The following is a 108,588-nucleotide window of genomic DNA, read 5'->3' as shown; positions in this document are numbered from 1 at the left end:
GACCAGATGCCGGCCGCGTTGCGGCGCACGTACCCGGCGCGGACCAGCAGCTTGTGGCTGAGCGTCTCGGCGTCCGCCGGGTCGTCGCGCAGTGTCTTGATCATCAATCGGGACATGCGCTGGACCTGGGCCATGATGAACTCCTGCTCGCAAGGGTGGTGAGCCCGAGGTTAGCCGGGCGGTGCGGGCAGGCGGAAATCCATTCAGCGCTGGGGCCGCCGGAGCGGCAGGGGCGCGCCCATCACCGCGTACGGGAGCGGGGCGCTGGGGAAGGCCACCTGGCGGGCCAGGTCGCGGTAGCCGAGCGCGCGGTAGAGAGCGCGGGCCGGGCTGTCCCGGTCGATCGCGGAGAGGATCGACCGGGGGTGCGGGACGGCGTCGGTGAGGGTGGTGATCAGGGTGCGGCCGATGCCGTGCTGCTGGTGGTCGGGGTGGACGTGGAGCTCGGTGATGACGAAGGAGTCGTCGAGCCAGCCGTCGGAGCCGGTGGCCCTGAGGCAGGGCTCGACGACGGTGGACCACCAGTGGGCGCGGTCGTTGGGCAGCCCGTAGACGAAGCCGACGAGCCGCCCGTCGGGGGTGAGGGCGCCGAGCGCGCGGGCCTCGGGGTGGTCCAGGTGGCGCAGGACGATGTGGCGGCGTACGTCGATCTCGTCCTGGCTGAGTCCGAAGGCGGCCGCCTGGACGTGGAGGGCTTCGTCGACGCGTGCGGCCAGGTCGATGGGGCCGACCTCGATGCCGGGGTCCGCGGGGCCGTTCCCGGTGACTGCTGGTGCCATGCGTGAACCCTACTGGCCGGGGTGGGCGGGCCGGAACGCGCGGAGGCCGGGAAGAGCCCTTCGTACGGGCGGTTCAGAACAGGACGCTCATGAAGGTGCCCGTCTCGCGGAAGCCCACGCGCCGGTAGGCCTTGCGGGCGGGGGCGTTGTAGTCGTTCACGTACAGGCTGACGATGGGGGCGACATCGGCCAGGGCGTAGCGCAGGACGGCGGCCATGCCCGTCTCGGAGAGCCCCTTGCCGCGGTGCTCGGGGGCGACCCAGACGCCCTGGATCTGGCAGGCCTGGGTGGTGGCGGCGCCGATCTCCGCCTTGAACACGACCTTGCCGTCGTCGATCCGGGCGAAGGAGCGGCCCGCGCCGATGAGCTCGGCGACCCGGGCCTGGTAGAGGAGGCCGCCGTCGCCGGCGAGCGGGGAGATGCCGACCTCCTCGGTGAACATCGCCACGCAGGCCGGCATCAGGATCTCGGTCTCGTCCTTGCGGATGCGGCGGACGAGCGGGTCCGGGGTGACCTCGGCGGAGGGGCTCTCGGTGACCATGAGGGGCTGGTTGGCGCGGACCTCGCGGGCGGGGCCCCAGCCCGGCTCGAGCAACCGCCAGAGCAGGGCGGTGGGTTCGGCGGGGCCGACGATCGAGGAGCAGCGGCGGCCGGCCCGGCGGGCCCGGTCGGCGAAGGCGCGTACGGCTTCGGGGCCGGCGCAGATGGGGACGAGGTTGGCCCCGGCGTAACAGAGGGAGCGAAGCCTTCCGTCGGCGTACCAGCCCCACATCTCGCCGCCGAGGCGCCAGGGGTCGAGCCCGGCGACCTGCACGCGGGACGTGACGAAAGCGTTGGCCACGGGCTCGCTCTCCAGGATGGCGAGCGCTGCGCCGAGGTCGCTGGGTTCGAGGACCCGGGTGGTGGTCTGCGTCAACACGAGGGGGCCTCACCATGCGGTCTGCTGATTTCCGCACTGTACCCAACAAGGCTGGAGAACGCTGCCCGGGCCGGGAAGCGGGCTCCCGGACAGGCACTGGATACGCCGCCGCCCCGCCGGGCGCGGGGCTCGGCGGGGCGGTGACGACAGCGGAAGGCGCAGGTCAGCTGATGGAGACATGGGGCTCGCCGGAGGCGATGCCGTCCTTCTCCATCTGCTCGGCGATCTTCAGGGCTTCCTCGATGAGCGTCTCGACGATCTTCGACTCGGGCACGGTCTTGATGACCTCGCCCTTGACGAAGATCTGGCCCTTGCCGTTGCCGGAGGCGACACCGAGGTCGGCCTCGCGGGCCTCGCCGGGGCCGTTGACGACGCAGCCCATCACCGCGACCCGCAGCGGGACCTCCATGCCCTCCAGTCCGGCGCTGACCTGGTCGGCGAGCTTGTAGACGTCGACCTGGGCGCGGCCGCAGGAGGGGCAGGAGACGATTTCCAGGCGGCGCTGCTTCAGGTTCAGCGCCTCCAGGATCTGCAGGCCCACCTTGACCTCCTCGGCCGGCGGGGCCGAGAGGGAGACGCGGATGGTGTCGCCGATGCCCTCGGAGAGCAGGGCGCCGAACGCGACGGCGGACTTGATCGTGCCCTGGAACGCCGGACCGGCCTCGGTGACGCCGAGGTGGAGCGGGTAGTCGCTCTGGGCGGCGAGCTGGCGGTAGGCGTTGACCATCACGACCGGGTCGTTGTGCTTGACCGAGATCTTGATGTCGCCGAAGCCGTGCTCCTCGAAGAGGGACGCCTCCCACAGGGCGGACTCGACGAGGGCCTCGGGTGTGGCCTTGCCGTACTTCTTCAGGAGCCGCGCGTCCAGGGAGCCGGCGTTGACGCCGATCCGGATGGGGGTGCGGGTCTCGCCGGCGGCCTTGGCGATCTCCTTGACCTTGTCGTCGAACTGCTTGATGTTGCCGGGGTTCACGCGGACCGCGGCGCAGCCCGCGTCGATCGCGGCGAAGACGTACTTCGGCTGGAAGTGGATGTCGGCGATCACCGGGATCTGCGACTTGCGCGCGATCGTGGCGAGGGCGTCGGCGTCGTCCTGGGTCGGGCAGGCCACCCGGACGATCTGGCAGCCGGACGCCGTCAGCTCGGCGATCTGCTGGAGGGTGGCACCGATGTCCGACGTACGCGTCGTCGTCATCGACTGCACGGAAACGGGCGCGTCGCCGCCGACCGCGACCGAGCCGACCTGGATCTGTCGGCTGACCCTTCGGTCGGCGAGCTTGGTCGGAACGGCCGGCATTCCGAGAGAAATCGCAGTCATGCGCTGTGCATCCCCAAGGTGTGGATCAAGGTCCCGATGTCGGCGGGCTCCAGGCTTCGAGGTTACGGCACCGGAGCCGGGGCGCACGCACCGTATGGACAAGTCAACCAGATGGTGACCGACCGGACACAAGGCGTGTGCCGGACGGTCACCTGTGGGGCGGAAGGGACGACCACTCAGGCGACCTTCCCAGCAGCTACTTATCGGATCATCAGCTGATCTTGACCGGGTTCACGATGTCGGCCACCAGGACCAGCAGCGTGAAGCAGATGAAGAGTCCGGCGACCACGTAGGCGACCGGCATCAGCTTCGCCACGTCGAACGGGCCCGGGTCGGGGCGCCGGAAGACCTTGGCCAGGTTGCGCCGCAGCGACTCCCACAGCGCACCCGCGATGTGCCCGCCGTCCAAGGGGAGCAACGGCAGCATGTTGAACAGGAACAGGGACAGGTTGAAGCCCGCGAGCAGGAACAGCATCATCGCGACCTGGTTCTGGGCCGGGATGTCGAGGTTCATCACCTCGCCGCCGATCCGGGCCGCGCCCACCACACCGACCGGTGAGTCGTCCGCGCGCTGGCCGTCGCTGAACGCCGCGTTCCACAGGTCCGGGATCTTGGAGGGCAGCGCGATGATCGCGTCGACGCCGTTCTCGATCATGTCGCCCATGCGCACGAAGGAGTCACCGAAGGAGAGCGGCACGATCTCGGTCCGCGCGGCGAAGCCGAGGTAGCCCGCCTTGATGAACTGGTCGGGGACGACCTCGCCCTTGGCGTCCTTCTTCGCGACGGCGTTCTCGCGCAGGACGGCGTTGAGGGTGACCTCCTGGCCGCCGCGCTCGACAGTGATGGTGGCGGGACCGATGGTGTTGCGGATGCGGTCCGACAGCGTCGCCCAGTCGTCGACCTTCTGCCCGTCGAAGGCGACGATCTTGTCGCCCTCCCGCAGGCCCGCGGCCTTGGCCGGGGAGACGGGGTCGGTGCCCTTGCACGTGTCGCGCTTCTCGCTCTGCGAGATCACGCACTGCTGTACGCCGGCGACCTCGGTGGTCTGCGTCTGGAAGCCGAAGGTCATCGCGACGCCCATGAAGATCGCGACCGCGAGGATCAGGTTCATGAAGGGCCCGGCGAACATCACGATGACGCGCTTCCACGGCTTGCGCGTGTAGAAGAGCCGCTTCTCGTCGCCGGGTTCGAGTTCCTCGTACGCGGCGGAGCGGGCGTCCTCGATCATGCCGCGCCACGGCGAGGTGGAGCGGGCTTCGAGGCGGCCGTCGGCGCCGGGCGGGAACATCCCGATCATGCGGATGTAGCCGCCGGCCGGGATGGCCTTGATGCCGTACTCGGTGTCGCCCTTCTGCTTCGACCAGAGCGTCGGGCCGAATCCGACCATGTACTGCGGGACCCGGATGCCGAACATCTTGGCCGTGGAGAGGTGGCCCAGCTCGTGCCAGGCGATGGAGAACAGCAGGCCCACGACGAAGACGGCGATCCCCAGGACCGTCAGCAGGATCGAGGTCAGACTCATGCGCGCGCCTCCGCTGTCGCTTTCGCCGAGAGTTCCCGGGCCCGTGCGCGGGCCCAGGTTTCCGCTTCGAGGACGTCCGCGACGCTGAGCGGGGTTCCCGGGGCGGGGGTGCCGTGTTCGGACACCACAGCGGTGACCGTATCCATGATTCCGTTGAAGGGCAGCTGTCCGGCGAGGAAGGCGTCGACGCATTCCTCGTTGGCCGCGTTGAAGACGGCGGGTGCCGTGGAGCCGAGCGTACCGACATGGCGGGCGAGGCCGACCGACGGGAAGGCCTCGGTGTCCAGCGGGAAGAACTCCCACGTGGACGCTTGCGACCAGTCGAAGGCGGGGGCGGCGTCCGGGACCCGCTCGGGCCAGCCGAGGCCGATGGCGATAGGGCCGCCCATGTCGGGCGGGGTGGCCTGGGCGAGGGTGGATCCGTCGGTGAACTCGACCATGGAGTGCACGTAGGACTGCGGGTGGACCACGACCTCGATGCGGTCGAAGGGGATGTCGTAGAGGAGGTGCGCCTCGATGACCTCAAGACCCTTGTTGACCAGCGTCGCGGAGTTGATCGTGATGACCGGGCCCATGGCCCAGGTGGGGTGGGAGAGGGCCTGCTCGCGGGTGACGTCGGCCAGTTCCTCACGCGTACGGCCCCGGAAGGGCCCCCCGGAGGCGGTGACGACGAGCTTGCGGACATCGGCGCGGGTGCCGGCGGCCAGCGCCTGGAAGAGCGCGGCGTGCTCGGAGTCGACCGGAATGATCTGGCCGGGGGCGGCGAGCGCCTTCACCAGCGGGCCGCCGACGATCAGCGACTCCTTGTTGGCGAGGGCGAGCGTGCGGCCCGCCTTCAGTGCGGCCAGCGTCGGGGCGAGCCCGATGGAGCCGGTGATCCCGTTGAGCACGGTGTGGCAGTCGCTCGCGGCGAGCGTGGCCGCCGCGTCGGGTCCGGCGAGGATCTCCGGGAGCGGCTCCCCGGCCCCGTACCGCTCACGCAGCGCCTCGCGCAGGGCGGGCACCGCGCCCGGGTCGGCGACGGCGACCGTGCCGGCCCGCAGCCGGTGGGCCTGCTCGGCGAGGAGGGCGGTCCGGCCGCCGGCGGCCGAGAGCGCGGTGACCCGGAAGCGGTCGGGGTTGCGCAGGACCAGGTCGATGGCCTGGGTGCCGATGGACCCGGTGGAGCCGAGGATCACCAGATCCCGGCGGCCGTCCGCGGTGTCGAAGAGGAGATGCGGATCGGCGAGGGGGGCGGGGCTGTCGCTCATGGCCCCCATTGTTGCCGCTCCGGCTGTGCGTGGGGACAGCGCGTCCCGGTGGGGCGGGGATTCGGCCGGGAGGGGGCGCGCCCTGTGTATGGACGCGCCCCTGGCGGGACCTGGGCTGCGGGCTTCCGGGGTACGGCCCTGGGGGCGCGGAGGGCGGGCTCCGGTCAGCGCACCGGCCGGTGCCGGTTCTCCTCGGTGGAGGGGCCGGGGGTGGCGTCCGCGATCCAGGGGCCTTCGCCGCTGGGATCGATGACACCCTCCTCCAGCCAGGTGTACGTACCGGACAGGACGCCGTCCACCACGCGCCGGTCCAGATCGTCGGTGTTGGTCCAGAGCCGTGTGAACAGCTCCTCCACCCGGACGCGGGACTGCCTGCAGAAAGCGTCGGCGAGCTGGTAGGCCTCGCGGCCGTGCTCCCCGGCGCCCCGCAGGTGTTCGGCGCGGACGCAGGCGGCGCTCATCGCGAAGAGTTCGGCGCCGATGTCGACGATCCGGCCGAGGAAGCGCTGCTTGGTCTCCATCCGGCCCTGCCAGCGGGACATGGCGTAGAAGGTGGACCGGGCGAGCTTGCGCGAGGAGCGCTCGACGTACCGGAGGTGCCCGGAGAGGTCGCGGTGCCCGGCGGGGTTGAACTCACCGTAGGTACGAGGGAGTTGCCCGGCTCCGGTGACGAGCTGAGGCAGCCAACGGGCATAGAAACCGGCGGCGTTGGCGCCCGCCTTGGCCTTGTCCGGCAGCGGCTTCTCCGGGTCGATGATGTCGCCGGCGACCTTGAGGTGGGCGTCGACGGCCTCGCGGGCGATCAGCAGGTGCATGATCTCGGTGGAGCCCTCGAAGATCCGGTTGATCCGCATGTCGCGGAGCATCTGCTCGGCCGGGACGGCCCGCTCCCCGCGGGCGGCGAGCGACTCGGCGGTCTCGAACCCCCGCCCGCCGCGGATCTGGACCAGTTCGTCGGCGATCAGCCAGCCCATCTCGGAGCCGTACAGCTTGGCGAGGGCGGCCTCGATGCGGATGTCGTTGCGGTCCTCGTCGGCCATCTGCGAGGAGAGGTCGACGATCGCCTCCAGGGCGAAGGTGGTGGCCGCGATGAAGGAGATCTTCGCGCCGACCGCCTCGTGCTGGGCGACGGGCCGCCCCCACTGCTCCCGTACGGCGGACCACTCGCGGGCGATCTTCAGGCACCACTTCCCGGCCCCCACGCACATCGCGGGCAGCGAGAGGCGCCCGGTGTTGAGGGTGGTCAGGGCGATCTTCAGCCCGGCGCCCTCGGGCCCGATGCGGTGGGCGGCGGGAACGCGGACCTGGTGGAAGCGCGTGACGCCGTTCTCGATGCCGCGCAGCCCCATGAAGGCGTTGCGGTGCTCCACGGTGACGCCGGGGGCGTCCGCCTCGACGACGAAGGCGGTGATGCCGCCCCTGTGGCCGTCGGAGGCCGGGACCCGGGCCATCACCACCAGCAGATCGGCGACGACACCGTTGGTGGTCCAGAGCTTCACGCCGTCCAGGAGGTAGTCGCTCCCGTCGGGCACGGCGGTGGTGGCGAGGCGGGCCGGGTCGGAACCGACGTCGGGCTCGGTCAGCAGGAACGCGGAGATGTCGGTGGTGGCGAGGCGGGGCAGGAAGACGTCCTTCTGCTCCTGGGTGCCGAAAATCTTCAGCGGCTGCGGTACGCCGATCGACTGATGCGCCGAGAGCAGCGCACCGATCGCCGGGCTCGCGGAGCCGACCAGGGCGAGCGCCTTGTTGTAGTACACCTGGGTGAGGCCGAGACCGCCGTACTTGGTCTCGATCTTCATCCCGAGAGCGCCGAGCTCCTTGAGACCGCGGATCACCTCGTCGGGGATCTTCGCCTCGCGCTCGATCCGCGCACTGTCGATGTGCGTCTCGCAGAACGTACGCAGCCGCGCCAGGAACTCCTCGCCGCGCCGGATGTCGTCGGGCGGCGGCAGGGGGTGCGGATGGATCAGGTCGAGCCGGAAGCGCCCGAGGAACAGCTCCTTGGCGAAGCTGGGCTTGCGCCAGTCCTGCTCACGGGCGGCCTCGGCGACGCGTCGCGCCTCACGCTCGGTGACCTTGGGTGCTTTGGGGACCTGGGGGATGTTGTGTGGTGCGGACATGGGGGGCCTCACCTCGCCGCGCATCACCAGGACGGGCAGACACCTGGGCACACGGACTGCTAGTCGCTGCCTACTGATCCGTATGTAACCCCTGTACCCGCTGTTCGGCACCCGCACCAGCCCCCGCGTACGGGGTGGGGTGCGTACCGTGTACGTCACACCCACCCTGGAGGCCGCATGCCCCTGACGTCCCTGCTGTCGGGCGCGGCACTGTTCCTGGCCGGGCTCACGCTGGCAGCGGACTACCGGGGCGCCGCCGCATTGTTCGCGAACACCTTCCTCGACCCCAACCAGGGTGACCGCGCGATCCTGCGGCATTACGCCCGGCGGGGTGTCGACCATCCCGAACTGCACTACTTCAACGAGGCCCCACGGCAACCGAGGTTCGTGCGGCTCGGGGGCGGGTTCGCCATGGCCATCGGGCTCGTGTTCCTGGCGGGTGGTGTCCTGTCCCTGGTGCGTGGCTGACCTCGAACGGGGCCTCAGCCGAGCCGACCTGGAAGGCGGCGGTGAACCGGTCGGCGAAGGTCCCGGCGGAGAAGCACGGATCGCCCGCGTAGGGCGGGACGCCGTACACCTCGGCGTAGGCGGCGGAAGAGTGCCGGCACAGGAACGGCCGGAGCCCCCGCACAGTGGGCTCCGGCCGTTCCCTTGCGTGCCCCGCCCACGCTCGCTGTCCAGGCGGGGGCGCGGGTGGGGTCGTCCAGGGGGGTTACAGGGCGAGGCCCGTGAGGACCAGGACGCGCTCGTAGGTGTAGTCGTCCATCGCGTAGCGGACGCCCTCGCGGCCGACGCCGGACTGCTTGGCGCCGCCGTACGGCATCTGGTCGGCGCGGTACGAGGGGACGTCGCCGATGATCACGCCGCCGACCTCCAGGGCGCGGTGGGCACGGAAGGCGGTCTGGAGGTCGTGGGTGAAGACGCCTGCCTGGAGGCCGTACCGGGAGGAGTTGACGGCGGCGAACGCCTCAGCCTCGCCGTCGGCCTTCTGGAGGGACATGACCGGGCCGAAGACCTCTTCGCAGGAGAGCTTCACGCCGTCCGGGAGGCCGGCCAGGACCGTCGGGGCGTAGGTGGCGCCGTCGCGCTTGCCGCCGGTGAGGAGTTCGGCGCCGGCCTGGACGGCCTCGTCGACCCAGGACTCGACGCGCTTCGCCGCGTCCTCGCTGACCAGGGGGCCGACATCGGTGGTGGCGTCGGCCGGGTCGCCGGTGACCAGGGCCTCGACGGCGGCGACGATCTTCGGGACGAGCCGGTCGTAGACCGAGGCATCGGCGATGACGCGCTGCACCGAGATGCAGGACTGGCCGCCCTGGTAGTTGGAGAACGTGGCGATCCGGGTGGCCGCCCAGTCCAGGTCCTCGTCCGATGCGTAGTCGGACAGGACGACCGCCGCGCCGTTGCCGCCGAGCTCCAGGGTGCAGTGCTTGCGGGGCACCGACTCCATGATCGCGTAACCGACCGGGCCCGAGCCGGTGAAGGAGATGACCGGCAGCCGCTCGTCCTTGACCAGGGCGGGCATCTTGTCGTTCGGGACCGTCAGGACGGACCAGGAGCCGGCCGGGAGGTCGGTCTCGGCCAGCAGCTCGCCCAGGATCAGGGACGAGATCGGGGTGGCCGGGGCCGGCTTCAGGATGATCGGGGCGCCTACGGCGATGGCCGGGGCGACCTTGTGGGCGCTGAGGTTCAGCGGGAAGTTGAAGGGCGCGATGCCGAGGACCGCTCCACGTGGGAAGCGCCGGGTCAGCCCGAGGCGGCCGGTGCCGCCGAGGTCGGTGTCGAGCCGCTGGGCCTCACCGCCGTTGAAGCGGCGGGCCTCCTCCGCCGCGAACCGGAACACGGAGACGGCCCGGCCGACCTCGCCGCGCGCCCACTTGATCGGCTTGCCGTTCTCCGCCGAGATCAGCTGGGCGATCTCCTCGGTGCGCTCCCCCAGCCGCCGTACGACGTGGTCGAGGGCCGCGGCCCGTACGTGAGCCGGGGTCGCGGCGAACTCGTCGCGTACGGCGTGGGCGGCGGCGACGGCCTCCTCGACCTGGGCGTCGGTCGGCACGCTGACGGTGCCGACGAGGCGTCCGTCGTACGGGTTGGTGACGTCGAAGCTGTCGGCACCGGTGGCCTGGCGGCCGGCCACCCAGAAGGCGTGGGGCGAAGTCATGGAGGTTCCGGCCCTTCGGAGGTCGTGAGGAGGTCGTGAGGAGGTGGTGACCCAAGTCGTGACGGAGGTGCCGTGACGGGGGTCGCGGGCGCCCGGAAGGCTCCCCCTCCGTTGTCCCACGGTAGGGCGGGGAGGCCGCGATCGTGTTTGTCCGGGATGGAGTGGGGTGCGTGTCCGGTGCTCCGGTTTGTCAGAGACGGCGCCGCGGGTCGCTCACTTCTCGGCCGGTGCCGCCGCCTCCGTCGCCTTCAGTGCGAGCCACAGCTCCATCCGGACGTCCGGGTCGTCCAGTGAGCGGCCCAGGATCTCCTCCACCCGGCGCATCCGGTAGCGCAGGGTGTGCCGGTGTACGCCGAGGTCGGCGGCGGCCGCGTCCCACTGGCCGTGGCGGGAGAGCCAGGCGCGCAGGGAGGCCACGAGGTCGCCGCGGCCCTTGGCGTCGTGCTCGTACAGGGCGCGGAGCATGCCGTCGGCGAAGGCCCGCACGGCGTCGTCGGCGAGGAGCGGCAGCACCGAGCCGGCCGCCAGCTCCTCGTGCTCGACCAGGGCCCTGCCCCGGCGGCGGGCGACCGAGAGGGCCTGCTCCGCCTGCTTGTACGCGGCGGAGACCGCGATCGGGCCGCAGGGGGCGGAGAGGCCGACCACCACGTCGCTGTCCTCGGCGCCGCCCTCGCGCGGGGCGCGGTCGTCCTGGGCCTCGGCGTAGGCCGCGCAGGCGGCGACCGCGGTGCCGCCGTCGGCCGCCAGGACCACGACGCGCTCGCCCTCGGGGACCATGAGCAGCGCCTCGCCGGAGCGGGCGGCCGCGGCCTCCATGGTCTCGGTGAGCAGCTCGAAGCCGGCGGGCGCGGCCGCCTCCGCGATCAACAGCCGGAAGGGGGCGTCGAGGAGGCGGCCGTACAGGTCCCCGGCGACCGCCCGGGCGTGGTCGGGCTGACCGGCCAGCAGCATGCGCAGGACGGCGGCGCCCAGGCGCTGTTCGGCGCCCTGGAGGGAGCGGGAGCGGGCGGTGGTGAGGGTGAGCAGGGCGACGGCGGAGTGCACGGCGTACCGCTCGGCCGTCCCCAGCGCCGCTCCCGTACCGACGGCCAGCGCCCCGCGCGCCCGGCGGCCGGTGCCCAGCGACTGGAGTTCGACCCGGTCCTCGCTGTCGCCGACGACGACGCTGGCGGGCGCGGGTCTGTCCCGGAGGCGTTCGACGTCGGGGGTGAGGCGGGCGGCCCGGCGCGCGGCCCAGTCGGGGGCGGCGGCCAGCACAGCGCCGGAGGTGTCGTACAGGGCCGCCCAGCCGTCGATGTGGGCGGCGAGGCGGGCGAGGAGGTCGGCGGCGCCGTCCCCGGTGAGCGCGGCCTTCGTCAGCTCGCGCTGGGCCTCGAAGCCGGCGGTGACCGCGCTGTACTGGTCGGCGGCGATGGCGGCGGAGACGGCCTTGCTGATGGCGAGGAACGGGGTGCGGCGGGGGACTTCCAGGAGCGGCAGGCCTGCTTCCTCGGCGGCGTCGACGAGGGCGGCGGGGATGTCCTCGTAGTTCACGCCGACCGCGAAGCCGACCCCGGCGACCCCCGCTCCGGCCAGCCGCCGCACGTACCGCCGCATGGACTCGGCGTTCTCGGCGTCCAGGTTGGTGGCGGTCACCAGGAGCAGTTCGCCGCCGTCCATGTACGGGACGGGGTCGGCGAGCTCGCTGGCGTGGGCCCAGCGCACCGGGGTGTCGAGCCGGTCCGCGCCCGCCCGCACCGTGAGCTTGAGCGCCGAGTGCTGGACGAGCGAGGCGAGAGTGGGGGGCATGGGACCGGGAACCCTCGGTGTCGGGGACGCGTGGCCGGCGAGGGGTTTCGCCGGCCCGATCGGTGGTGCGTACGGGGCGTGCGCGTGGGGGCATTTCGCCGTCCCGTATGAACGGCTGTCACCGATTCTGCCAGGGCGGCAGAGTTCCTGTAACCGCTCTCAGTCGCGCCTGGTCCCCGAGGGGCGCTTCTCAGCCGCCCAGCTCCACCAGCAGCGGCGGCGCGTGCTCTCCCTCCACCGTGGCCAGCCGGATCACCGCGTGCCCGGCGGGGACCGCGTACGCCAGCTCCGAGGCCGACCAGCGCTCCTTCTCCACCTGCCGCACGGTCACCGCGTCCGTGGTCACCGCCTTGCCCGTGACCAGCTTGCGCAGCGCGTGCAGAGCGCGGGTGAACGGCTGGTCGGCGAAGACCGTGTGCTGGGCGACCTCGCGGGTCTCCACCCATTCCTTGCCCCAGGCCTCGGCGAAGCGCTTGCCGTCCCAGGTGGTGATCCCGGAGAAGGCGGCCGTGCAGCCGACCGCGCCGAGCAGCGGAGTGTGCAGGGCTTCGGGCACATCGTCGACGGTACGGAGGGCGAGGACGGCCCCCGCGTTGACCGAGCGCAGTCGGCGGATGCCCCGGACGGTCTCGGCGGTCACCGCGTGGGTCGCGTCGTCCAGGACCAGGCCCGCGAAGAGCGTGGTGTCGGTGCGGGCGGCGGTGATCGCGGTGAACTGGGCGAGCAGGAGCCGGGTGAGGAGGCGGGACGCCTCGGCGTGACCGCGCTCCGGCAGGTCGACGCGGACCCGCAGCGGGTACTGGCCGAGCGAGCGCAGCGCGAAGGGGCGGGCGTCCGGGCCGGTGGCGAAGAACCCGGCGAACGCGGGCCGGTCCAGCAGCGCGACCCGGTCCGCGAGAGCGGGGGCGGGGTCGCCGGGGCCGCCCGCCTGGCGGGCCCTGGCCTCCAGCTCGCGGAGCATCGCGTGGTGCCCGGCGGCTTCGAGGGTGGTGCGCAGCGCGGTGAGCGCGGCCGGGGTCCCGTCGAGGAGTTCGCGCAGCTCCGGTACGGAGGGGAAGTGGCCGTGGGCCGTTCGGTACGGGCCGAGCAGTTGGGCCAGGACGGTGGCGGCGCGGCGGCTGTCCAGGCTGCCGACATCGCCGACGAGCCCCTCCGCGAGGACGGCGGCGGCCTCGTCGGGGTCGGTGGTGCCGCCGTAGAGGTCGAGGTCGTGGGCGGAGGCGGGGTTGCCGAGGCGTACGACGACGTCGAACGCCTCGTCCGGGCCGACGGGCGCGCCCGCGCCGCCGACGGCGAGTACGGCCGCCTGTCCGGCCAGGGCGCGCAGCCCGAGGGCCTCCACCACGGGGCGCACCAGCCGGGCGGACTTCCCGGAGCCGGGCGGCCCGACGGCAAGCAGCGAGGTGCCCAGGAGGGTGGGGTCCAAGGCGACAGCGGTGGACCGCCGGGCGTAGGGGTTGTGCGGGTCCTCGGCGCAGCGGCCGATCCGGACCTGGCCGGTGAGCACGTCGTGGCGGGCGGTGCGCCGGGGCAGGTCGCGGTCGCCGGAGGGGTGCGGGGCGGCCGCTCCCCCGGTGCGCAGGACGGCCTCGGCGAGGGGGGCGAGCCGGTCGGGGATGCGGGTGGCCTGCGCCCAGGCGTGGCGGAGCCGGGCCACGTCCACGTCGTTCATCCGGCCGGTGCGGACCTCGGCGGTGAGGGTGTCCGCCGCGTCGGTCCAGCCGGCCGCGCGCAGTTCGGGCCACTGGTCGGGGGAGTTCGCGGTGGCGGGGGCCGGGCCGTCGGCCGGGGCCTCTGTGACGGTGCCCCGGCGGGCGGCGATCAGCTCGCGCCAGCGGCCGAGGCGGGCGAAGGGGTACAGGACGGCGGCGGCGATCAGTCCGTAGATCACGTTGACGACGGTCTGGCTCTGGTAGATCTCGCCGCCCGCGACTGCGGCGACCAGGACCAGGACCGGGCGGACGACCGGCAGGGTCTCCTTCCAGACCAGGAGCTGGGTGAGGCCCGCCGCGAGGGCCGCGGCGAGGGCGAGGAAGGGCTGCCCGCGGCCCACGGCATGGCGGCGGAAGAGCTCGGAGAAGTTGCCGATCCGGCCGCAGCCGTAGGCGAGCAGCCCGAAGAGGAGGGCCTCGTACACGGTGAGGGCGTCGGAGCCCTCGATGGTCCGGGGGCCGCCGGAGGTGCCCGGGTTCCACCACTCGCCCGGGGTGAAGAGCTTGAGGGGGACGAGGCGGTACGGGAGGTAGCCGTTGCGCCAGAGCGACCAGAGGAGGAGGGCGGAGAGCAGGGAGATGAGGGCGCCGACGAGGAGGGAGCGGTCGGAGACCTCCTCGCCCTGCTCGGGCGGACGCGGTGTGAACCCGTACCGCCAGACGCCCGGGGCCTGCGGTGGGCGGGGCGTACGGAGCCAGGCGTCGAGGGGGGGTGCCCCGGCCGAGGGCTGCTCGACGGGGGGCGGCGGGGCGGCGGGGCGGGCAGGGGGCGGAGGCGGCGGGGAGGTCCACGCGGAGGGCTGCCCGGGTTGCGGTGCCGGAGGGCGGCCGGGGGACGGCGCCGGGGACGAGCCGGTCGGCGGCCGGTCGGCCCACGACTCCCCGGACGCGGGCCGCTCTGCCCATGGCTCCCGCGGCGGCCCCGCCGGCGGTGGTGGCACGGCCGGGCCGGGCACCCTGTCCGCGCTCGCGCCCCGTACGCCGCGCGTGCCCTCGTCGTCCATGAACCACTGCCCCCTTGACCTGCCGGGTCCATCCGCTGCCCCGGTCAATCTAGTGCGCGCACACGGGGAGTTCAGCAACCCGCCCGAACAGTGACCGTCCGGGACCGCCCGGATCCGCATCGCGCCAGGTCGGTGCGGGCGCGTGCGACCAGCGGCCCGCCGCCTGTCCGCCGCCCTGTCCGTCATCTGTCCGCGGCGGACAACGACACGCGCCCATCACTCCCGATCGGAGCATGCCCGGGTGGGGCACCCGCCCCTAGCCTGCAGAAAGAAGCGCGTCCGAACACCCCCAGGAGCCCCTCATGACCGCAATCCCGCAGGAGCGCCGCGTCGTCACTGCCATCCCCGGCCCGAAGTCGGTGGAGCTGCAGGCTCGCCGTCTCGCCGCCGTCGCCGCAGGTGTGGGCTCCACCCTGCCGGTGTTCACCGCACGCGCGGGCGGCGGGATCATCGAGGACGTGGACGGCAACCGTCTGATCGACTTCGGCTCCGGCATCGCCGTGACGTCGGTGGGCGCCTCCGCCGAGGCCGTCGTACGCCGCGCCTCCGCGCAGCTCGCGAACTTCACCCACACCTGTTTCATGGTCACGCCGTACGAGGGGTACGTCGAGGTCTGTGAGCAGCTCGCCGAGCTGACGCCGGGGGACCACGCGAAGAAGTCCGCGCTGTTCAACTCGGGCGCCGAGGCCGTCGAGAACGCGGTGAAGATCGCCCGCGCCTACACCAAGCGCACCGCCGTCGTCGTCTTCGACCACGGCTACCACGGCCGCACCAACCTCACCATGGGCATGACGGCGAAGAACATGCCGTACAAGCAGGGCTTCGGCCCGTTCGCGCCCGAGGTCTACCGCGTACCGGTCGCCTACGGCTACCGCTGGCCGACCGGGGCCGAGAACGCCGGTGCGGAGGCGTCCGCGCAGGCCATCGACGAGATCACCAAGCAGATCGGCGCGGAGAACGTCGCCGCGATCATCATCGAGCCGGTGCTCGGCGAGGGCGGCTTCATCGAGCCGGCCAAGGGCTTCCTCCCGGCCATCGCCCGGTTCGCCAAGGACAACGGCATCGTCTTCGTCGCGGACGAGATCCAGTCCGGCTTCTGCCGCACCGGCCAGTGGTTCGCCTGCGAGGACGAGGGCATCGTCCCGGACCTGATCACCACCGCCAAGGGCATCGCCGGCGGTCTGCCGCTCTCCGCCGTGACCGGCCGCGCCGAGATCATGGACGCCGCACACGCGGGCGGTCTGGGCGGTACGTACGGCGGGAACCCGGTCGCCTGCGCCGGCGCTCTCGGCGCCATCGAGACGATGCGCGAGCTGGACCTGAACGGGAAGGCCAAGCGGATCGAGGAGGTCATGAAGGGCCGCCTCGCCCAGATGCAGGCGAAGCTCCCCAGCGGCGACATCATCGGCGACATCCGCGGCCGTGGCGCCATGATCGCGATCGAGCTGGTGAAGTCCGGCACGAAGGACCCGAACCCGGAGGCGGCCGGCGCGCTCGCCAAGGCCTGCCACGCCGAGGGCGTCATGGTCCTGACCTGCGGCACCTACGGCAACGTGCTGCGCTTCCTGCCGCCGCTGGTGATCGGTGAGGACCTGCTGAACGAGGGCCTCGACGTCATCGAGCAGGCTTTCGGCACGCTCTGATCCTTCGAACCCGGGCGCGGGCGGACCGTGGCCTTTCGCCGTCGCCGTCCGGCATCCGGGTGAGGCCTGTGAAGAAGGTGTGCGGGGGCGATGGGGGGCGGCGGCTACGGCTGTCGGCCGCCTCTTCGCTGCCGTACGGTTTCTGCAGATGAGAGAAACACATCGCCCGCGGGAAACCGCGGGTGATTCCGGGTCGGGGCTTCCCCAGCACCGTCCCGGGCGTGCCTTCGTGCACGCCTCCGGAGCCTCTGGCTCCGGTACTCCTCACCGATCGGACGGCCGCCCGCCCCACACCCCCCGGGGCGCGCGGCAACCCGGTCCCGCCGGCCATCCCGGAACAACCCCCCCTGTTCCCGGGTGGCCGGCCTCTCTCCTTCTCGGCTCCCTGCTGACGCTGTTCGCGCTGATCACCTGGCAGGTGATGGCCGCCGGCCCGCTGGTCCGGCTGGACGAACGCGTCGGCGAGAGCCTGTTCCGGCGCGGCCCGGCAGGCCTGTCCCAGCTCTTCTCGGATCTCGGCGCAGTGCCGGTGGCGCTCCCGGTGCTCGTCTGCGCGATCGCGTACGCGCTGTGGCGCGGCGCCCGGCGGCTGCCGGTGTACGCGGCCCTCACCATGGCGGCCGTACCCGCGCTGGTGATCCCGCTGAAGGTGGCCACCGCCCGGCAGGGCCCGCTGACCGAGGCCGTCAACTACTACCCGTCGGGCCATACGGCGACGGCCGCGGTGGCGTACGGGGCTTCGGCCCTGCTCCTCCTCGCCGTCCCGCGACCGGCGTGGCTGCGCGTGTGGGTGCCGCCCGCCGCCGCTGTGCTGCTGACGGCTGCGACGGGCGTGGGGCTGGTGCTGCACGGCTACCACTGGCCGCTGGACGTGCTGGCGAGCTGGTGCCTGGGGCCGGTGCTGCTCGCGCCGCTGTGGTGGGTCAGCCGCGGGCCTCGGGGGCGGGCACGGATCGGGTCGCCGGAAGCGCCGTCATGATCATCCCAGGACGGCAGGACGGCAGGACGGCATGGATGATGCCCGTCGCCGCGATCCTCTTCACCCCGGCGACGGGCATCGGTCTGGTGGGTACCTCAGGGGTACCTCAGCGGCCGAAGTAGGCGCTGAAATTCCGGGAGAACTCCCAGTTGTTGAACCGGTCCCAGTTGATCGACCAGGTCATCAGGCCGCGCAGGTCGGACCAGGTCCCGTGGGTCCGGTAGGAGCCGCAGTCGGTCTTCTTGATCAGGCAGTTGAGCGCCTTGCTGACCTCGGCCGGTGAGGTGTGGCCGTTGCCCGCGTGGGTGGAGGCCGGGAGGCCGATGGCGACCTGGTCGGGGCGCAGGCCCGGGAAGACGCGGCTCGTGTCGCCCGCGACCGGGAAGCCGGCGAGCAGCATGTCGGTCATGGCGATGTGGAAGTCCGCGCCGCCCATCGAGTGGTACTGGTTGTCCAGCCCCATGACCGGGCCCGAGTTGTAGTCCTGGACGTGCAGCAGGGTCAGGTCGTCGCGCAGGGCGTGGATGACCGGCAGGTAGGCGCCGGCGCGCGGGTCCTGGCCGCCCCAGGGGCCGGAGCCGTAGAACTGGTAACCGAGCTGGACGAAGAAGGTCTCGGGCGCCATCGTGAGGACGAAGTCGGAGCCGTACTTCGCCTTGAGGGTCCTCACCGCGGAGATCAGGTTGACGATCACCGGCGAGGTCGGGGAGCGGAAGTCGGTGTCCCCGGTGTTCAGCGAGAGGGAGTGGCCCTCGAAGTCGATGTCCAGGCCGTCCAGGCCGTAGGTGTCGATGATCTTCGAGACCGAGGTGACGAAGGCGTCCCGTGCGGCGGTGGAGGCGAGCTGCACCTGGCCGTTCTGGCCGCCGATGGAGATCAGGACCTTCTTGCCCGCGGCCTGCTTGGCCTTGATGGCGGCCTTGAACTCCGCCTCGGACTCGACGTTCGGGCACTCGGCGACCGGGCAGAGCGAGAAGCGGATGTCGCCGGAGGTCACGGAGGTGGGCTCACCGAAGGCGAGGTTGATGACGTCCCAGGAGGCGGGCACGTCCGCCATGCGGGTGTAGCCGGAGCCGTTGGCGAAGCTGGAGTGGAGGTAGCCGACCAGCGCCCGGGCCGGGAGCTTGGTGTCGCCGCCCCCGCCGCCCGCCGTGGTGGTCGCGGTGAGGGCAGCCGACTTCGCGGACTCGCCGGCCGCGTTGGTGGCGGTGACCTGGAAGCTGTACGCGGTGGAGGCGGCCAGTCCGGTCACGGTGGCGGACGGGCCGGCGGCGGTGGCCACCTTCGTACCGCCGCGGTAGACGTTGTAGCCGGTGGCGCCGGAGACGGCGTTCCAGGACAGAGCGACGGAGGAGGAGGTGACCGCGGTGGTCCGCAGGCCCGCAGGGACGGCGGGGAGGACGACCGGGTCGCCGCCGGGGCCGACGAGGGCGAGGTCGTCGACGTAGTGGGCGGGGGTGCCGTACCAGCCGTGGGTGTAGACGCTCACGGAGGTGGTGGAGGGGCCGGTGGTGAAGCTGGTGGTGAGCTGCTTCCAGGCACCGGTGGACTGGGTCCAGGTGGAGACGTCGGTGGTGCCGGTGCCGGTGGCGCCGAGGTAGACGGGGCTGCCCTGTACCCAGGCGCTCAGCGTGTAGCGGGAGTTGGGCTTGACCGTGACCGCCTGGGAGCACTTGGCGTTGTCGTTGCCCGCCGGAGTTCCCCTCAGCGCCGCCGTGCCGCCGCGCACCGGGGTGGAGACGACCGCGCCGCTGCCCGCGGTGCAGCTCCAGCCGTCGAGACCCGCCTCGAACCCGCCGTTGCGCGCCACATCCACGTCCGCCGCGCTCGCTGCCGGTGCCGTGGCGACCAGGGCACCGGCAGCGAGCACTGCGGCCGTACAGGTGGCCAGAAGTCCGGAGATTCTGACGGTTGGTCCGGTGCGTTCCACAACAGCCTCCGTGCAGGGGGGAATTGGGTGTGGCGTGCGCACAACATGGTCCAGACCAATCAGGTTGTCAAGACCTCTGGCAGTGGGGCCGCCTTTCACGGCCTTCGACAGGGGTCACCCGCCTTCGCGGTCGTCCTGGGCGGCGGCTCCGGCCGCCTCGTGCATCGCCAGCTCCAGCAGCGCCGCGTCCGTAAGGGTCCCCGAACCGTCCGGCGGGATCAGCCACCGCACCCGTCCGGCCGGCCGGCCCGGATGGGGAACGGCGATCCAGGTGCCGGGGCCCGCGCCCCGGATGCCGGTACCGACCCAGCGGGACGCGGTGCCCGGCGGGACGAAGAAGCCCGTACGGGACTCGCCGAAGTCGGCGAGCACCGGTCCGGGCCGGTCGATGAGACGGATGAGCACGTCCAGCGTCCAACGCCCCAGCTCCCCCGGCAGGATCAGCACGTCCCAGCGCTTGCCGGCGGGAAGGAGCACGATCCCCCGCGGATCGCGCTCCCACTCCCACCGGCAGGCGCCCGGATCCGGTGCCACCGATGTGAGCCATTCGACCGCGGCCCTGGTCTCCGAGCCAGTCATGACCAGCCTCCCGGTTGGTGCGGAGCACCGGCAGGGTCCTACCGGTGCGTACACGGGCGAGAGAGCGTCGGGCACGAACTATGACGCGCGTTGGGGCTACTTGTCGGCCGTGACGTGGGTCACAGCAGCGATGACCCGGTGGCCGGGCCACCGGGTCATCGGGTCGACGGGTCGACGGGTCGACGGGGAAGGAGTCCAGGGGCGGGTCAGCTGTCGAAGCCGAGGCCCAGCTTGTCCATCGTCTTCAGCCACAGATTGCGGTGCCCGCCGTTGGCGTCGGCGCGGGCGAGGGACCGCTTGGTGATCTCGATCCCGGCCCAGGCGAACGGCTCCGGCGGGAACGGCATCGGCCTCGTGCGGACCATCTCCAGGCGGGTCCGCTCGGTTTCCTCAGCGGCGAGCAGATCGAGCATCACATCGGCCCCGAAACGCGTGGAGCCGACGCCGAGGCCCGTATATCCGGCGGCGTACGCGACCCGTCCCTGATGGGCCGTTCCGAAGAATGCCGTGAAACGCGAGCAGGTGTCGATCGCGCCGCCCCAGGCATGCGAGAAATGCAGCCCGGAAAGCTGCGGAAAACAGTCGAAGAACTGTTCCGCGAGTTTCAGGAACGTCTCCGGACGCTGGTCCAGATCGACGCTGAGACGGCCCCCGTACGGATAGATCGCGTCATATCCGCCCCACAGGATCCGATGGTCCGAGGAGAGCCGGAAGTAGTGGAACTGGTTTGCGCTGTCGCCCAGTCCCTGGCGCCCCTTCCAGCCGATGGATTCCAGCTGCCCGGGGTTGAGCGGTTCGGTCATCAGCGCGTAGTCGTAGACCGGCACGGTGTACGGGCGGACCCGCTTGACGAGCGAGGGGAAGATGTTGGTGCCGAGCGCGACCCTGCGGGCGAAGACCCGCCCGTACGGCGTACGCACCGCCATCCCCGGGCCGGAGCGCACGAGGTCGAGGCCCCGGGTGTGCTCGTAGATCCGTACGCCCAGCTCCAGGCAGGCCCGCTTCAGGCCCCAGGCAAGCTTGGCCGGGTGCAGCATCGCCACGCCGTTCCGGTCCCAGAGGCCGCCGAGGAAGGTGGGCGAGTCGACCTCGGCGCGCAGGGCGTCGCGGTCCAGGAAGTCCACGCCCGTGATGCCGAGCTTCACCAGCTCGCCGTGCCATTCCCGCAGCTCTTCGAGCTGGTGGGGCTCAGTGGCGACATCGATCTCGCCGGTCCGCTCGAACTCGCAGTCGATGCCGTAGCGGGCGACGGCTGCCTCGATGGCGTCGAGGTTCCGCACCCCCAGCTCCTCCAGCTTCCCGATCTCGTCCGGCCACCGCTCCACGCCGTTGGCCAGGCCGTGGGTGAGGGAGGCGGCACAGAAGCCGCCGTTGCGGCCCGAGGCGGCCCAGCCCACCTCGTGCCCCTCGATGAGGACGACGTCCCGGCCGGGGTCGCGCTCCTTGGCGATGAGCGCGGTCCACAGGCCGCTGTAGCCGCCGCCGATGACCAGGAGGTCGGTGTGCTCGTCACCGGTGAGGGCGGGCAGCGCATCGGGTTTGGCCGGATCGTCCAGCCAGTAGGAGACCGGCTTGGCGCCGGAGAGTGATTGTGCGGCGATACTCATGGCAGCTGGGGCCATGGTTTCCAACTCCTTCAGGACTTTCAGGTTCGAGCGTTGCTCTTCCGTCGGCTCGCGATGAGCTGGCCGACGAGAACCATCGTTACCGCAATGATGAACATGGCGGTGCCGATGACGTTGATCTGGACGGGCGTGCCGCGCTGTGCCGAACCCCACACGAACATGGGGAAGGTGACGGTGGAGCCCGCATTGAAATTCGTGATGATGAAATCGTCGAACGAGAGCGCGAAGGCGAGCAGTGCTCCCGCCGCGATTCCGGGGGCGGCGATGGGGAGGGTCACCCGGACGAAGGTCTGCACGGGTCCCGCGTACAGATCGCGGGCGGCTTCCTCCAGTCTCGGGTCCATCGACATCACGCGCGCCTTGACCGCCGTCACCACGAAGCTGAGGCAGAACATGATGTGCGCGATCAGCACGGTCCAGAAGCCGAGCTGGGCGCCCATGTTCAGGAAGAGCGTGAGCAGGGACGCGGCCATGACGACCTCGGGCATCGCCATCGGCAGGAAGATCAGCGAGCTGATCGCGCCGCGCGCCCGGAAGCGGTAGCGGACCAGTGCGAAGGCGACCATCGTCCCGAGCGCGGTGGCCCCGAGCGTCGCCCAGAAGGCGATCTGGAGGGAGAGCGAGAGCGAGCCGCAGAGGTCGGCGACGCCGCAGGGGTCCTTCCAGGCGTCCAGGGAGAACCGCTGCCACTCGTAGTTGAAGCGCCCGTTGGGTTTGTTGAACGAGAACACCATCACGACGATGTTCGGCAGGATCATGTACGCGAGGGTCAGCAGACCCGCGATGACGATCAGGTTCCGGCGTATCCAGCGCAGTACGGGCATCAGACCAGGTCCTCCGTCCCGGAGCGGCGGATGTAGAAGGTGACCATCAGCAGGACGATCGCCATGAGGATGAACGAGAGCGCGGCGGCCGTCGGATAGTCCAGGACCCGCAGGAACTGGCTCTGGATGACGCTGCCGACCATCTTGGTGTCGGTGGATCCGAGAAGCTCGGCGTTGACGTAGTCGCCGCTGGCCGGGATGAAGGTCAGCAGGGTGCCGGAGACGACGCCCGGCATGGAGAGCGGGAACGTCACCTTGCGGAAGGTGGTGGCGGGGGTGGCGTAGAGGTCGCCCGCCGCCTCGTGCAGCCGGCCGTCGATCCGCTCCAGCGAGGTGTAGAGCGGCAGGATCATGAACGGCAGGAAGTTGTACGTCAGACCGCAGACGACGGCCATCGGGGTGGCGAGGACACGGTTGGACTCGGTCCAGCCGAGCCAGCTGGTGACGTCCAGGACGTGCAGGGTGTTGAGCACGTCCACGACCGCGCCGCCGTCGGCGAGGATCGTCTTCCACGCCAGCGTACGGATGAGGAAGCTGGTGAAGAACGGGGCGATGACCAGCACCAGCACCAGGTTGCGCCAGCGGCCCGCCTTGAAGGCGATGAGGTAGGCGAGCGGGTAGCCCAGCAGCAGGCAGAGGATCGTGGCGGTGCCCGCGTACAGCAGGGACCGGATGAACTGCGGGTAGTAGTCGCGCAGCGCGTCCGCGTACGTCCGGAAGTGCCAGGTGACCTCGAAGCCCTGCTCCAGGGAGCCGGTCTGTACGGAGGTGGAGGCCTGGTAGACGAGCGGCAGCGCGAAGAAGACGAGCAGCCACAGGATGCCGGGGAGCAGCAGCCAGTACGGGATGAGCCGCTTGCGGGCGGAGGGCCTGCGGAGCGTGAGCTTCCGGGGCTCCTCGGGCTGTGCGGGGCGCGCGGGCGGCGCTTCGGTGAGGCTCACTCCGCGTCCTCCACGCTCAAAGCGCCCGCGTCGATGTCCTGGGCGGCGTCGAGGCCGAAGGTGTGGGCCGGGTTCCAGTGCAGGACGACCTCGGCGCCGGGGACGAGGCGCGTGTCCCGCTCGATGTTCTGCTCGTACACCTGGAGGGCCCCTCCGGCCGGGCTCTCGACGACGTACTGGGTGGAGACGCCGATGAAGCTGGAGTCGGTGATGCGGCCGGTGACCCGGTTACGGCCTGCGGCGATGTCATCGGCGTCGTCCGCGTGGGCCAGGGATATCTTCTCGGGCCGGATGCCGAGGAGGAGCCGGCCGCCGCTGGTGGTGGGGGCCGAACATCGCTCGCGGGGCAGGGTGAGCTTCCCGCCGCCCGCGGCGACCATGAGGTCGGTTCCGCAGGAGACGATCTCGCCCTCGATGAGGTTGGAGGTGCCGAGGAAGTTGGCGACGAACGTGGTGCGCGGGTTCTCGTAGAGGTCGGCGGGGGCGCCGAGCTGCTCGACGCGGCCCCCGTTCATCACCGCGACGGTGTCGGCCATGGTCATGGCCTCCTCCTGGTCGTGGGTGACGTGCACGAAGGTGATGCCGACCTCGGTCTGGATCCGCTTGAGCTCCAGCTGCATCTGGCGGCGCAGCTTGAGGTCGAGGGCTCCGAGGGGTTCGTCGAGCAGCAGGACCTGCGGGTGGTTGATGAGCGCGCGGGCGACGGCGACGCGCTGCTGCTGGCCACCGGAGAGCTGGTGCGGTTTGCGGCGGGCGAAGTCGCCGAGCTGGACCAGCTCCAGCATGTCGTCGACCTGCTTCTTCACCGACTTGATGCCGCGCCGGCGCAGCCCGAAGGCGACGTTCTCGGTGATGTCCAGGTGCGGGAAGAGCGCATAGCTCTGGAAGACGGTGTTGACCGGCCGCTTGTACGGGGGCAGGTCGGTGATGTCCTTGCCGCCGAGGTAGACCGTGCCGGTGGTGGCCTCCTCCAGCCCGGCGATCATCCGCAGGGTGGTGGTCTTGCCGCAGCCGGAGGCGCCGAGCAGGGCGAAGAAGGAGCCCTCGGGGACGGTCAGGTCGAGCGGCTGTACGGCGGTGAAGGAGCCGTAGGTCTTGCTGATCCCGACGAGGCGGACATCGCCGCCCGCGGTCTGCTGCTGCTGTGTCATGGGTCGCGGTCCCAGTGTGTTCGGGGGGAGTTCGGGGAGGGGGTGACCTGGCCGTGTACCGGTGAGGTGCCTGGTCAGGCGCCGATGAGTTTGGCGAACTTCTCTTCGTACGCCGTCTCTTCCTCCGTGCTCAGGGAGCGGAAGGAGCGGGACTTCGCCGCCATCTCCCTATCGGGGAGGATCAGGGTGTTGGAGGCCATCGACTCGTCGATCTTGGCGAGTTCGTCGCGTACGCCGTCGACCGGGCAGACGTAGTTGATGTACGCGGCGAGCTGGGCGGCGACCGGCGGCTCGTAGTAGTAGTCGATGAGCTTCTCGGCGTTGGTCTTGTGCCGGGCCTGCGCGGGGACCAGGAGGTTGTCGCTGGAGGTGATGTAACCGGCGGCCGGGATCGCGAACTTGATGTCCGGGTTGTCGGCCTGGAGCTGGATGATGTCCCCGGCCCAGCCGACGCAGGCGGCGATGTCGCCCTTGCTGAGGTCGGCGGTGTAGTCGTTGCCGGTGAAGCGGCGGATCTGCTTCTTGTCGACGGCCTTCTGGAGCCGGCCGATCGCCCCGTCGAAGTCGGCGTCGGTGAACTTCCCCGGGTCCTTGCCCTGGTCGAGGAGGGTCATGCCGATGGTGTCGCGCATCTCGGAGAGGAAGGAGACGCGGCCCTTGAGCTTCGGGTCGTCGAGGAGCTGCGTGACCGAGTCGACCTTCCGGCCGCCGGTCGCCTTGGCGTTGTACGCGATGACCGTGGGGATGCCGGTCCAGGGGTAGGAGTAGGCGCGGCCGGGGTCCCAGTCGGGGGTGCGGAACTGGGCGGAGACGTTGGCGAAGGCGTGGGGCAGGTTCGAGGGGTCGAGCTTCTGCGCCCAGCCGAGCCGGATGATGCGGGCGGCGAGCCAGTCGGTGACGCAGATGAGGTCGCGTCCGGTGTTCTGGCCGGCGGCGAGCTGCGGTTTGATCTTCCCGAAGAACTCGACGTTGTCGTTGATGTCCTCGGTGTACTTGACCCTGATCCCGGTGCGCTTCGTGAACGCGGCGAGGGTGGGGCGGGTCTTCTCGTCGTCGCTGACGTCCATGTACTCGGTCCAGTTGGAGAAGGTGACTTCCTTCTCCTTCTCCGAGTGGTCGTCGGCGGCGGCCGCTCCCTCGGCGCGTCCGGCGGGCGGGATGCCGCAGGCGCCGAGGGTGGCTATTCCGCCCAGTGCGAGCGCGCCCATGCCGGAGGCGCGCAGCAGGGATCGGCGGGTGAGGACTCCCCTGCCGTTGTTCAAGGACCGCCTCATGGCCGCCAGTTGGGCGGACGACAGGCGCTCGGACTCGTAACTCTCCATACGCGTTTGCCCTTTCGGGTGGGAGGCCGCCGGGGCCCGTCGTCGTGGACGGGCCCCGATCGTGCGGCAGCTGCTATCGGTCCCCGAAGATCGTGCGGTGCCAGTCCTTTCGGGCGACCGCGGTGTTGTCGTACATGACGTGCTTGACCTGCGTGTACTCCTCGAAGGAGTACGCCGACATGTCCTTGCCGAAGCCGCTGGCCTTGTATCCGCCGTGCGGCATCTCGGAGAGGATCGGGATGTGGTCGTTCACCCACACACAGCCCGCCTGGATCTCGCGGGTGGCGCGGTTCGCGCGGTACAGGTCGCGGGTCCAGGCGGAGGCGGCCAGTCCGTACGGGGTGTCGTTGGCGAGGGCGATGCCCTCGTCGTCGGTGTCGAAGGGGAGGACCACCAGGACCGGGCCGAAGATCTCCGACTGGACGATCTCGCTGTCCTGGGCGGCGCCCGCGACGAGGGTGGGCCGGTAGTACGCGCCGTCGGCGAGTTCGCCGCCGGGGGCCTCGCCGCCGGTGACGACCTGGGCGTAGCCGCGGGCCCGCTCGACGAAGGCGGCGACGCGGTCGCGCTGGGCGTGGCTGATGAGGGGGCCGAGGTCGGTGGTGGCGGCGAAGGGGTCGCCGAGGCGGACGGTCTCCATGAGGGCGGCGACGTCGCGGACGAAGGCGTCGTAGAGGGGACGCTGGACGTAGGCGCGGGTGGCGGCGGTGCAGTCCTGGCCGGTGTTGATGAGCGATCCGGCGACCGCGCCGTGGACGGCGGCCTCCAGGTCGGCGTCGTCGAAGACCACGAAGGGGGCCTTGCCGCCGAGCTCCAGGTGGAGCCGCTTGACAGTGGCGGTGGCGATCTCCGCGACCCGCTTGCCGACGGCGGTGGAGCCGGTGAAGGAGGTCATCACGACGTCCGGGTGGCCGACGAGGTGCTCGCCCGCGTCCTTGCCCGCGCCGGTGACGACGTTGATGACGCCGTCGGGGATGCCCGCCTCGGTGGCGGCCTGGGCGAACATCAGCGAGGTCAGCGGGGTGAGCTCGGCGGGCTTGAGGACGATGGTGTTACCCGCGGCAACGGCCGGGAGGATCTTCCAGGCGGCCATCTGGAGCGGGTAGTTCCAGGGGGCGATGGAGCCGACGACACCGATCGCCTCGCGGCGTACGTACGAGGTGTGGTCGCCGTCGTACTCGGCGGCGGCCTTGCCCTCCAGGTGGCGGGCGGCGCCCGCGAAGAAGGCGGCGTTGTCGACGGTGCCGGGCACGTCGAACTCGGTGGAGAGCTTGATCGGCTTGCCGCACTGAAGGGATTCGGCGTACGCGAAGTCGTCGGCCTGCTCGGCGAGGACGGCGGCGAACCGGTGCAGGGCCTCGGAGCGCTCGCCGGGGGTGGCGGCCGACCAGCCGGGGAAGGCGGCCTGGGCGGCGGCGACGGCCGCGTCCACGTCCTCGGTGCCCGCCAGCTCGTACCGCAGGACGCTCTCGCCGGTCGCCGGGTTCACCACGTCGTGGTGGCGGCCGGACGTGCCCGGGAGCAGCTTGCCGCCGATGTACTGCGCACCTTCCGCGAAGCGGTCCTGAACCTGGAAGCCGTTGCTCATGACGCTCTCCTCCGCCGCTGTACCCGCTGAGCGGGGTCGGCGTAGCCTCTTCGTGAATTGAGTGCCGATCCTGACAGAGGGGCCCAGGCCCAACAAGTGATTCCGTTGTTTCCTTTTGGTTACGCGACGGAATCTGTCGACCATGTGTCGCGTCGGTGCGGAAATCCCCGTACGGAGTGTCAGTGGCGGATGCCACACTCACATGCCATGGGACCGATCGATGAGCTTCTCGCGGACGTGGCGCGGGGCAAGCGGGTGAAGTATCTGCCGTTCTGGGGCCACCGCCCGCGCCCGGACGGCCGGCTGGGGCCGAGCTGCCTGAGCCAGTGGTGGCCGTCGCCCTTCACGGTGGACGGGGTCGCTTACGCCAGCGCCGAGCACTGGATGATGGCCGGCAAGGCCCGCCTCTTCGGCGATACGGAGGCGGAGCGGGCGGCCGTTGAGGCGAGCAGCCCGGCGGCGGCGAAGAAGGCGGGGCGGCTGGTGCGCGGCTTCGACGAGGACCTGTGGATACGGGAGCGGTTCGCCCTGGTCGTGGAGGGCAGCACGCACAAGTTCGGGCAGAGCCCTGAGCTGGCCGGTTATCTGCTGGGCACGGGCGACCGGGTGCTGGTGGAGGCGTCGCCGCTGGACCGGATCTGGGGGATCGGGCTGGCGGCGGACGACGAGCGGGTGGAGCGGCCGCAGGAGTGGCAGGGGCTGAATCTGCTGGGGTTCGCGCTGATGGAGGCGCGGGCGCGGCTGCGGGCCTCGTAGACGGCAGGTACGACAGCGCCGCCCGGCCCGGCGGGGAGTGGTTCCCTGCCGGACCGGGCGGCGGATGCGGTACGTCCCCGGGGCTAGCCCCGGCCCTCGATGACCAGCGACGTGGCGAACGGGTCGTCGTCGTAGGTGTCGTCGAAGCTGGAGTCACCGTTGGCGATGGCCCAGATGATGAAGCCGAGGAGCACGGAACCGATCACGATGCCGACCGAGCCCGTGATGATCCCGGCGATCGCCATGCCCCGGTTGGTCGCCTCACCGCGCTTGGCCCGGCCGAGGCCGATGATGCCGAAGATCAGCGCGAGGATGCCGAGGATGATGTTCACCCCGTACATGCAGAAGCCGACCACCGAGATGATGCCCAGCACCAGCGCGGCCGTGCCGAGGCCGTTCGAGGGCTGGGGCCCCCAGGGCTGCTGGCCGCCGTAGGCGTCGTACCCCGGGTAGCCGCCGTACGGCTGCGCCGGCGGGGCCGGGTAGCCGTAGTGCCCGGTGGTCGGGGGCGGCGGTGCCTGGTGGCCGGGACCGCCCGGGCCGACCGGCGGCGGCGGTACGGCCGAGGGCGGCGGGCCGAAGCCACCGCCCGCCGGTATCGGTCCGGTGGATTCCGGGGCCGGGCCCGCACTCGGCATCGACGTCACGGTCTGCTGGTCGTGCACGGCGGGCGGCGGCGGGGCGGCGTCCTGCTTGCCCAGGTCCACCCTGCTGTCCGGCGGTGCCCACGGATCGCGCGGCGCGGCCCCGCCCCCGGGCTGCTCTGTGTTGTCTGACATGGGCCTCCCCCATCGTGGTCCCGTCATGCTACGGCCCGGCTCCGCGCCCCCTCACCCCGCCTACGATGATCGGTGCAGCCGGCCGGACCACCCCCGGGGCTCCGCCGATGTACACGCCGAACTGTGGGAGACAGACACATGACCGATCCGCACCCCTTCATCGCCGGGCTGCCCAAGGCCGAGCTCCACGTCCACCATGTCGGGTCCGCCTCGCCCCGGATCGTCGCCGAGCTGGCCGCCCGGCACCCGGACTCCAAGGTGCCGACCGACCCGGAGGCGCTGGCCGACTACTTCACCTTCACCGACTTCGCGCACTTCATCGAGGTCTACCTCTCGGTGGTGGACCTGATCCGCACCCCCGAGGACGTCCGGCTGCTCACCTTCGAGGTGGCGCGGGACATGGCCCGGCAGAACATCCGGTACGCGGAACTGACCGTGACCCCGTTCAGCTCGACCCGGCGCGGCATCCCGGAGGTGGCCTTCATGGAGGCCATCGAGGACGCCCGCAGGTCGGCCGAGGCCGAGCTGGGCGTCATCCTGCGCTGGTGCTTCGACATCCCGGGCGAGGCCGGGCTCCAGGCCGCCGAGGAGACGGCACGGCTCGCGGTGGAGCGGCGGCCCGACGGGCTCGTCTCCTTCGGGCTCGGCGGACCCGAGATCGGCGTGGAGCGCCCGCAGTTCAAGCCCTACTTCGACCGGGCCATCGCCGAGGGCCTCCACTCGGTGCCGCACGCCGGGGAGACCACCGGACCGCAGACGATCTGGGACGCGCTCACCGTGCTGCGCGCCGAGCGCATCGGCCACGGCACCAGCTCCGTCCAGGACCCGAAACTGCTGGAGCACCTCGCCGAGCACCGGATCGCCCTGGAGGTCTGCCCGACGTCGAACATCGCCACCCGCGCGGTCACGGACATCGAGCTCCACCCGATCCGGGAGATGGTGCAGGCGGGCGTCCTGGTCACCGTCAACAGCGACGACCCGCCCATGTTCGGCACCGACCTGAACAACGAGTACGCGGTCGCCGCCCGGCTGTTGAAGCTGGACGAGCAGGGCATCGCCGGCCTCGCGAAGAACGCGGTGGAGGCCTCGTTCCTGGACCCGGCCGGCAAGCGCCGGCTGGCCGAGGAGATCGACACGTACACGGCGAACTGGCTCCGGGGCCCCGCCCGCTGACCCCGACACGTAACCGTCCCGCTGACCCGGACACGTACGCGGAAAACCGCCTCCGGCGCCCCGTCCGCCGGACCCGGTCGTCACAATGGCCCCATGGCCGACACCACCTCCCGCCTCACCGCCGTCGCGCATCGCGGCGACCCGTACAGGGCCCGCGAGAACACGCTGCCCTCGATCCGCTCCGCCCTCGACCGGGGGGCGGACGCGGTCGAGATCGACGTACGCGTGACCCGCGACGGGGTGCCCGTCCTGCTCCACGACGAGACGCTGGAGCGGCTGTGGGGCCATGACCGGCGCGTCGACCGACTGACCCACCAAGAGGTGCTGGAGCTGACCGGCGGAGGGGTGCCGACCCTGCGCGAGGCGCTGGCCGCCACCGGGGAGCACCGGGTGATGGTGGACCTGCCCGGCTCCACGGACGCCTCGGTGAAGAAGATCGTGGGTACGGTCCTGGAGTGCGCGGCGGGCGAGCGGGCGTACTACTGCGCCGGCGCGGAGGCGATGCTGCGGGTGCGCGCCGTGGACCCGGCCGCGGAGATCGCGCTGACCTGGAACACGCTCGCCCCGCCGCGCCCGGTCCTGCTGGAGGCGGTGAGGCCGCGCTGGCTGAACTACCGCTTCGGCCTCGTCAGCCGCGAACTGGCCGACCGGGCGCACCGGGACGGGTTCCTCGTCTCCGCGTGGACGGCCGACACGAAGCGCACGATGCGCCGGCTGATCGAGCGGGGCGTCGACTCGATCACCACCAACAGGATCGACACCCTGGACAAGCTGCGACCCAACTCCCCTGCCCGAAGGGCCTCTTGATCGGTCCGGCATGATGGTCGGTGCCGTGAAGCGCCGGACGGGTACCGAGGAGCAGCAGACGTGAGTGAGAACCGACCGCAGGCCGGAGCCCCCGCCCGGATACGCTCCGACGTCGCGCACAACGCACGGGTCTGGAACTACTGGCTGGGCGGCAAGGACCACTACCCGGTGGACCGGGCGGTGGGCGACCAGGTCACCGGGATGTACCCGAGCATCGGTGAAGTGGCCCGCGCGGACCGGGCGTTCCTCGGCCGGGCGGTGCGGCTTCTGGCCGGGGACGTGGGCATCGGCCAGTTCCTGGACATCGGGACCGGTCTGCCGACGGCCGACAACACCCACGAGATCGCCCAGCACGCCGCCCCGCACGCCCGGGTCGTCTACGTCGACAACGACCCGATCGTCCTGGCCCACGCGCGGGCCCTGCTCACCAGTTCGCTGGAAGGTGCCACCGAGTACGTCGACGCGGACGCGCACCACCCGGAGCGGATCCTGAAAGCGGCCGAGCCCACCCTGGATCTGGGGCGGCCCGTGGCGGTGATGATGCTCGGCATCCTCAACTTCGTCCTGGACACGCAAGAGGCGCGGTCCATCGTCCGCACCCTGATGGCGGCCGTCCCGCCCGGCAGTCACCTGGTGCTGACCCACCCCACACTGGAGCTGGGCGGCGAGGGCAACGAGGCGGCGATGCGCTTCTGGAACGAGAACGCCACCCCGCCGATCACCGCCCGCAGCCGGGAGGAGTTCGCCTCGTTCCTGGACGGCCTGGAGATCCTGGAGCCGGGGATCGTCTCCTGCTCCCGCTGGCGTACGAACCCACGGGAGCAGGAGGTCGCCCAGTTCGGTGTGGTGGCCCGGAAGCCGTGAGACTCAGGCGCTCGCCGGAACAGGAGTCGCGAGGGCCGACGCCTGCTCAAGCACCTCCAGGCGCTTGATCATGCGGCGGACGATCAGCAGCGGGATGACGCCGAAGACCCCGAAGGACATGTCGATCACGGACCACCAGAGGGGGATGTCCCGGATCGGGCCGCAGATCAGGGCGAGCGGGATGATCCCGGCGCAGGCGATCATGCCGAACTCGATGACCCAGATGTTGCGGACCGGGTCGCGGTAGGGGCCGTAGAAGGCGACCGCGATGACCAGGTGGGCGAAGGCCAGCCAGTCGGTGCCGTACAGCATGAAGGGCGTGTCGCGTTCGATGGTGTCGAGCCCTTCGCGGACCCGGGTGATCCACTCCATCAGGCCCGGGAAGTGCTCGGGCACCGGGGAGGCGGAGGCGCCCAGCAGATCCTCGGCCCAGCGGAGTTCGGTGACGAGCGGGAAGGCGGTGACCCCGCTCAGCACCAGACAGACGATGAAGAAGACCAGCCATCTGCGTATACGCCGCGTGAGGGCGTGTCGCTCGCTCATGATCCGCAGCGTACGCCCGCCTTCACGCCCCCTTCACGCCGCCCCTGTGACGGCTTCACAAGCCGACGATGGAGTTCCATTTCTTGGCGAAGTCCATCCGCTCCTCCGAGGTGATGTCGCGGGCGATAGCGAGCCGTTCGCGCATCGCGTCGTCGGGGAAGATCAGCGGATCCTCGGCGAGCGCGGCCGTCTGCTCGTCCTTCGAGGAGGCCAGGACGTCACGGGCGGCGGGGACCGGGCAGACGTAGTTGACCCAGGTGGCGAGTTCGGCGGCGACCTCGGGGTCGTAGTAGTGGTCGACCAGCCGCTCCGCATTGCGCTTGTGGCGGGCGAGGTTGGGGATCATCAGGGACTCCGCCCACAGCTCGGCGCCCTCCTCGGGGACGACGAACTCGATGTCGGGGTTGTCGGCCTGGAGCTGGATGACGTCGCCGGAGTATGCCTGGCAGGCGAGCACATCGCCGGTGGCGAGGTCCTTGATGTAGTCGTTGCCCGTGAAGCGCCGGATGTGCTTGGAACGGACCCGCCGCTCCGTCTGCTCGCAGATCTCGTGGAAGTCGTCGGCGCTCCAGCGGGTGATGTCGACGCCGTTGCCCTGCATCAGGAGCGCGAACGACTCGTCGAGGCCGGAGAGCAGGGTGACCCGGCCGCGCAGGTCGTCCGCCCACAGGTCGCCGGTGGAGCGGATCTCGCGGCCGAGCCTCCTCCGGTTGTAGGCGATGCCCGTGATCCCGGACTGCCAGGGGACGCTGTGGAGCCGGCCCTCGTCGAAGGCGGGCGAACGCAGCTGCGGATCCAGGTGCTTGGCCACGTTGGGCTGCTTCGCCCGGTCCATCTCCTGGACCCAGCCGAGCCGGACGAAGCGGGCCGCCATCCAGTCGCTGATGACGATCAGGTCCCGGCCGGTCTGCTGGTGGTTCATCAGGGCGGGGCTGATCTTCCCGAAGAACTCGTCGTTGTCGTTGATCTCCTCCGTGTACGTGACGGAGATCCCGGTCCGCTCCGAGAAGGCGTCCAGGGTGGGCCGCTTCGACTCGTTGTCGTCGTCGGTGTCGATGTAGAGCGGCCAGTTGGCGAAGTGCAGTGTGCGGTCGGTGGCGGAGTTGTCCCGCCCCGCTCGCTCCCCCGGCTCCACGAAGGCCGCGGGCACCCCGCAGCCGGCCAGGGTGGCGCCGGCCGCTCCCGCCCCGAGGGCGCGCAGCAGGCAACGGCGGGACATGGGGTTCTTCGGGATCACTGGCACCCGCGCAGAATGCCCCTCGGCCACGGCGGCGGGCAATGGACCAAGCGTCCAGCGGGACGCACCCGCCCCGCACACGTTGTCCAGAAAGGGCACGGCCCCGGGCCGGAGCCCGGGGCCGTGAAACTGCGACAATCCGTGGATCAGTCCTCGATGGACGTCATGACGTGCTTGACGCGGGTGTAGTCCTCGAAGCCGTAAGCGGAGAGGTCCTTGCCGTAGCCGGACTTCTTGAACCCGCCGTGCGGCATCTCCGCGACCAGCGGGATGTGGGTGTTGATCCACACGCAGCCGAAGTCGAGGTTCTTGGACATGCGCATGGCGCGGGAGTGGTTCGTGGTCCACACCGAGGAGGCGAGCGCGTAGTCGACGCCGTTGGCGTACTCGACGGCCTGCTTCTCGTCGGTGAACGACTGGACCGTGATGACGGGCCCGAAGACCTCGTTCTGGATGATCTCGTCGTCCTGCTTGAGGCCGGAGACGACGGTCGGGGCGTAGAAGTAGCCCTTGTCGCCGACCCGGTGACCGCCCGCCTCGACCTTGGCGTGGGCGGGAAGCCGCTCGATGAAGCCGCTGACCTGCTTCAGCTGGTTGGCGTTGTTGAGCGGGCCGTACGCCACGTCCTCGTCGTCCGGCTGCCCGGTCTTCGTGTCGGCGGCGGCCTTGGCCAGCGCGGTGACGAACTCGTCGTGGATCGACTCGTGGACCAGGACGCGGGTCGCGGCCGTACAGTCCTGGCCCGCGTTGAAGAAGCCAGCCTCCGAGACGCCCGAGACCGTCTTGGCGATGTCGGCGTCGTCGAAGACCACGACGGGCGCCTTGCCGCCGAGCTCCAGGTGGACGCGCTTGACATCCTTGGCGGCGGACTCGGCGACCTGGATGCCGGCCCGGACCGAACCGGTGATGGAGGCCATCGCCGGGGTCGGGTGCTCGACCATCGCGCGGCCGGTGTCCCGGTCGCCGCACAGGACGTTGAAGACGCCCTTGGGCAGGATCTGGCCCATGATCTCGGCCATCAGGACGGTCGACGCCGGGGTGGTGTCGGACGGCTTGATCACGACGGTGTTGCCCGCGGCGAGCGCCGGGGCGAACTTCCAGACGGCCATCATCATCGGGTAGTTCCACGGCGCGACCTGCGCGCACACGCCGACGGGCTCGCGGCGGACGATGGAGGTCAGGCCCTCCATGTACTCACCGGCCGAGCGGCCCTCGAGCAGCCGCGCGGCGCCCGCGAAGAAGCGGATCTGGTCCACCATCGGCGGGATCTCTTCGCTGCGGGTGAGCCCGATCGGCTTGCCGGTGTTCTCCGACTCGGCCGCGATCAGGTCCTCCGCACGCTCCTCGAAGGCGTCCGCGATCTTCAGCAGGGCCTTCTGGCGCTCGGCGGGCGTCGTGTCGCGCCAGGCCGGGAAGGCGGCCGCGGCGGCCTCCATGGCGGCATCGACATCGGCCTGGCCGGAGAGCGGCGAGGTCGCGTAGACCTCTTCCGTCACCGGGCTGACCACATCGATGGTCCGCCCGTCCGCGGCGTCCCGGAATTCCCCGTTGATGTAGTTGCGCAGACGGCGCACCTCGGTGGTCATGACCACCCCTCCTGTCGGCTGTCCGATGGGTGAGATGTCCACCCTAATCGTTCCGGTGTCGCTTTCGACATAGGCACCCACCCCTAGCTTCGGATTCAGTCGGTTCTGAGCACTCACTCAACGAATTTCATCGATCTGGGGTTGCGATACAGACGAGTGCGGTGCAGAGTGGATGCGTGGCCAGTCGCAGCGCAGACTCCAGGACCGGGAACGGATCGTCACCGGCGGTCGATGCCGTCTCCCTCGCAATCATCGAGCAGCTCCAGGAGGACGGACGCCGTCCGTACGCCGCGATCGGCAAGGCCGTCGGCCTCTCCGAAGCGGCTGTGCGCCAGCGCGTCCAGAAGCTGCTCGACCAGGGCGTGATGCAGATCGTCGCCGTCACGGACCCGCTCACCGTGGGATTCCGGCGCCAGGCGATGGTCGGCATCAATGTCGAGGGCGACCTCGACCCGGTGGCCGAAGCCCTGTCGGCCATGGCCGAGTGCGAGTACGTGGTGATGACCGCGGGCTCCTTCGACCTGATGGTGGAGATCGTCTGCGAGGACGACGACCACCTGCTGGAGACGATCAACAAACGCATCCGGACCCTTCCCGGCGTGCGCTCCACCGAGAGCTTTGTCTACCTCAAGCTCAAGAAGCAGACCTATATGTGGGGAACCCGATAGCCGTGAGCAAGGACCTCAGCCGAACCGCGTACGACCACCTGTGGATGCACTTCACCCGCATGTCGGACTACGAGAACGCGCCCGTTCCCACCATCGTGCGTGGCGAGGGAACGTACATCTTCGACGACAAGGGCAAGCGCTACCTGGACGGCCTCTCCGGGCTGTTCGTGGTCAACGCCGGCCACGGTCGTCACGAGCTCGCCGAGACGGCGTACAAGCAGGCCCAGGAGCTCGCCTTCTTCCCGGTGTGGTCCTACGCCCACCCGAAGGCCGTCGAGCTGGCCGAGCGTCTCGCCGACTACGCGCCGGGCGACCTCAACAAGGTCTTCTTCACCACTGGTGGCGGCGAGGCCGTCGAGACCGCCTGGAAGCTGGCCAAGCAGTATTTCAAGCTCAAGGGCCAGCCGACCAAGTACAAGGTCATCTCGCGTGCGGTCGCCTACCACGGCACCCCGCAGGGCGCGCTGTCCATCACCGGTCTGCCCGCCCTCAAGGCCCCCTTCGAGCCGCTGGTCCCCGGCGCGCACAAGGTGCCGAACACCAACATCTACCGCGCCCCGCTCTTCGGCGACGACCCGGTGGCCTTCGGCCGCTGGGCCGCCGACCAGATCGAGCAGGAGATCCTCTTCGAGGGCCCCGAGACCGTCGCGGCCGTCTTCCTGGAGCCCGTGCAGAACGCGGGCGGCTGTTTCCCGCCGCCGCCGGGCTACTTCCAGCGGGTCCGCGAGATCTGCGACAAGTACGACGTGCTGCTCGTCTCCGACGAGGTCATCTGCGCCTTCGGCCGCCTCGGCACGATCTTCGCCTGCGACAAGTTCGGCTACGTACCGGACATGATCACCTGCGCGAAGGGCATGACCTCCGGCTACTCCCCGATCGGTGCCTGCATCGTCTCGGACCGCGTCGCCGAGCCGTTCTACCAGGGTGGCAACACCTTCCTGCACGGCTACACCTTCGGCGGCCACCCGGTCTCCGCGGCGGTCGGCCTCGCCAACCTGGACATCTTCGAGCGTGAGAACCTCACGCAGCACGTCCTGGACAACGAGAACGCCTTCCTCACCACGCTGCAGAAGCTGCACGACCTGCCGATCGTCGGCGACGTCCGCGGCAACGGCTTCTTCTACGGCATCGAGCTGGTGAAGGACAAGGCCACCAAGGAGACGTTCACCGACGAGGAGACCGAGCGCGTCCTCTACGGCTTCCTCTCCAAGGCGCTTTACGACAACGGCCTCTACTGCCGGGCCGACGACCGCGGCGACCCGGTCGTCCAGCTCGCTCCGCCGCTGATCTCGGACCAGTCGACGTTCGACGAGATCGAGGGCATCCTGCGGGCCGTGCTGACGGAGGCGTGGACGAAGCTCTGACCGTCCGGACCTGACCGCCCCGACCTCCTCTGGATGATCATCATTCAGCGGTCATTTCATACGGTCCACCCGGCCCGGATGCGCCCTTTCGAGTGAGAAGGGGAGCATCCGGGCCGCGTGCTGTGCGTACACCCCGGTCCGACTACCTACGGTGCCCAGTGACCGATCGGCCGCGTCCTCGTTCCCCCGTACGGGGGAACGGGAAAACTCATCCGAACCGAGGTGTACGCCATGGTGGCCCCGCCGGACAACGACGTGATCTGGGCGCGTTCCCTGCACCACTCCCACAACGGATCGCCCGGTCTCGGCGGTGTCTCCGTCTCCGTCCGCGACGCCGAGATCCTGGCCGTGACCGGCCCGCGCGGCAGCGGGAAGACCACCCTGCTGCACTGCCTGTCGGGCCGGCTGGTGCCCGAGCAGGGCGAGGTCTGGTTCAACAGCGTCCCCGTCCACACGATGGCTCCACGGGTGCGCGAGCAGCTCCGGAGGGAACGCTTCGGCTGGATCGGCGCCGACCCGGAGCTCGTCCCCGAGCTGACCACCTGGGAGAACGCTGCGCTGCCGCTGCTGCTGCGCGGCGCCTCGCACCGGGCCGCGAAGAAGGCCGCCACGGAGTGGCTGGAGCGCCTGGACATCGCCGCCCTCGCCAAGAAGCGCCCGCACGCCCTGCTCCAGGCCGAACGCCAGCGGGTCTCCGTCGCCCGGGCCCTGTGCGCGCGGCCGACGGTGCTCTTCGCCGACGAGCCCACCGCGACCCTGCACCGGGCCGAGCGCTCCCAGCTTCTGCGCACCCTGACAGCCGCGGCCCGCTCGCACGGCATCACGGTGGTCCTGGCCACCCATGACGCCGAGGTCGCCGCCCTCGCCGACCGGACCGTCCCTCTGCTGGACGGCCGCCGCGTCGCCACCGTCGCCCTGCCCGGCGTATCCGCCGATACGGAGGGCAGCGCGGCGTGCTCGCTCTCCGTCTAGCCCGCGGCACACACCCCCTGGTCCTGGTCCGGCGGCTGCTCGTCGTCGCCGCCTCCGCCGGTGTCGGCTTCCTCCTCCTGTGCTCCCTGGGGTACGCCTCCGCGCATCCCGCGTCCGCCGGTTCGGTGCTGCGGCTGCTGTGGTGCTTCGTTCCGCTGGCCGCCACCGTGATGTTCGCCGTGGCGGTGGCCCGTACGGATCCGAGCACAAGGCCCCGGCCCGGCCTCTCCGCGGTCGGTCTCGGCCCGGTGCGGCTCTCGGTGCTGGCCGCGGTCTCGACGGCCGTCTCCACCACGCTCGGCTCGATGGTGGCGCTGCTCTTCTTCCTGCATCTGCGGGGCGACCTGACCGGGATGCCGTTCGACGGCGGAGCGGCGGAGTTCCTCGGCGCGGGTACTCCGTTGCCGCTGGCCGCCGCGCTGATGCTGCTCGCCCTCGTACCGGTGCTGGCGGCGACGGCGAGCGCCCTGGCGCTGCGGTCCCGGCCCGACGCGGCCCGGGACACCTTCGGCTCCGAGGAACTGCCGGAGCCCGCCCCCGCGCCGAGCGGGCTCCCGTGGGGCGTGGCGCTGGTGGCCGTGGGGCTGGCGGTCGAGGCGTACGCGTCCCGGGACGGGGCCGGGAGCGCGTTCCCGCTGCCCGGCCGGTTCGACGCGACCCCGGTGGCGGTGCTGGCCGGCTGGACGCTGGCCGCGATCGGCCTGGCCGTTGCCGGTCCCGGCCTGACGTATCTGTGCGGGCGGGCGCTTCAGGCGGCGCGCCCCGGTGCCGCACGCCTGCTGGCGGGCCGGGTCCTGATGGACGAGGCGCGCCGGATCGGCCGCCCGCTCGGGATCGTCTGCGCGGTGGTCGCGGCGGTGATCGCCGCATCGGCGCTGTACGGGGGCGACGAGCGCCCGTACGGCCCGCTCACCGCACTGGGAGCGCTGCTGGTCCTCGGCTGCACGGCGGCGACGCTGCTGACCTCGGCCCTGGAGGCGAAGCAGGCCCGCGCCCACACCGCCGAGGCGCTGCTGCGGATGGGCGCCCCCGCCTCCGTACTGCGCGCCGCGACCGCGCTGCGGGCGGCCGCGCTGCTGGCCGTGTTCGCCCCGCTGACCTGGGTGATCGCGGAGCTGGCGGCGCTGCCGCTGGCGAAGTAGGCCGCGCGGGGGGCGCTCAGGGGTGGGTGGCGAGACGGGCGGCCAGCGCGTCGAAGAGGGCCTCCCAGCCGTCCTCGGCCGCCGCGTACTGCTCCGGTGTGAGGTTGCCGCCGCGCTGCTGGAAGGCGAGCTCGGTGGTTCCGTGGCCGAGGTCGGTGAAGGTGACGGTGATGGTCTCGCCCTCCGCGTCCTTCGGCGCGGACCCGTCCTTGAGCGTGAGGACGAGGCCGTCGGGCTCGCTCACCTCGCGGTAGACCCCGTGGAACGGCATCTCGACGCCCGGCATCACGATGACCAGGCTCCATGCCCCGCCCGGCCGTACGTCCATCGACACCCGGTCCAGCGGCACCTCGGCCTCGCCGCCGTACCAGGCGGCGAAGTCCTCCGGTGACGTCCAGGCCGCGAAGACCCGCCGCTGCGGGGCATTCAGCACGCGGGTGAGGTCGATGCCCTGGCGGGTGCCACCGTTCATGGTCGGGGTCCTCGTCTCGTGGTCGCGGTCCGGGGCGGGGCGGGAGTAGGCCCGGAAGTTCGGGGGTCGGGTCCGGGTCGGGTCCGGGATCCGGGGGTCGGATCCAGGGTCGGGTCCGGGATCCGGGGGCCGGGTCCGGGGAGGGTCCGTCTCCAGCTTGCCCGGGCGTCCCCCTCCTGTCCTGTCGCGCCGGTCAGGGGCTCAGGGGCGCAGCAGCCCCTCCAGCGTGGCGTACGCGCTGTCCCACCCCCACCCTCACGCCTCCCGGACCCGGGCCCGCCCCTTCTCACCCATCGCGGCGGCGGCCTCGCGGTCCCGCAGCAGCCCGACGAGCCGGTCCGCCACGGCCTCCGCATCCCGCCCGTCCACCACATGGCCAGTCCCGGTGGACGGCTCGGCCGAACTGCGGATCAGCGGGGAGGAGATACGCCTGCCGCCGTCCTGGGAGCGGTCGTCAGGACGGCGTCGTCCCTTCTGCTGGACACCGAGGAGGACATCGAGGTGGTCGGCGAGGCGGAGGGCGGCGAGCAGGCGGTCCGCGTCGCGGCCGAACTGCGGCCGGACGTCACCCTGTTGCACATCCGGATGCCCAAGCCCGGCGGAATCGACGTGGCCCGCAAGATCGTCACCGCGTCGGGCGAGGCGACGAAGGCGCTGATCCTGACGACGTTCGGGCTGGACGAGTATGTGTACGACGCGCTGACGGCGGGGGCCAGCGGCTTCCTGCTCAAGGACGCGACCTTCCCCGGACTGCTCCACGCGGTACGGGTGGTGGCCGGCGGGCCCCCGCTGCTGGCGCCCGAGATCACCGGCAGGCTGATCGCGGAGGACACCCGGCAGCGGGTCAGCGCGCCTCCGGTCCGCTCGGTCGAGGGGCTGACCGCGCGCGAGGCGGAGGTCCTCGTCCTCATCGCCCAGGGCCTGTCCAACGCGGACATCGCCGCCCGGCTGACCATCACCGACCACACGGTGAAGACCCGCATCAACCGGCTCTTCGCGAAGACGGAGCTGCGGGACCGGGCGCAGGGCCGTGATCCTGGCGTACGAACTGGGGCTGGTGGTGGCGGGGGCGCACACCTCCTGAGCCTTCAGGACCCTGCCAGCACCACGGTCTCCGCCGCGTCGAACCGGACGCCCACCGCCGCGCCCTCGTCCGGGGTGTCCCGCAGGGTGCACTCGGCCTCCAGCACCGGCGCGTTCTCGGGGGTCAGCCGCACGGTCACGTGGTTGCCGCGGAACGTGCGTACGCCGGCCCTGCAGCGCAGCCCGTCCTCCGGAGCGCCGATCAGGACACCGGCGGGGCGCACCAGCAGATCGGCCTCGCCCTGGGGGGAGCCCTCGGGGACCGGCACCTTGCCCCAGGCGGTCGCGGCCGCCCGGCCGGTCACCGTCGCCGGGGTCACGTTGTCGAAGCCGAGGAAACGGGCGACGAACGCGGAGGCGGGGCGCTGCCAGACGTCCAGCGGGCTGCCCTCCTGGGCGATCCGCCCATCCCGCATCACCACCACCCGGTCGGCGAGGGCGAACGCCTCGCCCTGGTCGTGGGTGACGGCGAGCACCGTCGTACCCAGCTCCTGGAACAGGGTGCGCAGTTCGATGACAAGCCGTTCGCGCAGACTGCGGTCCAGCTGCCCGAGGGGTTCGTCGAGCATCAGGAGCTTGGGGCGCGGGGCGAGGGCGCGGGCGAGGGCGACGCGCTGCTGCTCGCCGCCGGAGAGCGCGGCGACGGCACGGCGTTCGGCGCCGGGGAGCCCCACCAGCTCCAGGAGTTCGCGGACCCGGCGCTCGGACTCCGCTCGCCCGGTGCCGTGCATCCGCAGCCCGAAGGCCACGTTGGCGCCGACATCGCGGTGCGGGAAGAGCTGGTGGTCCTGGAACATCAGGCCGAGCCCGCGCCGGTGGACCGGGACACCGCTCTGGTCCTGGCCGGCCAGCAGCACCCGGCCGCCGTCCATGGGCTGGAGCCCCGCGACGGCCCGGAGCAGGGTGGACTTCCCGCTGCCGCTGGGGCCGAGCACGCAGACGATCCGGTGGTCGGCGACCTCCAGGTCCACGGCGTCGAGGGCGGCCCGCTTCCCGAACCGTACGGTGGCTGCCTGCAAGCTCAGCATGGCGTTCAGAACTCCCCGGATCGGTCGGTACGGATGCGTTCGAGGAGCAGCAGCGACACCGCGCACACGAGCATCAGGATCGTGCTGAGGGCCATCGCCTGCCCGTAGTTGAGCTCCCCGGACCGGCCCAGCAGCCGGGCGACCGCGACCGGCAGGGTCGGGTTGTCGGGCCGGGCGATGAAGACGGTGGCGCCGAACTCCCCGAGCGACACGGCGAACGCGAAGCCCGCCGCGACCAGCACGGCCCGCCGCACCAGCGGCAGATCGACCTCGCGCCAGGCCCGCAACGGGGAGGCCCCGAGCACGGCGGCGGCCTCGCGCAGCCGGTCGTCCACCGCGCGGAGCACGGGGAGCATGGTCCGTACGACGAAGGGGACGCCCACCAGCGCCTGGGCCAGCGGGACCAGGATCCAGGAGGTGCGCAGGTCGAGCGGCGGCTTGTCGAGGGTGATGAGGAAGCCGAAACCGACGGTGACGGCGGAGACCCCGAGCGGCAGCATCAGCAGCGCGTCGAAGCCGCGTACGAGCCGCCCCGCCCGCCGGGTCAGGGCCGCCGCCGCGAGACCGCCGACGACGAGGGCGATGAGGGTCGCGACGAACGCGTACTGGAGGGAGTTGCCGACCGCCTCCAGCGGCGGTACGAGGAAGGTGGAGCCACTGCCTCCGGCCGACTGAAGGGCCTCGTAGTAACCGAGGCCGTACCCCTCCGGCCCGTCGAACGACCGCTCCACGAGCACGCCGAGGGGCAGCAGGATCAGCACCAGTGCGGTGAGCAGCACCCCGCCGAGCAGCGCCCACTGTCCGGCGCCGCGCGGCCGGCGGGAGGTCTGCGCCGGGTCCACCAGCTTCAGCGCCCGTTCCCGGCGGCGTACGGTCACGGCGTGCAGGGCGAGGATCGCGCCGACCGCCACGAACTGCACCATGGTCAGGACGGCGGCCGTCGGCAGGTCGAGCAGCTGGGCGGTCTGCCGGTAGACCTCCACCTCCAGGGTGGAGTACGCGGGGCCACCGAGGATCTGCACGACACCGAACGAGGTGAAAGTGAACAGGAAGACCATCAGTGCGGCGGCGGCCACCGCCGGGCCGAGCGCGGGCAGCGTCACCCGGCGCCAGGCGGCGAACCGTCCGGCGCCGAGCACCCGGGCGGCCTCCTCCTGGCGCGGGTCGAGCTGCGACCAGAGGCCGCCGACCGTCCGGACGACCACCGCGTAGTTGAAGAAGACGTGCGCGAGCAGGATCGCCCAGACGGTGGTGTCGAGCCGCACGCCCCACAGCTCGTCGAGGAAGCCGCCGCGCCCGAGCAGCGCCAGGAACGCGGTGCCGACGACGACCGTGGGCAGCACGAACGGCACGGTGACGACCGCGCGCAGCACCTGCTTTCCGGGGAAGTCGAAGCGGGCGAGGACGTATGCGCCGGGCAGAGCGATCAGCAGGGTGAACGCGGTCGAGGCGAGGGCCTGCCAGGTGGTGAACCAGAGGACGTCCAGGATGTCCGGGCGGGTCAGCACGTCGCCGATCCGCCCGAACTGCCAGGAGCCGTCCGTCTTCAGCCCGCGGCCGACGATCGCGGAGACGGGGTAGGCGAAGAAGACGGCGAAGAACGCTACGGGCACCGCCATCAGGCCGAGCCGCACCGCCGCTCCGCGCCGCCCGCCTCCGCCGGTGGTACCGGCTACTTCACGACGAGCGAGTGCCACGCCTGGACCCACTGCTCACGGTTGGCGGCGATCTCCTCCGGGGCCACCGTGGCCGGCTTGTCGACGCTCTCGCCGAACTCGGTGAAGACGCCCGGCAGCTTCGCGTCCGTCACGACCGGGTTCACGAACATGTTCAGCGGCACGTCCTCCTGGAACGTCTTGCTGATCAGGAAGTCCAGCAGCGCCTTGCCGCCCGCCTCGTTCTTCGCACCGTTCAGCAGCCCGGCGTACTCGGTCTGCCGGAAGCAGGTCCCGGTGGAGACGCCGGTGGGGGCCTCCTCGGGCTGCGGGTCGGCGTAGAGGACCTCGACGGGCGGGCTGGAGGCGTAACTGACGACGAGCGGCCGGTCCGCCTTGGCCTTCTTTCCGCCCGCGGAGCCCGAGAACTCCTCGTTGTACGCCTGCTCCCAGCCGTCGACGACCTTGACGCCGTTGGCCTTCAGCTTCTTCCAGTACGCCTCGTAGCCGTCCTCGCCCTGGGTGGCGATGGTGCCGAGGAGGAAGCCGAGGCCGGGCGAGGAGTTCGCCGCGTTCTCGGTGACGAGGAGGTTCTTGTACGCGGGCTTCAGCAGGTCCTCGAAGGTCTGCGGCGGCGCGAGCTTCTTGTCGGCGAAGTACTTCTTGTCGTAGTTGACGCAGATGTCACCGGTGTCGACAGGCGTGACGCGGTGCTTGTCGTCCTGCTCGGTGCCGTCGGCGACCCGGTCCAGGCCCTTGGCCTCGTACGCGGTGAAGAGGCCGTGGTCGAGGGCACGGGAGAGCAGGGTGTTGTCGACGCCGAAGAAGACGTCACCTCGCGGGGAGCCCTTGGTCAGGATCTCCTGGTTGAGGGCGGCACCGGCGTCGCCGCTCTTGAGCAGCTCGACGGTGTAGCCGCTCTCCTTGGTGAACTGCTTCAGCACGTCTTCCGAGGCGTTGAAGGAGTCGTGGGTGACCAGGGTGACCGTCTTGGAGCCGCTGCCCTTCGACGCGCCCGACCCGGCAGAGCTGTCGTCGGAGCCTCCGCAGCCCGCGAGGACGGTGACGCCGAACGCCGCGGCGAGCGCGGTCGAGGCGTACTTCTTGGTGGTGTTCATGTGATTCCTCCTGGAGGTGACCAGGAAGAGACGCGGCCCCGCCCGCCGCCGGGTCGTACCGGAAGCGGGCAGGGCGCAACAGCTTGAGTAAGGTCCGAACTTCCTACCCGGAATGACCCGGGCGAGGTTCAGAGGGTCTGCGGCCAACCTGTCCTTGGTGCCGCACTCTCAGCGCTGTGGCGCTCCCCTGTCGGAATATGAAGTTGATTTCGGCCCAGGCTACACCGGCGGTTTTCGGCCGAGCCCATAGGGCCACCTGCTCTCAGCGCTCGGAGGCCGCCAGCTGCCCGCAGGCCCCGTCGATCTCCTGGCCGCGGGTGTCCCGGACGGTGACCGGCACGCCGTGGGCCGCGATGGCCTCCACGAACGCCTTCTCGTCCTCGGGGCGCGAGGCGGTCCACTTGGAGCCGGGTGTGGGGTTCAGCGGGATCAGGTTGACGTGCACCCGCTTGCCCTTCAGCAGCCGGCCCAGCAGGTCACCGCGCCAGGCCTGGTCGTTGATGTCCCGGATCAGGGCGTACTCGATGGAGATCCGGCGGCCGGACTTCTCCGCGTACTCCCAGGCGGCATCCAGCACCTCGCGTACGTTCCACCGAGTGTTGACGGGGACGAGGGTGTCGCGCAGCTCGTCGTCCGGGGCGTGCAGCGAGACGGCGAGGCGGCATTTGAAGCCCTCGTCGGAGAAGCGCAGCATCGCCGGGACGAGCCCGACCGTGGAGACGGTGATCCCGCGCTGGGAGAGGCCGAGGCCGTCCGGCTCGGGGTCGGTGAGCCGGCGGATCGCTCCGACGACACGGTTGTAGTTGGCGAGCGGCTCGCCCATGCCCATGAAGACGATGTTGGAGAGCCGGGCCGGCCCGCCGGGCACCTCCCCGTCGCGCAGGGCGCGCATGCCGTCGACGATCTGGTGCACGATCTCGGCGGTCGACAGGTTGCGGTCGAGGCCGGCCTGCCCGGTGGCGCAGAACGGGCAGTTCATCCCACAGCCGGCCTGGGACGAGATGCACATCGTGACGCGCTCGGGGTAGCGCATCAGGACGGACTCGACGAGCGTCCCGTCGTGCAGCTTCCACAGCGTCTTACGGGTGGTGTCGTCGTCGCAGCTGATGTGACGGACCACGGACATCAGGTCCGGGAACAGCGCCTCGGCGAGCTTCTCCCGGGACCTGGCGGGGATGTTGGTCCACTGCTCCGGGTCATGCGCGTACCGCGCGAAGTAGTGCTGCGAGAGCTGCTGGGCGCGGAACGGCCTCTCGCCGGTCGCGGCGACCGCTTCCTTGCGCTCGGCGGGCGTGAGGTCGGCGAGGTGCCGCGGCGGCTTCTTGGCTCCGCGGGGCGCGACGAAAGTGAGTTCTCCGGGCTTAGGCATGGTTCATCCAGTGTCGCAGACAGACGGGTGAGGGCCCGCCGCCCTGTGGACGACGGACCCTCACTCGTAGAACGTGCAGGTGGGACGTGGTGCGCGAGGCTGCGCGGACCCTCAGCCGGAGCCGACGAACAGCACGAGCAGCAGCCACACCACCGGCGCGGTCGGCAGCAGCGAGTCCAGCCGGTCCATGATGCCGCCGTGGCCGGGGAGCAGGGTGCCCATGTCCTTGATTCCGAGGTCCCGCTTGATCATGGACTCGCCCAGGTCACCGAGGGTGGCGCTGACGGCGACCGCGAGACCTAGCAGCAGACCCTGCCACCAGGCGCCACCCTCGATCAGGAACTCCATGCACAGCGCGCCGGCGACCATCGCGAAGGAGACGGCGCCGAGCAGGCCCTCGCGGGTCTTGCCGGGGCTGATGCGGGGGGCCAGTTTGTGGGTGCCGAAGCGCCAGCCGACCGCGTACGCCCCGGTGTCGCTGACGACGGTGAGGACGAGGAAGGTGAGAACTCGCCACGGTCCGTCGTCCGCCGTCAGCAGCAGGGCGACGAAGGTGGCCAGGAAGGGGACGTAGAACGCGGCGAAGACACCCGCCGTGACGTCCGTGAGGTACCCCTCGGGCGGCTCGGTCATCCGCCAGACCAGCACCGCCAGGGCGGTCAGGGCCATGGCGACCCAGGCGCCCTCCGCGCCGCGTGCGTAGCCGGCGACGACCATCGCGGCCCCGCCGACGGCCAGCGGGAGCAGGGGCGCCTTGATGCCCTTCTGCTCCTGGAGGCGGGAGGTGAGCTCCCAGAGGCCGACGACGACGGCGAGGGCGATCACGCCGACGAAGACGGCCTTCACGACGAACAGCGAGGCGACGATGACGGCGCCGAGCCCCACGCCGACCCCTATGGCGGCGCGCAGATCACGCCCCGCACGCTTCTTCTGCGGCGGGGACGGCAGCGGGGTGGACATGGGCTCCTGCGGCATCTCGTCACGGAACAGGGGGCCGCCGACGTGCGCGGCGTCCCCGTCCCGGCTGGCGCGGCTCTGTGCGTCTCTACCTGCGTCGGGGACGTCCGGCACGTTGGGCATGGGCCGAGTCTGCTGGGGTTCATGCGCATCGTAGGCGGGACCCGCCGGAGCGACCCCCATCTCGGGGGCACCCCGGTAACCGGCTCCCTGCGGTGCACCCCAGGAAGAGTCGTTCATCAGACTTCGAGCAGCTCGGCTTCCTTGTGCTTGAGCAGCTCGTCCACCTGCGCGACGTACTTCGCGGTGGTGTCGTCGAGCTCCTTCTCGGCGCGGCGCACCTCGTCCTCGCCGGACTCCTTGTCCTTGACGAGCTTGTCGAGCGCTTCCTTGGCCTTGCGGCGGATGGAGCGGATCGAGATCTTGGAGTCCTCGGCCTTGGTCTTGGCGACCTTGATGTACTCCTTGCGGCGGTCCTGGGTGAGCTCAGGGAAGGTCACCCGGATGATATTGCCGTCGTTGCTCGGGTTGACGCCGAGGTCGGAGTCGCGGATCGCCTGCTCGATGTTGCGCAGCGCGGTCTTGTCGAACGGCGTCACGACGGCCATCCGCGGCTCGGGAACCGAGAACGAGGCCAGCTGGTTGATCGGGGTCAGCGCGCCGTAGTAGTCGGCGACGATCTTGTTGAACATCGCCGGGTGCGCGCGGCCGGTACGGATCGCGGCGAAGTCCTCTTTCGCGACGACAACGGCCTTCTCCATCTTCTCCTCGGCCTCGAGGAGGATTTCTTCGATCACCACGTGCTCCTGCGTGTCTTGAGCGGGCCCGTCACCGACGGGCCCTGCGGGTCCTGCGTCGCGTCCTCACCTGCACGGTGTCCGACCGGCAGGCCGTTGTCCATCCTGGGGGGCCGTCAGGCCCGGGTGCTCTCGTCGCTGACGAGCGTGCCGATCTTCTCACCCTTGACCGCGCGGGCGATATTGCCCTCGGCGGTCAGCTCGAAGACGAGGATCGGGAGCTTGTTGTCACGGCAGAGTGTGATGGCGGTGGCGTCGGCGACCTTCAGATCGCGCGAGATCACCTCGCCGTACTCCAACGCGTCGAACTTCACCGCGTCGGGATTGGTCTTCGGGTCGGAGTCGTAGACCCCGTCCACACCGTTCTTCCCCATGAGCAGCGCCTCGGCGTCAATCTCCAGGGCGCGCTGGGCGGCGGTGGTGTCGGTGGAGAAGTACGGCATGCCCATGCCGGCGCCGAAGATGACGACGCGCCCCTTCTCCAGGTGCCGTACGGCCCGCAGGGGAATGTACGGCTCGGCGACCTGGCCCATGGTGATGGCGGTCTGGACGCGCGAGTCGATTCCCTCCTTCTCCAGGAAGTCCTGGAGCGCCAGGCAGTTCATGACGGTGCCGAGCATGCCCATGTAGTCGGACCGGGCCCGGTCCATGCCGCGCTGCTGGAGCTCGGCACCGCGGAAGAAGTTGCCTCCCCCGATGACCACCGCGATCTCCGCGCCGTCGCGTACGACGGCGGCGATCTCGCGGGCGATGGTGTGCACGACGTCGGGGTCGACGCCGAGGCCGCCGCCACCGGCGAAGGCCTCGCCGGAGAGCTTCAGCATGAAGCGCCCGGAAAACGTGTCGTCGCGCTTGTCGTCGGCCTGAATGGCGTCCGCGCCCTTGTCCATGGAAATTCTCCTCGTGCACATACGAAGAAGGCCATTGCCGGTGGGTCTGGTGTCCCTACAGCGGCAATGGCCTCCTCGTCAGATCTGCGGTCGTCCGGCGTGAGTGCGGCCGTCGACTGCACCAGACCCTATCGGGTCCGGCGCTGTTCGCCCGGACGGACTCAGATGCCGACCTTGATGCGCGAGAAGCGCTTCAGGGTGACACCGGCCTCGTCCAGGATCTTCTGGACGGACTTCTTGGCGTCCAGCGCGTAGGGCTGGCCGAGAAGCGTGGCCTCCTTGAAGAAGCCGTTGACGCGACCCTCGACGATCTTCGGGAGTGCGGCCTCGGGCTTGCCCTCGGCGCGCGTGGTCTCCTCGGCGACGCGACGCTCGGCCTCGACGAGCTCGGCCGGAACGTCCTCGCGGGAGAGGTACTTCGGGGCGAAGGCGGCGATGTGCTGCGCGATGCCCTTGGCCAGCTCGGCGTCGGCCTTGTCCAGCTCGACCAGGACACCGATCTGCGGGGGCAGGTCGGGCATGGTGCGGTGCATGTACACGGAGACGAAGGCGCCGGTGAACTGCGCGAAGCGGTCCAGGACGATCTTCTCGCCGAGGTTGGCGTTGGCCTCGTCCACGTACGCCTGGACGGTCTTGCCGGGCTCGATCTCGGAGGCGAGGAGCGCGGCGGTATCGGCCGGGGACGTGGCGGCGACGTGGGCGGCCAGCGCGTTGGCGACGGCCTGGAACTTGTCGCCCTTGGCGACGAAGTCCGTCTCGCACTTCAGCTCGAGGAGGACGCCGGACGTCTTGTCCTCGGAGATGAGGGAGACGACGGCGCCGTTCTCGGCCGAGCGGCCCTCGCGCTTGGCGACGCCCTTCTGGCCCTTGATACGGAGCGCCTCGACGGCCTTGTCGACGCTGCCGTCGGCCTCGTCGAGCGCCTTCTTGCAGTCCATCATGCCGGCGCCGGTGAGCTCGCGGAGCTTCTTGACGTCAGCGGCGGTGTAGTTCGCCATGAGTCTGTATGTCTCTTTCGAAGTCTGAAAGATCTACGGGTGAACGGCGGGGGCGGCGCTTGTGGCGCCGACCCCCGCCGTCAGTAGCCGTGACGGGTGTCAGGCCTGCTCGGCGTCCGCGTCGGCGGCCGGGGCGTCGGCGGCCGGAGCCTCGACAGCGGCCTCGGCTTCGGCGACGGCCTCGGCAGGCTTCTCGGCGTCGGCGACCTTCTCGGTCTCGGCGGAGGACTGGACCTCGGCGGCAGCCGCGGTCTCGTCCTTCTTGTCGCCCTCGAGCAGGTCGCGCTCCCACTCGGCGAGGGGCTCGCCGGCGGCCTTCTCGCCCGGCTTCGAGTCACCGGTGGCGGCACCGGAGCGGGCGATGAGGCCCTCGGCGACGGCGTCGGCGATCACGCGGGTGAGCAGGGTGACGGAGCGGATCGCGTCGTCGTTGCCCGGAATCTTGTAGTCGACCTCGTCGGGGTCGCAGTTGGTGTCGAGGATCGCGACGACCGGGATGTGGAGCTTGCGCGCCTCACCGACGGCGATGTGCTCCTTCTTGGTGTCGACGATCCAGACGGCGCTGGGCACCTTCTGCATCTCGCGGATACCACCGAGGGTCTTCTCCAGCTTGGCCTTCTCACGCGAGAGGACCAGGAGCTCCTTCTTGGTGAGGCCGGAGGCGGCCACGTCCTCGAAGTCGATGAGCTCGAGCTCCTTCAGACGCTGAAGGCGCTTGTAGACGGTGGAGAAGTTGGTGAGCATGCCACCGAGCCAACGCTGGTTGACGTACGGCATGCCGACGCGCGTCGCCTGCTCGGCGATGGCCTCCTGGGCCTGCTTCTTCGTACCCACGAACATGATGGAGCCGCCGTGGGCGACGGTCTCCTTGACGAACTCGTAGGCGCGGTCGATGTACGACAGCGACTGGAGCAGGTCGATGATGTAGATGCCGTTGCGCTCGGTGAAGATGAAGCGCTTCATCTTCGGGTTCCAGCGACGGGTCTGGTGACCGAAGTGGACGCCGCTTTCCAGCAGCTCCCGCATCGTGACGACGGCCATGGCCGTACTCCTTGAGGTGCTCGGTTATCGCGATCGCAGGTTTGCGTTCGCGCCTGACGCCCCGACGCGCCGTGCCACGAGGGACCGAGGGGCGCGGCCACCATCTCGGAAGAGGGAGGTGGCGGGGCGTGCGAAGTCGACCCGGTGACCCGGATCGCCACAAGAAGTGTACGGGACCCGCCGGGTGCCGGGTGACGGCGATATCCACAACCGGCGAGTACTCCACAGGAGCGGTCCGTGATCCCCGGAATCCGGCCCTCCGGGAGAGCGTTGGTCCATGCGATTCCTGACCCTGCCGCCCCGCCCACCCGGCCCCCGCCGCTGGCGTGCGCCGATGTTCCTGCTGATCGCGGTCCTGCTGGCGGCGGCGCCGGTGACCTCGGCCGGTGCCCGGTTCCTGCCCGCCGCCCGGACCGGGGAGGCGCCGCCGGCGACGGCACCGGGCGCGGAGGCGCCCCCGTCGGCAGCCGGGCCGGACGAGGACGCGGAGGCAGGGGCGGGGGCGGGCGACGGGACGTTCGCGGAGCTGGACGGTGGCCCGGTCTGGCCGCTGGCCGGCCGCCCCGCGGTGGTACGGGGGTGGGAGCCGCCCGCCACCCCGTACGGGCCCGGCCACCGCGGCGTCGATCTGGCGGCCCGGCCGGGTGACGCGGTCCTGGCCGCCGCCACGGGCCGGGTCTCGTTCGCGGGGCGGGTGGCCGGGCGCGGGTCGCTCGTCGTCGAGCTGGCCGGGAGCGGAGCGCCCCCGCTGCGCACGACGTACGAGCCGGTACGGGCGCTGGTGGACAAGGGCGACGAGGTCGTCGCGGGGCAGCCGGTCGGGGTGCTGGAGGCGGGACCGTTCCACTGCGCCGCGGGCTGCCTGCACTGGGGGCTGCGGCGGGGCGACGCCTACCTGGACCCGCTCTCGCTGCTGCCGCGCGCACTCCTGCGGCGCGGGCCGTCACGGCTGCTGCCCGTGTTCGGGATGCCGGAACCGGGTGGAGCGACGGGGGCCGCCGCGCTCAGCCTCGTACGCCGCGCAGGATCATCGCGACGGCGGTGTCCGCGATGACGCCGGGCTCCTCCGCGACGCTCAGCTCGATACGGCGCACGGCAGCGTCCACCGATCCCTGCAGGAGCATCGCGGCGAGCCTGGGCTGCGTGTGGCCGAGGTCCCCCAGCGCGTCGACGATCATGGCGATCAGGCCGCCGTGCGCGGCCCTGATCTTCTCCCGGGCACCGGCGTCCAGCTCACTCGCGGAGATCGCGACGACCGCCCGGTGACGGCGGTCCCCGACGAGGTCGAGCTGGCGGCGCACATACGCCTCGATCTTCGCCTCGGGGGTCTCGGCGCGCTCCATCGCGTTCTCGACCTCGGCCGCCCAGACCGGGAAGTCGACGGCGCAGAGCTCTTCGACGACGGCGGCACGGGAGCGGAAGTACTCGTACACGGAGGACCGGGCGAGGCCCGTGCGCTCGGCGAGTGCGGGGAAGGTCAGCGCCTCCGTACCGCCCTCGGACAGCAGGGAGCGCGCGGCGTCCAGGAGGGCGCCGCGCTGCATGGTCCGGTGCTCGGCCACGGAGGCCGCTCGAATCCTGGGCACGCATCCACTCTACGGCGGCAGATGCCGGAGGGAAGGGCAGAGCGTCGGTCCGGGTGGCCGGAGGAAAGGGATCAGCCTCTCTCCGGGTGGCCGGAGGGGGACTTTCAGCGTCCGGCGTCGGCCAGTTTGGCCCGGAGCTGGAGCACGGATTTGGTGTGGATCTGGCTGACCCGGCTCTCGGTGACGCCGAGGACGTTGCCGATCTCCGCGAGGGTCAGGCCCTCGTAGTAGTAGAGGGTCACCACCGTCTTCTCCCGGTCGGGGAGCGTGTTGATGGCGCGCGCGAGCAGCCGTCTCAGCTCGCGGTCCTCGGCGACCTCGACCGGATTGTCGGCAGCGGTGTCCTCCAGGGTGTCCATCAGGCTCAGCCGGTCGCCGCCCTCGCCGCCGACGTGCAGCAGCTCTTCCAGAGCGACCACGTTGGCCAGGGACAACTGGCTGAAAACCGCGTGCAGTTCCTCCAGGGCGATGCCCATCTGCGAGGCGACCTCGGACTCGGAGGGGGTGCGCCGCAACTGCGCCTCCAGCGTGGCGTAGGCGCGCTCCACGTTCCGCGCCTTCTGCCGTACCGAGCGGGGGATCCAGTCGAGCGCCCGCAGTTCGTCGATCATCGCGCCGCGGATCCTGGTGATCGCGTACGTCTCGAACTTGATGGCCCGCTCGATGTCGAACTTCTCGATGGCGTCGATCAGTCCGAAGACTCCGGAGGAGACGAAGTCCGCCTGCTCGACGTTGGAAGGCAGTCCCACACTCACCCGGCCCGCGACGTACTTGACGAGCGGCGAGTAGTGCAGGATCAGCTGCTCCCGCAGCCGCTCGTCGCCGGTGCTCTTGTAGGAACGCCACAGTTCGTCGAGCGAGGAGGGGGCGGGAGGGCGCACAGTGCCACGCGCAACCGGTGGTACTGCCGCGCGGTCAGACCCGGAGGTGTGCTGGGGCATGTGGTGCCTTGAGCCGTTCTGCCGTGAAGTGCTGGGGGACCTTTGTCTGGGGCGGAATCCTTGTGAGCGTAGCGTGACTGCGGTGTCGCAGTCCGCACAGGAGCGGAGATCCGGGCGGCGCGATTGCGTTCTGCCGTTCACGCCGCCCGCACCCGCCGGGAGCCGGAGCCGTCACCGTGGGCGAGGGCCCCCGACAGGTCACCGATCGATCGTGCGAGGTCATCGGCCTTACCTTTTCACCCGAATGCTCCAGGTCAAGAACCGCCTCGCCGTACGTCGCCGTCGCAGGGTGACGGACGCGTCAACCGCCAGCCGTCGCCCTCGCGTTCGACGAACCCCAGTGAGTGCAGTTCGTACAGGCGGGCGAGCGTTTCGTCGGCGGACGTCCCGGCGCCGCGGGCCAGGTCACGGGGGCCGGCCAGGCCGTGGTACGGGAGGGCGTCGAGGACCCTCGCCGCCTCCGGGTCCAGCCGGTCCCGGGGCAGCACCGGGCCGCGCCGGTCCGGTGCGAGGTCGCCGATCTCCCCGATCAGCTCGGCGACTTCGGAGGCGTCGGTGACCAGCACGCCCTCACCGCGCAGCAGTTCGTGGACACCGGCCGACAGTCCACTGGTGGCGGGCCCCGGCACCCCCATCACGAACCGGCCGAGCCGCTGGGCCTGACGGGCGGTGACGAGGGAACCGCTGCGGTACTCGGCCTCCACCACGACCGTTCCTCTGGTCAGGGCGGCGATCACGCGGTTGCGCTGGACGAACCTGCTGCGGGTGGGATGGGAGCCCGGCGACAACTCCGCTACCACGAGACCCTGTTGTGCCACCCTCCCGATCAACTCCGCGTGTCCTCGCGGATAGGTGACGTCGACGCCGCAGGCCAGCACCGCCGCCGTCGCGCCGCCCACGGCCAGGACCCCGCGGTGCGCCGCTCCGTCCACACCGAACGCGGCACCCGACACCACCACCCAGCCGCGCTCCGCGAGCCCGGCGCCGAGGGTCGCCGCCATGTGCGCCCCGTACGGCGTGCAGGCCCGCGCACCGACCACCGCGACCGAGCGCAGGGCCCACAGCCGCAGGTCCGGCCGGCCCCGCACCCAGAGCCCGACGGGCCGCGCGTCCCCCAGGTCGTCGAGCTGGCTCGGCCACTCCCGGTCCCCCGGGCAGACGAGGCGCCCGCCCAGGGCGGCCACCGTCGACAGGTCCCGCTCGGGCTCGGCCGCCGCCGCCCGGAGCCGGTAGCCCTCCAGCCGTACGGCGGTCATCCCCGGCAGCCTCTCCGCGGAGCCGTCCGCGACGCGGAGCGCCCGTAACAGCTCGACGGGCCCGTCCTGCCGCAGCCAGGCCCCCGCGCGCTCGTCCCCCGGCTCCAGCACCCGCGTCAACGCGGCCCTCGCGAGCCGCTCGGGCTCCAGCCCCTCTGCCTGACCCGACTCCGCGGTCTCCGTCCCCCTCACCGTGCCCCCGCCTCCATCGATGCCCCGCGCTGGATGCCGGTCCGCAGCTCCAGGGCGACCGCGATGTCGTGGGCCTCCGGCCGGGGAGCGCCCCTCAGGTCGGCCACCGTCCAGGCCACCCTCAGCACCCGGTCCAGCCCCCGGGCCGTGAGGATGCCGCGCTCCAGGTCCCGCTCCGCCGCGGCCACCGCCCCGGGGGCCGCCAGCAGCCGGGTCCGCAGCTCATGGCCGGGCACCTCGCTGTTGGTCGTCCACGGCGTCCCGGCCAGCCGCTCCGCCGCCCGCGCCCTGGCCTCCCCCACCCGCGCGGCGACCGCGGCCGTCGGCTCGCCCCGGCCGCCCTGCTCCAGCAGAGCCGCGCGGTCGACCGGCTCCACCTCGACCCGCAGGTCCACCCGGTCGATGAGGGGGCCGGACAGTCGCGCCTGGTAGCGGCGGACCACCGAGGGCGGGCACTCGCAGCCCGCGCCGGTGAGGGTGTGCCGTCCGCAGGGACACGGGTTGGCGGCCAGCACCATCAGGAACCGGGCGGGCAGCCGCACCACCCCCGCCGACCGCGCCACCACCACATGGCCCGACTCCAGTGGCTGGCGCAACGCGTCCAGGGCCTTGCCCGAGAATTCGGGCGCTTCGTCCAGAAAAAGCACCCCTCGATGGGCGAGCGAGACCGCCCCTGGCCTAGGCATCCCGTTGCCTCCGCCTACCAGGGACTGCATGGTCGCCGAGTGGTGCGGGGCGCAGTAGGGCGGCCGGGAGACGAGTGGTTCACCCGGGGGGAGGATGCCCGCCACGGAGTGGACCGCCGTCACTTCGAGGGATTCCTGCCGGGTCAGCGGCGGCAGGACCGTCGAGAGCCGCTCGGCCAGCATGGTCTTGCCCGCACCGGGCGGGCCCGAGAACAGCAGATGGTGTCCCCCCGCCGCGGCCACCTCCAGAGCCTTGCGGGGGCGCAGCTGTCCCGCGACGTCCGCCAGGTCCGGGGTGTGCCCCTCGCCACGCGAGGAGGCCTGGGCCAGGCCGGCGCCGAGGCCGGTGCCCGGGACCATGAGCCCGGCGAGCATCGCGTCGGGGCGCCCCCGGTCGCCGCCGGGCTCGTCTGGGACCGGTTCGTCGCAGAGGACGGCGATGAGCTGGCGCAGACTCCGGACGCCGAGGACCGAGACTCCCGGCACCAGGGCGGCCTCCCCTGCCGTCTGCTCGGGCACGACGACCTGCTGGTATCCGGCTTCGGCCGCCGCGAGGACGGCCGGCAGCACGCCCCGTACGGGGCGGACCCGGCCGTCCAGCCCCAGTTCGCCGATCATCACCACATCAGCGATGGAGGCGGGGTCGATCCGCTCCGCCGCACCGAGGACCGCGCACGCGACGGCGAGATCGAACCCACGAAAAAGGCGCCCTTAAAGGGCGCCGCTTTCTCGTATCGCTTGTAGTTCAGAGGGGTGGGTGACCGGTCGGCTCTTCGTCCGTCTCCGGGCGTAGCCAGCAGCCCGACCTGGTCGCGTGATCCAGATGCTGGTTCCACTCCTTCACCAGCGCTTCGCTCATCTCGCCGCGGCGGACGCAGATCACGGTGTCGTCACCGCGCACGACTTCCACCATGGCCCTGCCGTCGGGTACAAGATCACTGAGCACAATACGGGCGCTCCCGGTGTGTGCCGCTCCGCCACCTTCGGACATCTGACCCCCATGTGTGTGCCCTGCCGCCGCGTCGTTCGCTCGTTAGTTCGATCGCCCCAGCTTTGTGCAGGTTACCGGAATCTCATGCCCGCCAGGCAGACCGTAATGGTGCCGCACTGAACAGGTTCTGACTACCGTCAGCGCGCAAGCACTACGGTACGTACAAGCGGAGGCCATGGCATATGCCGGAGCGTCACTCCGGTGGCGCGATGGCATCAATGAGGCGACGCAGCTGCTCCAGCTGCTCCGGACTCATACGGTCCGCTCGCCGCACCAGAGCGCGCGCCTCATGCGACTCCGACCAGACCGTGTCGATGCCGAAAAACTGGGCCCCGGCCGCATCCTGCACTGCCCCGAGCGACAGCTCCAGCGCGGCCGCGAGCGCGCGCAACTGGGGGTACTGGGGCGGGATGACCGGCTGCCCCTTCTCCAGACGGTCGATCCACGAGTACTTCAGCAGTGGTTCGCCGGCGTCAGGGTCAACCGTCCGGTCCTGAACGGCCCGGAGGCTGAGCCGTAGCTCCTGCCGGCGGGCGCGCACGAGGTCGGACAGGTCCGTCCGCGCGGGTGCGTCGTGTTCGGCCATGAGGTTCATCCTGCCACTCCGTGTCATGTCATGAGCGTGGGGGTGTTCATGTGACTGAGGGGGAATGCCCGACATTCCCCCTGGTGGCGCCGCTAGGTCATCTCACGCGCCGAACAGAGTGTCCACGATATGCAACACCGACGCCAGGGCGCACTGGCGCAATGGCCGGTTCCGAATCCCACTGTTGCAGGAGATGGACATGACGTTCATCGTGTGCGACGCTTCTCCTGTCCAACCAGAACAACACCCTGTTGTAAGAGGTTGATGTGAGCGAAGACGTCAGCGCGAAATACACCCTGGTCAGCCGGGACTTGCTGCGCACCCTGATGCGACGTACGGGCACCGGCGAGCGGACCACCACCCGCCAGCTGGCGGCGGACATCGGCATCGCCCACGGCACCATCGGCGGTCTGCTGACTGGCGCAGTCCAGGTGGTACCCGAGTCCACGGCGGTTGACATCGCGGCGCGTATCGGGGTCGACCTGCTGGTTCTTTTCGTCCCCGTCTGCCGCGCCAACCAGGCGCCGCTGGCCATCGTCACCGCTGCGGACACGGCATGAGCACGCCGCCGTTCGACCGGGCCGCCGCTGAGCGCCGCCTCGGCCCGACGGTACTGGCGTCCATCGGTCGCCTTGTCGACGAGGCGCCGCCGCTGAGCACCGAGCAGCTGGAGCATCTGCGACTTGCGTTCGATTCGGCCCGCGCTGCTGCGGGCCCTCGGTCTCGGCCGGCTCAGGCCGCCTGATCCACCTCATGAAAGCGGGGCCGCCGGACGCGCATCCGGTCGACCCCGACGACAGCCTCACCCATCAGAGAGACGAGGACATCGTGTCCGTACAGAGTATCCGTCCCACGGACTTGCCTGCCGGTCACCGGCGCACGGTCCATGTGGACGTGCCCATGCCCCGGCCGACGACGGTCGCGTGCACGTTCCGGGCTGCGGCCCGGCTGCTCGCGGCGAACGGCCTGTACCAGGGCGGGGACTACTTCCCGAACGCCCTGTCCGACAAGGACACCCCGTACTCCTCGCGGCCGCTGTCGATCCCGGCGGCGTTGCGGTGCGCGGTGAAGGGTGACCCCCGGTCGTACTCGCTGCTCGCCGAAGAGGCCGTGGCCGTCCTCGCGCTGCGGCTGGAGGTCGACGGGGAGGGCCCGGAGTTCGGGGACCTGTTCGACCTGGAGGACCACGTCGACGACTGGGCCGAGGTGGACGGGCGTACGACGGAGTGCGCGGTCGCGGTGCTGTACGCGGCGGCTGACGCCACGGCGGTGGCCCTGTGAACGCGCGGCGTGTGGCTGCGGCGGCTGGTGTGGTGTGCGCGGCGCAGAAGCAGCGGAACACCGCCACGGGTATCGCGGCGGCGTTGGAGGCGGCGGGGTTGTTGCAGTCCCCGGAGTCAGCGGCCGAGCTGGTGGCCCTGCGCGAGGACCGGGACGGGTTCCGGACGCAGCGCAACTCGGTCTTCAAGACCAACGAGGAACTGCTGATCCGGGTGGAGCGCGCCGACTTGGAGCGGCTCCAGGTGGAGAACGAGAACCGGACGCTGACCCGGCGGGTCGCCGAGCTGGAGGCGCAGGCCGAGAAGACCGCCGCGTTCTGCGCCCAGCGGGCCGAGTACGTCACCAACCTTCGCGCGTTCGTCGAGGGCGGCGAGCACGACTACTACCGGTGGACCGGTCACGCGGAAGCGCGGCGTCAGCTGTCGCAGTCGCTCGGCCTGCCGGTGGGCTGGCCCGCCGAGGACAAGCAGAGCACCCCGCCCGCCCCCGCCGAGGACCCGCACGACTCCCCGCTGCACCACACGTACGCGGTGGGCCGCGACCTCCCCGAGGGCGGTGCCCTGTGAGCGCGAACCGTGAGCCCGTGCCGGGCCGCTACTACCCGGGAAACACCCCGGGTTGGGTGACGCTGGACGTCGCCGCCCTGGTCGACAACAACACCCACGACCTCCTCGACCTCCTCGGGAGCGACGAGTTCTTCGAGCGGTTCATCGCGCTGAACTCCGCCCCGATCGACGGGGAGCAGGACACGGACCGCCTCGACTTCGAGCAGCTGAAGGACGAGCTGCTCGAGCGCCTCGCGACCCGCGTCCGGATGACGGGCCAGCAGGCCCGCCGTGTGGGTGCCCGGGTGTACCGGCTGGGTGTGCAGGTGTCCGCCGAGGCGGACGCCGTGGACACGCCGGACGTCCCGGCTGTGTCGCTGGCCAAGGCGCCGATGCAGCGGGACCGGAGGGCGTCATGAAGATCACCAACCGCGACGACTGGCGCGTGATCATCGAGATCCGCCCCCGCTACACCCACACCCACATCAGCGCACTCGGCTTCACCAACCTCGACTACGACCTCGACGGTGAGATCGACGGCGACCCCTTCGAGCTCACCATCGCCCCCCGGTCGCTCGGTGACCTCGGCCCCGGCCTGTCGGTGGGCGACCGCCTCGCGAGCCGCGACATTGACGCCGCGTACAAGCGCCGCTGCGAGGCGATGCTCGCCGAGCTGCTCCGCGCTCCCCATGTGCAGAGCGGACGGGTCACCTACACCGAGACGCACACGTGCTCGCACTGCTGGCTGGTCTGGGAGGAACTGACCGCCGACGAGGCGGCCGACGACTCGACCAACCAGGACAAGCGCAGCGTCGAGGGCGAGCCGGTGTGCTGCGGCAAGGCCATCGCCGAGTTCCGCAGCGAGCGCGGCATCCCCGCCGTACAGCAGGACGGTGCCGCATGAACCCCACCTGCCCGCGCTGCCGCCGCACCTTCGAAGGCTGCACCTGCACCGGAGGCATCGCGATCAGCTGCGTCGCCGCGCTCGCTCTCACCTTCTACGCGCTGCTCGCCGTCGCCGCGTTCGTCACCCTCGGGAGGGTCCTGTGACCAACACCGCGCTGGCCGGGGCGAACACCGCCCCGGCCGCCGGCCGCCGCCGCAAGGCGACCCCGGCACCCACCGGACCCGACCGTATCCCCAAGCCCTCCCAGGGGTGGTACCGCGACAAGGTCACCGGCGAGAAGTACCGCCGCGTCACCACGATCCTTTCGCAGGGCTCCACCAAGGGCGACGTCCTTTCCCGGTGGGCCGCGAACCTCGTCGCCGAGACCGCGTTCGCCCACCTGCCCCAGCTCGTCGCCTCCTCCCGACGGCCCGAGACCCGCACCGAGATGTACGACTGGCTGCGCCGCGCCCCGCTCCGCAAGAAGGACGAGCGCGCGGACATCGGGTCGGCCGTCCACTCCATCATCGAGGCGCACGTACTCGGTGAGCCGATGCCCGCCGGCCTGGTCGACGACCCGGAGATGGCCCCGTACCTGGCGAACTTCCTGCGGTTCGTCGAGGACTGGCAGGTCACCTTCGAGGCGTCGGAGATGGTCGTCGGCAACCGCACCGCCGGATACGCCGGGACCCTCGACTACCTGCTCCGCTCGCCGCTGATCGCCGCCGAGTTCGAGGTACCCGCCGGCACGGTGCTGATGGGCGACACGAAGACCGGCGGGGAGCTGGACGTCAAGGGCGTCTACCCCGAGGCCGCGTTGCAGATGTCCGCGTACCGCAAGGCCGAGGTCGCATGGCTGCGGGACGGATCGACCGTGCCGATGCCCGCCACCCACTCCACCGGGGTGGTGCTCCACCTTCGGCCAGAGGGTTACCGGCTCATCCCCGTCGCGTGCGGCAACGACGTGTTCGCCGCGTTCCGCATCGTTCAGCAAGCCGCCGACTGGGTGTCCGGCCTGTCCAAGACCGTCGTCGGCCAGGCCCTCGCCCTGCCCACCATCGAAGAGAAGGCTGCTGCCTGATGCCCATCATCAACCTCCAGATGCGGATGCGTCAGCTCGGAGAGATCCGCCTCGGCCACGTCGTGGCCGGCACCACCAAGAACAACAAGGCCTACACCCGCCCGGCCAAGCTCAACCACTTCCGCTTCACCAGCCCGTCCCGCGAGATCCTCACCTCCGTCGCCGAGCTGTACGGCGGCGAGGTGCAGCCCTGGACCCCCGCGAACGGCGGGCCCTCCGAGTTCGAGGTGTACTCCACCACCAACCGGCTGCCCGTCCTCATCCCCCCGCGCGACGCCGTGTCCCAGTGGTACGAGCTGTACGCCGGATCGAAGTGCCAGCGCCGCTGTGACGGCGTCACCGAGTACAAGCGTGACCGGCCGTGCCTGTGCGACCCGGACAACCGCGAGTGCAAGATCACGACCCGGGTCAACGTCATGCTCCGCGACGTGCCCGCCCTCGGCCAGTGGCTCCTCATCACGAAGGGCTACTACGCCGCGACTGAACTGCCCCCGGCCGCCGAGCTGCTGGCCAAGGCCGGCGGGTACGTCGCCGGATGGCTCGGCATGGAGGAGAAGCTCGTCCAGCGGGACGAGGGCCCGGCCCGGTTCATGGTCCCGACGCTGGACGTGGAGATCACCCCGACCGCACTGATGGCGGGGAACATCACCGGCGGCACCCCGGCGGTGGCTTCCGGCCCCGAGCGGGTCGCGATCACCGGCGGGCGCCCGGACTACGCGGCGCTCGCCGCGGTGGCCACGACCCCGGCGGCAGTACGCGAGCTGTACGAACAGGCCGTGGCCGCCGGGCACATGGACAAGGCGCTCGCTGGCACGCTGACCGCGAAGGCGGCCGCGCTCGGGGCGCCGGTGAAGACCACGGAGCAGGCGCCCGAGGACGGCCCGCACCCGGACGACGTACAGCGGCTCCTCAACCCGGCCGACTACGGAGACGCTCCGCCCGACGAGGACGGGGCGATCGACGCCGAAGTCATCGAGGACGACGACGTCGAAGACCTCTGGTTCCGCATCATCGCCGCCGCCGGCGTCCACGGCATGACGACCGACGAGGTCGAGACCGAGTTCGCCCGGACCAACGGCGGACAACTCCCCGCCACCGCCGCGGCGCCCGCGCTCCGCACGTTCCTCACCTCCCTGAAGGGCAGCCGCTCATGAGCTGGCACCTCGGCCGCATGTGCGGCTTCGACCTCGAAACCACCGGACCCGACCCACTGACCGCCCGCATCGTCACCGCCTGCATCGTCCAGGCCGGCGACAACCAGCCCGTACAGACCGCGAACTGGCTCACCGACGTCGACGGCCAAGAGATCCCCGACGAGGCCGCCGCCATCCACGGCGTCACCACCGCCCGCGCACACGCCGAAGGTGTCGACCTCCGGCAGGCCGTCGAGGAGATCCTCGGAGCCCTCTCGCAAGTCATCCTCTCCGGGGTCCCGGTCGTCGCCATGAATGCCCGCTACGACCTCACCCTCCTGGACCGCGAGGCCGAACGGTACGGGCTGGACCCGCTGCCCGCCCCGCTGGTGATCGACCCGTTCGTCATCGACAAGCAGGTCGACAAGTACCGCAAGGGCAGCCGCAAGCTCACCGCCCTGTGCGACCACTACCAGGTCCCGATCGGTGACGCGCACACCGCGGACGCCGATGCGATCGCCGCGTGCCGCGTCGCGTGGCGGCAGGGCACCATGCACCCCCCGCTCGTCGCGATGGGCCTGGAGCAGCTGCACCGGGCGCAGGTGGAGTGGGCGGCCGAGCAGGCCGCGTCGCTCCAGGCGTACTTCCGCAAGAAGGACCCGGCTGCCGTCGTCGAGGGTGCCTGGCCGCTCATCCCCCGCCAGAGGGGTGGAAGCGCATGATCACCCCCACCCTGTTCGACCAGACTCCCGCGGCCGGGCTGAGCCCCAGCCCGGCCGCGGTGACCCAGCCCCTCGTCATCGGCCTCGACCTTTCCCTCACCTGCACGGGGGTGGCCGGCGCCGGATGGTCCGACATCATCCGCACCAAGCGGCGCGGTGACGACCGGCTTCACTACCTGGTCACCGCCGTCGGCGACATGGTCAAGCGTGCCGACCTCGTCGTGATGGAGGGCCCGTCGTTCGGGCACGGGGCAATGGCCGGGCACGAGGAGCTGGCCGGGCTGCGGATCCTCGTCCGCCAATACTGCTACCGGCACCGCATCCCGTACGGCGTCGTCCCCCCGAGCTCGCTGAAGATGTTCGCAACCGGCCGCGGCAACGCCACCAAGGGCGAGGTCCGTTCGGGGGTCGCGGACCGGTATGGGCACCACACCGAGGGTATCGGCAGGTACGACCAGGCCGACGCGTACACGGCGATGGCGATGGGCCTGCACCACCTGGGGCACCCGCTCGCGCCGGTGCCGGAGAAGGCGCTCAGCGCGCTGGCCGGGTGCGCGTGGCCGGAGATCGTGGCGGTGGCCAGGTGAAGCTCACTGAGGCGGACCTCATCGTCGAGGGGTTCCACGGCCCGGGCGGCTGGGCCGAAGGCCGGCGCATCCTCGGCCTCATCACCACCCGAGCCATCGGCCTGGAGTGGGACGCCAATGCCTGCGCCACCGCGAAAGCCGCCGGGCACACCGTGGTCCGGTGCGATGTCTCCACCATGCCCACCGCCCCGCTCCGAGGCCGGGTCGTCGGCAAGGTCGACAGCGCCCCCTGCCAGCCCTGGACGAAGGGCGGCCACCGGCTCGGCCTCCTGGACCAGCCGGTGGTGCACCAGGCCGTCGAAGACCTAGCGCGCGGCCGCGACACCCGGGCCCAGCTCCTCACCACGTGCAAGGACCCCCGCAGCCTGCTCGCCGCCGAGCCGATGCGCTGGCACCACGACCTCCGGCCCGAGTGGATCGCCATGGAGGAGGTCCCCGCGGTCCTGCCCCTGTTCCAGCAGTACGCCCAGCACCTCCGTGCCTGGGGCTACAGCGTGTGGGTCGGCGTCCTCAACGCCGCTGACTACGGGCTCGGCCAGACCCGACGGCGGGCCATCCTCATCGCCTCCCGCACCCGGGACGTCACCGCCCCAGCCCCCACCCACACCGAGCACCCGGCCGACGGCCTGTTCGGCGACCGGCTCCTGCCGTGGGTCACCATGGCCGACGCCCTCGGCTGGGGCTACACCCAGCGCCCCGCGCCCACCATCACCGGCGGCGGCACCGACACCGGCGGCGCCGAACCCTGGTCATCCACCAGCCGCCGGGCCATGCGCGCAGCCATGGACAACCCCGGGCACTGGGCGCACCACAAGCCCGCCCCGACCGTCACCGGGACCGTCGGCCACGTCGGCGGGAAGCAGGCCGGCGGGCACCTCAACCTCACCGTCGAGGAAGGCGTCGTCCTCCAAGGCTTCCGCGCCACCTACCCGCTTCAGGGCAATAAGGGCCAGCGGTCCCTCCAGGTCGGCAACGCAATACCCCCGCTGTTCGCCGCGCACGTCCTGTCCGCCGCCACCGGGGTCCCGCTCCAAGCCGAAGCAAGGGCAGCGGCATGAGCGCATACCCGCTGCCCGACGGCCGCGCCATCACCGGCGCCCTCTCCACCAAGTTCGGCCGCCAGACCCGCGACGGCCGATGGGTCGAACAGCCCGCCGCGAAATACGAGTGCCTCCTCTGCGAGACCACCGAGACCGTCCAGGGCGCCGACAAGGTCCAGCACTTCACCCAGACCATCCGCATCACCCACCCGGCTACCTGCCCGGGACACCCCACCCAGCAAGGAGCACGAGCCGCATGAGCTACCAGAAGATCGACGCCGACATCAAGTTCGACTCCAAGGTCCTCACCGACGTCGCCGAAGCCCTCGAACCGTACGCCGACCAGATGTTCAAGAACCGGCAGGGCCGGTGGATGGCCGTCGTCGAACTCGCCCACGTCGAGCGCACCGAGCCCGGCCCCGAAGAGGACAAGGCCCCCGCCGTCAAGGTCCGCGTCGTCGGCATCGAGGTCGCCGGAGACGAGATCAGCGGCGGCCGGCTCCGCGGCATGCAGCGCGAGATGTACGACCGGCGCACGTCCGGCGGCACGTTGTTCGAGTCCGAGCAGCAGAGCGCCTGATGGCCCGCAGCCGGGGCACCACCCCCACCCGCCCGTGCCCCGGCTGCGGTACCACCCTCATCACCCAATGGGTCGGCCGCGTCGCAGCCCTCCGCATCACCGCGGCGACCACACCCATCACCCCCCGCGAAGAAGCCGAACAGCGCACACCGCACCGGCTCACCTGGTGCCTGGTCACCGGCCCCCACCGGGCCCCCGAACTGCGCTTCCGCTGCCCCTCCCGCAACTGCGCGCACGACGTCGTGATCGAGCACCACTGCCAGCCCGAGCCCACCACCCTTTTCTGATCGGAGCCCGCACCGTGGAGAACGTCCGCCACCTGGAACCCCGCGACCAGCCCAGCGCCCCCGCCATCGTGGACGCAGAGCTGGACGTCATCGGCGGATGCATGCACTACCCCCGATACATCCCCGCCGTGCGCACCATCCTCCAGGGCTCCGACTTCCTGCGCCCCGCCCACGAACTCATCTGGGCCGCCGTCGTACACCTCGCCGACCACGGCGAACCCACCACCACCCTCGCCGTCCAGATGGAACTGGAACGCCGCAAGGAGCTCACCCGCGCCGGCGGCCCCAACTACCTCCTCCAGGTCGCCGACCACGTCGGAAGCGACCCCGGATACTGGGCCGCCAAGGTGCGCGAAGCCGCCGACCTCCGCGCCGAAGCCGACCTCGGCCGCCGCATCGTCCAGCAGGCCACCGCCCCCGACGCCGAACCCGGCCAGGCCGTCACCTTCATCGACGACTACCTCCAGCGGCAGAAGGAACGCGCCGCCGGCCGCTCCGGCGACCCCGCCGACGCCCTCCTCGCCGAACTCCTCGACGCCTCCAGCCTCGACAACATGCCCGCCCTGGAACCCCTCGTCGGGGACCTTCTCCACCGCGACACCCTCGCCCGGATCATCGGCCCGTCCGGGCACATGAAGAGCTTCGTCACCATCGACATCGCCGGACACGTCGGCACCGGCATGCACTGGCACGGCCACCACGTCCAGCAGGGCACCGTCGTCTACCTCGTCGCCGAAGGCGCCCGCGGCATCCGCAAGCGCGTCCGCGCCTGGGAGAAGCACTACGGGCTGAAGATGGAGAACGTCCTCTTCCTGCCCCGCCCCGTCCAGACGCGCGGCCCCGAGTGGGACACCCTCATCGAGGCCATGCGCCGACTCCAGCCAGCCCTGATCGTCATCGACACGCAGGCCCGCGTGTCCGTCGGCGTCGAGGAGAACTCCAACACCGAACTCGGCATCGTCGTCGAGCGGATGGACGACCTCCGCCGCGCCACCGAAGCGTGCGTCCTCGTCATCCACCACACCGGGCACGTCGGCGACCACGGCCGCGGCGCCTCCGCCGCCAAGGGTGCGTTGCAGTCCGAGATGCACGTCTCGAAGAAGGGCGACAACGCGCAGAACATCGTCGTCACGATGAAGGTCGGCAAGCAGAAGGACGACGAAGAAGGCACCGACCTCCAGTGGGCTCTGAAGGTCGTCACCCTCGACGGCGAGACCAAGGCCGACGGCCGGCCCGTTACCAGCGTGGTCCTGGCATCCCTCGACACCCGCCCTCGCGCCCTGGAACCCGGCACACCCGAGTGGCTGGTGGCACGTCTCGACAGGGACGGCGTGGACGGCACATGGGGTGCCCCGCGAGTCATCCGCTGGTGCGCGGACCGAGGTATCCAGATGTCCAAATCGAAGATCGAAACGGCTCTCAAGATCCGCAAATCGCGGGGTTCGTTCGAGCCGCTGATGGCCTCCGAAAACCTCCCCGGAAACCTCCCCGGTGCAACTTTCAACAAACCTCCCCAGCCCAAACCGGGGAGGTCCGGGGAGGCAGACGAAAACCGCAGGTCAACTATCCCCCCGCAGAACGGGGAGGCCGCGGGGAAGCCCATAAACGAACCTCCCTCCCCGGCTCCCCTCTCTAGGGAGCAGGGAGGTCGGGGAGAGGGGGGTGAAAAAGACCCCTCCGACACCCCTCTCTGCACCATCTGCGGCACCGAACTCCAGCCGCTGAGAGCCGACCGCGGATACGACACCCACCTCGGCTGCGACCCCACCTCCGGCAGCCACCCCGCCGCATAGCCCACCAGCCGGCGGCCACCGGGCCGCCCCTGTCCCCGCCACCGAGGAGCCCCTGATGCCCACCACCCCTGACCACCCCACCGACCAGCTGCGCGCCGCTATCGCCCAGGCGATGGCCCTGCGTGATGGCCACCCCGAGTGGCCCGTCCAGTACGAGGACGACGAGCTTGCCTACCTGCGCCGGTCCGACGCCGTCCTGTCCGTGCTGCCCGCGCCTGCCCTGGCGGTGGCCCGGCAGCTCCTCGGCACCAGCACGGGCGAGGACGGCCGCTGCCCGGTGATGACCGACGGCGGCCGGTGCGAGAAGGACGCCGACCACCGTGCTGGCCGCTGGCCGGACGACCCGCACGTCCCCGCCGCCCCGCCCGCGCCTGCCGACCGGGCCGCCGTGCTCAACGAGGTGGCCACGCAGTACGAGCAGCTGCTCGCGGACATCGGCGCGGACACCGCGCAGGACCCGCGCTACTGGACCGGAGTCCAGCACGTCACCCTCGGCCTCCGCCGTCTGGCCGGTGAGGCTGCCGCCGGGGTGCAGCCGACCACCGAGGGCGAGGCGCCGCTCGCGACCCAGTGCACGTACTGCTGGCTGGAGATCGAGGACCGGGGCGACCCCGGGTTCGGCACGTACACGCCCCGCTGGGTCCACATCCCCGGCGGCTACCAGACGTGCAACCCGCAGCAGCCCAACAGCCCCCGCGCCACCCCGCCCGCTGTCCCTGCCGCGCCCGAGGAGACCCGGTGATCACGCCCTACTACCGCGACGAGCACATCACCCTCCTCCACGGTGAAGCCCGCGACCAACTGGCCACCCTGCCCGACCACTCCGTCGACGCCGTCGTCACTGACCCCCCGTATGAGATCGGGGTGGCCGGCCAGGCGTGGGACTCCACCGGCATCGCCTACAGCACCCCCATGTGGGCCGAGTGCCTCCGCGTACTCAAGCCCGGCGGGCACCTGCTCAGCTTCGGGGCGCCGCGCACCTACCACCGAATGGTCGTGGCCGCCGAGGATGCAGGCTTCCGGGTCATCGACCAACTCGACTGGGTCTACACCCACGGCAAACCGAAGGGCACCGACCTCGCGCGGGTCATAGACCGCCACCGCGACGACCGCGAGCAGGTGCTGCAGGTGACCGCCTGGCTCAAGACGGCCCGCGACGCAGCCGGGTGGACCAACCGGCAGATCGACGCCCTGTTCGGGTTCTCCGGCATGGGCGGCCTGTGGACCACCCAGGGCAAAGCCGCGATCATCCCTACCGACGATCAGTGGACCCGCCTCCGGGACGCGATCCGGTGCGACGACACCGAGATCCTGCCGGTCGTCGCCCAGCTCAACGCCCGCAAGCGCACCGTCGGGGAAGCATTCGCACAGCGGCAGGTCATCAGCCGGCAGCAGGGCACCGCCCGCACCGCCGGCCTGTACGGGGCGATGTCCGAGGACCGGATCAAGTCCCGGGCCCACAGCGGCGAGGCCCGCCGCTGGGAGGGCTGGAACACCCAGCTCAAGCCCGCCCATGACCCGATCCTTCTCGCCCGCAAGTCCACCGGCTACGACTCCCTCGTTGGCGGCCTGCTGCGCCACGGTGTCGGCGGTCTCAACGTGACCGCCTGCCCGGCTTCCGGGGGCGGCTACCCGACGAACATCCTCCTCGGCCACGGCTGCCCGCCCGGCGGGTGCCTGCCCGGGTGCCCCGTCCGCGAGACCGGGGACTCCGCCCGGTCGTTCCCCGTGTTCCGCCTGGAGTCTCGCACCCCGGCTCGTGAGCGCGTCGAGGTCGACGGGGTCCGGCACGACACCCCGAAACCCCTCGCCCTGATGCGGTACCTGGTCCGCCTCATCACCCCGCCCGGCGGGACCGTGCTGGACCCGTTTGCCGGGTCGTCCACCACCCTGCTCGCCGCCCGCGACGAGGGCATGCACGCCATCGGGATCGAGCGGCACGAACCGTACTGCCGTCTGTCCGCCGCCCGCCTGTCCGAGCCGTACAGCGTCGGCCTGTTCGACGCGACCGCCTGACCCCCGCCCCTGCTGCCGGGTGATCCCGGCCCAACCACGGAGACCCACATGACCGACAGAACCATGCGCCAGATCCGAGAGGGCCTCGGCTACGCCACCCCCGGCGTCCCCGACGCCACCATCCAGACCACCGAGTACGAGGTGTCGATTCTCCCCGAGGGCGACATCAACCGGTCCGTCTTCACGATCACCGTCCAGTACCGAGGCGAAGGCCGATGGGCCGTTACCCGGCTCGGTTCCTGCCTCGGAACCGACGGCCAGTGGGAGTTCGGGATCAAGGGGTACGACCGGGGCGACGACTGGCTCGCCGCGCACCGGTTCGACCTCACCACCGCGCTCCGCCTCGCTCGGAAGGCGGCCCCGGGCGTCACCGTCAACGGGCGCACCGCGCTGGACGCGTACCGCGCGACATACCCGCCCGCCTGACCGCCTGTCTGCTGTGTGGCCGCCCCACCACAGGCGGCCACCCTGGCCCCGGAAGGACCACCCGCCATGGCCGAAGTCGCCGCTTACCGCAACCTCGCCGAGCAGCGATCCATCGCCCTCGACTACCTCGAAGACCCTGCCGCCGACATCCCCGACGGCACCCGACGCTTCCTCCTCGCCCTCCTCGACGACGGCCGCCTCCACGGGCCCCTCTGCGGCAAGACCACCGCGACCTCCGGCACTCAGTACCCGCCCTGCGCCCGCCCCGCCGGACACCCCGAGGCGTACTGCCGCGACGCCGACCACCGGGCGCACTTCATCGCCACCGAGGTCTCCCGTTGACCACCCAGCCCGAGCGCCTGCACCACCTCCTCGACCGGGCACGGCGCGGCGTCATCCTCCCCGCCGAAGGGGAGCAGCTCGCCGAGATGGTCGGCCTCCTCGTCGCCGCCCAGTGCACCGACCGCCGCGACATCTGCGACCGCTACCACCTGCCCCCGGTGGCCGGCTGCCCGTACCCCCGATGCCGGGCCGCCCTGGGCCGTGAGCAGCGCGCAGCCACCGCCTGACCCCACCAACTGACCGCCCAGTACAACGCCCGCCGAGGAGCGACCATGATCACCCTGCCCGAGTTCCTCGACGGAACCACCCCCCACTGCACCCCCAACACCGCCCACCTCTTCGACAGCACCGACCCGAAGGACGAGGAGCAGGCACGGGCGATCTGCGCCGACTGCCCTCTCCGCCCCGCCTGCGCCACCCACGCCCTCACCACCCCCGAGGACCACGGCACCTGGGGCGGGCTGACCGCCGGGCAGCGCCGCCGCATCCGCAACCCGGACGACACCGCGTGGCTGGACCACCAGGGGCGCCTGCGGGTCGCCTGCGGCACGTACAAGGCGCTCCAGGCGCACCTGCGCTACGGAGAGACGTGCGGCCCGTGTAGAGCCGCACAGGCCGCCCGGACGGAGCGGGCACGCCGGGTCGCGCTCGCTGTCGAGCACGAGGCGGGGGGCACCGTCACCGGGGCCGCGATCCACCGCCGGTTGGGCGAGCCGACCTGTGTGCGGTGCCGTGCCGCGCAGGCCCGCCAGTCCGCCGTCCAGCGCGCCGCCCGCCGCATGGCCCAGCAGCCCGAGCAGCAGCCCGGGTTGGCGATGGCGTCATGACCACCACACCGAGAGGCCCAACCATGCCCACCGACCCGAACCACCGCGCCCTACTCCGGGCCGTCGCGTCCCTGACGACGCAGGTCAAACGCATCGCTGACCACCTCGCCGACGGAACCGCACAGGACGCGTTCGCCCTCGTACCGCCCGTCGTCACCGACGACGACGGGGCGCAGACGACGGGCGACGACACCGGTCCGTTCGCCCTCCGCACGATCGCCCACTGGGGGCCGGTCTGCGAGTCCGGACGACACCTTGCCCACGCGTCGCAGACCTGCGAGGAGGCCGACGCCTTCACCGAGTACGTGCAGACCTGGGCGCAGATGAACAGCGCGGCCGAGTGGAGGAAGACCGCCGCCGTCTACAGCGGGCTCCACACCACCGCCGAAGACGAGGTGAAGCAGCTCCGCGCCGAACTGGAGGAGGCCACGGCCGCCATCAAGCGGGTGCGCGACGTGCAGGCGTGGCTGACCCGGAACTACCCAGGTCTCAAGGAGCCCGCCTCGCGCCTCTTCCTGGCCTTGAACCCCGCGAACAAGGAGGGCTGACCCGTGGCCGACTGCATCCACCACGTCGCCATCTGCACCACCTGCGGCGGCCTCGAAGCCACCCGCCTGGACAAACTCCCCGGGGTCACCAGCCTCGCCATCACCTGGGGCGACGGCACCACGTCCACCACTTCCGGCGATGTGTTCATCGGCCCGGCAGGCGAGCCGTGCGAGAAGGGCACCGACAACGTCTGACGCAGCACAGGCACAGGCGGTACGCTGGCCGCCTGTGGTCCTCTTGCCGAGAGGACGACGGGACACCGCACAGGGGAGCCCTCCCGGCCAGTGGCCTAGGAACCAGAGCCGGAACGGGGCTCCCTTCGCATTGACGCAGCACAGACGCCCGTCACCCACCAAGGGCGACGGGCGTCGTCACGCCTTCGTCAGGACGCGTACCGGGTCACCTTCGTCACCCGACACGACACCTTCCCCGACACCTTGTCGAGGGACTGCGCGTCCTCCTCAACCTCCTGCCCCGCCGCCACGTTGTTCGACGCCGCCATCGCGTCACCCAGGCGCTTCCCGGAGCCGTCCACGAACTCGACGGACACGATGTAGTTCGACGTCTTGCTGCTCCGGTTGGTGATCAGCACGTCCGCCTTCGGCCACCCCGTCGCGTCGCTCACCTCACACCCGGTGATCTTCACATCCCCCTCGGCACCCGCAGGCGCCTTCGCCTCCGGAGCAGCAGCCCCCTTCGACGGCGGCGCCGTCACCTCCAGCACCTCACCACCCGTGTCGCCACCGCTGTCCGACCCGCCCAGCGCCACGCCCACCACACCCAGCACAACGACCAGGCCCACAACCCCAAGGCACGAGAACCCGACCACCTTCCCGGCCGACGACTTCTTCGGCGCCGGCGGCTGCCCACCCCAACCCGACGGCTGCTGCCCCCACTGCGGCGGCTGGCCCTGCGGATACTGCTGCGACATACGTCCCCCTGGGATCTCCGTCTACGTCCGCGCACCGTACGACCCGAGCGGACCCGGCGTCTCCGGAAGTGGCAGAACCGTGACGACGACGCGACGACGACGTGCCCCTGACGGGCCGTCTGGACGACGACGACGCCCGTCAGTTAGGCTGCTGCTCGCACCGACACCGATAGCAGCGGGTCGGACCAACAACCAAAAAAAGCGGGCCCAGACAACGCGGATAGCAGCCGCGGTCTGGACCCTCACCACAGGAGATGTGACCTCCCATGGCTGACCAGCACTTTAGCGTGCCGCCCCCCGGGCCCGGCACCCACCGCACCACCTCGATCGGCCTCGCCATCGCCGCCGCCGTGATCATCACCGGCATCACCGGCATCGCGTTCTGGCTGAGCTACCACCACCTCCACGACGTCGCCGCCGCACACGGCCTCGGAGGAGACCCCGCACGCGCCTGGGCCTGGCCCGCCGTGCTCGACCTCTTCTACCTCGCCGGAGAGCTGCTGATCCTCCGCGCCTCGTGGCTCCGCACCGTCGACTACTGGGCTATCGCCCTCACCGCACTCGGGGCCGCCGGGTCCATCGGCCTGAACGTGGCCGGCGTCGGGGCGGGGGCGCAGCCGCTGGAGTACATCGTGGCCGCGGTCCCGCCGGTCGCGGCGCTCCTCGCGTTCGGTGCGCTGATGCAGCAGGTCCACCGCTGGTTCGACCGGACGCCCGTCGTCACCCCGTCGACCAGCGTGGACACCCCCGTTGTCGAGCGGGCCGAGACCCCCGTCGAGCCGGTGGCCGCGGTCGCCCCGCCGAAGCCGCAGCAGGCCCCGGCCATCGAGGCACCCACCGCGCCCGCACCGATCCGGTACCGCGACCCCCGCTGCGCCACCCTCCGCCCTCTGTACGACAGTGGCGCCCGCCCCGGCACCGCAGCCATGCGTGACGCGCTCATCGCCGCCGGCCACGGCCGCGTCGGAGACTCCACCATCCGCGGCACCATCCGCGCGGAGATCGAGGAGCACGAGCCGCACCTGGCCGCCCTGCCGTCCGCCGTCGGCCGCACCGCGTAGACCGGTGGCCGCGTTCTTCGTCGGCTCCACCGTGCTCAGTCTCGTAGGCCTCGCCTACGTCTGCTGCGACAAGCTGCCCCGCATCACCGGGAGCGTCGCCTTCGTGCTCACCATCGCCGCGTTCGGCGCGGCCATCCTCCGCTGAGGACCCCCATGCCGAAACCGATCATCCCGACTCGGATCATCCCCGGGGGAGCCTCGCTGCCCCCCGGGCCGCCGACGCCCGGCGCCGTACCGCCGTGGCGCGCACCGGCGCCCGCCGCGCCGCCCACTCCGCCGCCGGCCGCCCCTCCCGCCGTACCGGCGGCAGCCCCCGCGCCCCCGCCGCCGCCTCCGACTCCGCAGGTCCACGTCCACCTCGTCGCCCCGTACTACGAGGAGCACGAGCCGACCCGCCGCGAACGCCTCTGGGCGTGGATCACAAGCATCGGCCGGCCCTGGCAGATCGCCGCCGCCCTGATCCTCGCGTTCCTTCCGATCCCCGGCGTCGGCTACTCCGTCGCCACGATCTGGGCCTCCGTCGTCACCACCGCCCGCGCCGAGTACGGGCAGGCCAACGCCTACGCCCTCGCGCTCACCCCGCTCGCCATCGCCCTCATGCGCATCGTGCGCGGCGGCGGCACCCTCCGTCGCCTCCTGCTCCTCGCCGTATCCCTCGTCGGCCTCATGGGCGCCATCGACCTGTACGACCCCGTCACCTGGATCACCGGAGTCCGACCGTGAACACCACCACCACCGGCGCCAGCCTCGCCGCCTGCGCCATCGCCATCGCCATCCTCGGCATCCAGCTCCGCAAATGGTGGGTCGGCGGGCGCGCCTGGAAAGATCTCCTCCCCACCATCCAGGGCTTCGTGACCGGAGCCCTCGCCACCATCTGCGTCGGCGGCCTCGGCGGCTGGCTCGCCGGATGCACCCGCCAACTCGCCAACGGCAGCGGCAGCAAGGCCGTCACCGGCGTCACCGGCAGCGACTCCAGCTCCCCCATCGCCGCATCCTCCCTGGGCCAGCTCACCGAAGAGGGCGGCGTCGTCGTCTTCCTCCTCGCCGTGCTGCTCTTCGTCACCTACAAGGCCGCCAGCAAGGAGGACAAGGGCAAGCTCCTCGGAGCCATGGCCGCCGGGATGATCCTCTGCGTCACCGCCGGGGTCGCCGGGATGCTCGACGGGCTCCCCGGCCTCGTTAACGGGCTCGGACTGTCCGGCCGCAACATGCTGGAAGGGAACGCCTGATGAAGCCGACTGCCATGCAGCGTCGCGCGCGGACCCTCACCCACGGGCAACGCCTCCTCCTCCAGCGCCTCACCGCCCGGGCCGCCGCCTGGGTGCGCGCCGGCCGCCGAAACGACCTCGACGGGCTCGCCGCGGTCCTCGGCTGCGTCCTGCGCCTCGCCGTCCTCGCCGCCGGGGCGTACGGGGCGTGGTGGGTGGTCCGCCGGTGGCCCTCCGTGCTCTGGGTGCTCGTGCCCGTGTGGTGCTGGGCCGCGATCCGCGCCATCCCGAAGGAGACCGCCGAGCAGCCCGACGGGGACGCGAAGGGCCCCGAGCCCGCTCCGGCCGCCGAGGCCCCGCCTCTCCCCACTCTCCAGGACATCCGTGAGGCCGTCTCCCGGGTCGGCACACCGCACGCCCATCTCGCCGTCCTGGCCGAGGCGCTGGGCACCACCACCGACCGGGTGCGGGAGGTGCTTGCCGAGCACAGCATCCCGGTGGAGCCGGTGAGGATGCGCGGGAGGGGCTCCAGCACCGGTGTGAAGGCCGACCACTCCCCCGCCCCGGCCGCCGCCCCAGAGGGCGTTGTTGCCGCAGGTCAGCCCGCCAACAACAACATCAACAATACGACCGTGCAGCACCACGCGGGAGGGGCGCACATCACCGTCACCCCCGCCCGACAGGAGGCCCACTGATGGCCCTGGAGAAGCAGATCAGCATCGGCGACCTCGCCAAGCGCAACGCGCAGTCGCAGCAGAAGCGGGCCGCCGAGAAGGCCAGCAACAGCACGCCGAAGAAGGGATGATGAACCCCATGACCGAGACCCGCTCGACGCCACTGGCCGACATCCTCAGCGTCACCACCCCCCACCTGCTGTCCGCCCGGCAGATGGACGGCCTGACCGATCTGCTGAACTGGATGACCGGCGACGAGCTCAATACGTGGCAGCTTCCCCGGGCCGCCGACGAGTGCGCGCCCGCGCTGATCGCTCAGCACCCCGTGCTGGACGGCCTGGTCCCGCCACCCGGGTGCAGCAAGCCCGCCCTGCGGGTGTGGCTGGCGTCCGCCGAGCGGCAGCACGGCACGCACCTGGACGTGGCCCGGATCTCGGGCTGGGTGCACCAAGACCCGGTGCAGGAGTTCTTTGACCGAGCCGAGCTGGCGAACCTGGCTGTCACACCCCCGCAGTAGCCTGACCCGCATCCACATTCGCGCTGCTGACTGCTGCGCTGCGGACCGAGGCCCCACCGCCAACCCCCCGACGGTGGGGCCTCACCATGCCCGCGACCAACACACCTCATGATCCCGGTACGCCCGAAATCCGTACCCTCCCGGGCAGGAGGAGGTACGGACATGGACGACCCGAGGGCACGGCCGCGCGGCGGCGACGGCCAGTTCCTGCGCTCCCTCACCACCGCACAACGCGACGCACACGCCGCCGAACTCCGCGCCAAAGGCTGGACCTACCGGCGGATCGCCGCCGAGCTCGGCTGGAAGCAGGGCGCCGACGCGTACAACGCCGTCCAGCGTGTCCTCAAGGAGACCGTCCGCGAGGCAGGCGAGGACGTGCGCACCCTGGAGCTGGAGCGCCTCGACCGGCTGGAGGCCGCCGCCAACGAGGTGCTGGAGCGCGAGCACGTCACCGTGTCCAACGGCCGCGTCGTCTCCCTGAACGAGATGCCGCTCCCCGACGACGGGCCGGTCCTCGCCGCGATCGACCGCCTACTGAAGATCCAGGAACGCCGCGCCAAGCTCCTCGGCCTGGACGCCCCGACGAAGCAGAACATCAGCATCAGCCCCGAGCGGGCCGCTGCGCTGGAGCAGCTCGTTGAGGAGCTGGGCGAGCAGTGACCGTCACCGACCTGCGCGACCGCCTCGCCGGACTGACCGAGCAGGAAGCCGACCTGCTCGAGGAGAAACTCCGCGCCAAGCTCTGGACGAAGCGGTGGAACGCCTGGACCCCATACCCGTGGCAGGTCCCGCCGGACGAGATCCCCACCATGGGCTGGTGGCTCCAGCTCGGAGGGCGCGGCACCGGCAAGACCGACGGGTGTGCCCGCTACATGGTCAACCACGTCAACGGCCCAGCCTGTGACCCCCGCCTCCGTGGTGGCCACCGCATGGCCATCGTCGCCCCCACCCAGGGCGACGCTGTCGAGGCCTGCGTCAACGGCCCGTCCGGGCTCCGCACCCACGACCCCCGCGTCGTCCTCCGCACCACCGCCGGCGGCACCTTCGCCCGGTGGCCCAACGGCGCCGAGGCCAAGCTGTTTGGAGCGCACAGCCCAGACGACATCGAGCGCCTTCGTGCCGGTGGCAACCGGTGTCTCGTCTGGATGGAAGAGGTCGCCGCGCAGCGACGTCTGAAGGAAGCGATCACCCACTCGGAGATGGGGCTCCGCATCGGGCCGAACCCGCACTACATCGGGTCGACCACCCCGAAGCCCCGCACCGAGATCATCGAGCTGACCCACCGGGCGGACGTCATCCGCACCCAAGGGCGCACCCGCGACGCCATCCATCTCCCGCAGGACATGCGCGACTTTCTCGTCCAGAAGTACACCGGCACCCGCATGGAGGCTCAGGAACTCGACGGGATCCTCCTCGCTGACATCGAAGGCGCCATGTGGTCCCGCGGCAATCTCGACACCACCCGCGTCGGCGCCGCACCCCCAATGACCCGCGTCGTCGTCGCCATGGACCCCGCCGCCACATCCGGCGACGAGTCCGACGAGATGGGCATCATCGTGGCCGGCCTCGGCCAGGCGTACATCCCCGACCTGAACGGGACGTCGCGCCGCCACGGATACGGGCTCGATGACCTGTCCGGGCGGATGCCGCCGATCGAGGCTGCCCGCCGTGCGATCAAGGCGTACCACCACCACCGGGCCGACGCCATCGTGGCCGAGGTCAACAACGGCGGCGACTGGATCGGCACCGTCATCCGGCAGATCGACCCCACCGTCAACTACCGCACCGTGCACGCCAGCCGCGGAAAGCTCACCCGCGCCGAGCCGGTGTCAGCCCTGTCGGAGCAGCACGCCCTCCACATCGTCGGGAGCCTGCCGGAGCTGGAGGAGCAGCTGGTGACGTGGGTGCCTGGCGACGCCAGCCCGGACCGGTTGGACGCCTGGGTGTGGGCCATCACCGAACTCATGCTCGCCCCCGCTGGCAACACGGCCGCGGTCGTCTAGGAGGACACGTGGGATACAAAACGGGAGCGATGCGCCGGGCGGCCGAGCGCCGTGCCGCGTACGGCCTGGACAGCCTCCGCGACCGGCAGCCCATCACCGTGGCGGCGGTCGGCGGTCAGCAGTCCCTCACCCTCGCCGTGGACGCTGAGGCCCGCGGCTACTCCAACAGCGCGGTTGCGTACCGGTGCGTCGCCGCCATCGCCGACAACGGGTCGTCCGTACCGCTCGTGGTGCGCCGGCCGGACGGGTCGGAGATCGAGGGCCACGAGGTTGCCCACCTCTTCAACAAGCGGCCCAACCCGCTCATGTCCGCGCGCGTCTTCAAGAGCCTGCTGCTTCAGCAGGGCGAGCTGGCCGGCCAGGCGTTCGTGTGGCTGGACCGTGGCGAGACCGGTCAAGGCCCTGTGCAGGAGATGCACATCGTCTTCGACCAGGTCGACGTCATTGTCGACAAGCCGCTCGCGCAGCGGCCGAGCACGGCGGACGTGATCGGGTTCGTGATCCGGCGGGCGGACGGGCAGCAGGTCCCGGTGCTCCCGGAGGAGATGCTCTGGTTGAGGTATCCGCATCCGTTCGACCCGCTGGGCTGCCTGGCCCCGTGGAAGGCCGCCCGGCACGCGGTGGACATGGACGCGTACGCCCGCGAGTGGCAGCGCTCCTCGTACAAGAACGGGGCGACCCCGTCCGGTGTGGTGTACGTCGGCGAGATGGAGGAGGGCGAGTTCGCCGCGACGAAGGCGGCGTGGCGCAGCAGCATGCAGGGCGCAGCGAACGCCGGAAAGAACCTCCTGGTCCGCGGGGCGCCCGGGTCGCAGGGCAAGGGCGGCATCGGGTACCAGCGGATCACGCTGACCGCTGAAGAGATGGACTACCTCGAGTCGCGGATGGCGAACGCCGACGAGGTCATGATGGCGTTCGGCGTCCGGCGGGACGTGCTGACCGGAGGGTCGACGTACGAGAACCAGACGGCGGCGGTGGCGGCCCTGTGGTCGCAGACGATCAAACCGAAGCTGGAGATCATCGGCAGCGAGATCGACCGCGTCCTCCTGCCCAGCGACAGCGAGGAGGCCGAGTACGACCTGTCCGGTGTCGAGGCGCTGCAAGAGGCGCAGGACTCCGTCGCCAACCGCACTAGGGCGCTCGTCTACTCCGACACCTACCTGATCGACGAGGCGCGGGCCGCGGTCGGCCTGGACCCGCTGCCGGACGGGAAGGGCCAGCACACCCTGACCCCGTACCGCGGCCAGTTCGCCCCGGTGCCGGGCCTGCCTGCCGGTGACGGCGGGTCCCGGGCGTGGGACGTGGACTTCTCCCGGTTCGCCCCGTCGGTGCCGGACGTCGGGCCCGTCGTCGAGCGGGCGGTTGAGGCGGCGCTGGCTCGGCTGCTCGGTGGCGTTCCGCCGCAGGTCGACGGCCCGTCGGCGCCGCGTCGTCGGGAGCTGACGCGTGCAGGCGACGCCCCGTCGCCCCTGTCGCTGGCGGAGATCAACGAGGCGTACGACGAGTTGGAGGCTGCCGGGGTTCGGGCGGTGCGGGCGCTGGCGCGGGAGCAGCAGGCCCGGGTGCTGCGGGACTTCGACCGGCTGATGAAGAAGCCCCAGCGCAGCAGCGACTGGCTGACCGAGGTCCGGGCCGAGGCGTGCGCCCTCGCCCGCGAGCAGCAGCTGGTGCTGGCCCCGCCGGACCTGGACGTGGTGCCGGCCGCGCGGGCGACGGACATGGACGTCGCGACGGGGCCGGAGGGCTGGGAGGAGCGGATCAAGGTCCGTGACATTTTCGACGGGGGGTACTGGCGGCGGGCGACGCGGGCGGCGCTGCGCCCGTTCGTTGAGCGGGCGTGGCGGCGCGGCGCGGTCAGCATCAGCCCGTCGTTCGACCTCGACGAGCCGGACGTGGCGACCGCGCTGACGGACCGCATCGACGAGCTGGCGGGGCAGGTGACGGCGACGACGGAACAGGTGCTCCGGTCGCAGCTCCTCGCGCACGGTGTCGCCGACGGCGAGTCCGTGCCCCAGCTCCGGGCCAGGATCCAGCAGGTGTTCACGAACCTCTCCGACTACCGGGCGACGATGATTGCGCGGACGGAGACGGTGGGCGGCTACTCGCAGGCGTCGTTCCTGGCGGCGCTGGATCAGGGTGCGGTGCGGAAGACGTGGGTGTCGACGGACGACGCCCGGACCCGCCGGACGCACCGGGCGGCGCAGGGCTCCACCGTGGCGATGAACAAGCGCTTCGAGCTGACCCAGTCCCGGTGGCCTGCCGACCCGGCCGCGCCCGCCAACCAGTCCATCCAGTGCCGATGCTGCTTGACCTTCGAGTTCGAGGAGAACTAACCATGCCCGCTCGCTACACCCCCTGCCCCAGCGGCAGGCATCGGGTCCACCCGACCATGTCGTGCGAGGAGGTAGGCGATCGCTCCTGGGACCCGATCACCGGCTACCGCACGGAAGAAGAGATGGCCGCCAACCCGACCCAGTGCACCGGCCTCCTCGGTCCCGCCCCAAGGGAGTCCTGACCATGGCCACTCTGCTGCGGGGCGAGGTCCCCGTGATCCTCCAGCCTGCCGGGACCGCCCAGTACAAGGGGGCGTACTGCCCGCCGGGGGTGCCGTTTGCCGAGGTGCGGCGCGGCCCGTTCGACGGGAAAGCCGACATTGTCGTCCGCCCCGACGCCGACGGGGAGCTGCCCAGGCACGCCACGTTCGGCAACGGGGCCGTCGTCTACGAGTACGACGGGCGCGACGCCAAGGGGCGGGCGGTGTACCGGTACGCACCCCGCCTGTCCCCGTCACACCAGGCCGTCATGGACGGCGTGGCCGAGGTCTACGCCGACAACGCACGCAAGGGAGAGCAGCGATGACCGAGCTGGAGTTCCGCACCTTCGACACGCACGAGTTCCGTGTAGGCGAAGACCAGGACGGCACCTTCGACGGGATCGCCTGCCAGTACGGCAAGAAAGACAGCTACGGCACGACCTTCCACCCCGGCGTCTTCAAGCGCGGCATCGACAAGGGGTCCTACGCCTACCTGTGGATGCACAGCCCGTACACCCCCATCGGCACGTTCCGCGCCGACGAACAGTCCAACCTGCTCCACATCGCTGGCCTGTACGACGACACAGCAGACGGCCGGGACAAGCGCGCCATGGCACGCTCCGGCAGCGCGCGGGAGCTCAGCGTGGGCTTCATCCGCACCGACCTCCCACCGTGGGAGAAGATCGCCGAGATGGGCGACGACGACCGAGCCGACGTCCTCGACAACATCCGCTCCGCCCGCCTCGTCGAGGTCTCCCAGATCACCGCCCGCATGGCCGCCGTCCCAGGGTCGAAGTTGAAGACCGTCCGGTCCGCACTGGGCGCTCTGTACTCCGAGACCGGAGAACCGACGCTGGCCGAGCGCCTCGCGGACTACGACCGGGAGCACGGGCGCGACACGGAGATCCTGCACCGGCAGCAGATGGAGGAGCGCCGCCGCCGGGCCGCGCTGCTGAAGCTGGGCGTCTGATGCCCGGCCGACGACGCAGGTAGACGCCCGTCCGCCGTGCGACCAACACACCTCCCCCGCACGCACTTGCGGAATCGATCTACTCTCCCCCCATCCGGGCCGCTCACACCGGACGTAAAAGCCGCGAGCACGCCGGGCGCGATCCACCGGCCGTGAAAGACGGACCGCAGACACCCAGACATCTGGGCGGCTGCGAGCCGTCCACGGACCGGAAGGACGCCGCGATGAATCGCTCCTCGCTCCCGCGTCACCCCCGGACCGGAGTCCGCGCAGTCGGCATCGTCGGCGGACGCCCGGTCTACCCCATCAAGGGCGGGGCACCCACCCTCACCGAGCAGCGCGACGAAGTCATCCGCCTGCTCCAGGACGAGAACTACGACGGCGACCTCGACGAGCTGAACAAGCGCGCCGACGAGATCACCGCGAAGATCGAGCAGGCCCAGCAGCGCGACGCCCGACTCCGCAACCTGCGCGCCGCCGCGCTCCCCGCCGGCGACCCGCAGCCGCAGGACAACCAGCGGCACCAGCCGGGCATGCAGCCCGATGACCAGGGCCAGCCCCACCCGGTGTCGGCCGCCGAGGCGTTCATCCGCTCCAAGGCCCTGGAGACGTTCCGAGGCAACGGCAAGCGCGGTCAGTTCTCCGTCGACGGCATGGACTTCCGCGCCGCGCCGGCCGGGACCGTCACCACGGGCACCCAGCCGCAGCAGAACACCCGGGTGCCGGGGATCATCCCGAACAACCCGGACTTCCCGCTTCTGGTGGCGTCGCTTCTGGACCGGCAGTCCTCGGACGGCACGACCCTGGAGTACATGCGGGACACGTCCGGCCCGCAGTCCACCTGGAACAAGGCCGCGGTCGTCGCCGAAGGTGCCGACAAGCCCATGAGCGGGCCGTTCTCCTTCGACCTGATCAGCACCACGCTGAAGACCGTCGCCCACTGGGTGCCCGTCACGAGGCAGACCGCCGACGACAACGCTCAGCTCATGGGCTACATCAACGGCCGGCTGACGTACGGCCTGGACTACAAGCTCGACCGGGAGATCCTCACCGGCTCCGGCACGACCGAGATGCAGGGGATTCTCACCACCCCGGGCATTGGCACGTACCAGCCTGGTGTCGGCTCCACCGACGTCAAGCTCATCTCGGTCCGCAAGGCCAAGACGCAGGGCGAGCTGGCGATGTACCCGCCGACCGCCGTCGTCCTCAACCCGATGGACTGGCAGGACATCGAGCTCGACGAGGACGCCAACGGTCAGTTCCGCGTCATCGCGAACGTCACCGACCCCGGCGCCCCAATGCGCCTGTGGGGCCTGACCGTCGTCACGACCGTGGCGATGGCGGCCGGCACCGCGCTGCTGGGCGGGTTCCGGACCGGCGCGACCCTGTGGGAGCGGCAGGGGATCACGATCCTGATGACCGACTCCCACGCGGACTACTTCACCGCGAACACGCTGGTGATCCTCGCTGAGCGCAGGGCCAACGTCGCGGTCCACACCCCGCAGGCGTTCGTCCGCATCACGTTCGCCGCGGCGACCTGATCCCCCGCCCCCAGCCCATCTCTCACGTGAGGAGTGGCCTCATGGCCGCACGCAAGGACACGCCGAACGATTTGCCGGAGCAGTCCACGCCGGCGGCAACGATCCGCACCCAGGAGTACAGCGCTGGCACCGGCTGGGAGGTCGGCCAGACCGCGCCGGAGGACGCCTACCGGGCGCTGGACGTGTCCGGGTCCGGTGAGCCCACCGGCCCCGTCGTGAACAAGCACCCGGGCGGCTACGCCCGGCAGATCGTCACGAAGGGTGCCCTGGTCACGGCGGGCGTGAAGCGTGAGCTGGACGCCGCCGAGGCCGAGCAGGACGGCGAGGGCTGACCTGTGGCGTACTGCTCCGTGGACCAGGCTCGCGCGGCTGGCTGCACCGGCACTGACGGTGAGGTCGCCGCGTGGGCTACCGCTGCCATGGAGCAGATCCACCGCTACACCCAGCAGTATTTCGAGCCCACTGTGGCGGTGGTGGTGGCGGACGTGGCGCCGGACGGGACAGCCCTGCTCCCGCGCCGCGTCCGCTCGGTCACGTCGGTGACGCCCGTCGTCTCCGGTGACGACGCCCCGTCGCTCCCGTCGTCGGCGTACCGGGTCACGTCAACTGACGTGCTCGGTGGTGTGGACGCGGTGCACCTGCGGTGGGGCGGCTACGACGACCTCGTGGTCGGGGCCGAGTCGTACAACGGTGGGTGGCGTGGCCTGTTCGACCGGTGGGGAGCCGAACAGGCCCGCATCACCGGGACATTCGGTTTCGCCGAGGTGCCGCCGCTGGTGGCCCAGGCGTGCGCTCTCCTCGCCGCCGACATCCAGGCCAAGGCTGCCCCGTCCGACGCGGACAGCGCGGCCGCGCCCGGCCTCGACGTGGACGACGAGGGCAACAACGTCCGCATCGAGAACAACGACGAGGAGACGACGCCCGTCGCCCCGTCGGCATCCACCGGATCGACGCAGGTAGACGCCCTGCTGGTCGGCTACCTCAACCGCGGGCACTCCATGATCGGCGGTATCTGATGGCCGCCTCCGGATCGTTCAGCATGGATGCCCGCCAGTTTGAGCGCGGGTTGCGCCGGTTCGTCGGCCGCCTCTCGACCGAGTCGAAGCGCGCCGCGGACAGGACCGGCACCCGCGTACAGAACGAAGCGCGGCGCCGCGTCCGGGTCGACACCGGGCGGCTGCGTTCTTCGCTCGTATCCCGGTCCGAGGACCGCGGCCGTACGTACGACGTCACCGTCGGCACGAACGTCAACTACGCCGAGGCAGTCGAGAAGGGCACCGAGCCTCACCGCATCTACCCCCGCACCAAGGCCGCCCTGTACTGGCCTGGCGCTGCGCACCCCGTGGCGTACGTCGACCACCCGGGCACCGCGCCCGCGCCGTTCCTGGCCCCGGCTATCGCGATGGCTGAGACGTTCCTGCGCGAGGAGCTGGCCCGTGCCGGAAGGCGGGTCCGCTGATGGCCGCCACCACGTCCGGTGCGATCAAAGCCCGACTGGAGTCCCTCGCCTTCGGGGTGCCCGTCTTCCGCGACGGACCCCGCGACGGGCAGGACCCGCCGTTCGTCGTCGTCACCAAAGCCCTGTCCGTCGGCATGGACACCGCCAACGGCGACTTCGGTGACCCGGACGCCGAGCTCACCATCGTCGAGAAGGTGGCCGTCGACCTCGTCGAGACCGCCCGCACCAAGGCCACCGCCGGGACCGCGAAGGCAGTCGAGCGGTACGGGCTGGCCGAGTCCATCGCCCACGCCCTGCACGGGCACCCGCTCCCCGCGCACCCCGCGAAGGTCACCGCCGTCCGCGTCACCGACATCGACCGGTTCCCCATCAAGGACAACCGGATCCGCACCAGCATCACCGTGCAGATCCACCGGGTCCTGCTCCGCTCGGAGGTGACCCCCGCATGACCGAACCCGTCCAGCCCACCGTCACCGTCTTCGACCTCCCCCGCGACCTTGTCGTCGGCCTCCTCGGTGCCGCCTGGCCCCCCGCGCCCGGGTCAACCGTCGTACGCATCGACCCGGCGGCCGGGGTCACCGACGGCGGCATCAGCGTCTACACCACCCCCGGCCGGCCCGGCACCACGTGGTGGCTCGTCGACGGGGTCATCCCGCCGCAGGGCGCGTGGGTGGGTGGCGAAGTGCTGGCGGCGCTGATCCCGGGCGCGGTCGCTGAGCTCATCCCTGTCCCGGAGCCGGAGCCGCCCCCTCACGACGGCTGGTTCAGCAGCACTGAGTAGCCCACCCGCCCGGGCCGAACCCCGGCACCAGGAAGGAACACGCAATGCCTATCTCCCGAGTGACGAAGCTGTACGCCGTGAAGGACGCGAAGATCGCGCCGCTCCTCACCGACCCCGCCGGGGGCACCCCGTCGTACGGTGCCGCGATCGACGTGCCCGGCATCAAGAGCATGGAGATCTCCGGTGACGTGGAGGTCAAGGAGCTGCGCGGTGACAACCAGCTCCTCGACTCCGACAGCTCCCTGACGAACGTCACGGTGTCGTTCCCGTACGCCAAGCTCAGCCTGGACGTGCTGGCCGCGCAGCTCGGTGGGGACGTCACCGACGCCGGAACCACGCCCGCACAGTCGACGACGTGGGACCTCGACACCGAAGCCCGCCCGCTTCCCTTCAAGCTCGTCGGCGCGACCCCGGTGGGCGGCGGCGACCAGATCGGTGGCGACGTCCACTTCACCCTCCACAAGTGCATCCTCAGCAGCTTCCCCGGGCTGGGTCTGGCCGAGGAGGACTACCGCACGATCGAGTCCGAGGCGCGCGCCGTGCCGCTCATCAGCACCGGCAAGTGGCTGTCCGTGACGATCAACGAGACGGCCGTACCGATCCCGACCGACGCCACCCCGTGAACCCCGGGCGGTCGCGGACCTCCGTCTACCCCGCGACCGCCCGGCCCACCACCACCTCCCGTAGGCCGAAACCCGGCACTCACCCAGGAGCGACATCGTGACCAGCCCCGCACCCCTCACCAGCCTCGGCCGGACCGTCACCTTCACCGACGGCACCACCGCCCAACTCCGCTACAGCCTCGGGGCACTGGCCCTGCTGGAGCAGCGGCACGGCGGCATCGACGGAGTCCTCAAAACCTTCGAGGGGATCGACGGCAAGGACGGTCTCAGCGGCGTGATCATCGGTCCGATGCTGGAGCTGATCGGCGCCGGGCTCACCGGGTCCGGCGGGTTCGTGCCGCACTTCACCGAGCGGGTGTCCACCGTCCGGGAGGAAACCCCCGACGGGCGCAAGACGTCCCGGGACGTGCGTGAGGTCACCGCCGTCCGCTACGTCCGCGCCAGCGACCGCCGCGAGCTCGGTGACCTCCTCGACTTCAACACCTTCGACCAGCTCACCGACGCCATGACGGCCGCGTTCGCGGAGGCCTTCCCCCAGGGGGAAGAGGCGGCCCCGGCGGGGCCGTACACCGACGTGACGCTCCCCGAAACCTTCCGTGGGACGAGCTCTACTACCTCGGCACCGTCCGCCTCGGCCGCACCGATGACGCCTTCTGGCACCTGACGCTCGCCCAGCTCCTCGCACTGGCAGACCAGCACCGGCACGCCGCAGGCACCGCCGGTGAAAGCCGCCCGACTACACCCGCTGGCGGCGAGTCCCTCCTCGGATTCGCTGCGATGCGCCGCACCTGAAGGGAGGTGACCGCATGTCCGACGACCCGGACCTCACAGGCAACATCCGGCTCAACCTGCGCCCCCTCATCGAGGGTCTGCGTTTCGCGCAGGCGGTCACCCGCCGGCAGATCCGCAACATGGTGCGGGACGCCAACCGCAGCCTGAACGACCTGGACACCAGCGGCATCCGCAACCGGCTGTCGACGATGGCCAGCGGTATCAACCTGGGGCCGATGGTCGCGGGGATCGGCCGTGCGGTCGGTGCGGCCGGGAGGCTCGCCGTCCCGTTCGCCGCAGCCGGGGCCGCCGTGGGCAGCCTCGTGCCGCTCCTCGCCGGAGTCCTGTCCACGCTGGCACAGATCGCCCCAGCCGCAGGCCTCGCAGCAACCGGTGTCCTGGCCGTCGGCCTCGCAGCCGGCGCGATGAAGATCGGCATGATGGGCGTCGGCGACGCCCTGAAGAACGCGTTCGACCCTGACTCGGCCGAGGCCTATGCGGAAGCGCTGAAGAAACTGGCGCCGAACGCCCGCACCTTCGTCGAGACAATCCGGTCGCTCGGCCCCCAGTTCGACAAGCTCAAGCTCAAGATCCAGAACAATTTGTTCGAGGGCCTCGGCAAGACCCTGAAGCAGACCGCGAAAGCGGCCGGACCGGACCTGTCGCGAGCACTGACCGGGTCGGCTGGTGCCCTGAACCGAATGGGTCGGCAGGTCCTCAACACGGCCACGGGGCTGGCGAAGAGCGGGGCGCTGGGGAAGGCGCTCGACTCGGCCACGATCGGCCTGCACAACCTCATCCCGCTGCCGGCCACGATCGTGCAGGGTCTCGTCCAGATTGGTGCCGCGGCTGGTCCCGCGTTCGAGCGGTTGACGAAGCGGGGCGGCAGCGCCCTGGAGCGCCTGTCGGCTCGGATGACGAAGGCGTTCGAGTCCGGGGCCATGGAGCGGGCGATCGAGCAGGCCATCGACCTGCTGGGTCAGCTCGGCCGGGTGATCGGCAACGTCGGCGGTATCTTCAAGAACCTCTTTGCTGGCGTCACGCAGGACGGGCAGGGCCTGTTCGGGACGCTGGAGCAGATCACCGGGTCCCTTCGTGAGGCGACCGGGACGGACGGGTTCCAGCGGGCGCTGCGTGCCCTGTCGGAAACCATGGGGACCGTCGCGACGACGGTGGGCCCGCTGCTTGGGCAGGCCCTTGCGGTCCTCGGCCCGGTCGTCGAGAACCTGGCCGGCCCCGTGCAGCTGCTGGTGACGACGCTGGGCGACGGGCTGAGCCGGGTCCTGACCGCGCTGGGGCCGGTGCTGGCCGAGGCGTCCGCGACGTTCGGTGAACTGGTCGTCGCCCTGCTGCCGTTCGTGGAGCTGGCCGCCACCCTGATCGCCGCGATCCTCCCGTCGCTGACGCCACTGTTCGAGACGCTGGGCCGGGTCATCGGGGAGATGGCCCCGTTTCTGGAGCAGCTGGCCACGAACTTCGGTGTGCAGCTGCTGCCGATTCTGGAGCGGCTGCCCGAGGTGCTGGAGGCCGTGCTGCCCGTCTTCGAGCGGGCGGCGGCCGAGATCTTCCCAGAGCTGACCCGGGTCCTGGCGGTCCTGGCCCCGCACCTCGAGGATCTCGCGGTCGAACTGGGCGACCTCCTGGTGCAGCTGGCTCCGATCATGGCCGATTTCATCGAGTTCGCCGCGATCATCCTGGGCAAGCTGGCCCCGGTGATCGGCCCGATCCTCGGTGGTCTCCTCATCGCCCTGACGGGCACGCTGCGCCTACTGGCGGATGTGCTGGAGGGCACAGTCCTCCCCGCCCTGCGCACCCTCGGCAAGGTCATGACCGGTGATTTCTCCGGGGCGCTGAAATCAACCGGGGTCAACGCTGGCGCGATGCGGTCGACGGTCAGCACGGCGTTCAACACCATGGCGGGCAACGCCATCGGGTCCGTGGCCCGGATGGCTTCAGGCGTCGGGCAGGAAGCGGCGCGTGCGGGCACGCGCCTGTACTCCGGTGTGTCAACGGGTGTGTCCCAAGCCCGGACGCTGCTGGGCAACCTGCCGTCCATCGCCCGCGGCGCGATGTCGGGGATGGCGACCGTGCTGTACTCCGCTGGTGCGTCACTGATCGGCGGTCTGATCTCCGGGATCAGCTCGAAGATCGGCGAGGTTCGGGCGAAGCTCAGCGACCTGACCAGCATGATCCCGGAGTGGAAGGGGCCGCGGCGTAAGGACGCGACGCTCCTCACCCCGGCCGGGCGGCTGATCATCCAGGGGCTGATCAAGGGGATCACGGCGACCACGCCGTACCTGCGGTCGACGTTGAAGGCGGTCACGAACGACCTGAAGAAGTTCACGAGCCAGTCCCTGTTGAAGGGGTTGACGGGGTCGACGTCGCAGATGAGCGCGGCGATCAAGTCCGTTACGTCGAAGATCAAGAAGGCGTTCGGCACCGACATGCAGCGCGTCATCGACGCGGGCAACTCGAAACTCGCGTCCCTGGCGAAACAGCGCGCGGCGATTGTGAAGCGCCTCGGCACCACCCGCACGAAGTCGGGGCGCCAAGACCTCAAGCGGCAGATCGGCGCCATCGACCGGCAGGCGGCGGGACTCCGGCGCGAGATGTCCGTGGCGAAGGGCGTGCAGAAGGCAGGGGCAGCGCTCCAGCGGGTCGTGGACGCGCAGACGAAGCGGCTGACGCAGCTGGCCAAGTCACGCGACGCGATCGTGAAGCGCCTCGCTGACGCGCAGAAGAAGCTCACCGACCTGAAGACGGCGCGTACGCAGGCGGCGCAGTCGATCACGTCGGGGATCCTCTCGGACGCGAACATCACCAGCGGGAACCCCCTGGTGAACGGTGTCGGGGCGATCACGATCGGCCTCCAGCTGGCGGTGAAGAAGGCCAAGGAGTTCGGGGCGAACCTGGCGAAGCTGAAGAAGGCCGGGTTGCGATCCGACCTCCTTGGTGACATTGGGAACGCCGGGCTCGACGGGGGCGCCGCGACGGCCGCCGCCCTGGCCAAGGCGACTCCGGCCGCGCTGAAGCGCATCAACGAACTCCAGGCCCAGTTGGCGAAGTCGGCGAAGGGGACGGGCACGTCGGTGGCGGGCGCCCTGTACGACGCCGGGGTGAAGGCGGCGCAGGGGCTGGTCGACGGGCTGAAGAAGCAGCAGAAGAACATCGAGAAGCAGATGACCGCCATCGCCGCCGCGATGGTCAAGGCCATCAAGAAGGCGCTGAAGATCAAGTCGCCGTCCCGGGTGTTCATGGGGATCGGCGAGATGTCCGGGGCCGGTCTCCAGGAGGGCATGCTGCGGTCCCGGCGGGCGGTGGCCGCCGCGTCCGCGTCGATGGCGTCCGCCGCTGTGGGGGCTGCTGACGTGGCATCCCGGGCCATGTCCACCATCCCCGTCCCCGGCGCCCTGACCGCCGCCTACGCGGGCGCAGCGGGCGGCAGCAGCGACACCTACAACATCAACATGTATGGCGCTCAGGCCACACCCCGCGAACTGATCCACGAGCTGTCGTGGCGGGGCCTCGTAGGACGGAGAGGCTGATGGCCCAGCAGCGAATCGGCCGCATCGAGTGGGGCCCCCTGTCGTTCGGGCCCGGCAGCAGGTACCACGTCACCTCAATCGACGGCCTGGACGACATGCCCGACATCCGGGCCGAGGACATGGAGCGCCCCGGCCAGCACGGCGACTACACCGGCCCCGACCACACCACCGCCCGCATCATCCAACTCGGGCTCGGCCTGCGCGCGGACAGCCCGGACGGACTCCGGGATCTCGTGCTCGCTCTGCGGGCGGCGACGCAGCCGCAGCGGCAGCCGGAACCGATGCGCCTGCTCGATCAGGACATCGTGGTTTTCGGGAAGGTCCGGCGCCGCAGCATCCCGTACGACGCTGAGCACCTGTGGCGTACCGGGGCGGCCGCGCTGGAGCTGTACTGCGCAGATCCGTACCTGTACGGGCTCGTGGAGCACTCAGCCTCCACGACCGCGTACTCGCCCTCCGCCGGCCGCACGTACCCCCTTGTGCATCCCAGGACGTACGGCGCCACTGGGGCCTCCGGCCGGATCTCCGCCTACAACGCCGGCGCCTCTCCGGCTTTCCCTGTGCTCCGTCTGGACGGGCCGGTCGCGAACCCTGCGGTGGAGCAGGTGGAGACCGGGGCGAGCATCACGATCGACGGCACCCTCCAGGCCGGGGAGTACCTGCTGATCGACACGCGGACGCGGGCGGTCCTCCTCATGGGGTCGACGCCGCGCCGGCAGTGGGTGCGTGCCGGATCTCAGTGGCCGCTCCTCCAGCCGGGCGACAACACGTTGGCCTACCGGGGCAGTGCGCTGCCTGGCGCCCCGGATCAGGCATCCCTACTCACCGTCACCTGGCGCGACACCAGCCTGTAAGGAGTTCCCGTGGCACTGATCAACCCTCCGGCATGGATGCAGGCCGAGGCATACCCCGCCCGCACCGACCGGCTCGCGCTGACCGCGCTGCTCTCGTACCCGGGGTTTGCCGTGGACGAGTCCCGGCCGATGCGGATCCGGCAGGGCATCAAGCCGTCCTACCAGAACCAGCAGCTGCGGGTGCGTGCGGCGACCACCCCGAACATGACCGTGATCGTCAGCGGCGGGTTCGCGATCATCGACCAGCACGACACCGGGGGCAGCGGCACGTACATCGTCGCGAACGACGGGGACGTGACGCTCACCGTGCAGCCCGCTGGCGGTGCTGGCCAATACCGGCGGGACACCGTCGTCGCCTCGGTGTACGACGCGGAGTACGCCGGGTCGGTGTCCGAGGCCCGGCTGGAGGTGATCCAGGGCCCGTACGCGGCGACCGCCGGAGCGACGGTCCGCGGGTCCTTGCCGCCCAACGCGCAGATCCTCGCGGACCTGGCGATCGGCCCAACCCAGCCCAGCGTGGCCACCGGGAACATCACCGACGTCCGCCAGTACACGGTGACCGCCGGAGGAATCGTGCCGGTCTCCTCGTCGGTGGCACCGAACCGGCTCGCCCCGGGCCAGATGCTGTACGTCACCGATCTGGACCAGTTCCAGTACGGGCGGACCAACGGCACGATCGGCACCGTCTACCCGAACCAGCGGTACCAGCAGGGGTCCGTCCCCGTCACCTGGACGTCGGGCACCGCCGGAACGTGGGTGCAGGTGGACGTCACGTTCCCGAGTCCCTTCGCATCCGTTCCGAACGTGCATGCCACGCCCCAGGCCGCCATCCCGTCTGTTGGCGGCACCACCACCCTGATGTGGGGCGTCTCCGGCGTGAGCACCACGGGCTTCAGCCTTCGCGCGCTCCGGTCGACCTCGTTCACCGGGCAGCCGTTTGCTTGGACGGCATTCCAGTGACGGCCCTCATGCAGGAGATGCTGGGGCTCTCCGTCGACCAGCCGCAGCCGGACCACACGTACACGTACCTGTTCTGTGACCTCCTCACCGACGCGATCCTGGCCGAGCTGCCCCTGTCCGGGGTGACGTACTCGACGGAGCTCAACGGGATCGGGACGCTCACCGCGACGGTGCCGTACGCGGACGACACCCTGCCCCTGGACCCGGAGACTGCCACCACCCCGGGCCGGACCGCCCTGTACGTGGACCGGGACGGCGTCATCGTGTGGGCGGGCATCGTCTGGACCAGGGAGATCGTCAAGGGCGGCAAGGCCATCCAGGCGGCGGAGCTGCTCAGCTACTACACCCGCCGGTACGTGAAGACCACGCTGTCGACGGACACGTCGCTGCTCCTCAACACCGCGTACGTGCCGACCGGGCAGCGCCTGTACACCGACCAGAAGTACATCGTCTGGTCCCTGCTCCAGTACGCGCACGCGCAGCCCAACGGGAACATCGGGATCAGCACTGCACAGCTGGTTGCCCCTGCGCACGGCGTGCCCCGGATGGTGTCCTACTTCCGGTTCGAGCGGCCGGAAATTTACGGGAGCATCGCCGAACTCGCGGCGGCCGACGACGGATTCGACTTCGGGATCGAGGTCGGGTGGAACCCGGTGTCCAACAACAACCCGCCCACCCGGTACAAGCGGGCCCGCACGTGGTTCCCGCGGCGCGGCCGGCCCGCCGACCAGTCGGGCTTGGTGTTCGTGAAGGGCGGGTCCGGCGGGTCGATCCTGGATTACGACTGGCCGGAGGACGGGACCGCGTCCGCGACCGAGGTGTCGGCGGTGGGCGACGGATCTGGTGAGGCGCGGGTGACGTCGGTGCGGCAGGACGCTGACCGGCTGGCGGCGGGGTGGCCGCTGCTGGAGCAGGTCACCGCGTACGAGGGTGTGATCGACCAGGCGCGGTTGGACGGGTTGGCGGCGGCCGAGCTGACCGCCCGGAGCGGCGCGCAGACGCAGCCCACGTTCACCGTCGCGGCCGACGCCGACCCGGTGTTCGGGTCGTACGAGGTGGGCGACGAGGCGCTGTTCGTGATCGACCCGGAACCGACGACGCCGGGCGGCCGTGAGGGTGTCCTGCGGATCGTGAGCATCGAGGTCACCGCCGCGACCGGGCCTGAGCGGGTCCGCCTTACCTGCGCGGCGGCGTGAGATGGCCCAACGAGTCCCGTCCACGGACCTGCTGTCCCGCCTCGCGGCGCTGGAGGAGCAGGTGGCGACGCTGCGCCGTACTGGCTGGGAGCGCGACGAGCTCCCGCTCTGGCCGACGAGCTACACGGCGATGGCGTTCAACGACGGCACGGTCTTCAGCACGTTGTGGGAGGGCGTGATGTCGCCGCGGACCGCGTCCCTGTCGTTGGGGTTGACGTTCGTCGGCGACCAGGTGACGGGCACGAACACCGGTGGGGCGTGGCAGGTGCTGTTGGGCGGGGCGGTGGTGTGGTCGGGGACGGTCCTGCCGACGTACACGGTGCAGTACGCCAACACGGTGCTGGATCTCCTGCCGTACCGGGGCCAGTCGGAACTGCTGGTGGAGATCCAGACGCGGCGGACGTCGGGGGCGTCGACCGGTGGCCGCAATGGAAACGGCGGGTCCATCGGGCTCAGCCCTCGCTTCGCTCGACTCCTCTGAAAGGAACCTCATGGCCTGGTACCCGCGCGCTACGAAGATGGAGCTGCAACCCGAGTCCGACTCGCAGGCGGCGATCCGGCCGACGCAGCTCATCATGCACTCGATCGTCGCGAACTGGACGGCGCGCAGGACGTACGAGTTCTGGCGCGACAGCACGAACCTCGAGTCCCACTTCGGGGTCGGGTACGGGGCGCGCGACATCGCCCAGTACATCGGCACCGAGACCCGGGCCGACGCGAACGCCGGGGCGAACAGGCGGGCCGACGGCACCGGGGCGATCTCCGTGGAGACAGCTTCCAACTCGACGGCCACCGACCCGTGGAACGCGTCGCAGCTCGAGGAACTCATCGTGCTCGGGGTGTGGGCGCACCAGCGCCACGGAATCCCCCTGCGGATCTGCCGTACCCACTCCGACCCAGGGTTCGGCTACCACTCGATGTACTCGCAGTGGTCGACGTCGGGCACGGCGTGCCCTGGCCCGGCCCGTATCCGGCAGTTCCGCGAGGTGGTGTTCCCGGCGATCGTTGCCCGCGCCACCAACAAGCCCAGCCCGAAACCGATCGAGGAGGACCCCATGGCGGGGATCACGAAGCAGGACATCTTCAACGCGGTGTGGAAGACCGACGCGATAGCTGGTCCGACCGACGCCGCCGACCACAAGACCAACCCCACGTGGCAGGCACAGAGCATCCTGAAGGACGTGCAGGTTCGCGTGCGTCGGATGGACGCCACGGTGAAGGCGCAGTCTGCGGCGATCACCGCGCTGGCCGGGCAGGTCGGCAAGAACACCGACACCGCCACCGTTGTCGCCGCCGTACAGAAGGCCATCGCAGACGCCGTCATCAAGGTCGACGTCGACATCAACAGCAAGGAGTCCTGACCATGAGCGAGACCCCGTTCCCCCTCCCGTCGACCGAGACGGTCGTGAAGACGGCGACGACGTACGCCCGCGACCTCGCCGAGCGGACCCTGGCGACGGCCGTCGTCGCCGCCGGTGCGGTAGCTGTAGCGGCCGGCCCGGCGGACATGTTCTCCGCCAGCTTCTGGGAGACGATGGCGGCGGCCGGGATAGCCGCGGCCGGGACGCTGCTGAAGGGCATGGCGGCACGGGCGTTCGGCGCGAAGAACTCCGCGTCGCTGGCCAAGGGCGTCTGATGCGGGCCGCGGTGGTCAGGCGGCTCCGCGCCCGGCTGGGCCGCCGCGGCCCCTTCCTCGCGTTCATGGGCGTCGGCAAGATGTGCTGGGGCGCCGGGCTCATCGTCCAGCCGCCGAACTCCGCCGGCCTGCAACTCCTCACCAGCATCGCCCCGCTGCACTGCTGGGCATGGGTGTGGATCCTTGCCGGTGCGGTGACGTTCGCCAGCGCTTGGCTGCGGTTCGGGCAGGATCGGTGGGGGTTCCTCGCCGCTTCGGTGCCCCCCGCGTTGTGGGCGTTCGTCTACGGATGGGCCGCCGTGCTGGGTGAGTATCCGCGCGGCGTCTTCGTTTTCCTGTGGTACATCACGTCGCACTGCGGCGTGATCTGGTGCGCGTCGCGCGTCCCTCCCGGTGGCGGCCGCACGCGCCCGGCCGTGGGGGCTGTAGAGGGGAGCCCGGGTTGAACAACGCCTGGCTGACCATAGTCGGAACCTGCCTGACGGTGACCGGTGTCATCGTCACGGGGTGGCTGACGTATCGAGGGAGTCGGACGGCGGCCGCGATCCAGGCGGCCCCCGCGGCGAAGGCCGGGGACCTCTCGGTGTTGCAAGCCACGGTCGAACGGGTCGACCAGGAGAACGGGAAGCTACGCGACCGGCAGTCCCGGCTGGAGTCGTTGCTGCGGGCGTGCACCTGGACGATGGACCGGTGGGCGGGCCAGATGCACCGGGCGGGGATCGAGCCGGAGCCGCCCCATCCCCTGGTCGACGAGTACAACCGAACTGGAGTGTGACGACATGCCGTTCCCCGCGGGAGTTGAAACGGTCGTCCTGACCGGGCACCAGCATCTGGCCGATGGCGACGGCAGCCCGCTGCCGGTACGGGTCCGGCCGACGCCGCGACGCGTCGTCTCCCCGGTCCATGGCGTCGTCGTCGATGACGGGTGGGTCGTCGTCGACCTGGACGACGCAGGTCAGTGGAGTGTCGAGCTGCTGGCGACGGACGCGGAGGGGTGCACGCCGACGGGGTGGACGTACCGGCTGGAGACGGGCGGCGACGCCCAGCACATCATGCTCCCGGCCGCGCTCAGCATGGTGGACGTGGCGGATCTGCTGCCCGCTGGGGAGGACGGCGGTACGTACGTCCTCGTACCGGGGCCGCCGGGTCCTGCTGGCCCGGCGGGTGCTGACTCGACGGTGCCCGGCCCGCCTGGGGCAACGGGTGCTACGGGGCCCGCCGGTCCGGAGGGTGACACCGGGGCGACCGGAGCGACGGGCCCGGCAGGGGCCACGGGCGCAACAGGCGCCACCGGGCCAGCGGGTCCGAAGGGAGACACGGGCGCCACCGGGGCGCAGGGTCCGCAGGGCCCCGCCGGGGTGCCGCCAACGGGCGACGTTGTCGGCGTGACCCGCACCGTGGACAAGCCGGTCGACGAGCAGGTGGTGAACAGCACCACTCTTCAGGACGACGATCACCTCACCATCTCCGTCACGGCGGGGGGCCGGTACGTGATCGACGCGTGCCTCATTGCGTCTGGGGACCCCGCCGCAGACCTGGCCCTCACCCTGGCCGCCCCACCCGGATCCACCGGTCACTGGACCCCCGGCGCAATCACCCTTGGCGTGTCCGACGGCACCGGCAGCGTCAGGCTCACCCGGTTCGACCTCGGGGCGCCCGCGTCCGTCGGCGTCACCGCCGCCGGGCTCATCGTTGCGCCGCTCGGCTCTATCACTGCCGGGGCGGACGGGAGCGTCACGTTGCAGTGGACGCAGAACGCGCCGACCGGGACGGCAACGGTGCTGCGCGCCGGGTCGTGGCTGCGGCTGACCCGAGTGGCCTAAGTGCGGCGGCTCCCTCTGCCCTTGCGGCGGTGGGGGGCCTTTCCTCATGCCCCAGGCTCGGGCAGCCGGGTGACGAACGTGCCGATACCCGGCTCCATGTACGCCAGGCCGGCCGTGCGCAGCTCGCGCAGCACCCGGCGTGCGGTCACCGGGCTGACCCCGGTCTCAGCCTGGAGATCCAGCGCCGACGGCAGCCGCGTACCCGGCGGGTAGACGCCGCTGTCGATGCGCTCCTCCAGCAGGGCGTACACCTGCCGCCACCTGGGGATCTCTGGTTGCCAGTCCATACCTCGGACGCTAGGCGCGCAGGGGTGGCTAGGCGAGACAGGTGAGATCAGATGGCCTATCGCACCTATCGGACCTATCGCGCCGGGTCTATGGTGGTGCCCAGACAAGAAGAGCCCCCGCGGCCTGGCAGGGCCCGGGGCTTGGACGACCGCTTCGAAGGAGCGACCGCCATGGCAGAGCGTACCGGGCCCGTCGACACCCAGGACAGTGACGCGGATGACCCCGTGCAGGACACCTACTCCGCGTTCATCAAGCACATCCAGCAGTGCCCCCCGTGCCGCAAGGACGGGGCGGACTGCGACACCGCGGCCGGGCTGCGGCAGGCCTGGCGGAAGGCCAAGGACGCGGCGGTGGCCGCATGATGTGTGACCGCTGCGACAAGCCGATCCCGCGCGGGCAGGAGGAGCGGGTCCCGATGCACAGCGCGTCGGGCGTCGGCGCGACCCTGATCCTGCACCGCGACGGATGCCGCCGCTCCCCTGCGCACCCGGTGTCGTATCCGGAGCGGCGCGGTCTCTGATCTCCCGCCCGCTCTGGTCACGGCGAGGTCGGGGCGGGCGGGTCTGACGGCAGCCCCTGCTGCTCGCGCCGCAGCGGGGGCTGCTCTTCGCGTACGAGGTCGGCGAGCGGTACGCCGATCGCGTCGGCGATGCGCAGCAGGTTATCGAGCATGGGACTGGTGCGCCCGTGCTCGATGTCCTGGTAGGCGGACCGGTCCATGCCGGTACGGGTAACGATGTCCTGCTGGGAGAGATCCGCGTGCAGCCGGGCCTCTCGTATCCGCTGGCCGATCCGTTGCCTGCGCACCAGGTAGCGGGGGTCTGGGGGGATACGTGCCACGCACCCACGCTCGCCCCTCATGATCGCTTTGCATGCAGGATAAAACCTGCTTTGCTAGATCAAGGAAACCCGGGGTAACAGCAGAACACCCCCACCAAGACGGCCGTCTCCGCGTTGCCCGCCAGGCTGCGGAGAATGGCCGGCGGCGCCCCCGCCTCACCGCGGGGGCGCCGTCATTTCCACTCAATGCGCAGAGAGTCCGGGTCCCAGTACCCGCCGCCCGGCTGCCGCCCCTTCCTTGCAGGCAGGATCGTCACCGTCATCACGTAGGCCAGCACCGCACGCCGCCGGGACAGGTCCATCCCTGCCCAGACCGCGTCTATGTCGGCGGCCCCGACTAGGGCGGCAGCCGGGTTCACCGTCACCGCGCGGGACAAAACTTTTTCAGCAGCCTCAAGGCGGTTGCGCGCCGACACGGTGGCCACCTTGTACGACCGAAGGTCCAGGTCCCCGGAGCCGAGCGCACTGGCCAGCTCATCCAGAGTGGCGCGCGCCTCCCGCATGTCCTGCTGCGCGCCAAGGACATCAATCGGGTCCTCCTCGCGGGCGGCGAGCCACTCTGCCGCGTCGAGCCGAGAGAGCCGGTCCAGCAGGGCGATCTGCACGATGTCGTCAACCTGCTCGCGCTGTCGGGACATGTGCTTGCGGGCCCGGCAGGTGTACGCGCCCCAGTAGCGGGTCTCCGATCCAGGGTTGCGCGAGTTCGATGTGCACGCCCGCATCGTGGTCCCGTCGGCGCACCGCCCGCACAGATAGAGGCCGCTGCCGAGGTACTTGCGCTCGTTGCCGGGGGAGAGCCGCCGCGCCGGGTCAGTGAGGATTGCGCAGACGCTGCGCCAGGTCGGCTCATCCAACGGTGCTGGCCACAGTCCGGGGCCTACCTCTTCTCGTCGGTGGGTAACGATGCCCGCGTTGCGGGACCGCAGAAGCATGCTGCGGACCTCGGGTCCCTCCCATTGGCTCCCGGTGCTGGTGAGGATCTCGCGGGCCACCCACCCTGCCGCGAGGGAGCGCAGCGACGCACCCGCGAGTACTGATCGGGCAGCCTCCCGGATGCATTCGAACTCGAACTCGATGGGCGTCATCCCGTCGGCTTCCCAGCCGAACGGGCGGCGCCCACCGAAGTGCTGACCCTTCGCGGCCATCTCGTCGCGCTTCCGGCGCTGCCGCTCAACCATGCGCTCGACCTCGTACCGGGCCTGCACACCGAGTTGCCGGGCGATCATGCGTCCGGTGGCGGTGGTGAGGTCCAGGTGCCCGGCCTTGACGGTGCGCGTCTCGATCCGGAGTGGCTCGCAGACGTCGATGTACTCCTCCAGCTCAGCCGGGGAGCGGTGTAGCCGGTCGGTATGCCACGCCAGGACGGTGCCTGCGTGCCCCTCTCGCAGGTCCTGAATCATCTTCCGGTATCCGGGGCGGGGCTTGCCGCTGTAGGCGCTCAGGTCGTTGTCCTCGTACACCTCGACGACATCGAGGCCGAGTTGCTCGGCAAGCTGCTCGCAGTCCTCGCGTTGGCGGGCGACTCCGAGGCCGGCGCCTTCCCGGTCACTGCTGATGCGGCTGTAGATGACGGCGCGCCGATCGGTTCCGGCTGCGGCGTCGATGGCGGCACGGAGGTTGGGGCTCATGGCCGTAGCCTGCCACTTTAGAAAGGTTCTTTGCAGAGTTTCGCTAGGTCGAAACCGGATCCGCTCTTGGGGACCGAGGCCGGGGAGAGCCCGACCGTGAGCTTCTTCTGCGGCCACTCCGCCCCGGAATTGACCACTGCGGCCCGCACCCGGTCCCGGCTCTCGATCAGGCTCTTGTCCGGCAGCCCGACCAGCGTGAAGGCCGCCACCCCCGGCTCGAGATCCGCCTGGACCTCCACCACCACGCCCTCGACGCCGACCAGCGCCACGGAACACGCCCGGGCGTACCCCATCAGGACACCCCCCGGGCGTGCTCGGTGACGGGTGCGCCGCGCCGGGGCACGATCACCCCGATCAGGTCGATCCGGACCCCGCCGGCCGGCGGACCGCCGTGCCGCTCCAGCCAGATCTCGGCGAGCCGTCGCAGCCGGTCCGCCTTGACCGGGGTGACCGCGGCCATGGGATGTTCGAACCCCTGGGACCTGCGGGTCTTCACCTCGCAGAAGACGAGTGCGTCGCCGTCCCTGGCGACGATGTCGACCTCTCCGGCGCGACAGCGCCAGTTGCGCTCGATCACGGCCATTCCGGCGTCGGTCAGCAGCCGTGCCGCCAGATCCTCGCCGTACCGCCCGAGTGCTCCCCGTGCGTTCATCTCGGCACCACCTCCGGCACCGACTCTGACCCGGCCGGCCGGAAGTTGTGGATCTTGGTGGATAACCTTCCCTATGTGGAAAACCCGGTCACCCAAACGGGTGACCGGGTCCGTACCGCATCTCGCACGAGTCGGCGGCCCCGTAACCTGCGGACCGCGCGGGGTCAGCCTCCCGGAAGTTCCAGATCACTCTTGTTGAGCTCTTCGATATTGACGTCCTTGAAGGTCAGCACGCGGACCTGCTTGACGAACCTCGCGGGCCGGTACATGTCCCAGACCCAGGCGTCCGCCATGGACACCTCGAAGAAAACCTCACCCTGGACGGAGTGCACCTGCATCTCGTAGTCGTTGGTGAGGTAGAAGCGCCGTTCGGTCTCGATCACATATTTGAACAGACCGACGACATCGCGGTACTCCCGGTAGAGCTTCAGCTCCATCTCGGTCTCGTACTTCTCGAGGTCCTCGGCGCTCATGGCATGTTTCCCCTTCAGCCGTGCGTCCCCCTATTGTGCGTCAGCCTCCGGCGCCCCTGGACGATCAGGCGATCTCGGCGGCGAGGACCAACGGAACACGCGGGGGACCCTCGTCGAGGAGCGTGCGCAGCAGCTCGGCGAGTCTGGTCGGGTACACCGTCTCACGCGTCGCGAGGAGTTCGGCGGAGCTCCACCACCTCAGACCGGCGACGCTGCGCAATTCGAGCTCGGTGAGGCCCTGGGGGTCGGTGGCGGTCTGTGCCGTACGGGCCAGGAAGTACCACTCGTCCTGGTTCCAACGCCGCCCGTCGAACGGGAAGGAGCAGATCCGCTTCCAGAGCACCGGGCCCAGCTCGATGTCGGTGATCCCGGTCTCCTCGGCCAGCTCGCGGCGGGCCGCCTCCTCATGGGTCTCGTCGCCCTCCAGGCCGCCGCCGGGCGTGAACCACCAGTCGTTCTCGGGGTCGCCCGGCTCATGGCCGTGGAGCAGGAGGATGCGGTCGTCGGGGTCCAGAAGCACCACCCGGGCCACCCTGCGCGCAGCTCCGGTCACCGGGTGGTCCCGGCGCTCCGCCCGCGGCGGGCGGAGCGGGCGGCGACGGGTCCGTACGCCGCTCCTCCCAGGATGAGGACCACGCCGACCAGCACCGCCCCCGCCTGGAACGGGAGCGGGCCGTCGGCGGAGACCCCGCCGGGCAGCGCGGCGAACGACTCGGGGCGGCCGATCATGCCGTTCATCGGCCAGGCCACCGCGTCGACCCGGGCCTGGACGGCGCTCAGGGGTACGGAGCCCTGCCCTGCTTCCTCCAGATGGACCCGGGAGTCCAGGGAGGTGGACCGCTCGTCGCCGAGGAGGAAGATCTGGCCCTCGGGCACCTTGGCCGAGAAGTTCTGCGGCGAGGCGGGCGCCCGCGTCCCCGCGGCGGCCGGGCCGCGATTGATGTACGGCTCCTCGACGGGGGTCCCGCCGACGGTGAGCCGTCCGTCCTTGTCGCAGCAGGCGACCGTGTCCCCGCCGATGCCGACCACGCGCTTCACCATCGGGGTGTCGCCCCAGACGCTGTCGGTGAAGACCACCACGTCACCGCGCCGGACATCGGCGCCGGTTATCCGCTCCGCGAGCACCCGGTCGCCGGCGTTCACCGTGGGGGACATGGAGTCGGTGGGGACGGCGTACGGCTTGTACACCACGGCCGCCCAGAGGAACCCTCCGAGGAAGAGCACACAGCCGACGGCCACGGCCAGACCCGACACCATGGTGCCGGTCCTGCCGCGGCCGTCATCGTTGCTCTGCGTACCGCTCATCCCAGCGCTCCCCCATCGGAGATCGACAATCGCTGATCCGAGTCGGCACCCTACCCGGCGGTACGCCCGGCGGTCAGCCTCCTGCGCCGCCACAACACGAGGGGCAGCGCTCCGGCTACCCCGAGTGCGGCCGGGGCCAGCGCGGCGGCCGCGTTCAGCCCGGGCTGGTCGAACGTGCTGGGGATCGGCAGGGTCGCCCAGCGGCCCACGGGCCAGGCGACGACGATCGCGCGGCCGACGACCTCGTCGTTGGAGACGGTGCCCTGGCCGGGGAGCTCCTGGTGGTAGCGGGAGTCCAGGGAGTTCTGCCGGTGGTCGCCCATGACGAAGATCCGGCCCTCCTCGACCTTGATCGGGCCGAAGGGCTTGTCGTTGCACGGGGTGTTCCCCGGGAAGATGAACGACTTCTCGTCGAGCGCCTTGCCGTTGACCGTGACCGGACCGTTCTCCTTGCACTCGACGGTATCGCCGCCGACCGCGATGACCCGCTTGATCAGGTCCTTCTCCTCGGCGGAGGGCATCAGACCGATGAAGCTGAGGAACTTCTGCGCCACGTTGGGCTCCGGTGTGGCGGCATCCTCCAGCCAGCCGCCCGGATCGTGGAAGACCACGACCTCGCCGCGCTCCGGCTCGGAGCCGAACCAGGGGGTGAGCTTGTCGACCAGCACCCGGTCGCCCCGCTGCAGGGTGTTCTGCATCGAGTCCGAGGGAATCGAGAACGCCTGGATCAGGAAGGTCTTGATCAACAACGCCAGGATCAGGGCGATCCCGACGAGCAGCGGCAGCTCCATCCAGAAGGAGCGCTGCCTTCGGGCGGGCCTGCCGCCGCCCGGAGTGCCATCGTCGTCGCCCGGTGTACCGCCGTCACCGCCCGGCGGTACCGCCGCGCCGCCCTCGGGAGACTCGTCGCGCTCCGGCCGGTCCTCGGGTTCGTCGTGTCCGGATCGTGCGCCGACCGCCAAATCCCCCACATCCACTCCTCAGTACGTGCCACTGCCCGCGCCCGGTCCGGTGCAGGCCCACCACTCCCATAACGAGCGGGAGTTCCGCAGGGGTCGGGAGCCGGACCATTCCGTCCCGATCCGGAGTGGCAACCCTATGCGACGACCCCGGAACCGCCGCCTCCGCTCCACTCGCCCGTGCCACCGCGGCGAAGGCCTCGCGCTCCTCCAGGGTGGTCCAGTTGGAGAAGGGCCAGGCGATCACGACGGCCCGCCCCACCACCTCCTTCTCGGAGACCGTGCCCTTGTCGGGCTCGTCGAGGTGGAAACGGGAGTCGGCCGAGTTGGACCGGTGGTCGCCCATCATGAAGAGGCGTCCCGCCGGAACCTCCACCTCGAACTGCACGGTCGAGGGCCGGTCGTCCGGGTGCAGGTAGGGCTCGGTCAGCGGTACGCCGTTGACGGTGACGCGGCCGTCGGTGCCGCAGCACTTCACGGTGTCGCCGCCGACGGCCACCACCCGCTTGATCAGGTCCTGCTCGTCGTCGGAGGGCAGCAGCCCGATGAACTTCAGCGCCTCGGTGGCCTGCTTGACGCCGACCGGCGGGTCCTCCTTCCCGTCGGCGTTCTCCTGCTGGAGCCAGCCGCCGGGGTCCTTGAAGACGACGACGTCCCCGCGCTGCGGTTTCGACCCGAACAACGGGGTCAGCTTGTCCACCAGGACGCGGTCGCCGATCTTGATGGTCTGCTCCATCGAACCGGACGGAATCACGAACGCCTGGACGAGGAAGGTCTTCAGGACGAGCGCGATCAGCAGTGCCATCACGATGAGGACCGGTATCTCCCTCACCGCGGATCTGCGCCGCTTGCGTCTGACCTTCTTGGCGAGCCTGCGGCGCTCGGCCCGGGTCGGCAGCGAGCGGGGCCCGGTGGGCCGGCTCCCGGTGGGCAGCGGGACATCGGGGGCCGGGGCGCCGCGCGGGCGCCCTCGGTTACCCATGCGCCCTGCCGGGCGCCCGTACGCCGTCGAAGGCGCCGGTCCCCTCCAGGCCGCCGATCCGGGCGGGCGGCCAGCCCAGCCAGTCCACCCGGCCGATCACCCGCGCGACGGGGACCATCCCGCCCCCGGGCGATCCGAGGTGGTCGCGGGAGTCGCTGGAGCGGCTGCGGTGGTCGCCCATCACCCAGAGCGTGCCCGGCGGGACGACGATGTCGAACGGGGCCTCGGAGGCGGTGTCGCCGGAGTGGAGGTACGTCTCGTCCGCCGGCACCCCGTTCACCTGGAGCCTCCCCCGCGCGTCGCAGCAGACGACCCGGTCGCCTCCCACGCCCACCACACGCTTCACGAAGTCGGTGTCGGGTGGTTCGGCCACGCCCAGGGAGGCCGCCGCCCCGCGCGCCAGCGCGGCCAGCGGGTTCGCGTCCAGGTCCTCCCGTACGAAGGAGCCCGTTCCGTCGAAGACCACCACATCGCCGCGCCGGGGCTCGGCGCCGGACCGGTACGCCAGCTTGTTGACCAGCACCCTGTCGCCGACCCGCAGGGTGGGTTCCATGGAGCCGCTGGGGATCAGGAAGGGCTGGACCACGAGGGCGCTGAACAGAAGCATCACGGCCGTGCCCGCCACCCCCGCGACGAGGATGCGCCGCCGCCAGGACCGTACGGCCGCGACAGCGCCCCGGACGCGCGAGAAGCGCGACCCCTCCTCGGACCCGGCACGGGGTTCCGAGGAGCGGTCGCGCTCCGAGTGCTCTGCTTGGGTGTCCATCGCGGGCGAATCCTATCCGGCCGCCCTGTGGACGCCAGAGGGTGCCTTGCCGGTCACCCGCTGGAGGCAGATCAGTTGTCGCGCTTCTCCTTGATCTTCGCGGCCTTGCCGCGGAGCTCACGGAGGAAGTACAGCTTGGCGCGACGGACGTCACCGCGGCTGACGAGCTCGATCTTCTCGAAGATCGGGCTGTGCACGGGGAAGGTGCGCTCGACGCCGACGCTGAAGGAGACCTTGCGGACCGTGAAGGTCTCGCTGACGCCCGAGCCCTGACGGCGGATGACGATGCCCTTGAACTGCTGGATACGGGAGCGGTTGCCCTCGATCACTCGCACGTGGACGTTGACGGTGTCACCGGGGCGGAACGCCGGGACGTCCGAACGGAGGGTGGCGGCGTTGACGCCATCGAGCAGGGAAGTCATGAGTTCTGCTTTCTTCGCCGATGCCACAGGTCATCGACGGGATATCGAGAGGAGTGAAGGAGTGCTGATCGCGTCGGGCGGGCGTCTTTCCCCCTGTGGCAGGGGCGCACACCGGACGTACAGCAGCGGCCTATTCTTCCACGGCCGGGGGCCTGCGCCAAAATCGGCCGCCGGGCTCCGGCGCGAAGCCGAGGATGGAGAGGATCTCGCGGTCCTTCTTGTCGAAGGCGCCCGCCTCGCACCGCTCGATCAGATCGGGCCGGTTGAGGGCGGTCCGGGCGAACGCCTGGTCGCGCCGCCAGCGCGCGATCTTCCCGTGGTGGCCGCTGAGCAGGACATCCGGGATCCCCCGGCCGCGCCACTCGGGCGGCTTGGTGTAGACGGGCCCCTCCAGAAGGTCGGCCATGGCGCCGGGAGCGAAGGAGTCGTCGCGGTGGGACTCGGCGTTGCCGAGGACGCCGGGCAGCAGCCGGGCCACGGCCTCCGTGATCACGAGGACGGCGGCCTCACCGCCGGCCAGCACGTAGTCGCCGATGGAGACCTCGACGACCGGGAGCCGGGTGGCGTACTCGTCGACCACACGGCGGTCGATGCCCTCGTACCGCGCCGGGGTGAAGACCAGCCAGGGCTCGGCGGAGAGCTCCACGGCCAGTTCCTGGGTGAACGGGCGGCCGCTGGGCGTGGGCACGACGAGGACCGGGGCGTGCGCGCCTGACTCGTACCCGTCGGCCAGCGCCTGGTCCAGCGCGTCACCCCAGGGCTCGGTCTTCATGACCATGCCGGGGCCGCCCCCGTAGGGCGTGTCGTCAACCGTGTTGTGCCGGTCGTACGTCCACTCCCGCAGGTCGTGGACGTGGACGTCGAGCACCCCGCGGGCGCGGGCCTTGCCGACCAGGGAGACGTTCAGCGGCTCCAGGTACTCGGGGAAGATCGTGACGACGTCGAGCCGCATCAGGCGTCGCCCTTCGGCGCCTCGTCGTCCTCGGAGGCCTGCTCCTCGTCGCGGGAGGAGACCACCACGGCCTCGCTCTCGTCGATCAGGCCCGGCGGCGGAGTGATGACCGCACGCTGCTCCTCCAGGTCGATCTCGGTGACGATCTCCTCCACGAAGGGGATCATCACCTCGCTGCCGTCGGGGCGTTCCACGATGAAGAGGTCCTGCGAGGGCAGGTGGGAGACCTCGGCGATCCGGCCGATCTCCGTGCCGTCGGCGAGCACGACGTCCAGGTCGACGAGCTGGTGGTCGTAGAACTCCTCGGGGTCCTCCGGGAGCTCCTCCGGGTCCACCTCGGCGATCAGCAGGGTGTTGCGCAGGGCCTCGGCGCCCGTGCGGTCGCGCACGCCCTCGAAGCGCAGCAGCAGCCTGCCGCTGTGCACCCGTCCCGACTCGATCGTGAGCGGGCCGGTGGCCGCCGGGTCGGTGGCCAGGACGGCACCGGGGCCCAGCCGCAGCTCCGGCTCGTCCGTTCGTACCTCGACGGTGACCTCGCCCTTGATGCCATGGGCGCGGCCGATCCGCGCAACTACCAACTGCACGCTGTTCTCCGATTGATGGGGTGGAGGCCTGGGAAGCCGGCCGGTCGCGGTGGCCTACGACAAAGGCCGGGGACGGCCCGAAGGCCTTCCCCGGCCCTGGCCGGTGTTCAACTGCGGTCAGCGGACCTGGTCCACATCGACGAGGTCGACACGGATCCCACGACCGCCGATAGCGCCCACGACGGTCCGCAGAGCGCGAGCGGTGCGACCGTTACGGCCGATCACCTTGCCGAGGTCGTCGGGGTGGACCCGGACCTCCAGCACGCGCCCGCGGCGCAGGGTGCGCTCGGCAACCTGCACGTCGTCGGGGTTGTCGACGATGCCCTTCACGAGGTGCTCGAGAGCCTCCTCGAGCATGCTCAGGCCTCGGTCGACTCGGTGGACGCGGCAGCGTCAGCCGAGTCGTCCGCCTTCTTGTCGGCCTTCTTGGCCTTGGGGGTGATGGCCTCACCCTTGGCCTCGTCGCCGTCCGAGGACAGCGCCTCGAACAGCGCGCGCTTGTCAGCCTTGGGCTCCGGCTGCAGGAGCGGCGCGGGGGCCGGAAGGCCCTTGTGGGCCTGCCAGTCACCGGTGAGCTTCAGGATCGCGAGGACCGGCTCGGTCGGCTGGGCGCCGACGGACAGCCAGTACTGCGCGCGCTCTGCGTTGACCTCGATGCGCGAGGGGTTCTGCACCGGGTGGTACAGACCGATCTCCTCGATGGCCCGGCCATCACGGCGGGTACGGGAGTCGGCGACGACGATGCGGTAGTGAGGCGAACGGATCTTGCCCAGACGCTTCAGCTTGATCTTGACTGCCACGGAAGTGGTGTCTCCTGGTCTATGACGTGGTTGGGCACAACTAGATGCCACGTGGGGTTGCGGTACTCGGAGTGCCCGATGGACGCGTCAGCCGGAGGAGAGAGGGGTCCTGTGCGACTGTCGAGTACAGCTAGCCATTGTGCCACACCACTTCGGCTCACCCCACCGCGACCGCCGCTTCCGGGATCTGGAACGGCTTGCCGCAGCCACCGCAGACGATCGGGGCCTGGGCCAGGACCGAGGGGACGACGCGGACGTTGCGTCCGCAGTCGCAGACGGCCTTGACCCGCACCCCGCCCCCGGAGGAGCCGTGCCGGGCGGCAGGGCCCCGGAAGGAGCGCTTGGTGTCGGCGGCGGTGGCGACCGTGTGCGCCTTGAGGGCGCGCTGCAGCCGTTCGGTGGTCGGGCGGTACCGGCGCTTGGCCTCCGGATTCAGCGTGACCAGGGAGAATCCGCTGCTGGGATGGGGTTCCTCGGCATGGTCGAGGCCCAGCTCCTCGGCGATCGCGAGGAAGCGTCGGTTGTGGTAGCGGCCGGCACGGGAAGTGTCACGGACTCCTCTCGCGGCAGCGATGCCGTGGACTGCCTCGTGGAGCAGTCGCTCGAAGGAGAGCTCGGCGCCACAGGCGGACGAGGACTCTCCGATCAGGGACTCGGGCGCGGCTAGATCGGGCAGCTCGGGGTGGTACCGCTGAATGTCGGCCCACGCCTGTGCCAGCTCTGCGGCAAGTACAGGTGGTGTCGTGCTCACGTCGTGACAACGAGTCCGAGTGCCCCGGTGTTCCTATTCCGGGGCATCCCAAATAATTTGCACGTACCAGTCAGTTGCCCGTGATGTGCCCTGGATGCGTCCGGAGGCGGGCGGGTGCGCCGAACTGCGGAGAAGTCGCACAGCTCGCCCCAAGGTGGTGCACAGCGTGCGGTACTTCCGGCGCACGCCATGTGCGGTGCGCCGGCGCCCGGTGCCACTTACGGGTCTGCCGGAAAGGCTACCCGGCGGGCCACTCGACGTGCCCGCTGCCCGGTGTCGGGTAAGACTGGTTCGGAGAGGCGCACGACCGGGGTACGCAAAACAGTGCCCCACAACCCCTGGACGGAACGGCGGAAGCGCAGTTCTCTGGCATACGGGGGGTGCGGACATACGCACACGGGGGCCGACCACTCGGGCAAGATCGACCTCTTGGCGGATTGGGGCGCTTTCCATGACACCAACGCTCGTCCGGAACCACCGGGACGCGGAGCACTCCGCGCCGGCGGACGCCGGTACCCGTGCCCGCGACTGGGCCGAGATCCAGGAACGCATGCTGGCACCGCTCTACGAGGCGGTGTACGACCGGCTCGAAGTCGGACCCGCCACCCGGATGCTGTCGCTCGGCTGTGGCTCCGGGCTCGCCATGCTCGTCGCGGCGGCCCGGGGGGCGCAGGTGACGGGCGTGGACTCCGACCGCGAGCGCCTGGCGCTCGCGCGTGAGCGGCTGCTGCCCGACGAGGGCGCGGAAGGTACGCCCGCGCACCGGGCCCGGCTGCACGACGACGGGCTCCCGGCGGGCGCCGGCGCGGACGGGGCACCGTACAGCCTGATCACCGTCTTCGAGCCGATCGGCTGTGCGGCCGGTGACTCCGAGGGGCTGGTTCCGGCGCTGGAGTCGGCGCTGCAGCTGGCCGCCCGGGGCGCGACCGTGGTGCTGACCGGCTGGGGCCCGCCGGAGCGGTGCGCCACGGCGCCGGTACTGCGGGTCGCGGCCCGGCTGACGGAGTCCGCGCGTCCGCCGCATCCTGGCGGGTGGCGGCCGACGCTCCGGGACGACCTGGAGGACGTGGCCGCGCGGGCGGGTCTGAAGCCGGACGGTTCGGGGCGGGTCTCCTGCCCCTTCGGGTACGCGGATCCGGACAGCGCGGTGCGCGGGCTGCTGTCGACGGGACTCTTCGACGCCGCCGTACGCGCCACCGACCGCTCCCAGGTGGAGAAGGAGGTCGCGGAGGCGCTGCATCCCTACCGGCGGGCGGACGGCACGGTGTGGATGCCGAACGTCTTCCGCTATCTGGTGTGCACTACGTGAGCTGAAA

123 protein-coding genes, 3 pseudogenes and 1 riboswitch (1 of these 127 cut by a window edge) are annotated in these 108,588 nt (G+C 71.0%); of the genes and pseudogenes, 69 read left to right on the top strand and 57 right to left on the bottom strand.

What is annotated here, in order from left to right; all coding sequences use genetic code 11:
- From ABZ154_RS04040 to ABZ154_RS04010, 7 genes are all read right to left on the bottom strand, one after another.
- Positions 1-134 carry the start of a proline--tRNA ligase gene (locus tag ABZ154_RS04040; RefSeq protein WP_356828794.1) on the bottom strand. Its footprint begins 1,570 nt before the window's first position, so 134 of the gene's 1,704 nt are visible here — the first part of the coding sequence; it begins with the start codon at positions 132-134; its stop codon lies off the left edge, out of view.
- Between the two features lie 69 nt (positions 135-203).
- Positions 204-779, bottom strand: a complete 576-nt coding sequence (locus tag ABZ154_RS04035; protein ID WP_356828792.1) for a GNAT family N-acetyltransferase — start codon at positions 777-779, stop codon at positions 204-206.
- 73 nt (positions 780-852) lie between these two features.
- Complete coding sequence (locus ABZ154_RS04030) at positions 853-1,695, bottom strand: GNAT family N-acetyltransferase (RefSeq protein WP_356828833.1); 843 nt, start codon at positions 1,693-1,695, stop codon at positions 853-855.
- 166 nt (positions 1,696-1,861) lie between these two features.
- Complete coding sequence (gene ispG / locus ABZ154_RS04025; protein ID WP_356828790.1) at positions 1,862-3,016, bottom strand: flavodoxin-dependent (E)-4-hydroxy-3-methylbut-2-enyl-diphosphate synthase; 1,155 nt, start codon at positions 3,014-3,016, stop codon at positions 1,862-1,864.
- A 211-nt stretch (positions 3,017-3,227) separates the two neighbouring features.
- Entirely contained in the window at positions 3,228-4,538 is a 1,311-nt protein-coding gene (locus ABZ154_RS04020; protein WP_356828788.1) for a site-2 protease family protein, read from the bottom strand.
- A complete protein-coding gene (gene dxr / locus ABZ154_RS04015) occupies positions 4,535-5,788 on the bottom strand; it encodes a 1-deoxy-D-xylulose-5-phosphate reductoisomerase (protein WP_356828786.1) in 1,254 nt (417 codons plus the stop codon). Before dxr ends, ABZ154_RS04020 begins: the two co-directional genes overlap by 4 nt.
- 164 nt (positions 5,789-5,952) lie before the next feature.
- Entirely contained in the window at positions 5,953-7,908 is a 1,956-nt protein-coding gene (locus tag ABZ154_RS04010; protein WP_356828784.1) for an acyl-CoA dehydrogenase family protein, read from the bottom strand.
- Positions 7,909-8,085: 177 nt separating this feature from the next.
- Here ABZ154_RS04010 and ABZ154_RS04005 point away from each other — a divergent pair, with 177 nt between their 5' ends.
- Complete coding sequence (locus ABZ154_RS04005) at positions 8,086-8,376, top strand: hypothetical protein (protein WP_356828782.1); 291 nt, start codon at positions 8,086-8,088, stop codon at positions 8,374-8,376.
- A 244-nt stretch (positions 8,377-8,620) separates the two neighbouring features.
- On the opposite strand, the gene ABZ154_RS04000 is transcribed toward ABZ154_RS04005, so the two are convergent.
- The 3 genes from ABZ154_RS04000 to ABZ154_RS03990 all read right to left on the bottom strand — a co-directional run bounded on the left by ABZ154_RS04000 (position 8,621) and on the right by ABZ154_RS03990 (position 14,570).
- A complete protein-coding gene (locus tag ABZ154_RS04000; RefSeq protein ID WP_356828780.1) occupies positions 8,621-10,066 on the bottom strand; it encodes an aldehyde dehydrogenase family protein in 1,446 nt (481 codons plus the stop codon).
- Between the two features lie 213 nt (positions 10,067-10,279).
- Positions 10,280-11,854: a PucR family transcriptional regulator gene (locus ABZ154_RS03995; RefSeq protein ID WP_356828778.1), complete on the bottom strand. Its 1,575-nt coding sequence runs from the start codon at positions 11,852-11,854 to the stop codon at positions 10,280-10,282.
- A 190-nt stretch (positions 11,855-12,044) separates the two neighbouring features.
- On the bottom strand, positions 12,045-14,570 hold the full coding sequence (locus ABZ154_RS03990; protein WP_356828776.1) for an ATP/GTP-binding protein: 2,526 nt from the start codon (positions 14,568-14,570) through the stop codon (positions 12,045-12,047).
- A gap of 302 nt (positions 14,571-14,872) precedes the next feature.
- Here ABZ154_RS03990 and gabT point away from each other — a divergent pair, with 302 nt between their 5' ends.
- Positions 14,873-16,213, top strand: coding sequence for a 4-aminobutyrate--2-oxoglutarate transaminase (gene gabT / locus ABZ154_RS03985; RefSeq protein ID WP_356828774.1), 1,341 nt, complete (start codon positions 14,873-14,875; stop codon positions 16,211-16,213).
- A gap of 148 nt (positions 16,214-16,361) precedes the next feature.
- Positions 16,362-17,192 (top strand): phosphatase PAP2 family protein, encoded by an 831-nt coding sequence (locus ABZ154_RS03980; protein ID WP_356828772.1) that lies wholly within the window; start codon positions 16,362-16,364, stop codon positions 17,190-17,192.
- A 106-nt stretch (positions 17,193-17,298) separates the two neighbouring features.
- Here the strand turns inward: ABZ154_RS03980 and ABZ154_RS03975 are convergent, their stop codons facing one another.
- The 8 genes from ABZ154_RS03975 to ABZ154_RS03940 all read right to left on the bottom strand — a co-directional run bounded on the left by ABZ154_RS03975 (position 17,299) and on the right by ABZ154_RS03940 (position 27,152).
- Positions 17,299-19,122 (bottom strand): glycoside hydrolase family 18 protein, encoded by a 1,824-nt coding sequence (locus ABZ154_RS03975; RefSeq protein WP_356828770.1) that lies wholly within the window; start codon positions 19,120-19,122, stop codon positions 17,299-17,301.
- 114 nt (positions 19,123-19,236) lie between these two features.
- Entirely contained in the window at positions 19,237-19,701 is a 465-nt protein-coding gene (locus ABZ154_RS03970) for a hypothetical protein (RefSeq protein WP_356828768.1), read from the bottom strand.
- 206 nt (positions 19,702-19,907) lie between these two features.
- Complete coding sequence (locus tag ABZ154_RS03965; RefSeq protein ID WP_356828766.1) at positions 19,908-21,323, bottom strand: FAD-dependent oxidoreductase; 1,416 nt, start codon at positions 21,321-21,323, stop codon at positions 19,908-19,910.
- Positions 21,324-21,346: 23 nt separating this feature from the next.
- On the bottom strand, positions 21,347-22,150 hold the full coding sequence (locus ABZ154_RS03960; protein WP_356828764.1) for an ABC transporter permease: 804 nt from the start codon (positions 22,148-22,150) through the stop codon (positions 21,347-21,349).
- The gene (locus ABZ154_RS03955; protein ID WP_356828762.1) at positions 22,150-23,091 is read right to left on the bottom strand and encodes an ABC transporter permease; all 942 of its coding nucleotides are present in this window, start codon (positions 23,089-23,091) and stop codon (positions 22,150-22,152) included. Before ABZ154_RS03955 ends, ABZ154_RS03960 begins: the two co-directional genes overlap by 1 nt.
- On the bottom strand, positions 23,088-24,242 hold the full coding sequence (locus tag ABZ154_RS03950) for an ABC transporter ATP-binding protein (protein WP_356828760.1): 1,155 nt from the start codon (positions 24,240-24,242) through the stop codon (positions 23,088-23,090). The genes ABZ154_RS03955 and ABZ154_RS03950 overlap by 4 nt, the downstream gene beginning before the upstream one ends.
- Positions 24,243-24,316: 74 nt before the next feature.
- Entirely contained in the window at positions 24,317-25,564 is a 1,248-nt protein-coding gene (locus ABZ154_RS03945) for a spermidine/putrescine ABC transporter substrate-binding protein (protein ID WP_356828758.1), read from the bottom strand.
- Positions 25,565-25,637: 73 nt separating this feature from the next.
- Positions 25,638-27,152 (bottom strand): gamma-aminobutyraldehyde dehydrogenase, encoded by a 1,515-nt coding sequence (locus ABZ154_RS03940; protein ID WP_356828756.1) that lies wholly within the window; start codon positions 27,150-27,152, stop codon positions 25,638-25,640.
- A 207-nt stretch (positions 27,153-27,359) separates the two neighbouring features.
- Between ABZ154_RS03940 and ABZ154_RS03935 the strand changes: the two genes are divergently transcribed.
- Positions 27,360-27,908 carry an NADAR family protein gene (locus tag ABZ154_RS03935; RefSeq protein WP_356828754.1) on the top strand — a complete coding sequence of 183 codons (549 nt, stop codon included), beginning with the start codon at positions 27,360-27,362 and terminating at the stop codon, positions 27,906-27,908.
- A gap of 83 nt (positions 27,909-27,991) precedes the next feature.
- Here ABZ154_RS03935 and ABZ154_RS03930 read toward each other — a convergent pair whose 3' ends face one another.
- On the bottom strand, positions 27,992-28,687 hold the full coding sequence (locus ABZ154_RS03930) for a DUF4190 domain-containing protein (protein ID WP_319174475.1): 696 nt from the start codon (positions 28,685-28,687) through the stop codon (positions 27,992-27,994).
- Between the two features lie 138 nt (positions 28,688-28,825).
- Between ABZ154_RS03930 and ABZ154_RS03925 the strand changes: the two genes are divergently transcribed.
- The 3 genes from ABZ154_RS03925 (at position 28,826) to ABZ154_RS03915 (ending at position 31,531) form a co-directional block, all read left to right on the top strand.
- Positions 28,826-29,860 carry an adenosine deaminase gene (locus ABZ154_RS03925; protein ID WP_128848225.1) on the top strand — a complete coding sequence of 345 codons (1,035 nt, stop codon included), beginning with the start codon at positions 28,826-28,828 and terminating at the stop codon, positions 29,858-29,860.
- A gap of 93 nt (positions 29,861-29,953) precedes the next feature.
- Positions 29,954-30,667: a glycerophosphodiester phosphodiesterase gene (locus ABZ154_RS03920; RefSeq protein ID WP_356828752.1), complete on the top strand. Its 714-nt coding sequence runs from the start codon at positions 29,954-29,956 to the stop codon at positions 30,665-30,667.
- Positions 30,668-30,727: 60 nt separating this feature from the next.
- Positions 30,728-31,531: an SAM-dependent methyltransferase gene (locus tag ABZ154_RS03915; protein WP_356828750.1), complete on the top strand. Its 804-nt coding sequence runs from the start codon at positions 30,728-30,730 to the stop codon at positions 31,529-31,531.
- A 3-nt stretch (positions 31,532-31,534) separates the two neighbouring features.
- Here the strand turns inward: ABZ154_RS03915 and ABZ154_RS03910 are convergent, their stop codons facing one another.
- The 3 genes from ABZ154_RS03910 to ABZ154_RS03900 all read right to left on the bottom strand — a co-directional run bounded on the left by ABZ154_RS03910 (position 31,535) and on the right by ABZ154_RS03900 (position 34,897).
- Positions 31,535-32,074 carry a hypothetical protein gene (locus ABZ154_RS03910; protein WP_356828748.1) on the bottom strand — a complete coding sequence of 180 codons (540 nt, stop codon included), beginning with the start codon at positions 32,072-32,074 and terminating at the stop codon, positions 31,535-31,537.
- Between the two features lie 55 nt (positions 32,075-32,129).
- Positions 32,130-33,293: a spermidine/putrescine ABC transporter substrate-binding protein gene (locus tag ABZ154_RS03905; protein WP_356828831.1), complete on the bottom strand. Its 1,164-nt coding sequence runs from the start codon at positions 33,291-33,293 to the stop codon at positions 32,130-32,132.
- A gap of 164 nt (positions 33,294-33,457) precedes the next feature.
- Entirely contained in the window at positions 33,458-34,897 is a 1,440-nt protein-coding gene (locus tag ABZ154_RS03900) for a gamma-aminobutyraldehyde dehydrogenase (protein ID WP_128848217.1), read from the bottom strand.
- Positions 34,898-35,073: 176 nt separating this feature from the next.
- On the opposite strand from ABZ154_RS03900, the gene ABZ154_RS03895 reads away from it, so the two are divergent.
- The 4 genes from ABZ154_RS03895 (at position 35,074) to ABZ154_RS03880 (ending at position 39,043) form a co-directional block, all read left to right on the top strand.
- Positions 35,074-35,565: an Lrp/AsnC family transcriptional regulator gene (locus ABZ154_RS03895; protein ID WP_030569493.1), complete on the top strand. Its 492-nt coding sequence runs from the start codon at positions 35,074-35,076 to the stop codon at positions 35,563-35,565.
- Positions 35,550-36,929, top strand: coding sequence for an aspartate aminotransferase family protein (locus tag ABZ154_RS03890; protein ID WP_128848215.1), 1,380 nt, complete (start codon positions 35,550-35,552; stop codon positions 36,927-36,929). The genes ABZ154_RS03895 and ABZ154_RS03890 overlap by 16 nt, the downstream gene beginning before the upstream one ends.
- A gap of 231 nt (positions 36,930-37,160) precedes the next feature.
- Entirely contained in the window at positions 37,161-37,901 is a 741-nt protein-coding gene (locus ABZ154_RS03885; protein WP_356828745.1) for an ATP-binding cassette domain-containing protein, read from the top strand.
- The gene (locus ABZ154_RS03880; protein WP_356828743.1) at positions 37,883-39,043 is read left to right on the top strand and encodes a hypothetical protein; all 1,161 of its coding nucleotides are present in this window, start codon (positions 37,883-37,885) and stop codon (positions 39,041-39,043) included. Before ABZ154_RS03885 ends, ABZ154_RS03880 begins: the two co-directional genes overlap by 19 nt.
- 16 nt (positions 39,044-39,059) lie before the next feature.
- Here ABZ154_RS03880 and ABZ154_RS03875 read toward each other — a convergent pair whose 3' ends face one another.
- Positions 39,060-39,515: an SRPBCC domain-containing protein gene (locus tag ABZ154_RS03875; protein WP_356828741.1), complete on the bottom strand. Its 456-nt coding sequence runs from the start codon at positions 39,513-39,515 to the stop codon at positions 39,060-39,062.
- Positions 39,516-39,770: 255 nt separating this feature from the next.
- Entirely contained in the window at positions 39,771-40,094 is a 324-nt protein-coding gene (locus tag ABZ154_RS03870) for a hypothetical protein (protein WP_356828834.1), read from the bottom strand.
- Between ABZ154_RS03870 and ABZ154_RS03865 the strand changes: the two are divergent.
- Positions 39,990-40,599, top strand: a pseudogene (locus tag ABZ154_RS03865) (response regulator transcription factor). The gene ABZ154_RS03870 and the pseudogene ABZ154_RS03865 overlap by 105 nt on opposite strands.
- A gap of 4 nt (positions 40,600-40,603) precedes the next feature.
- On the opposite strand, the gene ABZ154_RS03860 reads toward ABZ154_RS03865, so the two are convergent.
- The 9 genes from ABZ154_RS03860 to rpsB all read right to left on the bottom strand — a co-directional run bounded on the left by ABZ154_RS03860 (position 40,604) and on the right by rpsB (position 50,451).
- Positions 40,604-41,626 (bottom strand): ABC transporter ATP-binding protein, encoded by a 1,023-nt coding sequence (locus ABZ154_RS03860; RefSeq protein WP_356828739.1) that lies wholly within the window; start codon positions 41,624-41,626, stop codon positions 40,604-40,606.
- A 5-nt stretch (positions 41,627-41,631) separates the two neighbouring features.
- Positions 41,632-43,245, bottom strand: a complete 1,614-nt coding sequence (locus ABZ154_RS03855) for an iron ABC transporter permease (RefSeq protein ID WP_356828830.1) — start codon at positions 43,243-43,245, stop codon at positions 41,632-41,634.
- Between the two features lie 53 nt (positions 43,246-43,298).
- A complete protein-coding gene (locus tag ABZ154_RS03850; RefSeq protein WP_356828737.1) occupies positions 43,299-44,399 on the bottom strand; it encodes a thiamine ABC transporter substrate-binding protein in 1,101 nt (366 codons plus the stop codon).
- A gap of 82 nt (positions 44,400-44,481) precedes the next feature.
- Positions 44,482-44,598, bottom strand: a riboswitch (TPP riboswitch).
- A 63-nt stretch (positions 44,599-44,661) separates the two neighbouring features.
- Entirely contained in the window at positions 44,662-45,768 is a 1,107-nt protein-coding gene (rlmN, locus tag ABZ154_RS03845; RefSeq protein WP_356828735.1) for a 23S rRNA (adenine(2503)-C(2))-methyltransferase RlmN, read from the bottom strand.
- A 111-nt stretch (positions 45,769-45,879) separates the two neighbouring features.
- Complete coding sequence (locus tag ABZ154_RS03840; RefSeq protein WP_356828733.1) at positions 45,880-46,965, bottom strand: phosphatidate cytidylyltransferase; 1,086 nt, start codon at positions 46,963-46,965, stop codon at positions 45,880-45,882.
- Positions 46,965-47,522, bottom strand: coding sequence for a ribosome recycling factor (frr, locus tag ABZ154_RS03835; protein WP_018509617.1), 558 nt, complete (start codon positions 47,520-47,522; stop codon positions 46,965-46,967). Before frr ends, ABZ154_RS03840 begins: the two co-directional genes overlap by 1 nt.
- Before the next feature lie 116 nt (positions 47,523-47,638).
- Positions 47,639-48,412: a UMP kinase gene (pyrH, locus tag ABZ154_RS03830; protein ID WP_356828731.1), complete on the bottom strand. Its 774-nt coding sequence runs from the start codon at positions 48,410-48,412 to the stop codon at positions 47,639-47,641.
- A 161-nt stretch (positions 48,413-48,573) separates the two neighbouring features.
- Positions 48,574-49,410 carry a translation elongation factor Ts gene (gene tsf / locus ABZ154_RS03825; protein WP_356828729.1) on the bottom strand — a complete coding sequence of 279 codons (837 nt, stop codon included), beginning with the start codon at positions 49,408-49,410 and terminating at the stop codon, positions 48,574-48,576.
- A 99-nt stretch (positions 49,411-49,509) separates the two neighbouring features.
- The gene (gene rpsB / locus ABZ154_RS03820; protein ID WP_030629544.1) at positions 49,510-50,451 is read right to left on the bottom strand and encodes a 30S ribosomal protein S2; all 942 of its coding nucleotides are present in this window, start codon (positions 50,449-50,451) and stop codon (positions 49,510-49,512) included.
- Positions 50,452-50,728: 277 nt separating this feature from the next.
- Between rpsB and ABZ154_RS03815 the strand changes: the two genes are divergently transcribed.
- Positions 50,729-51,505, top strand: a complete 777-nt coding sequence (locus tag ABZ154_RS03815; RefSeq protein WP_356828727.1) for a M23 family metallopeptidase — start codon at positions 50,729-50,731, stop codon at positions 51,503-51,505.
- Here the strand turns inward: ABZ154_RS03815 and ABZ154_RS03810 are convergent.
- The 6 genes and pseudogenes from ABZ154_RS03810 to ABZ154_RS03785 form a co-directional block, all read right to left on the bottom strand.
- The gene (locus tag ABZ154_RS03810) at positions 51,456-52,013 is read right to left on the bottom strand and encodes a helix-turn-helix domain-containing protein (protein WP_356828829.1); all 558 of its coding nucleotides are present in this window, start codon (positions 52,011-52,013) and stop codon (positions 51,456-51,458) included. The two genes, ABZ154_RS03815 and ABZ154_RS03810, sit on opposite strands and share 50 nt — an antisense overlap.
- A 128-nt stretch (positions 52,014-52,141) precedes the next feature.
- On the bottom strand, positions 52,142-52,978 hold the full coding sequence (gene whiG, locus ABZ154_RS03805) for an RNA polymerase sigma factor WhiG (protein ID WP_356828725.1): 837 nt from the start codon (positions 52,976-52,978) through the stop codon (positions 52,142-52,144).
- Between the two features lie 254 nt (positions 52,979-53,232).
- Positions 53,233-54,426 carry a DNA-processing protein DprA gene (dprA, locus tag ABZ154_RS03800; RefSeq protein ID WP_356828723.1) on the bottom strand — a complete coding sequence of 398 codons (1,194 nt, stop codon included), beginning with the start codon at positions 54,424-54,426 and terminating at the stop codon, positions 53,233-53,235.
- Positions 54,423-55,808 (bottom strand): annotated as a pseudogene (locus tag ABZ154_RS03795) (ATP-binding protein); the annotation flags it as partial. The pseudogene ABZ154_RS03795 and the gene dprA, both read right to left, overlap by 4 nt.
- 49 nt (positions 55,809-55,857) lie before the next feature.
- Positions 55,858-56,013: a hypothetical protein gene (locus ABZ154_RS03790; RefSeq protein WP_356828721.1), complete on the bottom strand. Its 156-nt coding sequence runs from the start codon at positions 56,011-56,013 to the stop codon at positions 55,858-55,860.
- A gap of 283 nt (positions 56,014-56,296) precedes the next feature.
- Complete coding sequence (locus tag ABZ154_RS03785; RefSeq protein WP_356828719.1) at positions 56,297-56,689, bottom strand: XRE family transcriptional regulator; 393 nt, start codon at positions 56,687-56,689, stop codon at positions 56,297-56,299.
- A gap of 266 nt (positions 56,690-56,955) precedes the next feature.
- Between ABZ154_RS03785 and ABZ154_RS03780 the strand changes: the two genes are divergently transcribed.
- From ABZ154_RS03780 to ABZ154_RS03670, 23 genes are all read left to right on the top strand, one after another.
- Positions 56,956-57,249 carry an XRE family transcriptional regulator gene (locus ABZ154_RS03780; protein WP_356828718.1) on the top strand — a complete coding sequence of 98 codons (294 nt, stop codon included), beginning with the start codon at positions 56,956-56,958 and terminating at the stop codon, positions 57,247-57,249.
- 340 nt (positions 57,250-57,589) lie between these two features.
- Complete coding sequence (locus ABZ154_RS03775; RefSeq protein ID WP_356828716.1) at positions 57,590-57,970, top strand: hypothetical protein; 381 nt, start codon at positions 57,590-57,592, stop codon at positions 57,968-57,970.
- Positions 57,967-58,536 (top strand): hypothetical protein, encoded by a 570-nt coding sequence (locus ABZ154_RS03770; RefSeq protein WP_356828714.1) that lies wholly within the window; start codon positions 57,967-57,969, stop codon positions 58,534-58,536. Before ABZ154_RS03775 ends, ABZ154_RS03770 begins: the two co-directional genes overlap by 4 nt.
- Entirely contained in the window at positions 58,533-58,934 is a 402-nt protein-coding gene (locus ABZ154_RS03765) for a hypothetical protein (RefSeq protein WP_356828712.1), read from the top strand. The genes ABZ154_RS03770 and ABZ154_RS03765 overlap by 4 nt, the downstream gene beginning before the upstream one ends.
- Positions 58,931-59,419 carry a hypothetical protein gene (locus ABZ154_RS03760; protein ID WP_356828710.1) on the top strand — a complete coding sequence of 163 codons (489 nt, stop codon included), beginning with the start codon at positions 58,931-58,933 and terminating at the stop codon, positions 59,417-59,419. The genes ABZ154_RS03765 and ABZ154_RS03760 overlap by 4 nt, the downstream gene beginning before the upstream one ends.
- Complete coding sequence (locus tag ABZ154_RS03755) at positions 59,416-59,565, top strand: hypothetical protein (protein WP_356828708.1); 150 nt, start codon at positions 59,416-59,418, stop codon at positions 59,563-59,565. Before ABZ154_RS03760 ends, ABZ154_RS03755 begins: the two co-directional genes overlap by 4 nt.
- The gene (locus ABZ154_RS03750) at positions 59,562-60,482 is read left to right on the top strand and encodes a hypothetical protein (protein WP_356828706.1); all 921 of its coding nucleotides are present in this window, start codon (positions 59,562-59,564) and stop codon (positions 60,480-60,482) included. The genes ABZ154_RS03755 and ABZ154_RS03750 overlap by 4 nt, the downstream gene beginning before the upstream one ends.
- The gene (locus tag ABZ154_RS03745) at positions 60,482-61,636 is read left to right on the top strand and encodes a hypothetical protein (RefSeq protein WP_356828704.1); all 1,155 of its coding nucleotides are present in this window, start codon (positions 60,482-60,484) and stop codon (positions 61,634-61,636) included. The genes ABZ154_RS03750 and ABZ154_RS03745 overlap by 1 nt, the downstream gene beginning before the upstream one ends.
- On the top strand, positions 61,633-62,337 hold the full coding sequence (locus tag ABZ154_RS03740) for a 3'-5' exonuclease (RefSeq protein ID WP_356828702.1): 705 nt from the start codon (positions 61,633-61,635) through the stop codon (positions 62,335-62,337). The genes ABZ154_RS03745 and ABZ154_RS03740 overlap by 4 nt, the downstream gene beginning before the upstream one ends.
- Positions 62,334-62,924, top strand: coding sequence for a hypothetical protein (locus tag ABZ154_RS03735; protein WP_356828700.1), 591 nt, complete (start codon positions 62,334-62,336; stop codon positions 62,922-62,924). Before ABZ154_RS03740 ends, ABZ154_RS03735 begins: the two co-directional genes overlap by 4 nt.
- Positions 62,921-63,982 carry a DNA cytosine methyltransferase gene (locus ABZ154_RS03730; RefSeq protein WP_356828699.1) on the top strand — a complete coding sequence of 354 codons (1,062 nt, stop codon included), beginning with the start codon at positions 62,921-62,923 and terminating at the stop codon, positions 63,980-63,982. The genes ABZ154_RS03735 and ABZ154_RS03730 overlap by 4 nt, the downstream gene beginning before the upstream one ends.
- Positions 63,979-64,224 (top strand): hypothetical protein, encoded by a 246-nt coding sequence (locus tag ABZ154_RS03725; RefSeq protein WP_356828697.1) that lies wholly within the window; start codon positions 63,979-63,981, stop codon positions 64,222-64,224. Before ABZ154_RS03730 ends, ABZ154_RS03725 begins: the two co-directional genes overlap by 4 nt.
- Complete coding sequence (locus ABZ154_RS03720) at positions 64,221-64,544, top strand: hypothetical protein (protein ID WP_356828695.1); 324 nt, start codon at positions 64,221-64,223, stop codon at positions 64,542-64,544. The genes ABZ154_RS03725 and ABZ154_RS03720 overlap by 4 nt, the downstream gene beginning before the upstream one ends.
- Positions 64,544-64,831, top strand: coding sequence for a hypothetical protein (locus tag ABZ154_RS03715; RefSeq protein WP_356828693.1), 288 nt, complete (start codon positions 64,544-64,546; stop codon positions 64,829-64,831). Before ABZ154_RS03720 ends, ABZ154_RS03715 begins: the two co-directional genes overlap by 1 nt.
- Before the next feature lie 14 nt (positions 64,832-64,845).
- Complete coding sequence (locus tag ABZ154_RS03710; RefSeq protein ID WP_356828691.1) at positions 64,846-66,624, top strand: AAA family ATPase; 1,779 nt, start codon at positions 64,846-64,848, stop codon at positions 66,622-66,624.
- Positions 66,625-66,679: 55 nt separating this feature from the next.
- Positions 66,680-67,366: a hypothetical protein gene (locus tag ABZ154_RS03705; protein ID WP_356828689.1), complete on the top strand. Its 687-nt coding sequence runs from the start codon at positions 66,680-66,682 to the stop codon at positions 67,364-67,366.
- On the top strand, positions 67,363-68,640 hold the full coding sequence (locus ABZ154_RS03700; protein ID WP_356828687.1) for a DNA methyltransferase: 1,278 nt from the start codon (positions 67,363-67,365) through the stop codon (positions 68,638-68,640). Before ABZ154_RS03705 ends, ABZ154_RS03700 begins: the two co-directional genes overlap by 4 nt.
- Positions 68,641-68,688: 48 nt before the next feature.
- The gene (locus ABZ154_RS03695; protein WP_356828685.1) at positions 68,689-69,066 is read left to right on the top strand and encodes a hypothetical protein; all 378 of its coding nucleotides are present in this window, start codon (positions 68,689-68,691) and stop codon (positions 69,064-69,066) included.
- Positions 69,067-69,132: 66 nt separating this feature from the next.
- Complete coding sequence (locus ABZ154_RS03690) at positions 69,133-69,408, top strand: hypothetical protein (protein ID WP_356828683.1); 276 nt, start codon at positions 69,133-69,135, stop codon at positions 69,406-69,408.
- Complete coding sequence (locus ABZ154_RS03685) at positions 69,405-69,635, top strand: hypothetical protein (protein ID WP_356828681.1); 231 nt, start codon at positions 69,405-69,407, stop codon at positions 69,633-69,635. The genes ABZ154_RS03690 and ABZ154_RS03685 overlap by 4 nt, the downstream gene beginning before the upstream one ends.
- Positions 69,636-69,680: 45 nt before the next feature.
- Positions 69,681-70,235, top strand: a complete 555-nt coding sequence (locus ABZ154_RS03680) for a WhiB family transcriptional regulator (RefSeq protein WP_356828679.1) — start codon at positions 69,681-69,683, stop codon at positions 70,233-70,235.
- A gap of 23 nt (positions 70,236-70,258) precedes the next feature.
- On the top strand, positions 70,259-70,783 hold the full coding sequence (locus tag ABZ154_RS03675) for a hypothetical protein (protein WP_356828677.1): 525 nt from the start codon (positions 70,259-70,261) through the stop codon (positions 70,781-70,783).
- A 3-nt stretch (positions 70,784-70,786) separates the two neighbouring features.
- The gene (locus tag ABZ154_RS03670) at positions 70,787-70,978 is read left to right on the top strand and encodes a hypothetical protein (RefSeq protein WP_356828675.1); all 192 of its coding nucleotides are present in this window, start codon (positions 70,787-70,789) and stop codon (positions 70,976-70,978) included.
- A gap of 188 nt (positions 70,979-71,166) precedes the next feature.
- Here the strand turns inward: ABZ154_RS03670 and ABZ154_RS03665 are convergent, their stop codons facing one another.
- On the bottom strand, positions 71,167-71,586 hold the full coding sequence (locus ABZ154_RS03665; protein WP_356828673.1) for an FxLYD domain-containing protein: 420 nt from the start codon (positions 71,584-71,586) through the stop codon (positions 71,167-71,169).
- Between the two features lie 395 nt (positions 71,587-71,981).
- Here ABZ154_RS03665 and ABZ154_RS03660 point away from each other — a divergent pair, with 395 nt between their 5' ends.
- The 30 genes from ABZ154_RS03660 (at position 71,982) to ABZ154_RS03515 (ending at position 95,870) form a co-directional block, all read left to right on the top strand.
- Complete coding sequence (locus ABZ154_RS03660) at positions 71,982-72,776, top strand: DUF2637 domain-containing protein (protein ID WP_356828671.1); 795 nt, start codon at positions 71,982-71,984, stop codon at positions 72,774-72,776.
- Positions 72,777-72,780: 4 nt separating this feature from the next.
- Positions 72,781-72,921: a hypothetical protein gene (locus ABZ154_RS03655; RefSeq protein WP_356828669.1), complete on the top strand. Its 141-nt coding sequence runs from the start codon at positions 72,781-72,783 to the stop codon at positions 72,919-72,921.
- Between the two features lie 8 nt (positions 72,922-72,929).
- Positions 72,930-73,499, top strand: coding sequence for a hypothetical protein (locus ABZ154_RS03650; RefSeq protein WP_356828667.1), 570 nt, complete (start codon positions 72,930-72,932; stop codon positions 73,497-73,499).
- The gene (locus ABZ154_RS03645; protein WP_356828665.1) at positions 73,496-74,005 is read left to right on the top strand and encodes a hypothetical protein; all 510 of its coding nucleotides are present in this window, start codon (positions 73,496-73,498) and stop codon (positions 74,003-74,005) included. The genes ABZ154_RS03650 and ABZ154_RS03645 overlap by 4 nt, the downstream gene beginning before the upstream one ends.
- Positions 74,005-74,679 carry a hypothetical protein gene (locus tag ABZ154_RS03640; RefSeq protein ID WP_356828663.1) on the top strand — a complete coding sequence of 225 codons (675 nt, stop codon included), beginning with the start codon at positions 74,005-74,007 and terminating at the stop codon, positions 74,677-74,679. The genes ABZ154_RS03645 and ABZ154_RS03640 overlap by 1 nt, the downstream gene beginning before the upstream one ends.
- A gap of 118 nt (positions 74,680-74,797) precedes the next feature.
- Complete coding sequence (locus ABZ154_RS03635; protein ID WP_356828661.1) at positions 74,798-75,175, top strand: hypothetical protein; 378 nt, start codon at positions 74,798-74,800, stop codon at positions 75,173-75,175.
- A gap of 162 nt (positions 75,176-75,337) precedes the next feature.
- The gene (locus ABZ154_RS03630) at positions 75,338-75,835 is read left to right on the top strand and encodes a hypothetical protein (protein ID WP_356828659.1); all 498 of its coding nucleotides are present in this window, start codon (positions 75,338-75,340) and stop codon (positions 75,833-75,835) included.
- Positions 75,832-77,178 (top strand): hypothetical protein, encoded by a 1,347-nt coding sequence (locus tag ABZ154_RS03625; RefSeq protein WP_356828657.1) that lies wholly within the window; start codon positions 75,832-75,834, stop codon positions 77,176-77,178. Before ABZ154_RS03630 ends, ABZ154_RS03625 begins: the two co-directional genes overlap by 4 nt.
- 8 nt (positions 77,179-77,186) lie before the next feature.
- Positions 77,187-79,511 carry a phage portal protein gene (locus ABZ154_RS03620; RefSeq protein ID WP_356828655.1) on the top strand — a complete coding sequence of 775 codons (2,325 nt, stop codon included), beginning with the start codon at positions 77,187-77,189 and terminating at the stop codon, positions 79,509-79,511.
- A 2-nt stretch (positions 79,512-79,513) separates the two neighbouring features.
- Positions 79,514-79,693: a hypothetical protein gene (locus ABZ154_RS03615; protein ID WP_356828653.1), complete on the top strand. Its 180-nt coding sequence runs from the start codon at positions 79,514-79,516 to the stop codon at positions 79,691-79,693.
- Between the two features lie 2 nt (positions 79,694-79,695).
- On the top strand, positions 79,696-80,037 hold the full coding sequence (locus ABZ154_RS03610) for a hypothetical protein (RefSeq protein WP_356828651.1): 342 nt from the start codon (positions 79,696-79,698) through the stop codon (positions 80,035-80,037).
- A complete protein-coding gene (locus ABZ154_RS03605; protein ID WP_356828649.1) occupies positions 80,034-80,681 on the top strand; it encodes an HK97 family phage prohead protease in 648 nt (215 codons plus the stop codon). Before ABZ154_RS03610 ends, ABZ154_RS03605 begins: the two co-directional genes overlap by 4 nt.
- 224 nt (positions 80,682-80,905) lie before the next feature.
- Complete coding sequence (locus ABZ154_RS03600; protein WP_356828647.1) at positions 80,906-82,222, top strand: phage major capsid protein; 1,317 nt, start codon at positions 80,906-80,908, stop codon at positions 82,220-82,222.
- Between the two features lie 41 nt (positions 82,223-82,263).
- Positions 82,264-82,554, top strand: a complete 291-nt coding sequence (locus tag ABZ154_RS03595; RefSeq protein ID WP_356828645.1) for a hypothetical protein — start codon at positions 82,264-82,266, stop codon at positions 82,552-82,554.
- A gap of 87 nt (positions 82,555-82,641) precedes the next feature.
- A complete protein-coding gene (locus ABZ154_RS03590; RefSeq protein ID WP_356828643.1) occupies positions 82,642-83,238 on the top strand; it encodes a hypothetical protein in 597 nt (198 codons plus the stop codon).
- A gap of 23 nt (positions 83,239-83,261) precedes the next feature.
- A complete protein-coding gene (locus tag ABZ154_RS03585; protein ID WP_356828641.1) occupies positions 83,262-83,681 on the top strand; it encodes an HK97 gp10 family phage protein in 420 nt (139 codons plus the stop codon).
- Entirely contained in the window at positions 83,681-84,130 is a 450-nt protein-coding gene (locus tag ABZ154_RS03580; protein ID WP_356828639.1) for a hypothetical protein, read from the top strand. The genes ABZ154_RS03585 and ABZ154_RS03580 overlap by 1 nt, the downstream gene beginning before the upstream one ends.
- Positions 84,127-84,462 (top strand): hypothetical protein, encoded by a 336-nt coding sequence (locus tag ABZ154_RS03575; protein WP_356828637.1) that lies wholly within the window; start codon positions 84,127-84,129, stop codon positions 84,460-84,462. Before ABZ154_RS03580 ends, ABZ154_RS03575 begins: the two co-directional genes overlap by 4 nt.
- 44 nt (positions 84,463-84,506) lie before the next feature.
- Positions 84,507-85,085: a phage tail protein gene (locus tag ABZ154_RS03570; RefSeq protein ID WP_356828635.1), complete on the top strand. Its 579-nt coding sequence runs from the start codon at positions 84,507-84,509 to the stop codon at positions 85,083-85,085.
- A gap of 97 nt (positions 85,086-85,182) precedes the next feature.
- Positions 85,183-85,749 carry a hypothetical protein gene (locus tag ABZ154_RS03565; protein ID WP_356828633.1) on the top strand — a complete coding sequence of 189 codons (567 nt, stop codon included), beginning with the start codon at positions 85,183-85,185 and terminating at the stop codon, positions 85,747-85,749.
- A 142-nt stretch (positions 85,750-85,891) separates the two neighbouring features.
- Positions 85,892-89,401 (top strand): hypothetical protein, encoded by a 3,510-nt coding sequence (locus tag ABZ154_RS03560; protein WP_356828631.1) that lies wholly within the window; start codon positions 85,892-85,894, stop codon positions 89,399-89,401.
- Positions 89,401-90,255 (top strand): hypothetical protein, encoded by an 855-nt coding sequence (locus ABZ154_RS03555; RefSeq protein ID WP_356828630.1) that lies wholly within the window; start codon positions 89,401-89,403, stop codon positions 90,253-90,255. The genes ABZ154_RS03560 and ABZ154_RS03555 overlap by 1 nt, the downstream gene beginning before the upstream one ends.
- A 9-nt stretch (positions 90,256-90,264) precedes the next feature.
- Entirely contained in the window at positions 90,265-91,215 is a 951-nt protein-coding gene (locus ABZ154_RS03550; protein ID WP_356828628.1) for a hypothetical protein, read from the top strand.
- Positions 91,197-92,411, top strand: a complete 1,215-nt coding sequence (locus tag ABZ154_RS03545) for a hypothetical protein (protein ID WP_356828626.1) — start codon at positions 91,197-91,199, stop codon at positions 92,409-92,411. The genes ABZ154_RS03550 and ABZ154_RS03545 overlap by 19 nt, the downstream gene beginning before the upstream one ends.
- Before the next feature lies 1 nt (position 92,412).
- Positions 92,413-92,892 (top strand): hypothetical protein, encoded by a 480-nt coding sequence (locus ABZ154_RS03540; protein ID WP_356828624.1) that lies wholly within the window; start codon positions 92,413-92,415, stop codon positions 92,890-92,892.
- 10 nt (positions 92,893-92,902) lie between these two features.
- Positions 92,903-93,772, top strand: a complete 870-nt coding sequence (locus ABZ154_RS03535; RefSeq protein ID WP_356828622.1) for an N-acetylmuramoyl-L-alanine amidase — start codon at positions 92,903-92,905, stop codon at positions 93,770-93,772.
- Positions 93,773-93,774: 2 nt separating this feature from the next.
- Positions 93,775-94,047 (top strand): hypothetical protein, encoded by a 273-nt coding sequence (locus tag ABZ154_RS03530; RefSeq protein WP_356828621.1) that lies wholly within the window; start codon positions 93,775-93,777, stop codon positions 94,045-94,047.
- Positions 94,047-94,493 (top strand): hypothetical protein, encoded by a 447-nt coding sequence (locus ABZ154_RS03525; RefSeq protein ID WP_356828619.1) that lies wholly within the window; start codon positions 94,047-94,049, stop codon positions 94,491-94,493. The genes ABZ154_RS03530 and ABZ154_RS03525 overlap by 1 nt, the downstream gene beginning before the upstream one ends.
- A complete protein-coding gene (locus tag ABZ154_RS03520; RefSeq protein ID WP_356828617.1) occupies positions 94,490-94,822 on the top strand; it encodes a hypothetical protein in 333 nt (110 codons plus the stop codon). The genes ABZ154_RS03525 and ABZ154_RS03520 overlap by 4 nt, the downstream gene beginning before the upstream one ends.
- A 4-nt stretch (positions 94,823-94,826) precedes the next feature.
- Positions 94,827-95,870 carry a hypothetical protein gene (locus ABZ154_RS03515; RefSeq protein WP_356828615.1) on the top strand — a complete coding sequence of 348 codons (1,044 nt, stop codon included), beginning with the start codon at positions 94,827-94,829 and terminating at the stop codon, positions 95,868-95,870.
- Positions 95,871-95,914: 44 nt separating this feature from the next.
- Here ABZ154_RS03515 and ABZ154_RS03510 read toward each other — a convergent pair whose 3' ends face one another.
- On the bottom strand, positions 95,915-96,157 hold the full coding sequence (locus tag ABZ154_RS03510) for a winged helix-turn-helix domain-containing protein (protein WP_356828613.1): 243 nt from the start codon (positions 96,155-96,157) through the stop codon (positions 95,915-95,917).
- 171 nt (positions 96,158-96,328) lie between these two features.
- Here ABZ154_RS03510 and ABZ154_RS03505 point away from each other — a divergent pair, with 171 nt between their 5' ends.
- Both ABZ154_RS03505 and ABZ154_RS03500 read left to right on the top strand, forming a co-directional pair.
- Positions 96,329-96,520 (top strand): hypothetical protein, encoded by a 192-nt coding sequence (locus ABZ154_RS03505; protein ID WP_356828611.1) that lies wholly within the window; start codon positions 96,329-96,331, stop codon positions 96,518-96,520.
- Positions 96,517-96,678: a hypothetical protein gene (locus ABZ154_RS03500; protein ID WP_356828609.1), complete on the top strand. Its 162-nt coding sequence runs from the start codon at positions 96,517-96,519 to the stop codon at positions 96,676-96,678. The genes ABZ154_RS03505 and ABZ154_RS03500 overlap by 4 nt, the downstream gene beginning before the upstream one ends.
- Positions 96,679-96,695: 17 nt before the next feature.
- Here the strand turns inward: ABZ154_RS03500 and ABZ154_RS03495 are convergent, their stop codons facing one another.
- The 16 genes and pseudogenes from ABZ154_RS03495 to ABZ154_RS03420 all read right to left on the bottom strand — a co-directional run bounded on the left by ABZ154_RS03495 (position 96,696) and on the right by ABZ154_RS03420 (position 107,272).
- Positions 96,696-96,998 carry a helix-turn-helix transcriptional regulator gene (locus tag ABZ154_RS03495; RefSeq protein WP_356828607.1) on the bottom strand — a complete coding sequence of 101 codons (303 nt, stop codon included), beginning with the start codon at positions 96,996-96,998 and terminating at the stop codon, positions 96,696-96,698.
- A gap of 173 nt (positions 96,999-97,171) precedes the next feature.
- The gene (locus tag ABZ154_RS03490) at positions 97,172-98,626 is read right to left on the bottom strand and encodes a recombinase family protein (RefSeq protein WP_356828605.1); all 1,455 of its coding nucleotides are present in this window, start codon (positions 98,624-98,626) and stop codon (positions 97,172-97,174) included.
- Between the two features lie 41 nt (positions 98,627-98,667).
- A pseudogene (locus tag ABZ154_RS03485) lies at positions 98,668-98,919 on the bottom strand (magnesium chelatase domain-containing protein); the annotation flags it as partial.
- Complete coding sequence (locus ABZ154_RS03480) at positions 98,919-99,278, bottom strand: YraN family protein (RefSeq protein WP_356828603.1); 360 nt, start codon at positions 99,276-99,278, stop codon at positions 98,919-98,921. The pseudogene ABZ154_RS03485 and the gene ABZ154_RS03480, both read right to left, overlap by 1 nt.
- A 164-nt stretch (positions 99,279-99,442) precedes the next feature.
- On the bottom strand, positions 99,443-99,751 hold the full coding sequence (locus ABZ154_RS03475) for a DUF2469 domain-containing protein (protein ID WP_003965949.1): 309 nt from the start codon (positions 99,749-99,751) through the stop codon (positions 99,443-99,445).
- Positions 99,752-99,815: 64 nt separating this feature from the next.
- On the bottom strand, positions 99,816-100,304 hold the full coding sequence (locus ABZ154_RS03470; protein WP_356828601.1) for an NUDIX hydrolase: 489 nt from the start codon (positions 100,302-100,304) through the stop codon (positions 99,816-99,818).
- Positions 100,301-101,056, bottom strand: a complete 756-nt coding sequence (lepB, locus tag ABZ154_RS03465; RefSeq protein ID WP_356828600.1) for a signal peptidase I — start codon at positions 101,054-101,056, stop codon at positions 100,301-100,303. Before lepB (ABZ154_RS03465) ends, ABZ154_RS03470 begins: the two co-directional genes overlap by 4 nt.
- A gap of 50 nt (positions 101,057-101,106) precedes the next feature.
- On the bottom strand, positions 101,107-102,018 hold the full coding sequence (lepB, locus tag ABZ154_RS03460; RefSeq protein WP_356828827.1) for a signal peptidase I: 912 nt from the start codon (positions 102,016-102,018) through the stop codon (positions 101,107-101,109).
- Positions 101,921-102,997, bottom strand: coding sequence for a signal peptidase I (gene lepB / locus ABZ154_RS03455; protein WP_356828598.1), 1,077 nt, complete (start codon positions 102,995-102,997; stop codon positions 101,921-101,923). Before lepB (ABZ154_RS03455) ends, lepB (ABZ154_RS03460) begins: the two co-directional genes overlap by 98 nt.
- Positions 102,990-103,763 (bottom strand): signal peptidase I, encoded by a 774-nt coding sequence (lepB, locus tag ABZ154_RS03450; protein WP_356828596.1) that lies wholly within the window; start codon positions 103,761-103,763, stop codon positions 102,990-102,992. Before lepB (ABZ154_RS03450) ends, lepB (ABZ154_RS03455) begins: the two co-directional genes overlap by 8 nt.
- Before the next feature lie 71 nt (positions 103,764-103,834).
- Positions 103,835-104,185 (bottom strand): 50S ribosomal protein L19, encoded by a 351-nt coding sequence (rplS, locus tag ABZ154_RS03445; protein WP_073882311.1) that lies wholly within the window; start codon positions 104,183-104,185, stop codon positions 103,835-103,837.
- Positions 104,186-104,315: 130 nt separating this feature from the next.
- Positions 104,316-105,137 (bottom strand): tRNA (guanosine(37)-N1)-methyltransferase TrmD, encoded by an 822-nt coding sequence (gene trmD / locus ABZ154_RS03440; protein WP_356828594.1) that lies wholly within the window; start codon positions 105,135-105,137, stop codon positions 104,316-104,318.
- Positions 105,137-105,721, bottom strand: a complete 585-nt coding sequence (gene rimM / locus ABZ154_RS03435) for a ribosome maturation factor RimM (RefSeq protein WP_356828592.1) — start codon at positions 105,719-105,721, stop codon at positions 105,137-105,139. The genes trmD and rimM overlap by 1 nt, the downstream gene beginning before the upstream one ends.
- A gap of 117 nt (positions 105,722-105,838) precedes the next feature.
- Positions 105,839-106,078: an RNA-binding protein gene (locus tag ABZ154_RS03430; protein WP_003965959.1), complete on the bottom strand. Its 240-nt coding sequence runs from the start codon at positions 106,076-106,078 to the stop codon at positions 105,839-105,841.
- A gap of 2 nt (positions 106,079-106,080) precedes the next feature.
- Entirely contained in the window at positions 106,081-106,521 is a 441-nt protein-coding gene (rpsP, locus tag ABZ154_RS03425; protein ID WP_356828590.1) for a 30S ribosomal protein S16, read from the bottom strand.
- A 157-nt stretch (positions 106,522-106,678) separates the two neighbouring features.
- The gene (locus tag ABZ154_RS03420) at positions 106,679-107,272 is read right to left on the bottom strand and encodes a hypothetical protein (RefSeq protein ID WP_018509633.1); all 594 of its coding nucleotides are present in this window, start codon (positions 107,270-107,272) and stop codon (positions 106,679-106,681) included.
- A gap of 451 nt (positions 107,273-107,723) precedes the next feature.
- Between ABZ154_RS03420 and ABZ154_RS03415 the strand changes: the two genes are divergently transcribed.
- Complete coding sequence (locus ABZ154_RS03415; protein ID WP_356828588.1) at positions 107,724-108,581, top strand: methyltransferase domain-containing protein; 858 nt, start codon at positions 107,724-107,726, stop codon at positions 108,579-108,581.
- The last annotated feature ends 7 nt before the right edge of the window (positions 108,582-108,588 follow it).

This window comes from Streptomyces sp. NPDC006261, from assembly GCF_040613515.1.
Classification (GTDB): Bacteria; Actinomycetota; Actinomycetes; order Streptomycetales; family Streptomycetaceae; genus Streptomyces.
This window is presented reverse-complemented; position numbering and strand designations above follow the sequence as displayed.

What these genes read in the sequence shown, in the direction of transcription:
- ABZ154_RS03585 (WP_356828641.1), top strand. Translation starts at nt 83,262, where the DNA reads ATGGATGCCCGCCAGTTTGAGCGCGGGTTGCGCCGGTTCGTCGGCCGC.
- ispG (WP_356828790.1), bottom strand. Translation starts at nt 3,016, where the DNA reads ATGACTGCGATTTCTCTCGGAATGCCGGCCGTTCCGACCAAGCTCGCC.
- ABZ154_RS03910 (WP_356828748.1), bottom strand. Translation starts at nt 32,074, where the DNA reads ATGAGCGAGCGACACGCCCTCACGCGGCGTATACGCAGATGGCTGGTC.
- ABZ154_RS03555 (WP_356828630.1), top strand. Translation starts at nt 89,401, where the DNA reads ATGGCCCAGCAGCGAATCGGCCGCATCGAGTGGGGCCCCCTGTCGTTC.
- ABZ154_RS03575 (WP_356828637.1), top strand. Translation starts at nt 84,127, where the DNA reads ATGACCGAACCCGTCCAGCCCACCGTCACCGTCTTCGACCTCCCCCGC.
- ABZ154_RS03540 (WP_356828624.1), top strand. Translation starts at nt 92,413, where the DNA reads ATGGCCCAACGAGTCCCGTCCACGGACCTGCTGTCCCGCCTCGCGGCG.
- ABZ154_RS03510 (WP_356828613.1), bottom strand. Translation starts at nt 96,157, where the DNA reads ATGGACTGGCAACCAGAGATCCCCAGGTGGCGGCAGGTGTACGCCCTG.
- ABZ154_RS03840 (WP_356828733.1), bottom strand. Translation starts at nt 46,965, where the DNA reads ATGAACGACTCTTCCTGGGGTGCACCGCAGGGAGCCGGTTACCGGGGT.
- ABZ154_RS04010 (WP_356828784.1), bottom strand. Translation starts at nt 7,908, where the DNA reads ATGTCCGCACCACACAACATCCCCCAGGTCCCCAAAGCACCCAAGGTC.
- lepB (WP_356828598.1), bottom strand. Translation starts at nt 102,997, where the DNA reads ATGGGTAACCGAGGGCGCCCGCGCGGCGCCCCGGCCCCCGATGTCCCG.
- ABZ154_RS04000 (WP_356828780.1), bottom strand. Translation starts at nt 10,066, where the DNA reads ATGACTTCGCCCCACGCCTTCTGGGTGGCCGGCCGCCAGGCCACCGGT.
- pyrH (WP_356828731.1), bottom strand. Translation starts at nt 48,412, where the DNA reads ATGGACAAGGGCGCGGACGCCATTCAGGCCGACGACAAGCGCGACGAC.
- ABZ154_RS03530 (WP_356828621.1), top strand. Translation starts at nt 93,775, where the DNA reads ATGAGCGAGACCCCGTTCCCCCTCCCGTCGACCGAGACGGTCGTGAAG.
- ABZ154_RS03875 (WP_356828741.1), bottom strand. Translation starts at nt 39,515, where the DNA reads ATGAACGGTGGCACCCGCCAGGGCATCGACCTCACCCGCGTGCTGAAT.
- ABZ154_RS03705 (WP_356828689.1), top strand. Translation starts at nt 66,680, where the DNA reads ATGCCCACCACCCCTGACCACCCCACCGACCAGCTGCGCGCCGCTATC.
- ABZ154_RS03600 (WP_356828647.1), top strand. Translation starts at nt 80,906, where the DNA reads ATGAATCGCTCCTCGCTCCCGCGTCACCCCCGGACCGGAGTCCGCGCA.
- ABZ154_RS03965 (WP_356828766.1), bottom strand. Translation starts at nt 21,323, where the DNA reads ATGGCCCCAGCTGCCATGAGTATCGCCGCACAATCACTCTCCGGCGCC.
- ABZ154_RS03925 (WP_128848225.1), top strand. Translation starts at nt 28,826, where the DNA reads ATGACCGATCCGCACCCCTTCATCGCCGGGCTGCCCAAGGCCGAGCTC.
- ABZ154_RS03675 (WP_356828677.1), top strand. Translation starts at nt 70,259, where the DNA reads ATGCCCACCGACCCGAACCACCGCGCCCTACTCCGGGCCGTCGCGTCC.
- ABZ154_RS03755 (WP_356828708.1), top strand. Translation starts at nt 59,416, where the DNA reads ATGAACCCCACCTGCCCGCGCTGCCGCCGCACCTTCGAAGGCTGCACC.
- gabT (WP_356828774.1), top strand. Translation starts at nt 14,873, where the DNA reads ATGACCGCAATCCCGCAGGAGCGCCGCGTCGTCACTGCCATCCCCGGC.
- ABZ154_RS03560 (WP_356828631.1), top strand. Translation starts at nt 85,892, where the DNA reads ATGTCCGACGACCCGGACCTCACAGGCAACATCCGGCTCAACCTGCGC.
- ABZ154_RS03660 (WP_356828671.1), top strand. Translation starts at nt 71,982, where the DNA reads ATGGCTGACCAGCACTTTAGCGTGCCGCCCCCCGGGCCCGGCACCCAC.
- rplS (WP_073882311.1), bottom strand. Translation starts at nt 104,185, where the DNA reads ATGACTTCCCTGCTCGATGGCGTCAACGCCGCCACCCTCCGTTCGGAC.
- ABZ154_RS03490 (WP_356828605.1), bottom strand. Translation starts at nt 98,626, where the DNA reads ATGAGCCCCAACCTCCGTGCCGCCATCGACGCCGCAGCCGGAACCGAT.
- ABZ154_RS03720 (WP_356828695.1), top strand. Translation starts at nt 64,221, where the DNA reads ATGAGCTACCAGAAGATCGACGCCGACATCAAGTTCGACTCCAAGGTC.
- ABZ154_RS03690 (WP_356828683.1), top strand. Translation starts at nt 69,133, where the DNA reads ATGGCCGAAGTCGCCGCTTACCGCAACCTCGCCGAGCAGCGATCCATC.
- ABZ154_RS03650 (WP_356828667.1), top strand. Translation starts at nt 72,930, where the DNA reads ATGCCGAAACCGATCATCCCGACTCGGATCATCCCCGGGGGAGCCTCG.
- ABZ154_RS03970 (WP_356828768.1), bottom strand. Translation starts at nt 19,701, where the DNA reads ATGACTGGCTCGGAGACCAGGGCCGCGGTCGAATGGCTCACATCGGTG.
- ABZ154_RS03635 (WP_356828661.1), top strand. Translation starts at nt 74,798, where the DNA reads ATGACCGAGACCCGCTCGACGCCACTGGCCGACATCCTCAGCGTCACC.
- ABZ154_RS03935 (WP_356828754.1), top strand. Translation starts at nt 27,360, where the DNA reads ATGGGACCGATCGATGAGCTTCTCGCGGACGTGGCGCGGGGCAAGCGG.
- trmD (WP_356828594.1), bottom strand. Translation starts at nt 105,137, where the DNA reads ATGCGGCTCGACGTCGTCACGATCTTCCCCGAGTACCTGGAGCCGCTG.
- ABZ154_RS03725 (WP_356828697.1), top strand. Translation starts at nt 63,979, where the DNA reads ATGAGCGCATACCCGCTGCCCGACGGCCGCGCCATCACCGGCGCCCTC.
- ABZ154_RS03610 (WP_356828651.1), top strand. Translation starts at nt 79,696, where the DNA reads ATGGCCACTCTGCTGCGGGGCGAGGTCCCCGTGATCCTCCAGCCTGCC.
- ABZ154_RS03735 (WP_356828700.1), top strand. Translation starts at nt 62,334, where the DNA reads ATGATCACCCCCACCCTGTTCGACCAGACTCCCGCGGCCGGGCTGAGC.
- whiG (WP_356828725.1), bottom strand. Translation starts at nt 52,978, where the DNA reads ATGCCCCAGCACACCTCCGGGTCTGACCGCGCGGCAGTACCACCGGTT.
- ABZ154_RS03960 (WP_356828764.1), bottom strand. Translation starts at nt 22,150, where the DNA reads ATGCCCGTACTGCGCTGGATACGCCGGAACCTGATCGTCATCGCGGGT.
- ABZ154_RS03695 (WP_356828685.1), top strand. Translation starts at nt 68,689, where the DNA reads ATGACCGACAGAACCATGCGCCAGATCCGAGAGGGCCTCGGCTACGCC.
- ABZ154_RS03715 (WP_356828693.1), top strand. Translation starts at nt 64,544, where the DNA reads ATGGCCCGCAGCCGGGGCACCACCCCCACCCGCCCGTGCCCCGGCTGC.
- ABZ154_RS03785 (WP_356828719.1), bottom strand. Translation starts at nt 56,689, where the DNA reads ATGGCCGAACACGACGCACCCGCGCGGACGGACCTGTCCGACCTCGTG.
- ABZ154_RS03930 (WP_319174475.1), bottom strand. Translation starts at nt 28,687, where the DNA reads ATGTCAGACAACACAGAGCAGCCCGGGGGCGGGGCCGCGCCGCGCGAT.
- tsf (WP_356828729.1), bottom strand. Translation starts at nt 49,410, where the DNA reads ATGGCGAACTACACCGCCGCTGACGTCAAGAAGCTCCGCGAGCTCACC.
- ABZ154_RS03740 (WP_356828702.1), top strand. Translation starts at nt 61,633, where the DNA reads ATGAGCTGGCACCTCGGCCGCATGTGCGGCTTCGACCTCGAAACCACC.
- ABZ154_RS03990 (WP_356828776.1), bottom strand. Translation starts at nt 14,570, where the DNA reads ATGGACGACGAGGGCACGCGCGGCGTACGGGGCGCGAGCGCGGACAGG.
- ABZ154_RS03980 (WP_356828772.1), top strand. Translation starts at nt 16,362, where the DNA reads ATGAGAGAAACACATCGCCCGCGGGAAACCGCGGGTGATTCCGGGTCG.
- ABZ154_RS03515 (WP_356828615.1), top strand. Translation starts at nt 94,827, where the DNA reads ATGCCGTTCCCCGCGGGAGTTGAAACGGTCGTCCTGACCGGGCACCAG.
- lepB (WP_356828600.1), bottom strand. Translation starts at nt 101,056, where the DNA reads ATGAGCGGTACGCAGAGCAACGATGACGGCCGCGGCAGGACCGGCACC.
- ABZ154_RS03535 (WP_356828622.1), top strand. Translation starts at nt 92,903, where the DNA reads ATGGCCTGGTACCCGCGCGCTACGAAGATGGAGCTGCAACCCGAGTCC.
- ABZ154_RS03815 (WP_356828727.1), top strand. Translation starts at nt 50,729, where the DNA reads ATGCGATTCCTGACCCTGCCGCCCCGCCCACCCGGCCCCCGCCGCTGG.
- ABZ154_RS03580 (WP_356828639.1), top strand. Translation starts at nt 83,681, where the DNA reads ATGGCCGCCACCACGTCCGGTGCGATCAAAGCCCGACTGGAGTCCCTC.
- ABZ154_RS03850 (WP_356828737.1), bottom strand. Translation starts at nt 44,399, where the DNA reads ATGAACACCACCAAGAAGTACGCCTCGACCGCGCTCGCCGCGGCGTTC.
- ABZ154_RS03920 (WP_356828752.1), top strand. Translation starts at nt 29,954, where the DNA reads ATGGCCGACACCACCTCCCGCCTCACCGCCGTCGCGCATCGCGGCGAC.
- ABZ154_RS03505 (WP_356828611.1), top strand. Translation starts at nt 96,329, where the DNA reads ATGGCAGAGCGTACCGGGCCCGTCGACACCCAGGACAGTGACGCGGAT.
- ABZ154_RS03595 (WP_356828645.1), top strand. Translation starts at nt 82,264, where the DNA reads ATGGCCGCACGCAAGGACACGCCGAACGATTTGCCGGAGCAGTCCACG.
- ABZ154_RS03430 (WP_003965959.1), bottom strand. Translation starts at nt 106,078, where the DNA reads ATGCTCGAGGAGGCTCTCGAGCACCTCGTGAAGGGCATCGTCGACAAC.
- ABZ154_RS03525 (WP_356828619.1), top strand. Translation starts at nt 94,047, where the DNA reads ATGCGGGCCGCGGTGGTCAGGCGGCTCCGCGCCCGGCTGGGCCGCCGC.
- ABZ154_RS03630 (WP_356828659.1), top strand. Translation starts at nt 75,338, where the DNA reads ATGGACGACCCGAGGGCACGGCCGCGCGGCGGCGACGGCCAGTTCCTG.
- ABZ154_RS03860 (WP_356828739.1), bottom strand. Translation starts at nt 41,626, where the DNA reads ATGCTGAGCTTGCAGGCAGCCACCGTACGGTTCGGGAAGCGGGCCGCC.
- ABZ154_RS03590 (WP_356828643.1), top strand. Translation starts at nt 82,642, where the DNA reads ATGGAGCAGATCCACCGCTACACCCAGCAGTATTTCGAGCCCACTGTG.
- ABZ154_RS03855 (WP_356828830.1), bottom strand. Translation starts at nt 43,245, where the DNA reads ATGGCGGTGCCCGTAGCGTTCTTCGCCGTCTTCTTCGCCTACCCCGTC.
- ABZ154_RS03950 (WP_356828760.1), bottom strand. Translation starts at nt 24,242, where the DNA reads ATGACACAGCAGCAGCAGACCGCGGGCGGCGATGTCCGCCTCGTCGGG.
- ABZ154_RS03415 (WP_356828588.1), top strand. Translation starts at nt 107,724, where the DNA reads ATGACACCAACGCTCGTCCGGAACCACCGGGACGCGGAGCACTCCGCG.
- dxr (WP_356828786.1), bottom strand. Translation starts at nt 5,788, where the DNA reads ATGAGCGACAGCCCCGCCCCCCTCGCCGATCCGCATCTCCTCTTCGAC.
- ABZ154_RS04005 (WP_356828782.1), top strand. Translation starts at nt 8,086, where the DNA reads ATGCCCCTGACGTCCCTGCTGTCGGGCGCGGCACTGTTCCTGGCCGGG.
- ABZ154_RS03760 (WP_356828710.1), top strand. Translation starts at nt 58,931, where the DNA reads ATGAAGATCACCAACCGCGACGACTGGCGCGTGATCATCGAGATCCGC.
- rlmN (WP_356828735.1), bottom strand. Translation starts at nt 45,768, where the DNA reads ATGCCTAAGCCCGGAGAACTCACTTTCGTCGCGCCCCGCGGAGCCAAG.
- ABZ154_RS04020 (WP_356828788.1), bottom strand. Translation starts at nt 4,538, where the DNA reads ATGAGTCTGACCTCGATCCTGCTGACGGTCCTGGGGATCGCCGTCTTC.
- ABZ154_RS03745 (WP_356828704.1), top strand. Translation starts at nt 60,482, where the DNA reads ATGCCCATCATCAACCTCCAGATGCGGATGCGTCAGCTCGGAGAGATC.
- ABZ154_RS03570 (WP_356828635.1), top strand. Translation starts at nt 84,507, where the DNA reads ATGCCTATCTCCCGAGTGACGAAGCTGTACGCCGTGAAGGACGCGAAG.
- ABZ154_RS04035 (WP_356828792.1), bottom strand. Translation starts at nt 779, where the DNA reads ATGGCACCAGCAGTCACCGGGAACGGCCCCGCGGACCCCGGCATCGAG.
- lepB (WP_356828596.1), bottom strand. Translation starts at nt 103,763, where the DNA reads ATGGACACCCAAGCAGAGCACTCGGAGCGCGACCGCTCCTCGGAACCC.
- ABZ154_RS03940 (WP_356828756.1), bottom strand. Translation starts at nt 27,152, where the DNA reads ATGAGCAACGGCTTCCAGGTTCAGGACCGCTTCGCGGAAGGTGCGCAG.
- ABZ154_RS03905 (WP_356828831.1), bottom strand. Translation starts at nt 33,293, where the DNA reads ATGTCCCGCCGTTGCCTGCTGCGCGCCCTCGGGGCGGGAGCGGCCGGC.
- ABZ154_RS03640 (WP_356828663.1), top strand. Translation starts at nt 74,005, where the DNA reads ATGAAGCCGACTGCCATGCAGCGTCGCGCGCGGACCCTCACCCACGGG.
- ABZ154_RS03945 (WP_356828758.1), bottom strand. Translation starts at nt 25,564, where the DNA reads ATGGAGAGTTACGAGTCCGAGCGCCTGTCGTCCGCCCAACTGGCGGCC.
- ABZ154_RS03615 (WP_356828653.1), top strand. Translation starts at nt 79,514, where the DNA reads ATGCCCGCTCGCTACACCCCCTGCCCCAGCGGCAGGCATCGGGTCCAC.
- ABZ154_RS03480 (WP_356828603.1), bottom strand. Translation starts at nt 99,278, where the DNA reads ATGAACGCACGGGGAGCACTCGGGCGGTACGGCGAGGATCTGGCGGCA.
- ABZ154_RS03605 (WP_356828649.1), top strand. Translation starts at nt 80,034, where the DNA reads ATGACCGAGCTGGAGTTCCGCACCTTCGACACGCACGAGTTCCGTGTA.
- ABZ154_RS03475 (WP_003965949.1), bottom strand. Translation starts at nt 99,751, where the DNA reads ATGAGCGCCGAGGACCTCGAGAAGTACGAGACCGAGATGGAGCTGAAG.
- ABZ154_RS03775 (WP_356828716.1), top strand. Translation starts at nt 57,590, where the DNA reads ATGCCCCGGCCGACGACGGTCGCGTGCACGTTCCGGGCTGCGGCCCGG.
- ABZ154_RS03900 (WP_128848217.1), bottom strand. Translation starts at nt 34,897, where the DNA reads ATGACCACCGAGGTGCGCCGTCTGCGCAACTACATCAACGGGGAATTC.
- ABZ154_RS03995 (WP_356828778.1), bottom strand. Translation starts at nt 11,854, where the DNA reads ATGCCCCCCACTCTCGCCTCGCTCGTCCAGCACTCGGCGCTCAAGCTC.
- ABZ154_RS03680 (WP_356828679.1), top strand. Translation starts at nt 69,681, where the DNA reads ATGATCACCCTGCCCGAGTTCCTCGACGGAACCACCCCCCACTGCACC.
- ABZ154_RS03885 (WP_356828745.1), top strand. Translation starts at nt 37,161, where the DNA reads ATGGTGGCCCCGCCGGACAACGACGTGATCTGGGCGCGTTCCCTGCAC.
- rpsB (WP_030629544.1), bottom strand. Translation starts at nt 50,451, where the DNA reads ATGGCCGTCGTCACGATGCGGGAGCTGCTGGAAAGCGGCGTCCACTTC.
- ABZ154_RS03500 (WP_356828609.1), top strand. Translation starts at nt 96,517, where the DNA reads ATGATGTGTGACCGCTGCGACAAGCCGATCCCGCGCGGGCAGGAGGAG.